Below are 113083 nucleotides of genomic sequence, written 5' to 3'. Positions count from 1 at the left end.
GGGAGTCGTAGATCCGGCCGAGGCCCTTGGGGGCGAAGGTCTTCTCGAAGAAGCCGCCGATGCCGCCGGCGCCCTGCCAGACGGTGGTCACGACGACACGGGACCTGCCCTCGCCGGCCGGGGTGACCCGCCAGGTGGTGACCATGGAGGAGTTGCGGTCCTTCTCGACGAGCTCGCCGTCGGTGGGCTCGGTGACCTCCAGGAGGCAGTCGCGGATCCGCTTGCTGGTGGCCTGGAGCTTCCAGTGGACGAGGGTGCCCTCGCCGTCGCCGCCCTCGCGCACCTCGTACTCGCTGAACTGCTCGGGCAGCACCCGCGAGCGTGTGCCGCTGTAGTCGGCGACGGCGTCGAACACCTTCTCCGCGTCCGCCGCGACGATCCGCTCCGTAGTGGCCTCGACCTGCGCCATCGACTTCCTCCAGGACTTCAAGTTCTCGGGCTTGGGGCAAGCCAACCACCCCCGCCCACGGCCGCCCAAATCGGGGTTGCGCCGGAATTCGAACAAGTGTTTCACTCGAAGGGCAGTGCTACCGAGGAGGCCTCATGCGCTGGGAGAACCTCACCGAGTCCGCGGAACACGGACGGGCCGACGCCGCCCTCTTCGGCGCCGACGCGGTGGTCAGCCGTACGTTCGACACGCCCGAGTTCGCCGGGATCACGTTCCACGAGATCCGGGCCCGCTCGATCATCAACCGGGTGCCGGGCGCCTCCCGCATGCCCTTCGAGTGGACGGTGAACCCCTACCGCGGCTGCTCCCACGCGTGCGTGTACTGCTTCGCCCGCAAGACCCACAGCTATCTCGACCTGGACACCGGTCTCGGCTTCGACTCCCAGATCGTGGTCAAGGTGAACGCCCCCGAGCTGCTGCGCCGCCAGCTCGGCTCGCACCGCTGGACCGGCGACCACATAGCGATGGGCACCAACGTCGACTGCTACCAGCGCGCGGAGGGCCGCTACCGGCTGATGCCGGGCATCCTGGCCGCCCTGCGCGACCACGCGAACCCCTTCTCGATCCTGACCAAGGGCACGCTGATCCTGCGCGACCTCGACCTGCTGCAGCAGGCCGCCGCGGTGACGGACATCGGCATCTCGGTCTCGGTCGGCTTCACCGACCCCGAGCTGTGGCGCACGGTGGAGCCGGGCACACCCGCTCCGGAGCGGCGCCTGGACGTCGTACGCACCCTGGGCGAGCACGGCATCGGGTGCGGGGTGCTGATGGCCCCGGTGATCCCGTTCCTGAGTGACAGCCCGGCGCAGTTGCGGGCGACCGTGCGCGCGATCGCCGCCGCCGGGGCCACCTCGGTCACCCCGCTGGTGCTGCATCTGCGGCCGGGCGCCCGCGAGTGGTTCATGGCCTGGCTGCACCGGGAGCACCCGTATCTGGTACGCCGTTACGAGCGGCTCTACGCGGACGGCTCCTACGCTCCGAAGTGGTACCAGCGCCGGATCACCCGTCAGGTCCACGAGCTGGCACAGGAGTACGGCATCGGTCCCGCCGGCGCGGGGATGCCCCGGCGGATCCGGGAGCCGGAGCCCGAGGTCGCGCCGGTGTCCGAGCCGGTACAACTCACGTTGATCTGAGAGCGTTCGAGCGCATCGGACTGACCAATCGGGTCAAGTTCTGCCAGAACACGTTCTTCCGGGCGTGGTTTCCGGGACGATGCCGCGTGGACCGTGAGCCTCGCGGTCCGCCACCCTCCGTCCTGGGAGGACCCCATGAGAAAGCGCGCAGCCGTGCTGTGCGGTGCCGCGGTCGTCATGGCCGGGACCTTCACCGCCGTCCCCGCCGACGCCAGCTCCCCGCAGCACCCACACACCCCTTCGACCGCCCCAGCCGCCCACGCCGCGAAGCTCACCTGGAAGAAGTGCGGCACCGCCGACCACCCGACGCTCCAGTGCGCGTCCCTCAAGGTGCCGCTCGACCACGCCAACCCGCGCGGGCGGCAGATCACCCTCGCACTGTCCCGGGTCCCGCACACCGCGAAGAAGTACCAGGGCCCGCTGCTGGTCAACCCCGGCGGCCCCGGCGGCAGCGGGCTGACCTTCGCCGGGTTCGTCGCCTCCGGCCTGCCCAAGGCCGTCGCGGCCCAGTACGACGTCATCGGCTTCGACCCGCGCGGGGTGGGCGCGAGCAAACCCGCCCTCGACTGCAAGCCGGGCCATTTCAAGCCGGTGCGCCCGGACTCCGTGCCGAGCACACCCGCGATCGAGAGGGCCAACCTCCAGCGCGCCCAGTCCTTCGCCGCCGCCTGCGGCCGGAAGTACGCCGATGTGCTGCCGTACATCGACACCGTCAGCGCCGTGCGCGACATGGACGCGATCCGCCGGGCCCTCGGCGCGAAGCGGATCAACTACTTCGGCTACTCGTACGGCACCTACCTGGGCGCGGTCTACGCGAAGCTCTTCCCCCACCAGGTGCGCCGCCTGGTCCTCGACTCGATCGTCGACCCGACCGGCGTCTGGTACGACGACAACCTCACCCAGGATTACGCCTTCAACGACCGGCACCGGGCCCTGATGGCCTGGATCGCCAAGTACGACTCGACGTACCGGCTCGGCACCGACCCGGAGAGGATCGAGGCCAAGTGGTACGCGATGCGGGCGGCCCTCGCCAGGAAGCCCGCGGAGGGCAAGGTGGGCGCCTCGGAGCTGGAGGACACCTTCATCCCGGGCGGCTACTACAACGGCTACTGGCCCTATCTGGCCGAGGCGTTCGCCGCGTACGTGAACAAGAAGGACGCCGACCCGCTGGTCGAGGCCTACGAGAACTTCGGTGCCGTCGACGCGTCCGGGGACAACGGCTACAGCGTCTACACCTCCGTGCAGTGCCGCGACGCCTCCTGGCCGCGCGACTGGCGCCAGTGGCGGAAGGACAACTGGGACGTGTACGAGCAGGCGCCGTTCATGACCTGGAACAACGCCTGGTACAACGCGCCCTGCGCGTTCTGGCCCACGACGTCGCTCGCGCCGGTGAACATCGCCAACGGCCAACTGCCGCCGGCGCTGCTCTTCCAGGCGACGAACGACGCGGCCACCCCGTACCAGGGCGGTGTCACGGTGCACCGGCTGCTGGCGGACTCCGCTCTCGTCGTCGAGCAGGGCGGCGGGAACCACGGCATCACGCTGAGCGGGAACACCTGCCTGGACAAGCACCTGGCCGCGTACCTGACCGACGGCACGGTGCCGCGCGGCGGCGGCGAGGCCGACGCGGTGTGCAAGGCGCTGCCCGACCCCGAGCCGCCGGCCTCCAAGGCGGCGTCGACGTCCTCGCGGGGCGCGGCCCTGCACGGGCTGCTCGGCGTCCGGGGCTGAGCGCCTGACGCTCCGTCGGGGACGGGCGTTGTCATTGCCGTGGTCCACCATGGACGCATGAGTGAGCTGACCAGGATTCCCGCCCCCGCCGGGGTCGCCCCCGCGGCCCAGTACTCCCACGTGGTGCTGGGCCGCGGCCGTTTCGTCGCGGTCTCGGGCCAGGTCGCCCTGGACGAAGACGGCAAGCTCGTCGGGGAGGGCGACGCCGCCGCCCAGGCCCGCCAGGTCTTCGAGAACCTCCGCCGCTGCCTGGCGGCCGCCGGAGCGGGCTTCGACGAGGTCGTGAAACTGACCTGTTTCGTGACGGACATGGCCCACATGCCGGCGATCCGCGAGGCGCGTGCCGCGCACATACCCGACGACCGGCTGCCGGCGTCCTCGGCCGTGCAGGTGGAGGCGCTGGTGCGGCCGGAGTTCCTGCTGGAGATCGAGGCGTTCGCGGTGCTGGACCGGTAAATGGCGAGCCGGTGCGGCCGGAGGCTGCCTAGGGTGCCGCCATGGACGACGACCGCCTTCTCATCCGCCCGATGACCCTCGCCGACTGCGACCGTGTGGCCGAGATCCGGGTCCGCGGCTGGCAGAGCGCCTACCGGGGCCTGATCCCGCAGTCGTACCTCGACGCGATGAGCGTGACCCGGGACGCCGAGCGGCACCGTGCCCGCTTCGTCCAGGGGGACGGCACCGTGGTGAACCTCGTGGCCGAATGGGACGGCGAGGTCATGGGCTGGGCCTGCCACGGGCCGTACCGGGACGACGAAGTCCGCACCGCGGACGCCGAGTTGTACGCCGTCTACGTGGACCCGCGGCACTACGGCAGGGGCATCGGACACGCCCTGTTGCTGGAGGCCCTGTGGAACCGCACGGCCCTGGGCCACGACCGCATGTACCTGTGGGTCCTCCGGGACAACAGCCGTGCCCGCCGCTTCTACGAGAGGGCGGGCTTCGCGGCCGACGGCACCGAGGAGCCCTTCGAGGCGGACGGCGTTCCGGTGCCGGAGATGCGGTACGTACGGGCACTCGGCACCTGACGGCTCACCGCTGCTTCGGGATCCGCGCCAGCGCGTGCACCGCCGCCTCCGCCAGCGCCGGATGCGCGAGGGCCTCGTTCAGCACGGGTCTGGCGCGGGTGTCGGCCAGCGTGCCGAGCCCCTCCACACAGGCGAGTGCCACGCGCCGGTAGGGGTCGTGCGGGCGCAGCCGGCGTTCCAGCGTGGTGATGAGGGCGGGCACCGACTCGGGGGCGCGCAGTTCGGCCAGCAGCCTGACCGGGTGCAGGGCGTAGGCGACCCGCAGTTCGTTGGTGGCGAGGGCGGCGGCCGCCCGGGCGGTGCGCGGGTCGTCGAGCCGAGCGAGGGCGTACGCGGCGGCGGCACAGCGGGGCGGATCGCGGTGGTTGAGCAGCAGGACGAGCGACTCGAAGGCCCGGCGGTCGCCGGCCAGCCCGAGGCGGAACGCGGCCAGTTCGCGGGCCCACAGCGGTTGTCCGGGCTCGGTGAGCACCGCGGCCAGTTCGTCCGGGTCCTCGGTCGCCACCAGACGGCCGAAGGCGGCCGACGCTCCCGACTCCTGCCGTAAGCGCTCCGTGAGTGATCGCAACTCTTCGTCCATGAACCCGAGGTTAGGCGGCCCGCCCGGGGTGCGGGACGTACATCACAAATCCGAGGGCTGGCGCGCTCGTTACCCACCGGTTAAGCTCAGACGAGCGAGTTACCCACTCGCGGAACTCCTTGCGGTGGCCTGGTGACGCAGCCGCCGTGAGAGCAGTCGGTTCGGTACCTCGGGTACCACCAGTACGACCCGGCTTGGGACAGGGCCGGTCGGTTCCACCGTTCTCCCGGGCATGTGCGATGCCCGCGACGACGGTCCGGGCGTGTGCGCTCGCAGCCCGGCAACACCCGCATCCAGCAGATCTTCTCCCGCACCCGGTGCGCCTGTCGGCGTACCGGGTCGCGCTCCCAGTCGTCACCCTCATTCCTGGAGTTCCGCGATGGCCACTCCCCTGTCCGACCCCTCTCCGTCCCCGCTCCGGACGATCGCCGTCGTCGGCCTCGGCACCATGGGCACCGGCATCGCCGAGGTCCTCGCCCGGGCCGGCCGCGAGGTCGTCGGCATCGACATCAGCGAGGCGCAGGCCGCCCAGGCCGTCGCCGTCCTGGAGTCCGCGACCGCCCGCGCCGTGGAGCGCGGCCGGCTCACCGAGCAGGAGCGCGCGGACCTCCTCGCCCGCGTCCGCACCTCCACCGACCTGCGCGCGGCGGCCGACGCCGACCTCGTCATCGAGGTGGCTCCGGAGTCGTACGAGATCAAGCACCAGATCTTCCGCGAGCTCGACGGGATCGTGCGCCCGCAGACGATCCTCGCGACCGGCACCAACGCCCTGTCCGTGACCCGCCTGGCCGCCGACTCGGCGCGCCCGGAGCGGGTGCTGGGCCTGCACTTCTTCAACCCGGCGCCCGCGATGAAGCTGGTCGAGGTCGTCTCCTCGGTGCTCACCGCCCCGGCGGCCGTCACCGCGGTCACCGACCTCGCCCTCGACCTCGGCAAGGAGCCCGTCGCGGTCGGCGACCGGCCCGGCTTCGTCGCCGACGGGCTGCTGTTCGGCTACCTCAACCAGGCGGCCGCGATGTACGAGGCGAAGTACGCCTCCCGCGAGGACATCGACGCGGCGATGCGGCTCGGCTGCGGCCTGCCCATGGGTCCCCTCGCCCTGCTCGACCTGATCGGCGTCGACACCGCGCGCACCGTCCTGGAGGCCATGTACGCCGAGTCCCACGACCGGCTGCACGCCCCCGCCCCGATCCTCAAGCAGCTCAGCGAGGCGGGTCTGACGGGCCGTAAGTCGGGGCGCGGTTTCTACACCTACGACGCCCCGGGCAGCGCGACGGTCGTGCGGGACGCGCTGACGCCCCTGGAGAGCTCCGGTCAGGTCACGGGCCGCGAGGTCCGCTCCGTCGGTGTCGCGGGCTCCGGGACCATGGCGTCCGGTATCGCGGAGGTCTTCGCGAAGGCCGGGTACGAGGTCGTGCTCGCCGCGCGCAGCGAGGAGAAGGCGCAGACGGCGAAGGCCCGTATCGGCAAGTCGCTTTCCCGCTCTGTCGACAAGGGCCGTATGACCGCGGAGGCGGCCGCGCAGACCCTGGACCGGATCACCGCGGCGGGCTCGTACGAGGCGTTCGCGGACGTCGACCTCGCCGTCGAGGCCGTCGCCGAGGACCTGGAGATCAAGCAGCAGCTCTTCCAGACGCTGGACAAGGTCTGCAAGCCGGGCGCGGTCCTGGCCACCACGACCTCCTCGCTGCCCGTGGTCGCCTGTGCCCGTGCCACCTCGCGCCCGCAGGACGTGATCGGCATGCACTTCTTCAACCCGGCGCCGGCGATGAAGCTGGTCGAGGTCGTCCGCACGGTCCTGACGGCCGAGGACGTCCACGCCACGGTCCGCGAGGTGTGCGGGCGGATCAGGAAGCACGCGGTCGACTGCGGCGACCGGGCGGGCTTCATCGTGAACGCCCTGCTCTTCCCGTACCTCAACAACGCGATCAAGATGGTGCAGGAGCACTACGCGTCCCTCGACGACATCGACGCGGCGATGAAGCTGGGCGGCGGCTACCCGATGGGCCCCTTCGAGCTGCTGGACGTCGTCGGCCTGGACGTCTCGCTCGCGATCGAGAAGGTCCTGCACCGCGAGTTCCGCGACCCGGGTCTGGCTCCGGCCCCGCTCCTGGAGCACCTGGTGGCCGCGGGCTGCCTCGGCCGCAAGACCGGCCGTGGCTTCCGCGAATATGCCCGCCGCTGACCACGTCGGCGACTGGTTCACCGGCGGCGAGGACTGGGGCGGGCTGCTCGATCCGGGCAGCCCTGCCCCGCCCGCGGGACGCGGCGGCTCCCCGCCGGTCCCGGGCGGGACAAACCCCGGACACGCGCACCAACCTGCGCACATGCAGTACGTTCGGGTCATGCCCCAGCCCGCCAAGTCGTCCCGTACACCAGCCGCGCCCGACGCGCCGGAGAGTGCCGCAGGCAGTCGCGCGGCCGCCCAGCGGCTCAAGATGCGCCGAGAACTGGCCGCCGCCGCGATGGAGTTGTTCTCCACCAAGGGGTACGAGGCGACGACCGTCGACGAGATCGCGGCCGCGGCCGGTGTCGCCCGCCGCACCTTCTTCCGCCACTTCCGCTCCAAGGAAGAGGCGATCTTCCCCGACCACGACGACACCCTGATCCGGGCGGAGGCCGTGCTGAACGCGGCCCCCGCGCACGAGCACCCGCTCGACACGGTGTGCCGCGGCATCAAGGAAGTCATGAAGATGTACGCGGGCCGGCCGGAGATCTCGGTCGCCCGCTACAAGCTGACCCGCGAGGTGCCGACGCTGCGGGAGGCGGAGATCGCCTCGGTGGCCCGCTACGAGCGGCTGTTCACGCGGTACCTGCTCGGGCACTTCGACGAGCACGCGCACGACGACGACGCGAACGACGATCCGCTGCTGGCGGAGGTCGCCGCGTCGGCCGTGGTCACCGCGCACAACCACGTGCTGCGGCGGTGGCTGCGGGCCGGCGGCCAGGGGGACGTCGAGGCGCAGTTGGACCACGCCTTCGCGATCGTGCGGAAGACCTTCGGGACCGGGATCGGGGCGGGCCGCACCACGGTCCCCCAGCCGCCGACCGAGGCGACGGTCTCCACCCAGGGCGAGGTCCTGGTGGCGGTCGCCCGCACCGACGCGCCCCTGGACGAGGTCATGCGCACCATCGAGCAGGCGCTCAAAGAGCACTCCTGACGCGGACGCCGAGAGCGGCCGGTACCGGGACCCCCCGGTACCGGCCGCTTTCGCGTGAAGGCACACCTGACCAGGAGCGCGGCCGGAATCGGGCACAACCGGGACGAAGACCCTACCCGCCGGTAGCTTTGATCGATCATCGCTCATCTGTTACGTAAAGATTTCATCTGAGAGCAATTTATGGCACTCAGTGCCTTGCACGGTGGCACGCGGTGTCTTACGTTGAGGGAGTCCGGGCGGCCGGCGTGCAGAGACCTTTCGCACGTCGGCTGTCCCAGCAACTCATCGAGTCGCCCGCCCGGACGCCTGCGTCACAGGCAACCTCCCGCGCCACAAAGCGCTGCCAACAGCACCACCGCCGAACCGACGGCACCGACGTAACCCTCAGCGTCTCCCCTCAAGACGCCATTCGCCGGAGGCAACACCGTGACCGTGAAGGACATCCTGGACGCGATCCAGTCGCCGGACTCGACGCCGGCCGACTTCGCCGCCATGCAGCTCCCCGAGTCGTACCGCGCGATCACCGTGCACAAGGACGAGACGGAGATGTTCGCGGGCCTGGAGACCCGCGACAAGGACCCGCGCAAGTCGATCCACCTCGACGACGTCCCGCTGCCCGAACTGGGCCCGGGCGAGGCGCTCGTCGCCGTCATGGCATCGAGTGTCAACTACAACTCGGTGTGGACCTCCATCTTCGAGCCGCTGTCGACCTTCGGCTTCCTGGAGCGCTACGGCCGCACCAACGAGCTCGCCAAGCGGCACGACCTGCCGTACCACATCATCGGCTCCGACCTCGCGGGCGTGGTCCTGCGCACCGGCCCGGGCGTGAACGCCTGGAAGCCCGGTGACGAGGTCGTCGCGCACTGTCTGTCCGTCGAGATGGAGTCCTCCGACGGCCACAACGACACCATGCTCGACCCCGAGCAGCGGATCTGGGGCTTCGAGACCAACTTCGGCGGCCTCGCGGAGATCGCGCTGGTCAAGTCGAACCAGCTCATGCCCAAGCCCGACCACCTGTCGTGGGAGGAGGCGGCCGCTCCGGGTCTGGTCAACTCCACCGCCTACCGCCAGCTCGTCTCCCGCAACGGTGCCGGCATGAAGCAGGGCGACAACGTCCTGATCTGGGGCGCGAGCGGCGGACTCGGCTCGTACGCCACGCAGTTCGCGCTGGCCGGCGGCGCCAACCCGATCTGTGTCGTCTCCAGCGACCAGAAGGCGGACATCTGCCGCTCGATGGGCGCCGAGGCGATCATCGACCGCAACGCCGAGGGCTACCGGTTCTGGAAGGACGAGCAGACCCAGGACCCCAAGGAGTGGAAGCGCTTCGGCAAGCGCATCCGCGAGCTCACCGGCGGCGAGGACATCGACATCGTCTTCGAGCACCCCGGCCGCGAGACCTTCGGCGCCTCCGTCTTCGTCACCCGCAAGGGCGGCACCATCACCACCTGCGCCTCGACCTCGGGCTACATGCACGAGTACGACAACCGCTACCTGTGGATGTCGCTGAAGCGGATCATCGGCTCGCACTTCGCCAACTACCGCGAGGCCTGGGAGGCCAACCGGCTCATCGCGAAGGGCAAGATCCACCCGACCCTGTCCAAGGTGTACGCCCTGGAGGAGACCGGCCAGGCCGCCTACGACGTGCACCGCAACCTGCACCAGGGCAAGGTCGGCGTGCTGTGCATGGCCCCCGAGGAGGGGCTGGGCGTGCGCGACGAGGAGAAGCGCGCGCAGCACATCGACGCCATCAACCGCTTCCGGAACATCTGAGGACGCGGAGGCCAGCGATGACAGAGCGTCAGAAGGACCGGCCGTGGCTCATGCGCACCTACGCCGGTCACTCCACGGCCGAGGCGTCCAACGAGCTGTACCGGCGCAACCTCGCCAAGGGCCAGACCGGCCTGTCGGTGGCGTTCGACCTGCCGACGCAGACCGGCTACGACTCCGACCACGTCCTCGCCCGCGGCGAGGTGGGCCGGGTCGGCGTGCCGATCGCGCACCTCGGTGACATGCGCCGGCTGTTCCAGGACATCCCCCTGGAGCAGATGAACACCTCGATGACGATCAACGCCACCGCCATGTGGCTGCTGGCGCTCTACCAGGTCGTCGCCGAGGAGCAGGGTGCGGACATCACCAGGCTCCAGGGCACGACCCAGAACGACATCGTCAAGGAGTACCTGTCCCGGGGGACGCACGTCTTCCCGCCGGGACCGAGCCTCCGGCTGACGACCGACATGATCGCGTACACGGTCTCCCACCTCCCGAAGTGGAACCCGATCAACATCTGCAGCTACCACCTGCAGGAGGCGGGCGCCACGCCGGTCCAGGAGATCGCGTACGCGATGTCGACGGCCATCGCGGTCCTGGACGCCGTCCGGGATTCCGGCCAGGTGCCGCAGGAGCGCATGGGCGACGTCGTCGGCCGGATCTCCTTCTTCGTGAACGCGGGCGTCCGGTTCGTCGAGGAGATGTGCAAGATGCGCGCCTTCGGCCGCATCTGGGACCAGGTCACGCGGGAGCGCTACGGCATCGAGGACCCCAGGCACCGCCGCTTCCGGTACGGCGTCCAGGTCAACTCCCTCGGGCTGACCGAGGCGCAGCCGGAGAACAACGTCCAGCGGATCGTCCTGGAGATGCTGGCCGTGACCCTCTCGAAGGACGCACGCGCGCGTGCCGTCCAGCTCCCGGCCTGGAACGAGGCCCTCGGTCTCCCCCGGCCCTGGGACCAGCAGTGGTCGCTGCGGATGCAGCAGGTGCTGGCCTACGAGAGCGACCTGCTGGAGTACGAGGACATCTTCGAGGGCTCGCACGTCGTCGAGGCGAAGGTCGCCCGCCTGGTCGAGGAGTCCTTCGCGGAGATCGAGCGGATCCAGGAGATGGGCGGCGCGATGGCCGCCGTCGAGTCGGGCTACCTGAAGTCGCAGCTCGTCTCCTCGCACGCCGAGCGCCGGGCCCGGATCGAGTCCGGGCAGGAGAAGATCATCGGCGTCAACGTCTTCGAGACGACCGAGCCGAACCCGCTCACCGCCGACCTGGACACCGCGATCCAGACGGTGGACCCGGCCGTCGAGGCCCGGGTGATCGCGGGACTCCAGCACTGGCGCGACACCCGTTACCAGCCGCCCTTCAACCACCCGCGCCCCTGCAAGGCGCTGGAGCGGCTGAAGGAGGCCGCCAAGGGCACCGACAACCTCATGGAGGCCACCCTGGAGTGCGCCCGCGCGGGTGTGACGACCGGCGAGTGGGCGGGGGCCCTGCGGGAGGTGTTCGGCGAGTTCCGGGCGCCCACGGGTGTCTCCTCGGCTCCGGTGGCGGTGCCCGCGGAGGAGGGCTCGGCCATGGCCGACGTCCGCCGCCGGGTCGAGGTGACCGCCAAGGACCTCGGGGTGGGCAAGCTGCGCTTCCTGGTCGGCAAGCCGGGCCTGGACGGGCACTCCAACGGGGCCGAGCAGATCGCCGTCCGCGCGCGCGACGCGGGCTTCGAGGTGGTCTACCAGGGCATCCGGCTCACCCCGGAGCAGATCGTGGACGCGGCCCTCGCCGAGGACGTGCACGCGGTCGGGCTGTCCATCCTGTCCGGCTCGCACGCCCAGCTCGTGCCGGACGTCCTGGACCGGCTCCGTGTGGCCGGTGCCACAGACATCCCGGTGATCGCCGGTGGCATCATCCCGAATGGTGACGCCGAGCAGCTACGGGCAGCCGGAGTGGCCGCGGTCTTCACCCCGAAGGACTTCGACATCACCGGCATCATCGGCCGGATCGTCGACGAGATCCGCAACGCGAACAAGCTCGACCCCCTGGAGGTCCCCGCATGACCGTCAACCGTCTGCGTCCCCGCCGCTCGTGTCTCGCGGTGCCGGGAAGCAACCCCCGCTTCCTGGAGAAGGCGCAGGGCCTCCCGGCGGACCAGGTCTTCCTCGACCTGGAGGACGCGTGCGCCCCGCTCGCCAAGCCCGAGGCGCGGCACACCATCGTCAAGTTCCTCAACGAGGGCGACTGGACGGGCAAGACGAGGGTCGTGCGCGTCAACGACTGGACGACCGAGTGGACGTACCGCGACGTCGTCACGGTCGTCGAGGGGGCCGGCCAGAACCTCGACTGCATCATGCTGCCGAAGGTGCAGACCGCCGAGCAGATCGTCGCGCTCGACCTCCTGCTGACCCAGATCGAGAAGACGATGGGCTTCGAGGTCGGCAAGATCGGCATCGAGGCGCAGATCGAGAACGCGCAGGGCCTCAACAACGTCAACGAGATCGCGACCGCGTCCCAGCGCGTCGAGACCATCATCTTCGGCCCGGCCGACTTCATGGCGTCGATCAACATGAAGTCGCTGGTCGTGGGCGAGCAGCCGCCCGGCTACCCGGCGGACGCCTACCACTACATCCTGATGAAGATCCTGATGGCCGCCCGCGCCAACAACCTCCAGGCGATCGACGGACCCTACCTCCAGATCCGCAACATCGACGGCTACCGCGAGGTCGCCCAGCGCGCCGCGGCGCTCGGCTTCGACGGCAAGTGGGTGCTGCACCCGGGCCAGGTGGAGGCGTCCAACGAGATCTTCTCGCCCTCGCAGGAGGACTACGACCACGCCGAGCTGATCCTGGACGCGTACGACTACTACACGTCCGAGGCGGGCGGCAAGAAGGGCTCCGCGATGCTCGGCGACGAGATGATCGACGAGGCCAGCCGCAAGATGGCCCTGGTCATCTCCGGCAAGGGACGCGCGGCCGGCATGCAGCGCACCTCCAAGTTCGAGACCCCGGAGGCCTGAGCATGCAGTTCGGACGCACCTACGAGGAGTTCGAGGTCGGGGCGGTCTACAAGCACTGGCCCGGCAAGACGGTCACCGAGTACGACGACCACCTCTTCTGCCTCCTCACCATGAACCACCACCCGCTCCACATGGACGTCAACTACGCCGAGAAGACGACGGACTTCGGCAAGAACGTCGTGGTCGGGAACTACATCTACTCCCTGCTGCTCGGCATGTCGGTGCCGGACGTCTCCGGCAAGGCGATCGCCAACCTGGAGATCGAGTCGCTGAAGCACGTGGCGCCGACCTTCCACGGCGACACCGTCTACGGCCAGACGACCGTGCTCGACAAGTGGCCCTCCAAGTCGAAGAACGACCGCGGGATCGTGTACGTCGAGACCAAGGGCTACAAGCAGGACGGCACGCTGGTCTGCGTGTTCCGCCGCAAGGTCATGGTGCCCACCGAGACCTACATCAAGGAGCGCGGCGGCGAGCAGCCCGGCCGCCCGGAACTTCAGGAGGGCTGACCACGATGGCACGCCTCGCCCGGACCCACGGCCTCACGGACGTCCAGCAGGAGATCCTGTCCACCGTCCGCGACTTCGTGGACAAGGAGATCATCCCGGTCGCGACCGAGCTGGAGCACCGCGACGAGTACCCGCAAGCGATCGTCGACGGGCTCAAGGAGTTGGGCCTGTTCGGCCTGATGATCCCCGAGGAGTACGGCGGTCTGGGCGAGTCCCTCCTGACCTACGCGCTGTGCGTCGAGGAGATCGCCCGCGGCTGGATGTCGGTCTCCGGCATCATCAACACCCACTTCATCGTGGCGTACATGCTCAAGCAGCACGGCACGCAGGAGCAGAAGGACCACTTCCTGCCACGCATGGCGGCCGGCGACGTCCGGGGCGCCTTCTCGATGTCGGAGCCGGGTCTCGGCTCGGACGTGTCCGCCATCACGTCGAAGGCGGTCAGGGACGGTGACGAGTACGTCCTCAACGGCCAGAAGATGTGGCTGACGAACGGCGGAACGTCAACTCTGGTCGCCGTTCTCGTCCGAAGTGACGAAGGACACTCCCCCGAGGAGGCGGCCGCCAAACCCCACAAGTCGATGACGACCTTCCTGATCGAGAAGGAGGCCGGCTTCGGGGAGGTCCGTCCCGGCCTCACCATCCCCGGGAAGATCGACAAGATGGGGTACAAGGGCGTCGACACCACCGAGTTGATCATGGATGGCCTGCGACTTCCGGCCAACCGTGTGCTCGGCGGGGTCACCGGCCGAGGTTTTTACCAAATGATGGACGGGGTGGAAGTCGGGCGCGTCAATGTGGCGGCGCGTGGCTGCGGAGTCGCTCAGCGTGCCTTCGAACTCGGCGTCCAGTACGCCCAGCAGCGTCACACTTTCGGCAAGCCGATCGCTCAGCACCAGGCGATTCAGTTCAAGCTGGCCGAGATGGCTACCAAGGTCGAGGCGGCGCATGCGATGATGGTCAACGCGGCTCGCAAAAAGGACTCCGGGGAGCGAAACGACCTTGAGGCAGGGATGGCGAAGTACCTCGCCTCCGAATACTGCAAGGAGGTCGTGGAAGACGCCTTCCGGATCCACGGCGGCTACGGCTTCTCCAAGGAGTACGAGATCGAGCGCCTCTACCGTGAGGCTCCGATGCTGCTGATCGGTGAAGGTACCGCCGAGATCCAGAAAATGATCATCGGTCGCAGGCTGCTCGAAGAGTATCGGTTCCAGGGCTAGATGTCCGGTTACGGGGTGTTTTCTTGGAGAAGAAGATCACACCCCGTCAACGCGGTTCAGACGCCGACTCGGCTTCCTGGCTTGCCCAGTTGTGGCCCACGACCGGTACGATCCCGGAAAGCCGCCGTCCCCCGTCTAGTGCGCGGCATCATCCGCTACGAAGGTCATCCATGCCCCACAGCCAAACCTCTGCACCTCGCGACAGCCTGGCAGGCGTACGCCTCGCGCGCGGAGCATCGCCGTGGCTCCTCCCGACCGTCGCCACCGCAGCACTGAGCCTGGTACGCGCGCGCAAGTCGGGCGCCGCCAAGGCCGTCGCCGTGCCCGCCACCGCGCTGGCGGCGGGCATGCTGTGGTTCTTCCGCGACCCCGAGCGCGAGATCGCCCCCGGCCGGGTCATCTCGCCCGCCGACGGTGTGGTGCAGAGCATCATGCCGTGGAAGGACGGTCGCACCCGCGTCGCGATCTTCATGAGCCCGCTCAACGTCCACGTCAACCGCGCGCCGCTCTCCGGCACGGTGACCTCGGTCGAGCACATCCCCGGCGGGTTCGTTCCGGCGTTCAACAAGGAGAGCGAGAACAACGAGCGCGTCGTCTGGCACTTCGACACCGAACTCGGTGACATCGAGATGATCCAGATCGCCGGCGCGGTGGCCCGTCGGATCGTGCCCTACATCCCGCAGGGCACGAAGGTCGAGCAGGGTGACCGCATCGGTCTGATCCGGTTCGGCTCGCGCGTCGACATCTACCTGCCGGAGGGCGTGGAGGTCGCGGTCGAGGTCGGCCAGAAGACGGTGGCTGGGGTGACTCGCATTGACCGTGATTGATCCTGAGACCCAGGCGGGTTGGGTGCCCGAGGCCGACGAGGTCGACGACGAGGAGGAGATGCCTCTTTCTCTCCGCCTGTCGATAGCGGACACCCTCACCCTCGGCAACGCCACGTGCGGCTTCATGGCGGTGTACTTCACCACCACCGGCATCCTGATCCCGCACCTGACCGACAGCCAGGAGTCCGGCATGGCGCGCAACAGCGCGGCCACGGCGGTCATCCTCATGCTGTGCGCGGCGGTCTTCGACCTCTTCGACGGCCTGGTGGCGCGCAAGCTGCGCTCCTCGCCGATGGGCGCCGAGCTGGACAACCTCTCGGACCTGATCAGCTTCGGCCTCGCGCCGGCGTACTTCGTGCTCGTCTACGGCATGGTCGCCGACGACGCCTCGCAGCGGGTGGCCGCGGTGGGTGCCGTGGTGGTGCTGCTCGCGGTGGTCCTCCGGCTGGCCAGATTCTCCTGCGTGACGGTGGCGAACGGCATGTTCCAGGGCATGCCGTCCCCGTTCGGCGCGCTCACGGTGGTCGCGATCGTGCTGCTGGAGCTGCCCTTCGTGGCGACGCTCCTGGCGATCCTGGGCACCGCGTGGCTGATGGTGAGCCGGGTGGAGTACCCGAAGCCGCGGGGGCGGCTCGCGGTGGCGATGCTCTCCTGGATCGTGCTGGCGATGGGTCTGCTCGCGGCCTGGGCGTTCGGCGCCCCCAGCGGCCAGCTCCTGCTCCAGACCGGCTGTGCCCTGCAGCTCGTCATGGGCGCCGTGATCCCGCTGTTCGCCACGGCCCGCCGGGTGAACAACTTCCGCGGCAACCGGCGCGAGGCGCGGGCGGCGCAGTTGCCGTAGCGCTCCGCCGCTGTACCGCAGAGGGGCCCGAACCGATGACGGTTCGGGCCCCTCTGGTGTGTCCGCCGGATGCTCAGGCTCCCGGCGCGTACTCCTGCGCCGCCTGTGACGCCCCCGCCTCGCGTACGACCTTCATGCCGCCCGTGACGCTCTTGTCGGGCTGGAGGATGACGCTCTCGCGGGAGGACGGGGCCTTCGGGTCGCTGAAGTCCTGGGTGACGCCGAAGCCGATGTCGTAGGAGTCGAGCGACAGCAGGGCCTTGTCCACGCCCTCCCTGGTGAGGTCCTTGTTCGAGCAGGCCTTCTTGAGGGCCTCGCCGAAGGCCGACGCGGCGGTCCAGCCGGCGACGATGCCGTTGTCCAGGGCGTCCTTCGGGTACGCGGCCCGGTAGTCGGCGACCAGTTTCTTCGCCTGCGGGGTGTCCGCGCCGATGGGCAGCGAGGGTGAGGCGACGTAGTAGTTCTTCATCAGGGCCGGGCCCGCCTGGGTGGCGAGGAGCTGCGGCGCGAAGGCCGAGTTGTTGCCGATGACCGGTACGGAGAAGCCGCTCGCCGCCGCCACACCGACCAGCGAGGCCGCCTGCCGCGGGCCCGCGCTGATCACGATGGCCTTGACACCGGCCTTCTTCAGGGCGGTGACCTGGGCGGTCATGTCGTTGTCGGTGGGCTTGATCTTCTGCTCGACGACGGTCAGGCCGGCCTTTTCGGCGATGTGCTTCGAGCCGACCAGCGCGCTCTCGCCGTAGTCGCCCTCGAAGTACACATGGCCGATCCTGTCGCCCTTCTTCACCCCCTTCTCCTTGATCAGGAAGTCGACCGCGTTCATCGTCTCGATGTCGTAGGTGGACCCGATGACCCGGATGTAGGGACTGCCGAGCAGCGCGGCCGACCAGGCCTGCGGGAGCACCAGCGCCTTGTCCTGGCCGTCGATGCGCTTCTTGACCGCGGCGACGAACGGCGAGCCGATGAACTGGGTGAAGCCCAGCACCTTCGGTTCGAGCTCGGTGTAGCCGGAGACGGCCTTCTGCGGGTCGTAGCCGTGGTCGCGGACCGCGAGTTCCACCGTGCGGCCGCAGACGCCGCCGGCGGCGTTGAGCTGCTTCACGTAGAGCTGCTGGGCCTGGGTGACGCTCTTGCCGAGGGTCGCGTAGACACCGGTCATGTCGGTGAGCGCACCGAGCGTGATCGTCTTTTCGGAGACGCCGTCCCCGGTCTTCACGCCCCCCGCGGCGGCCTTGTCCCCGTCGTCGGAGTCCTTGGCCTTGGAGCTGCATCCGGCGAGCACCAGCAGCGCGGCGAGCGCGCCCGCGGCGGCCCTGGCGCCGTATGTCCTGATCATCGTTCCTCCCCTGGTTGGGTTGTGACTCGACGCCGTACGGCCGTCCCGACGAGGCCGCCGGGCAGGAACAGCACCACCAGCACGACGGCGGCGCCGTAGAGGTACCGGGATGCCTCGCCCGGTGCGATCCCGCCCGTGCCGGGGGCGGAGACCAGCGGCAGCGCGTCGCTGTAGCGGGTCAGGAGCTGCGGCAGCAGGGACACGAACACGGCCCCGGCCACCGCCCCGGAGACCGAGCCGAGCCCTCCGATGACGATCATCGCGAGGTACTCGAGCGAGAGCGTGATGCCGAAGTAGTCGGGCACCGTCCGCTGGAAGACAAGGGCGAGCAGGACGCCCGCGAGGCCCGCGTACATCGACGACAGCACGAAGACCGCGGCCCGGTGCCGGGCGACCGGCACGCCCAGCACGCCGGCGGCGATGCGGTGGTCGCGGATCGCGTTCATGGCCCGGCCCGGACGGCCGCGCAGGACGCCCCGCGCGAAGAGCGCGCCCGCCGCCAGCAGGACGAGACCGGCGTACCAGAGCTTCTCGGCCGATCCGAACGGCACGGCGGCGACGAGGAGCTCCCGGTCGTCGAAGGTGAGGCCGAACAGGCTCAGCGGCGGCACGTCGCGGCCGTTGGCGCCGCCGGTCAGGTCGTGGGCGTTGAACATGACGTGCTGGCCGATGAAGACGAGCGCGAGCGTGGCGATGCCCAGGTAGGCGCCGCTGAGCCGCCCGGAGATGGGGCTGAACAGGCCGCCCGCGGCGCCCGCGACGAGCACCGCGAGCACGGCGGCGAGCCAGGTCGGCAGCCCCAGCCCGGTCAGTCCCTCGCCGCCGTCCGCCGCGAACACGCAGTAGGCGTAGGCGCCGACGGCGAGGAAGAAGGCGTGCCCCATGGAGAGCTGGCCGGTCGCTCCGGTGAGGAGGTTGATGCCGATCGCGCCGATGGCGGCCGCCATCGCGAACAGGCCGGCCTGGAGCCAGAAGCGGTCCAGGTAGAAGGGCAGGGCCAGCAGGACGACGGCTCCGGCGCCCCACAGCCACGCGCGCGTGCCGACCATCCGCAACGGCTTCACCAGTACCTCAGACACGGGCGAGCTCCTTCGTGCCGAACAGACCGGCGGGCCTCACGAGCAGGATCGCGACCATCACGAGGTAGGGGGCGAGGTCGCCCAGGCCCCGGCCCAGGAAGGTGAGATCGCTCTGGTAGCCGGTCGCGAGGGACTCCGTGACGCCGACCAGCAGGCCGCCCACCAGGGCACCCGTCGTCGAGTCCAGCCCGCCGAGGATGGCGGCCGGGAACGCCTTGAGCGCGGCCAGCGAGGTGGCCCGCTCCAGGCCCGGCGTCGGGAACACGGTGAGGAACAGGGCGGCCACGGCGGCGAGTCCGCCCGCCACCGCCCAGGCGCCCAGCGACACCCGGCCCAGCCGCACCCCCATCAGCGCGGCAGTCTCCGAGCTCTCCGCCGCCGCCCGCATCGCCACGCCCCACGACGTGTACCGGAACGCCAGCAGGAACGCGGTGATGAGCAGCGCGGCGGCCACGAACGCGGCGATCCGGGTGTGGGCGAGGGAGATCGGCCCGAGCTTCAGCACGGCGTCCCCCCACGGGTCGCCGAGCGCGAGGACGTCCGTGCCGATACGGCGGGTCAGTTCGGTGGTCAGCAGGATGTCCACGCCGATGGTGACGATGGCGAGGACGCTGTGGTCGCTGCCCCGGTAGCGCCGCATCACCAGGAACTCCACGGCGGCCCCGACCAGCGCGGCACCCGCGATCCCGACGAGCAGCGCGGGCCAGAACCCGAGGTCGTCGTGGAGGACGGCGGTGACGTACCCGCCCGCCAGCAGCAGGGACGCGTGGGCGAAGTTGACGACCTCGGTGGCCCGGAAGATCACCACGAAGCCGAGCGCGATGAGCGCGTACACCGACCCGAGCGAGAGGCCGTTCAGCAGGATCTCGGCGAAGGTGCTCATGACGCGGCTCCCAGGTACGCCTCTACGACGGCCGGATCGTTCTGTACGTCGGCGGGGGCGCCGTCGGCGATCCGGCGCCCGAAGTCCAGTACGGTCACCGCGTCCGCGAGCCGCATCACCACCCCCATGTCGTGTTCCACCAGCACGATCGAGATGCCGAGGGAGTCACGGACCCCCGCGATCACGGCGGCCGTACGGCGCCGTTCGTCGGCGGTCATGCCCGCGACCGGCTCGTCGAGGAGCAGCAGCCGGGGTTCCATGCAGAGCGCGCGGGCGAGTTCGGCGAGCTTCTGCTGCCCGTACGGCAGGGAGCCCGCGGGCCGGTCCAGGCAGTCCGCGATGCCGACGAACTCGGCGATCTCCCGGACGCGTGCGCGGTGGCGCCGGTCCTCGCGGGCCGCCGACGGCAGCCGGAGTCCCGCGGCGAGGAAGCCGGTGCGGGTGAGCCGGTACCGGCCGAGCAGCAGACAGTCCTCGACTGAGGCGCGGGGCGGCAGCGCGAGGTTCTGGAAGATGCGGGCGACGCCGAGGGCGGCGATGCGGTGCGCGGGCATGCCGGTCAGCTCGTGCGGGCCGAAGCGGACGCTGCCGGCGGTGGCCCGGTAGACACCGGACAGGACGTTGAAGCAGGTGGACTTCCCGGCGCCGTTGGGCCCGATGAGGGCGTGGACGGTGCCGGGACGCACGGTGAAGCCGACGTCGTCGAGCGCGGTGAGTCCGGCGAAGCGGACGGTCAGCCCGCGCACCTCCAGGGGGTCCAATGGGGTCAGCCTCTCCATCTCGTGAGCGTCCGTTCCGTCGGCGGGCCCGCGTCGGCCGCCGCGTCCTCGTCGACCACACCCAGGTAGCGGCGGCGGACCTCGTCGGAGGCGGCCAGTTCGGCGGCCGGGCCCGACAGGGTGACCTCGCCGACCTCGAGGACGTACGCGCGCGTGGCGAGCCGCAGGGCCAGGGCCGCGTTCTGCTCGACGAGGAGGACGGACGTGCCCTGGGTGTTGATCTCGCGGACGGTGTCCGCGATCCGCTGGGCCATGAGCGGGGCCAGGCCCAGGGAGGGTTCGTCGAGCAGCAGCACGCGCGGGGCGGCCATCAGGGCGCGGGCCACGGCGAGCATCTGCTGTTCGCCGCCGGAGAGGAGTCCGGCGCGCTGCGCGGCCCGCTCGGCGAGCACGGGGAACAGTTCGTGGACGCGTTCGAGCGCCGCGGACCGGCCCGCCCTGCTGCCGCCGAGGGCGCCCGCGCGCAGGTTGTCGGCGACCGTCATGCGCGCGAACACCCGCCTGCCCTCCGGCACTTGGGAGACCCCGGCGGCGACCACCCGGTCCGGCGCGAGGCCGTCGAGACGGTGACCGTCCAGGGTGACCGTGCCCTCGGTGACCGCGCCGCCGTGGAAGGCGAGGGTCCGGCTGATCGCGCGCAGCAATGTGGACTTGCCCGCGCCGTTGCCGCCGAGGACCGTCACCACGGTGCCCTCGGGCACCTCCAGTGACACCCGGCGCAGGGCGCGCACGGGGCCGTATCCGACCGACAGGTCGCGGACCACCAGTCCGGCTCCGGTCATGGACTCCCCCCCTTGTCCGACTCGGTGTGGCTCGGTGTGGCGCTCACCCCAGCACCCGGCGCGGGCGTGCGTCCACGGCCCGCGGCGGAATCGCTGCGGGTGCCCAGCGGGCCGGTGCCACCGTTGTGCGCGCGCACAACACCGCGTGTCAGGGGCCTGTGCGCGACCCGGTCCCGATGGCATCCTCCGGTCATGGGTGGGCGAAGACTGCGGACCGGCCACGACTGGAAACTGCTCGCGGAGTCCTGCACGGCTCTGCTGGAGGGGGTACCGGAGCTGGTCGACGAGCACCTGCGGCAACTCGCCGAGCACTCCACCGTGTACGCGGGGGTGCTCCCCGCCGACCTCCAGTGGCGGGAGGCGGAGGAGGCGATCCGGATCGGCATCGAGACCCTGGCGGCGCCGCGTGAGTCGCCCCGCCGCGACCTGGAGCACGCCGAGGACCTGGGCCGGCGCCGGGCGCAGCAGGGGCTGCCGCTGGATCTGCTGGTGCACGCCTACCGCAATGCCGGCTATCTGGTGTGGGACGCGCTGGTGGAGGGCGCCGCCGGGCGGGAACCGGAGCGGCTCGCGGCGTTGATGCGGTCGGCGACGGTGGTGTGGTCGGCGGTGGACGCGCAGACCCAGACGGCGTCGGAGGCGTACCGGGCGACCGAGGCGGAGCTGCGGCGACGGACCGACGAGCAGTTGCAGGCGTTGCTCGACGCGCTGCTGGAGGGGCAGGCGACGCCGGGGCTGGCGGCGCGGGCGGCCGCGGGGCTCGATCTGCCGGAGCACGGCCCCTACGCGGTGGTGGTGCTGCGGGCGGTACGGCGGGACGCGCACGGGCAACCGCTGCGGGGAGCCGGATTCCGGTTCATCTGGCGGATGCGCGCGGACTGCGAGATCGGGGTCGTCGCCCTCTCGCCCGGTCAGGGGCTGGACGGGGTGGCCCGGGCGCTCGACGGCCGCTGCTCGGGCCCGGGCGGGATCTCGCCGGTGGTGCCGGGCCTCGCCGAGCTGGGGCGGGCCCGGCGTCTGGCCGAGCTGGCGCTGCGCACCTGTCCACCGGACGCCACCTCGGTCGTACGCCTCGACCAGCGGATGCCGACCGCGCTGGTGGTGAGCCAGCCGGAGCTGGCCGACCGGCTGGTCAAGGACGTGTTCGGCGCGCTCCTGGAGCTGGAGCCCGCCGACCGGGCCGTGCTCCTGGAGACGCTCGACGTGTGGCTGGTGTGCGAGGGCTCGGCGGGGCGCGCGGCCGGACGCCTGTACTGCCATCGCAACACGGTCTTCAACCGCCTGCGCCGGCTGGAGCAGCTCACGTCCCGGTCACTGGCCCGGCCCCGGGACCTGATCGAGATGACGCTGGCGCTGGACGCGTACCGGTTGTCGGGGGTGCGGGGGTGAGGGGCGGGGCCGGCGCCCCTCGGACCCTGGTCAGACGAGGAAGTCCCGGCCGATCCGTTCCGCCACGTCCTCCAGGATGGGGCCCGCCTCGGCGATGCACTTCTGGATGTCGGGCTCGGCGTCGGTGAGGGGGTAGGCGCGGCGGATGCCCGCGCGGCCGAGGGCCTCCGGGGGCAGGGCGAGGCGGCCGCAGACGGCGACGACCTCCTTGTCCTTGGCGCGGGCGGCCGCGGCGACGCCCGCCGGGGCCTTGCCGTGCAGGGTCTGCTCGTCCAGGGAGCCCTCGCCGGTGATCACGAGGTCGGCCCACTCCAGTGCGGGCGCGAAGCCGAGGACGTCGAGCATGACGTCGATGCCGGGCCGGAACCGGGCGCCGAGGAGGAGGGCGCCGTAGCCGATGCCGCCGGCGGCGCCCGCACCCGGTGCGGCGGCGTGCTCGGCGGCCTTCGCGCCCACGGCCTCCTCCAGCACCTTGGCGTAGTGGGCGAGGGCGCTGTCCAGGGCCTCCACGTCGTCCGGGGAGGCGCCCTTCTGCGGGCCGTAGACCGCGGGGGCGCCCGTGGGCCCGGTGAGCGGGTTGTCGACGTCGCTGGCCAGGATGAATTCGACGGACGCGAACCGCGGGTCCAGGCCCGACAGGTCGGCCGAGGCCAGGTCGGCGAGTCCGCCGCCACCGGGAGCCACCGGCTCGCCGTCGGCGTCCAGGAAACGGGCGCCGAGCGCGGAGAGCATCCCGGCGCCGCCGTCGGTGGTGGCGCTGCCGCCGACGCCGAACACGATGGTGCGGGCGCCCGCGTCCAGCGCGGCGCGCAGCAGCTCGCCGGAGCCGTAGGTGGACGCCGTGAGCGGCGCGAAGACACCCGCGGGCAGCCGCTGCAGGCCGCTGGCCTCGGCCATCTCGACGACGGCGGTGTCCCCGCGGACCGCGAAGGCGGCGGTGGTCTCCTGGCCGAGGGGGCCGGCGACCGCCACCTCCCGGCGCTCGAAGCCGGCCGCGACCGCGGCGGCGACGGTGCCGTCCCCGCCGTCGGCGACGGGCAGCGACTCGACCTCCAGGTCCGGCACGACCCGGCGCAGCCCGGCCGTCACCCGCTCGGCGACCTCCACGGCCGTGAGTGAGCCCTTGAACTTGTCCGCGGCGATGAGCACGCGCTGTGTCACGTCTTCCCCTTGCTCTCCGGGCCTCGCGCACGTCAAGGCCAGTCGCGCCGCTGCGACCTTAACCGGAGACGCCCCCCGGCGTCATGCCCGGCCCAGACCCTGAGAAGGCCCTGCGAACCCTCTGTGCGGTGCTCCGCAATGGGGTAGACCGGAGCTATGACCCTTGTGGGCACTGAGCCAGAGCTCGCCGACCGCATCCACGGGGGCTGGCTCGGCCGGATCGCGGGCAACATGCTCGGCAAGCCGGTCGAGCAGGGCGACCTGTGGACGCGGGACCGGATCGACCGCTATCTGCGGCAGGCCGCCGCGCTGCCCCTGACCGACTACCTTCCCGAGCCCGTCGGCGAGAGCGACGGTGTCGAGCTGCGGCCCGAGTGGCGCGAGTGCGTGCGCGGCCGCATCCACGGAAGCTGCCGCGACGACGACGTCGACTACGCCATCCTCGGCCTCGACCTGCTGGAGACCCACGGCTTCGGCTTCAGCACCGAGCAGGTGGGCGACCTGTGGCTGCTGCGGCTGCCGTACCTCCAGACGTTCACCGCGGAGCGGGCCGCCTACCGCAACCTCGCCAACGGGCTGAAGCCGCCGCTGACGGCGACGTACGACAACCCCTGCCAGGAGTGGATCGGGGCGCTGATCCGTGCCGACATCTACGGCTGGACCTCCCCCGGTGTGCCGCGCCGGGCCGCCTCGCTGGCCCGCCGGGACGCGGTGCTCTCGCACACCGGGAACGGCGTGTACGGGGCGATGTGGGCGGCGGCGCTGATCTCGGCGGCGTTCACCGCAGGGACCGTGCGCCAGGCGGTGGACCAGGCGCTCGCGGTGGTCCCGGCGAGCAGTCGCCTCGCCCGCACGGTCCGCCGGGTGGCGTCCCTGCACGACACCCGGATGACCTGGGAGGACACCCTGACCACGGTCGCGGAGGAGACCGCCGGGCTCGGCTGGATCCACACGGTTCCGAACGTGGCCGTTCTGACCGCGGGGCTGCTGTACGGCGACGGCGACTTCACCCGCACCATCACGCTCACCGTGCGGGGCGGCCTGGACACCGACTCCAACGGGGCGACCGCGGGCTCGGTGGCCGGGGTGCTCACCGGGGCGGACGCGATCCCGGACCAGTGGAAGGAGCCGCTGGAGGACAGGGTGCGCAGCGCGGTGTTCGGCTTCGACGGGGTCCACATCACCGAACTGGCCGAGCGTACGGTCAGGTTGGCGGAGCCGGAGACCTGAGCCCCGGCCGCGCTCTAGGGTCGGGGAATGGATCAGCCGACGCCCGCGGCCCCGACGCGGCATCCCTTGGCCACGTGCTGTCTCGTCCTGCTGCTGATCCCGCTCTGCGTGGTCGTCCGGTTCTGGTACGACGTGTGGCACAGCGACCGTGTGAACGAGGAGCGCCGGCAGGACGCGCTCGCCTCGGTGCTGCGGCGGGCGCGTGCGGACGGGGTCTCGGCGGCGCGGGCACTCGGGACGCGGCCCGGCACGGACACCGCCGCCCTGACCGAGCTGATCTGGAAGCACACCGAGGCGCCGGTGATCACCTACAACCGGGAACGGCGGACGTTCACGGCGACGGCCTTCCGGTCCGCCGTCTACGACACGGAGTCCGCCCTGCTCGCCACGGGTACCGACCGGGTGAGGCGCTGCTTCGGCTTCACCTGGACCCGGGCGGCGGACGAGACCTGGACGGCGAAGGTGGGCACGCGCGACGACACGGTGTGCCGGCGGGGCGAGCGGATCGGCTTCCTGGCCGGCCTGGCCCGCGACCGCGTCGCGAACCTGGCCGCGAAGGACCTGACCGATCCGGGCGTGCGCCGGGCGTTCGCCCTCCCGAGGCAGGCGTACGACGTCCGGGACGTGGCGCGCGAGGGGCGCACGGTCACCGTCGACGTGCTCGTGCGTGACACCTCGCGAGCCGCCCAGTGCTACCGGTACGTCCGTCCCCTCGATCCCGGTGCCGACCAGCCACGGGCGACCGCCGTGCCCGTACCGGCCTGCTGAGCGGCGTCCGGGCGGCCCCGGGGGCTGGTTACCCTTCGAGAATAACCACCACCCAGGACTTCGCCACCTACATCGCGGGTCTCCCCCGCATCATCGCCGGAGCCGCCGCGCTCTTCCGGGACGCGGACGGCCGGGTGCTCCTGGTCGAGCCCAACTACCGTGAGGGCTGGGCGCTCCCGGGCGGCACCATCGAGTCCGACGACGGCGAGACCCCGCGTCAGGGCGCCCGCCGCGAGACCGCCGAGGAGATCGGCCTGGACCGTGAGCTCGGCCGGCTGCTCGCGGTGGACTGGGTGCACGGGACGGCCCGCCCGCCGCTGGTCGCCTACCTCTACGACGGCGGTGTGCTCTCCGAGGACGACTTCAAGGCGATCCGCCTCCAGGAGGAGGAACTGCTGTCCTGGCGCCTCGTCCCCCGCGAGGAGCTCCTCGACCGTCTGCCCGGTGCCCTCGGCCGCCGTGTCCTGGCCGCGCTGGACGCGCTGACGGACGGCTCGGGCACGGTGGAGCTGGAGAACGGTCACCGGGTGGGCTGAGGCGGGTTCAGCGGCCGGTGGGCGGTCGGATATCTGTTCGCCCGATCCGGATCACCCGCCCTACCCTCGGTGCCATGACCAAGCCCCTCGTCGCCCTCCTCAGCGGCGCCGGCATCTCCACCGACTCCGGCATTCCCGACTACCGCGGCCCGAACGGGCTGTGGAAGAAGGATCCCGAGGCGGAGAAGCTCGTGACGTACGACTACTACATGGGCGATCCGGAGATCCGCCGCCGCTCGTGGCAGATGCGGCGGGCGAACGACGCGCTGGGGGCCGAGCCCAACGCGGCGCACCGGGCGGTGGCCGAGCTGGAGAGGTCCGGGGTCCCGGTGCGGGTGATCACGCAGAACGTGGACGGGCTGCACCAGCTCGCCGGGATGCCGGCCCGCAAGGTCCTCGAACTGCACGGCACCGCACGGCAGGTGGTCTGCACGAAGTGCCACGCCCGCGGCCCGATGGAGGACGCGCTCGCCCGGGTCGAGGCCGGCGAGGCGGACCCGCCGTGCCTGGAGTGCGGCGGCATCCTCAAGTCGGCGACCGTGATGTTCGGCGAGCGGCTGGACCCCGTCGTGCTCGGTGAGGCCGTCGCGATCAGCAAGGCGTGCCAGGTCTTCGTCGCGGTCGGCAGCACGCTCCAGGTCCAGCCGGCGGCGGGCCTCGCGGGTGTCGCCGCCGACCACGGCGCCCGTCTCGTCGTCGTCAACGCCGAGCCGACCCCGTACGACGACCGCGCCGACGAGGTGATCCGGGAGCCGATCGGCACGGCACTGCCCGAACTCCTGCACAGGATCGGGTCGTTCGGGGGGCTGTGAGCGAGGCCGCGGGCGGGCTTCCCGGTCGGAGCTCGCGGCCGTGCCGGGGGCCTAGCCGATGGCGCGCAGGACGGAGTCACCGACCGGGCCCAGCCAGCCCGCCAGGGAGGACAGGGCTCCGGCGAGGGTTCCGCCGGCGGTGACGGCCGCACCCGCGGCGGTCACCAGCCTGGTGATCCGCACCAGACGCTCGGCCATGGTGGTGCGATCCGGGGACGGGGAGGCGAGTTCGGCGTCGAGGGACGCGACCTCGGTGTGCACCTGGCTCGCGACTTCGGGCGGGAGGGCCAGCCGGTCGAGCTCCGCACGCAGCAGACCGAGCACGGCTCGCGGATCCGTGGCCGTCGTGAACTGTCCGTGCTGGCCGCCGTGAATGGTCTGGTCACCGGCGACGTTGTTGATGTTGCCCTGTTGGCTGCCGATGTTGAAGCTCACTGGACGTCCCCTCGTCTGGGTCACTGGCGGCGCACGGCCGCGTCGAAGGAGCGTTGCCGGGACGCGGCGATGACGTGCATCACCAGCCCGGTCATCATCAGGACCGTGCCGACGCCGGCGGCCGCCCAGCCGAGAAGGAACACCGGAAAGCCACCGATCTCCGTGCCGAACATGTCTCCCGGGTCGGGCCATTCATTGGGGTCCTCGGATACCGGATCCCCGATATGACCCATGAATCGCAGAATCCCATAGGCGAACACGGCGAAGCCGCACAGGAAGAGCACGAAACCGAGCAGAATGACGCGTCGGGCTCGGGTACGAGCTGCCGCGACCTGCCGGAGAAAGCTCTCCTGTCTCTGATCGACGTACTGGTGGCCGCCCACATTGTTGATGTGGGCGCCGTACTGCTGACCCACGTCGAATCGCGGGGCCCCGCCCACCGTCGGCATCATGACGGTGCCCAGTGCGGCCTCACGCTCCCGTGCGGCGCTGCCGGGCCATTCGTAGCGGATGCTCACGCTTCCCAGCGTGAGCACATCGCCGTCGTGCAGCGTCTGCGGGGCGGCCAGGGGACGGTCGTTCACCGAGGTGCCGTTGGCGGAGCCCAGGTCCTCCAGGACCACGTTCGCGCCGGAACGGCTCAGGAGTGCGTGTCTGCCGCTGACGTACGGATCGTCTATCCGGATGTCGCAGCCGGGATCCCGGCCGAGGACCGATCGCGCGGCGGACAGGCGCAGCGGGGATCCGTACAGGTGCGATGGATGAATGAAGGTGAGCTGGGGACCGGAGCGATCTGGATGACTCGCCATGATCCCACCCCCGTGAGAGTGGACGGAGGAATCATTTTATCCGTGGCGGTTTATTCGAGACCCGCGCAGAATCTGCCATTCGTCACCACAATACACCGCACATCCGAGGAATGCCCTGGCAGTTCCCGGCTCCGAGCCGGCCGGGTGCGGAGTGACCGTTCAGAAAAGCGCCGCGCCCCGCTCGAAGTCCAGCAGGCGCTGCTTGCGCTCCAGTCCGCCGCCGTATCCCGTGAGGCTGCCGTCGGCGCCGACCACGCGGTGGCACGGGACGATGATGCCGATCGGGTTCCGGCCGTTGGCGAGACCGACCGCGCGGGAGGCCTTGGGATTGCCGAGGGCGTCGGCGAGTTCGCCGTAGGTGCGGGTCTCGCCGTGCGGGATGCGGCGCAGCTCCTCCCAGACCGTGCGCTGGAACGGCGTTCCGTGCAGGCGCAGTTCCAGGGTGAACTCCTGCAACTCGCCCTGGAAGTACGCCTGCAACTGCTCCTCGGCCTCTCCGGACCATCCGTCGTCCGGGGTGCCGAAGGTGTCCTCCGCCGGGCGGTGGCGCTGGTCGGTCATGTAGAGGCCGCACAGGACGCCGTCGTCGGCGACGAGGGTCAGCGGGCCGTAGGGGCTGTCGATCACGGTGTGCTGCTTCACGGAACGTCCTCACACGGGAAGGAAGTTGATCGGGTGGCTGTCGGTCGCCCACAGGTACTGGACGGCGTAGGCCCGCCAGGGCCGCCAGGCCGCCGCGCGGGCCGTCAGCGCGGCCGGGGTCGAGGGCAGGCCCAGCTCCTGGGCGGCGCGGCGGATGCCGAGGTCGGTCGGGAGGAAGGCGTCCGGGTCGCCGAGGCCGCGCATGGCGATGACGTCGACCGTCCAGGGTCCGAAGCCGGGGAGGCCGAGAAGGCGGGCGCGGGTCTCGGTCCAGTCCTGCTCGACGCCCAACTGGAGCGAGCCGTCGGCGAGTTGGCTGACGAGGGTGGTGAAGGTCGTACGGCGGGTGCGCGGCATCGCGAGCGCGGCAGGGTCGAGCGCGGCCAGGGCGGCGGGGGTCGGGAACAGATGCGTCAGGCCGCCCTCGGGGTCGTCGACGGGCTCGCCGTGGGCCGTGACCAGGCGGGCCGCGTGGGTGCGGGCGGCCGCCGTGGAGACCTGCTGGCCCAACACGGCCCGTACGGCGAACTCCGCCTCGTCGACCGTGCGCGGTACCCGTCGGCCGGGCGCCTTGTCCACCAGGGGCGCGAGCAGCGGGTCCGTGCGCAACTGGTCGTCGATCGCGACCGGATCGGCGTCCAGGTCGAGCATCCGGCGGCAGCGGCTGATGGCGACGGTCAGGTCGCGCAGGTCGCTCAGCGTCAGCCGGCAGGCGATGTGGTCGGGCCGTGGCGTCAGGGCCACGACACCGTGCCCGTACGGCAGCCGCAGCGTGCGCCGGTACGCGCCGTCCCGCCACTCCTCCACGCCCGGGACGGCGGTGGCCGCGAGGTGGCCGAACAGGTTGTCGGGGTTGAGGGGGGCGCGGAACGGCAGGCGCAGGGACAGGAAGCCGGGGGTGTCCGGCGCGGCCCTCCTGGTGGCCCGCGTGCGCAGCTCGCTCGGCGCGAGCGCGAAGACCTCGCGCACGGTGTCGTTGAAGGTGCGGATCGCGGAGAAGCCGGCCGCGAAGGCGATGTCCGCCATCGGGAGCGCGGTCGTCTCGATGAGGATCCTCGCGGTCTGGGCGCGCTGGGCGCGGGCGAGGGCGAGCGGGCCGGCGCCGAGCTCGGCGAGGAGCTGGCGTTCGATCTGCCGGGTGCTGTAGCCGAGGCGGGCGGCGAGGCCGGGCACGCCCTCCCGGTCGACCACGCCGTCGGCGATCAGCCGCATCGCGCGGGCCACCAGGTCGGCGCGCTGGTTCCACTCCGGCGAGCCCGGGCTGGTGTCGGGCCGGCACCGCTTGCAGGCGCGGAAGCCCGCCTGCTGGCAGGCCGCCGCGCTCGGGTAGAAGGTCATGTTCTCGGGCTTGGGCGGGACGACCGGGCAGCTCGGCCGGCAGTAGATGCGGGTCGTCAGTACGGCCGTGAAGAACCATCCGTCGAACCGCGCGTCCTTGGACTGCACGGCGCGCACACAGCGCTCGGTCTCGGTGTACATCCCCGTCTGCATGCGTCCAGCATCGGGCACCCGGCCGACCCGGGCTGGCGGGAATCCGACATCAGCCTCGCGTGCCCTGGGACGTGGTCCGGCCCGGCCGCCACGCGGACTCGCGCAGGAGCCGCAGTCCGTTGAGGCCGACGAGGACCGTGGAGCCCTCGTGCCCGGCGACCCCGAGCGGCAGCGGGAGCCGGCCGAGGAGGTCCCACAGGACGAGTCCGGTGATGAAGGTGCCCGCGATCAGCAGGTTCTGCAGGACGAGTCGGCGGGCGGTCCGGGACAGCCGTACGACCGCCGGTACGGTCGCGAGCTCGTCGCGCACGACGACCGCGTCCGCGGACTCCAGTGCGAGGTCGGAGCCCGCCCGGCCCATCGCGATGCCGGCGTGGGCGGCGGCGAGCGCGGGTGCGTCGTTGACGCCGTCCCCGACGAACAGCACCTTGCGGCCGGCGTCCTGGAGCTCTCGTACGGCGTCCACCTTGCCCTCGGGCAGCAGGTCCGCGCGGACGTCCGCCAGGCCGGTGGCCTCGGCGACCCTCGCGGCGGCGCGCGCGTTGTCGCCGGTGAGCAGGACGGGAGCGGTGCCGGTCAGGGCGGTGAGCGCGGCGGTGGCGGCGGGGGCGTGCGGACGGAGGCGGTCGGTGAGGGCGAGGGTGCCGAGGGGGACGCCGTCGCCGGTCACGAGGACGACGGTGGCGCCGGCCCCGGGGCCCTCCGCTCCGGCGTCCGGCAGGGCCGGGTCCGAGGGGTCGTCCGCCCGTCCGACCTCGATCAGCCGCCCTTCGACCAGCGCCGTCACGCCGCTCCCGGGCACGGCGGTGAAGTCCCGGGCCTCCGCGATGCGCAGCCCCCGCTCCCTGGCGGCCCGCACCACGGCCCGCCCGAGCGGATGCTCGCTGGGGAGTTCGGCCGCGGCGGCCAGGGCGAGGAGGTCGTCCGGGGTGAGCCCCGAGTCCGGCAGCGGCCGCACCTGTGAGACCTCCGGTGCCCCCTCGGTCAGCGTCCCGGTCTTGTCGAGGGCCACGGCGTCCACCTCGCCGAGCCGTTCCATCGCGACGGCCGACTTCACCAGGACGCCGTGCCGCCCGGCGTTGGCGATGGCGGACAGCAGGGGCGGCATGGTCGCGAGGACGACCGCGCACGGCGAGGCGACGATCATGAAGGTCATCGCGCGCAGCAACGCGTCCGTGAGGTCGGCGCCGAACAGCAGCGGCACACCGAACACGGCGAGGGTGGCGGCCACGACGCCCACCGCGTACCGCTGCTCGATCCTCTCGATGAGGAGCTGCGTCGGCGCCTTGGTCCGGGAGGCCTCCTCGACCAGGGTCACGATGCGGGCGATCACGGAGTCGGCGGGGTCCCGCTCGACGCGGACGCGCAGCGCGCCGGTGCCGTTGAGGGTGCCGGCGAAGACCTCGTCGCCGGGGCCCTTGGCGACCGGGAGGGGTTCGCCGGTGATGGTGGCCTGGTCGGCCTCGCTCGTGCCGTCCAGGACCCGGCCGTCGGCGCCGATGCGCTCGCCCGGACGGATCAACAGGACGTCTCCCACGGCGAGTTCGCTCGTCGGGACGGTCTCCTCGCCGCTCTCCGTGACCCGGGTCGCCGTCGCGGGCGCGAGGTCGAGCAGGCCGCGCACCGAGTCGGCGGTGCGGGCGGTGGCCAGGGCCTCCAGGGCGCCGGACGTGGCGAAGATGACGATCAGCAGGGCGCCGTCCAGGACCTGGCCGATCGCGGCCGCGCCGAGCGCGGCGACGATCATCAGCAGGTCGACGTCGAGGGTCCGCTCGCGCAGCGCCCTGAGCCCTTCGAGGGCCGGTTCCCAGCCGCCGGCGGCGTAGGCGAGCGCGTACAGCGGGCCGTGGGCCCACCACGGCAGGCCGCCGAGGTCCAGCGCGAGGGCGAGCAGGAACGCGGCGGTCGACACCAGCGCCCAGCGGGCCTCGGGCAGGGCGAGCACGCGGGTGCGGCGGGACGCCGCCTGCACGGACGGGGGGACACGAACGGGGGCGAGAGTCGTGGACACCCGAGCACCATACAGGAACACATGAAGACTCATTCATCTGTTCATGTGCGGTGGGTAAGATACCGCCCATGGGTCATGGAGCCGTCACCACCGCGCAGGAAGCCGCCGAGCGGGTACGTCTGGACGCGGCGAACGTGGCCAAGGTGGCCACCACCCTCCAGGCCCTGTCCACCCCCTCCCGTCTGCTGATCCTCGCGCGACTGCGGGAAGGTCCGCTGCCGGCCACGGAGTTGGCGGCCGAGGTGGGCATGGAGCAGTCGGCGTGCTCGCACCAGTTGCGGCTGCTGCGCAATCTGGGCCTGGTCGTGGGCGAGCGCCGCGGCCGGTCGGTGGTGTACGCACTGCACGACCACCACGTCGCCGAACTGCTAGACCAGGCCGTGTACCACGTCGAGCACCTGCGACTGGGGCTCAGTGACACCACCGAGTGAGCCGTCCCGGCGCGTGCGGGGCCCGCTGTACGCGGCCGCTTCACCGACGTACGGCTACGGGGTGACGGGGGTGCTGCCGGCGTGCGGGTCGGTGCCGGCCGTGGGGCTCCTTCGCGGGCGCGGGTAAGACAGTGCACCCGGAGGCACGCGGGCGGCCGCGACCGGGCCGTCGGGTGTCCGACGGCCCGGCCCGGAAGCTGCGGCGCGACGCTCAGGCCGTGCCTGTCGGCCGCCGCGAGGCCGCCGTCGCCCCGTCCACGTCCGTCAACGGCCGCAGCCGGTACGTGTACGCGTAGTCCCGGTCGGCGAACAGCTTGTACTCGTCGTGGGTGTGCGCGCCCCAACTGTTGTCGCCGCCGACGCCCATCTGCCGGTGGTTCACCCTGAGGACGACCGCGTCGCGCGGGGTGAGCTGGTAGTCGTGCCGCACCCCGTTGGACAGGTCCTCCGGAGTGAAGTGCGAGGCGTTGACCTCCAGGAGGGGCTCGCCGGAGACCAACAGCCCCACCCCGTCCGGGCCGGTCAGGGCCGCCCAGCGGACGTCGGTCTTGTTGCCGTTCTCCTGCGGGCGGATGTAGGAGGTCCACTGCTCGGCGACGGTCCCGGACCAAAGGCCCACGTCCGTACCGTCGTTGCGGTCCCAGTGGTTCTCCTCGGGCCCGCGGCCGTAGTAGTGCAGCCGGTCCAGGCGGCGCGGCAGGAACAGGATCGTGCCGACCTCCGGGATGTACGGCAGTGAACTCGCGCCCGGGTGAAGGGTGTTGTCGACCTTGATCTCACCGTTGCCGAAGACCGTGTAAGTCGTGGTGTACGTCGATTCGGTCGTCGTCGGCAGGGTGCCGCCGACCTTGATCTCGACGGCCCGGTCCCGCAGCGCCCGCACGCTGACGTCGGTCACCTTGCGGAGCATGCCGGCGTCGCGCCAGGTCTGGTTGCGGGTGTGCTGTCCGTTGCCGTGGTCGTTGTCGGTGGGTGCCCGCCAGAAGTTCGGGACGGGGCCGGAGGTGAGCAGCCGGGTGCCGTGCGCCCGGTACGACGTGATGGTCCCGCTGCCCTTGTCGACGGTGACGGAGAAGTCCCGCCCCTCGACGCTTACTTGGCCTGAGCTGTCCCGGTAGGTCAGGGCGGGGACCTTCGCGAGCGGTACCGGCGTCACCGCGGGGCTGTGCGCGTCGACGGGGAGCTGCTGCTTGGCCACCTCGAAACCGGCCCTCGCCCAGGGCGTGGACTCCTTGGTGGTGAAGGAGAGTTGGAGGGAGTACTCCGTGCCGGGCGCGGGGGTGCTCGGGAGCCGGTACGGCACGGTGATGTCCTTGCTCGACAGCGGTGCCAGACTCAACTGGTCCCGGGTCAGCCTCCCGCGCTGCACCACCTTGCCGTCGGCGGAGAGGGTCCAACTGCCGTCGAACTCCCGGAGGTCGGTGAAGAGGTGCTCGTTGGTCAGCCTCACCGACCCGTCCGCCGCCCAGGACGCGTTGACCGCCTGGTAGATCTGCTTGACCTCGGCGGCCTTGCCGGTGTGGCCGCGGTCGGCCGTGACGATGCCGTCCGCGACGAAAGCACCGTCGTTGGGGTTGTCGCCCCAGTCGCCGCCGAAGGCGAAGAAGGTCTTCTGGGCGGGCCGCTTCTCGGTCAGTCCCACGGTCGCCGCGTCGAACCAGAAGCGCACGCCCTCGTCAGCGGGTCCCCGGCTGTCGGAGGCCAGTTCGGCGCCGCTCAGCGCGCGGCCGTACACGCGGGCCTTCCTGATCGTGCCGCTGAACTCCCTGGTGGGGTTGTCGACATCGACGGCCAGCGAGAGCGGGGCGGTGTTGCTGCTGGGCCGCTGTGTCGTCGTCCGGGTCGCCCTGACCTGGCCGTCGACGTGCAGGGTCAGCGTGCCCGCGGCCGCGTCGAAGACACCGGCGACATGGTGTTCCCGGCCCGTCCAGTCGTCCGGGACCGCCCAGTTGACCGCGATCCACTGCCCGCCACCGTAGAGGAAGAACTCCAGTGTCCTCCCGGACTGCTTGAGGGCGTACTGGGTGTCGCCCTTCGCGATGACCGGCTGGTGCCCACCCGTCACCTTCGGGGTGAACCAGGCCTCGAGGGTCAGTGAGCCGGTGAGGTCGAGGCGGGCGTCACGGGCGAAGACCGTGCCACCGGAGACGCCCCGGTCCCGGTCGAACCTGGCGCTCGCGGGCAGGACTTCGCCCCGCAGCGCCCCGGGTCCGCTCTCGGTGAGCAACTGGCGCACCGGGACGGGCTCGCTGAGCGACTGGTCGACGAAGTCCCAGATCCAGCCGCCCTGGAGGACGGGGTAGCGGCGGACGATGTCCCAGTACTTCTTGAAGTTGCCGTTGGAGTTCCCCATCGCGTGGCAGTACTCGATCATCACGTACGGCCGGGTGTCGGCGGTGTCCTTGGCGCGCTGCTCCACGCGGGCGGGGCTCTCGTACATCGCCGAGCGGATGTCGCTGATGGTGGGCCGGTCGTCGCCCTCGTACTGGACGACGCGGGTGGTGTCGTACGACTTGATCCAGTCCCGCATGTTCACGAAGGTGCTGCCGCCGCCCGCCTCGTTCCCGAGGGACCAGATGACCACCGAGGCGTGGTTCTTGTCGCGGTGGACCATGTTCTGGGCGCGCGCCACGCAGGCCGCGCTCCAGTCGGGGTGGTTGCCGGGATACTGGTCGCGGATGCCGTGGGTCTCCAGGTTGGTCTCGTCGACGAGGTACAGGCCGTACTCGTCGGCGAGTTCGAGCCAGAGCGGGTTGTTGGGGTAGTGGGAGGTGCGGACGGAGTTGATGTTCATCCGCTTGATGATCGTGATGTCCTTCACGAGGTCCGCGCGGGTGAGCGCGGTGCCGCGGTCGGGGTGCATCTCGTGGCGGTTGGTGCCCCGGAGCGAGACCGGCTTGCCGTTGATGCGCATCAGCCCGTCCTTCAGGGCGAACTCGCGCAGGCCGACGCGGTGCGAGAGGGTCTCGATGACCTTGCCAGCGGGGTCCCGCAGCCGCAGGACGGCGGTGTAGAGGTTCGGGTGCTCGGCCGACCACAGCTTCGGCGCGGGCACGGCCTTCGCCGCCTGTACGGTCGTCTCGGCGCCGGCGTCGAGGGCGACGGTCTGCTGGAGCGGCCGGGTCCAGACCGCGTGGCCGCCCGCGTCGTAGAGCTGCGTCTCCACCGTGTAGCGGCCCTGGTTGTCGCCGCCGTAGTCGCGCACGCTCGCCGTGACCGAGAGCGCGGCGGAGGTGTGGTCGTCGCCGAGCGGGGTGTCCAGCTTGAAGTCGCGCAGGTGGACGGCTGGGGTGGAGTAGAGGTAGACCGAGCGGAAGATACCGCTCAGCCGGATCATGTCCTGGTCCTCCAACCAGTCGCCGTCGGAGTAGCGGTACACCTCGACCGCGATCTGGTTGGTGCCCGGCCTGAGGTGCGGGGTGATGTCGTACTCGGCGGGGGTGTAGGAGTCCTCGTGGTAGCCGACGAGTTCGCCGTTGATCCATACGTAGTGGGCGGACTTGACGCCCTCGAAGTGCAGGAAGGTCCGCCGCCCCGACCAGTCCTTCGGGACGGTGAAGGTACGTCTGTACTGGCCGACGGGGTTGTAGCGGGTGGGGGCGGCGGGCGGCTGTGCCTCCTCGCCGAGGCCGTTGGGGCCCCACCAGGGGTAGGTGATGTTGATGTAGATCGGGAAGTCGTAGCCATGCACCTGCCACACCGAGGGAACGGGAATGGTGTCCCAGTCCGAGTCGTCCACATCGGTGCGGTGGAAGTCGGTGTCGCGGTCGTCGGGGCGGTCGGCGTAGGCGAACTTCCACGTGCCGTCGAGGCTCAGGCGGTACGGCGAGCGGGTGCGGTCGGCGGCGAGCGCCTGACCGACGCCGGCGTAGGGCATGAGGGTGGTGTGCGGGGGCTCGGTGCCCACCCGGAAGAGGTCGATGGCGCCGTTCCACTCCGGGGCGCCCTGCGCAGCGTGGCCGCGGCCGGCCAGGGGTCCGGAGGAGAGGGCGAGGGCACCGAGGACGGCGGCCCCCGACTCCAGCAGACGCCTGCGGCTGATGGGGGCGGGCAGGTACGGATGGGGCATCGGGGGAACCTTCCTCGGGACGACAGTGCGGTGTACGTACTGAGGGAGCGTCAATTCCTGTGCGCTATTGGTGACTTTGAGGCACAGGATGCGACTCAACCTAGATCCCGAAGCCGAGCGAGGCAATGACACTGTCGGACTTTGTGTGGTCCTGGGGTCATGACGACATACGGCACCCCCGCGTGGGCTCACGCGGGGGTGCCGTGGGGTTCCTTGAGGGTGCCCTCGGGGGGTTCCCTTGCGGTTCCTGGGGTGGGGGCGAGGTGCCGTCGGGTCAGCCGGTGGCGGACGAGGTGGGGAGCCCGCCGCCGAGGAGCCCGGTGACCGTTCCGACCACGGACCCCAGGAGTCCGGTGACCGCGCCCACCACTCCGCCGAGGTCCAGCGAGGTCAGCGACTTGAGCAGGTCCTCGATCGTGGACTGGAGCGAGTCCAGAAGGTCCGAGACCGGGTCGGCCGCCGCGACGGACCGGTCGGTGCCGTGGCGCTGCGCCAGTTGCTGCCGTGCCTCGGTGTTGGCCGCTGCCACGGCCTTCGCACGGGCGGCCGCCTCGTTCGCGTCGAGGTGCCTGCCGTTCAGGGAGACGAGGTCGGTGACGGCGTCCAGGAGGGGCCGCAGGGGCTGGAGGAGGCCGCCGTGCTCGGGCCGGTTCAGGACGTCGAGTCGGTTCAGGACGTCGAGGCGGTCCTGTGCGTCGAGGCCGTCCAGCGCGCTCAGGCCGTGCAGCGTGTTGAGGTCCGTCAGGGCGTCCGTGTCGTCGGTGGTGGTGATGTACGGCGTGGCCGTCCGGGCCGGACCGGGGTCCGACGCGCCGCGGCCTGCGTCGACGGCGGCGGCCGCGGTGCCGACCGGGCCGAGGATCAGCGCGGCGCAGACCAGGGACGGCAGGAGAAGGCCGCGGGAGACGAGGGGGCGCATGCGGGGGTCCTTTCGAAGTGCTTGGTAGGGCCCACCGTGGGAACCTGCCGGAAGCCCCGCAACCGCTCACCGGGCCCGCCCCCGGCCGCGCACCCCTCGATGACGTCTCTGACCAGGCGGTTTCCTCGCGCGTTCCCTCGTTTGCCGCGTTCCGGAGGCGTTCGGCCGTCAGGGTGCGGGCCACTGGCGTGAGGCGGTCGGCGGTCAGGGGGCGCCGGTCAAGCGGTCGGGCGTCAGGCGGTCGGGCGTCAGGCGGTCGGGCGTTCAGGTCAGGGGACCGGCGATCAGGCGGTCAGCGTCAAACGGTCAGGGCCGCGAACGCCTGGTACGCCTTCTCGTCGAACAGCACGAACCGGACCTCCTCGACCGCGGTCTCCGTCTCCCGTACGGTCTCCACCGCGATCCGCGCGGCGTCGTCCATCGGCCAGCCGTAGATGCCGGCGGAGACGGCCGGGAACGCGACGGTCCGGGCGCCCAGTTCGTCGGCCACGCGCAGGGACTCGCGGTAGCAGGAGGCCAGCAGCTCCGAGCGGTCCTCCTCGTGGCTGTACCGGGGGCCGACGGTGTGGATCACCCAGCGCGCGTCCAGTTCGCCCGCGGTGGTGGCCACGGCCTTTCCGGTCGGCAGGCCCTTGCCGTAGTGCGAGGCGCGCAGCTTGCGGCAGTCCGCCAGGATCGCGGGACCGCCCCGGCGGTGGATGGCGCCGTCGACGCCTCCCCCGCCGAGGAGGGAGGAGTTCGCGGCGTTGACGATCGCGTCGGCGCTCTGCCGGGTGATGTCGCCCTGGACGAGGCTGATGGTGGTCATGGCCACCACTCTTCCAGCCCGGCCGGCGGGGCGCTCAGGTCTGCTGTCGCAGCCTGCGCCACACGGCCTTCGCGGCGTTGTGCCCCGACATGCCGTGCACACCCGGCCCGGGCGGGGTCGCCGACGAGCAGATGAACACGGCCGGGTGCGGGGTGCTGTACGGGGACAGCGAGAGTCGAGGGCGCAGCACGGTCTGGAGTCCGGTGACCGCGCCGGAGCCGATGTCGCCGCCGACGTAGTTGGCGTTGCGGGCGGCCAGTTCGGGTGGGCCGGCGGTGGCGCGGGCGAGGACCCGGTCGCGGAACCCCGGGGCGAAGCGCTCCAGTTGGCGCTCCATGGCGTCGGTGAGGTCGCCGGTCCAGCCGCTGGGGACATGGCCGTAGGCCCAGAAGACGTGCTTTCCGGCCGGGGCCCGGCCCGGGTCGACGACACTCGGCTGCACGGTGATCATGAACGGTCGGTCGGGTGCGCGGTCCTCCCGGGAGGCGGCGCGCAGGGCGGTGCCGATCTCCGCGCTGTCGGCGCCGATCTGCACGGTGCCCGCGCTCCGCGCCTCCTTGGCGGTCCACGGCACGGGGCCGTCGAGGGCGTAGTCGACCTTGAAGACGCCGGGGCCGTAGCGGTAGCCCTCGTAGTAGTTGCCGAAACCGGCGATACGGGCCAGAGCGGTCGGCGAGGTGTCGAAGACGTAGGCACGGGCGGGCGGCAGGTCGTCGAGCCGCTTGACCTCGTAGTCGGTGTGGACGGTGCCGCCGAGGTCCTTCAGGTACGCGGTGAGCGCGTCGGAGATGGACTGGGAGCCGCCGCGGGCGACGGGCCAGCCGCGCGCGTGGGCCGCGAGGGCGAAGACCAGACCGATGGCTCCGGTCGCGAACCCGCTGAGCGGGGCCATCACATGCGCGACGAGTCCGGCGAACAGGGTCTTCGCGCGCTCCTCGTGGAAACGGCGCATCAGCCAGGTCGAGGGGGGAAGTCCGGCGAGACCGAAGCGGGCCAGGGTGACCGGGTCACGGGGCAGCGCGGTAGCGGGCAGGGACATGAAGTCGCGGGCCAGGGTGTCCCACCGGGGCAGGAACGGCTCCACGAGCCGTCGGTACGTCCCCGCGTCGCGCGGCCCGAACGAGGCGGCCGTCTCGGCGACCGACCTGGACAGCACGGCGGCGGTGCCGTCGGTGAAGGGGTGCGCCATGGGCAGTTCGGCGTGCAGCCACTCCAGGCCGTAGCGCTCCAGGGGCAGGGCGCGGAACGCCGGGGAGTTGATGCCGAGGGGGTGGGCGGCCGAGCACGGGTCGTGCAGGAAGCCGGGGAGGGTGAGCTCCTCGGTGCGGGCACCCCCGCCCACGGTGCCGCGCGCCTCGAAGACGGCGACGGAGAAGCCGCGGCGGGCCAGTTCCACGGCAGCCGTCAGTCCGTTCGGTCCCGCACCCACTACGACCGCATCGAGCATCGACGGCACCTTCGGACTCCTTCGTCAGCCGATGGCCAGAGGATCAGGATATGCCGGGGGACCGACAGTCCCGGGGCGTGGGGGTAAGTCGGGCGAACGGGGTTCGGGGAGAGGGCGCGGTGGGGGGTGGGTCGGCATGGAGGGCGGAGTCTGAGCGTGTGCGCGTACGCCCATGGACCGCCCTCCGGTCCCGCCGTCGTGTCAGGCCTCCGCCGGGTCAGGCCTCCGCCGCGTTCACCGCCTCGCCCGCCAGCAGTCCCCGTATCCTCCGGGCCGTCGCCGCGTCACGGGCCGCGGTGAAGGGCAGCGTGTTGCCGCCCCTGATGCGGAACGGTTCGCCGGTGAGCGTCAGATGGGTGCCGCCCGCCTCCTCGACCAGCAGCAGGCCCGCCGCGTGGTCCCAGGCCGCCTCCCAGGAGAACGCCACGGCGTCCGACTCGCCCCGGGCGACGGCGAGGTACTCCAGACCGGCCGAGCCGCACGGGCGCGGTGCGACGCCGTCCGTCCACAGCCCGAGCAGGCCGCGCTTCTGCTCCTCCGTCGTGTAGTCGGGGTGGGAGGTGGCCACTTGGAGGTCGCGCCCGGGGTCCGGCGCACCGGCGTGCAGCCGCTCGCCGTCGAGGAACGCCCCCCGGCCGCGTATCGCCGTGGCCAGTTGGTCCCGGGCCGGTGCGTAGGTCCAGGAGGCGAGCAGGACACCGCTCCTCGCGAGCGCGACCAGCATGCAGAAGCCGGGGTCGCCGTGCACGAACTGGCGGGTGCCGTCGACGGGGTCGACTATCCAGACCGGGGTGTCGCCCTGCAACGCCTCGTACGACGCCGGGTTGGCGTGGACCGCCTCCTCGCCGACCACGACAGAGCCGGGCAGGAGGGCGCCGAGCTCTTCGGTGAGGTACTGCTCGGCCAGCCGGTCGGCGTCCGTGACCAGGTCGTGCGGGCCGGCCTTCTGGTCGACCTCGTGCGCGGCGAGCCGCCGGAAGCGCGGCATGACCTCGGCCGCGGCGGCCTTGCGCACCGCCTCTTCCACGTCGCCCGCGTGCCGGCCGAGAAACTCGTCGTTGGTTTCCGTGTCTTCGATCATGACTCCATGAGAGCACGCGGGACTGACAATCCCCACCGGCCCGGTGAAGCGCGGCTGGAATCGCGGTGAACACCGGGATGCGGGGGCGGCGGTGCCCGACCCTGAGCGGATTGCCTGACCCCGGATCGGCACGCCCGGTGACGTTCGTGGTGCCGCTCGCTCCCGTCACCGCCCCACCGCGTACCCCTGCATCCCCCGGGGATTGGCGCCCGCCGACAGCACCCCCGTCTCCGGATCGCGCGCCACCGCGCACAACCGTCCCTCCGACCAGGGCTCCCCGACCGTCACGTCGTGCCCGCGGCGCCGCAGCTCCTCGACCACCGCGGGATCCGTCCGTGCCTCCACCGTGAGGCTGCCCGGCCGCATCCCCCGCGGGTAGAACGACCCCGGGAAGCTGTCGTTGTGCCAGTTCGGGGCGTCGATCGCGCCCTGGAGGTCGAGGCCGCCGCGGACCGGTGAGCGTAGGGCGAGGGCGAGGAAGAAGTGGAGCTGCCACTGGTCCTGCTGGTCCCCGCCGGGCGTGCCGAAGGCCAGGACGGGCACTCCGCCGCGCAGGGCGATCGAGGGCGTGAGGGTGGTGCGGGGGCGCCGGCCGGGGGTGAGGGAGTTGGGCAGGCCCTCCTCCAGCCAGGTCATCTGGAGCCGGGTGCCGAGCGGGAAGCCCAGTTCGGGCACGACCGGGTTGGACTGGAGCCACCCGCCGCTGGGGGTCGCGGCGACCATGTTGCCCCAGCGGTCGACGACGTCGAGGTGGCAGGTGTCGCCCCGGGTGGTGCCGTCGGGACCGACCTCGGGCTCGCCCGGCACCGGGGAGGTGGGGTTCTTCGCGACCGTCGGCTCCCCGGCCCCCATCGGGCTGAACCCGGGTTCGTCGGTGACGACCACGCGCGCGTGTGCGCTGAGCCGCGGCTCCCGCCCGCCGGGGCTGCCCGGCCGCAGTTCGTACGAGGCCTTGTCGCCGACGAGTTCACGCCGTTCCGCGTTGTAGCGCGCCGACAGCAGCTCGTCGAGCGGCACCTCGGCCGCGTCCCCGTACCAGGCCTCCCGGTCGGCCATGGCCAGCTTGCAGCCCTCGACCAGCAGATGGACGTACTCGGCGGACCCGTATCGCGGCAACTCGGACGGCAGCAGCGCGAGTTGCTGGAGGAGGACCGGGCCCTGGCTCCAGGGGCCGGCCTTGCACAGGGTCCAGCCGTTCCAGTCGTACGTGGCCGGCGCCTCGTAGCCGGCGGACCAGCCGGCGAGGTCGGCGGCCGTGAGCGTGCCGGTGTTCCGCGTGCCGGTGGTGTCCATGGTGGGGCGCCCCGCCTGCCGTACGAGGGCCTCGGCGATGAATCCGGTACGCCACACCTCGCGTGCCGCCTCGATCTGCGCGACCCGGTCGCCCGCGCCCGCCACCTCGCCGATCAGCCGCTTCCAGGTGGCGGCGAGGGCGGGGTTGCGGAACAGCGCTCCGGGCCGGGGGGCCCGTCCGTCCGGCAGGTAGACCTCCGCCGACGAGGTCCACTCCGTCTCGAACAGCTCCCGTACGCTCTCGACGGTCGCGCCGACGTTCTCCACGGGCGCGTGTCCGTCCTCGGCGTACCCGATGGCGTACTTGAGGACGTCGGCGAGGGACTTGGTGCCGTGGTCGCGGAACAGGAGCATCCAGGCGTCGAAGGCGCCGGGGACCGCGGCGGCGAGGGGGCCGGTGCCGGGGACGAGATCCAGGCCGAGGCTCCGGTAGTGGGCGACGGTAGCCCCGGCCGGTGCGACGCCCTGTCCGCACAGCACCCGCACCTCTCCCCCGGTGGGCGCGAGCAGGATCGGCACCTCGCCGGCGGGTCCGTTGAGGTGCGGCTCGACGACGTGCAGCACGAAGGCGCCGGCCACCGCCGCGTCGTACGCGTTGCCGCCGTCCTCCAGTACCGCCATCGCCGACTGCGAGGCCAGCCAGTGGGTGGAGGACACCATGCCGAAGGTGCCCTGGAGGGTCGGCCGGGTGGTGAACGACATCTCTCACCTCACGCGTGGGACGCGCGCCTCGGCCGGTCCGAGACGGTCGCGCCCCCGGATCCTTTCATCCCCCATCGACCTGCCCAAGAAGCCGTGCACGCCCACCCGGCCGGCCGGTCACCCGGGCTGCGCCGAGAACCCTCTGTCCACCGTGAGCAGACGCCCGCGACGGAACATCAGGAGCCGCGTGCCGTCACCAGCCCCGACTCGTAGGCGAACACGACCAGTTGGGCCCGGTCCCGGGCGCCCAGCTTCGTCATCGCGCGGCTGATGTGGGTCTTGGCCGTGAGGGGGCTGATCACCATGTGCTCGGCGATCTCCTCGTTGGTCAGGCCGCGGGCCGCCAGGGCCGTGACCTCCCGTTCCCGGCGGGTGAGGCACTCCAGGCCGGGGGCGGTGGACCGGTCCGGGGGGCGGGAGACGAACTCGCCGATCAGGGTGCGGGTGACCGCGGGCGACAGCAGCGCCTCGCCCCGGGCCACCACCTCGATGGCCTGGAGGAGGTCGGCCGGTTCGGTGTCCTTCAGCAGGAAGCCGCTCGCGCCCGCCCGCAGCGCCTCGAAGACGTACTCGTCGACGCCGTAGTTGGTGAGGATCACCACGCGGACCCCGGCCAGCTCCGGGTCCGCGGCGATCCGCCGGGTCGCCTCGATGCCCGTCATCACCGGCATCTGCACGTCGATCAGCGCGATGTCGGGCACCTGCGCCCGCACCAGCTCCACCCCCCGCTCCCCGTCCGCCGCCTCCCCGACCACCTCGATACCGTCCTCGGCGTCGAGCAGGGCCCGGAACCCGGCCCGCATCAACGCCTGGTCGTCGACGAGCGCCACCCTGATCACGCCCCCACCTCCCCGCTCACACCGGCTCCCCCCGCCCCCAACGGCAGTTCCGCCCGCACCGAGAACCCGCCTTCCTCGCGCGGCCCGGTGTGCAGTGTCCCGCCCAGTGCCGTGACGCGTTCGCGCATGCCGGTGAGGCCGTGCCCCGGCCGGGGCGGGCGGTCCGGACAGGCGGCCCCGTCGTCCTCCACCCGTACCGTCAAGTCATCCCTGTTGTATGCGAGTTCGACCCGGACCTTCGCGGGTCCCGCGTGGCGGGCCGCGTTCGTCAGGGACTCCTGGACGATCCGGTACACGGCCCGGTCGAGAGGGGCGGGCAGCGCGCACTCCTCGCCCGTCACACTCAGTTCGACGGCGAGGCCCGCCGCGCGCGCCCGCTCCACGAGCAGTGCCGGGGTGCCGGTCGGCTCGTCGGTGCGCAGGACCTCCAGCGTGGCGCGCAGCTCGCGCATGGCCTCGCCGCCCGCCTCCTGGATGGCGAGCAGGGCGGGCGGCACCTCCTCGCCCCGCTTGCGCGCCAGGTGGACGGCCACGCCCGCCTGGAGTTTGACGATGGAGATGCTGTGGGTGAGGGAGTCGTGCAACTCCCGTGCTATCCGGAGGCGTTCCTCACCGGCCCGGCGCAGCGCGGCCTCCTCCCGGGTGCGCTCGGCCTCCAGGGCACGCTGTTCGGTCTGGCGCAGATAGGCCTGCCAGTTACGGCCGGCGAGGCCCGTCACCACCGCGCACACGAACCAGCCCGCGAGCAGCGCGGTCTTCTCGACGGCCTCGTGGACCGTCGGGCCCGTCGCCGCGTAGGCCCCCAGGAAGATCCCGCTCGCGCCGGCCGCCCAGCCCCGGTGCCCCAGTTGGGACGCCAGGTGCACGGCGGCGAACACGGTCAGCGCGCCGAGCGGGCCGGGGTGGGCGTGCAGGACGTACACCGACCCGCTCACCGTGGTCACGGCCAGCACCACCAGCGGGGCCGCGCGGTAGCACGCGAGAGCGGCCGCGCCCACCACGAGCAGCCCCTGGTCGAGGGCGGTCGTGTCCGCGTCCTGGGCCGCCACGACCACGGCGAGGGCGCCGACCACGACCGCGAGGGCCAGATCGGCGAGCCGCTGGGAGATGGCCGCATCGACCCGGTGCCCACTCATGCCCACACGCTAGACCGCCGCACCGACACCGGCGTCAGCCCTGTGGACAACTCCCGCGCTACTCCCCCGGTAGTAGTCCCCGCCCCGGTCCGCGCTCACGGACGCAGCCCCGACTCCCTTCGGCCGTACGACGACCGCGGCGGGGGCCGGGGCGCACGCTGCTGTGCATGTCGACACCCTTCCGCTACACCGAGCCCCTGCCGCCCAAGGCCGCCACCGGCCGTGTCGCCGAGGTCTACGAGCAGTTGTCCCGAGACTTCGGCATCGACGAACCCGTGACCTTCGTGGTCCTCTCCTCCGCACCGGAGCTGCTCGCCCCCGCGTGGGCGCTGATGCGCGAGTCGCTGATCGCCGGCCCCGGCAGCCGCACCGGCAAGGAGCTGGCGGCCCTCGGGGTCTCGCTGGCCAACCGGTGCCCGTTCTGCGTGGACGCGCACACCATGCTGCTGCACGCCACCGGCGACCACGCGCTCGCCGAACGCGTCGCCCGGGGCGAGCGGCCGCAGAACGAGGAGCACGCGCGCGTGCTGGACTGGGGCAGGCACACGCGCGTGCCGGGCGGTCTCGGCGCGGTGCCGTACCCGTTCCCGCCCGAGCACGCCCCGGGTTACCTCGGCACCGCGTTCGCGTTCCACTTCATCAACCGGATCGTGTCCGCGCTGCTCACCGAGAACCTGCTGCCGGGCAACGCCCAGCGCTTCCGGGCCGTCCGCAGCCTCGCGGGCCGTGCCCTCTCCCGGACCGTACGCCGCCCCGCGCGACCCGGCGCGTCCCTCGCGCTGCTCGACCTGCCCGACCCCGGCGAGGCCCCGGCGTGGGCGGCCGGCACGCCCGTCGGCCTCGCGTACGCGGCGCTGCTCCGGGCGGCCATGACCGGCGCCGGTCTGCTCGACACCGACGACCAGGACCTCGTGGAGGAGACGCTGCTGGACTGGGACGGCTCGCACCCACCGCTCGACCTCGGCGGCTTCCCGGACCGGCGGGAGCGTCCCGGTGCGCGTCTGGTGCTGCTGGCCGCCCTCGCGCCGTACCGGATCACCGACGAGGACGTGGCGGCCTGGCGGCGGCCGGAGCACACCGACCGCTGTCTGGTGCACCTCGTGGCCTACGGCGCGTTCCTGGCCGTGGACCGCGTCGAGTCGGCCCTCCACCGGCCCATCGCCCGGACATAAACGGACACATGACGCATCGACGGCGGGTCACAGTGACGGCACAGGTACGGAGCGAGTTCACACTTCCACCCCACAGGCAGACATGTGAAACTGGCGTCCCGTCCGCAGTGCGGACCCGTCCGCACCGTCCGTCCCCCACGAAAAGTGCGCCGTGCGAACTCTCTCCCTGCCGCTCGCGCTCACCGCGCGCATCTCCCCGGTCGTCGTGCTCGCCGCTGCGGGCTGGGCACTGACGTCGGGCCCGGCCACGACGCCGGCCGCCGAGAAGGAGTCGGCGCCGCAGTCCGCCGCGGAGTCCCCGTCGGGCGCGTCCACGGCGGCCGCCTCGAAGCAGTACGTCGCCGCGCCCGCGCCCTGCGGCAGCATCGGCGCCGCGACGATCAAGTCGCTGGTGCCGGGCGCCAAGACGGCCGGCAAGGAGATCCCCTCCACGGACGCGACCGTTCGCCGCACGTGCTCCTGGAACGCGCTCAAGGGATTCGACTACCGCTGGCTCGACGTGTCCTTCGAGATCACGGAGTCGGACGCGGCGGCCGCCAAGTCGTACAAGGACAACGTCTCCGAGAAGAGCGGCGGCGGCAGCGTGCCGGGCGTCGGTGACGCCGGGTACTCGGTGGTGAACCTCACGACCGAGAACAAGCAGCAGACCCGTGAGGGCGTGGTCATGATCCAGGCGTCCAACGCGCTGGTGACCGTGACCTACAACGGCAGCGACTTCGAGTCCAAGAAGGCGCCCAGCACGGACGAGATCAACAAGGGTGCCATCAAGGCCGCCAAGGAGGCGGTGGCGGCGCTGGAGAGCGGCCGGAAGGCCTGAGCCGGCGGAACGGGCCCGGGCCCGACCGCCCTCCACGCGCGCGAGGCGCACCGTCAGGCCGCGATGCCCTCCTGCTCCCTGCCCTTGGGCAGCATCAGCGCGATGTACAGCAGCAGCGACGCGCCGAGTCCCACCGCCCAGCCGTAGTCGGCCAGCGGCTTGAGGAACGGGATCAGTCCGTCGGTCGGGAACGGCCCGGTCTTCTTGCCGTCCGCGCCGATCCCCGAGTACGAACCGCCGACCGCGAGCAGTCCGCCGACCACGAACGCGAGGATGGCCCGCCAGTTCCAGCCGTTGGTGTACCAGTAGCGGCCGCCGGGCGTGTAGAGGTCCGCGAGGTGCAGGACCGTGCGCCGGACGATCCAGTAGTCGGCGATGAGGATGCCCGCGACCGTACCGAGCAGGCCACCGACGACTCCGAGCCAGGTGAAGATGTAGAACTCCGGCGTGGAGATCAGCTTCCACGGGAAGATCAGGATGCCGACGACACCCGTGATGAGCGCGCCCGTGCGGAAGTTGACGAACTTCGGAGCCAGGTTGGACAGGTCGTACGCCGGTGAGACCACGTTGGCCGCGATGTTCACGGAGACCGTGGCGACCAGCACGACGACCAGCGCGAAGAGCAGCCCGAAGGCGTTGTCGGTCTTGGCGGCCAGCGTGACCGGGTCCCAGATGGCCTCGCCGTAGACGGCCTCGGAGCCGGAGGTGACCAGCACGGCGAGGACCGCGAACAGTGTCATGGTCGTGGGGAGCCCCAGGGACTGGCCCCAGGTCTGCGCCTTCTGACTGGCGCCGAACCGGGTGAAGTCCGGGATGTTCAGGGACAGCGTGGCCCAGAAGCCGATCATGCCCATGAGGGACGGGAAGAACACCGGCCAGAAGTCGGCGCCCCAGCCGAGCTTGGACGGCTGGTCGAGCAGCGCGCCGAAGCCGTCGGCCTTGACCGCGATCCAGACCAGCAGGACGAGAGCGCCGGCGATCACGAAGGGCGCGGCCCAGTTCTCGAAGTGCCGCAGGAAGTCCATGCCGCGGTAGATGATCGCGATCTGGAGCGCCCAGAACAGCAGGAAGCACAGCCACAGGGGCCAGGGGTTGCCGGCGATCTCGGCCGCGTTCTCCCAGTGGCCGCCGGTCAGCTTGGAGCCCAGCGCGAAGATGCCGCTGCCACCGATCCAGGTCTGGATGCCGAACCAGCCGCAGGCCACGGCCGCCCGGATCAGCGCCGGGATGTTGGCACCGCGCAGCCCGAAGGAGGCGCGGGCGAGGACCGGGAAGGGGATGCCGTACTTGGGCCCGGCGTGCCCGGTGGCCAGCATCGGCAGCAGCACGATGACGTTGGCCAGGGCGATGGTGAAGACGGCCTGCTTCCAGTCCATGCCGAGCGCGACCAGGCCGGAGGCCAGGGTCCAGCTCGGGATGCAGTGCGCCATGGAGATCCACAGGGCCGCGAAGTTGTACGTCGTCCACTTGCGCTCGGAGACCGGTACGGGACGCAGGTCCTCGTTGGCGAAGGGGCTGTCGGCGGGGAACGCCTCGGGAGCGAGCTCGACTCGGCCGCCGGAGGACTGCGGTATCGGCGACCCCGTGGGGACTGTTTCGGTCATGGGCAGGCCAATCGATCAGGACGGAACGGGATAGGCCGTGCGGGGGCCTCGGACGGGACCGGGACGGGCGGGGAGGCCTGTCCCGGTCCCGCCACCCCTCCCCCGGACGCCGGGGAGGGGGGACAAGGAGTGGGGGGTCGGTCGAGCGGCGGTGCGATCGGGTTCAGGAGTTGAGGGCGGGGATGACCTGGGAGCCGTAGACGTCGATGGTCTTTTCCTGGGCGTCGTGCATGTCGTAGACGGCGAACTGGTCGACGCCCAGCTCGCGCAGCGCGTTCAGCTTCTCGATGTGCTTCTCGACCGGTCCGATGACGCAGAACCGGTCGACGATCTCGTCGGGCACGAAGGCGGTGTCGGGGTTGTCGGCGCGGCCGTGGTGCGCGTAGTCGTACCCCTCGCGCGCCTTGATGTAGTCGGTGAGCTCCTGAGGGACCAGGCCACCGCCCGAGCCGTACTTCGACACCAGGTCGGCCACGTGGTTGCCGACCATCCCGCCGAACCAGCGGCACTGCTCGCGCGCGTGGGCGAGCGCCTCGGGCGAGTCGTCCTCGGTGACGTAGGCGGGGGCGGCGACGCAGATCGTGACCTCGTCCGCCGAGCGCCCGGCGGCGACGGCCGCGTCCTTGACCGCCTTCACCATGTACTCGGTGAGATAGAGGTCGGCGAGCTGGAGGATGAACCCGTCGGCCTCCTCACCGGTCATCTTCAGCGCCTTGGGGCCGTACGCCGCCATCCATACGGGGAGTTCGGCGTCCTCCTTGATCCACGGGAACCTGATCACCGTGCCGCCGAGGTCGGCCTCCTGGCCGGAGCCGAGGGCCCTGATGACCTTCATGGCCTCGCTGATGCGGGCCAGTGTGTTGGGCGTGCGGCCCGCGACGCGCATCGCGGAGTCGCCGCGGCCGATGCCGCAGACCGTGCGGTTGCCGAACATGTCGTTGAGGGTGGCGAAGGTGGAGGCGGTGACCTCCCAGGTGCGGGTGCCCGGGTTGGTGACCATCGGGCCGACCTTCAACGTCGAGGTGTTGGCCAGGATCTGACTGTAGATCACGAACGGCTCCTGCCAGAGCACGGCGGAGTCGAAGGTCCACCCGTGGGTGAAGCCGTTGCGTTCGGCCCGCTTCATCAGGCTGATGACCTTCGAGGCGGGCGGATCCGTCTGCAGGACGAGTCCGAAGTCCATGGGCGCCACTCCTAGTTGAGGTACTGACAGGTGGAGCGGGGGGTGTACGTGCCGTGCCCGGCGTGCCCGGTGTACTCCCGCTCGGTGATGACGGGTTCGCCGCGCGAGAGGACCGTCTCGACCCGGCCGGTGAGGCGCTTGCCCTCGTAGGCCGAGTAGTCGACGTTCATGTGGTGGGTCTCGGCGGAGACGGTCTGCTCGGCGTGCGGGTCGTAGATGACGACGTCGGCGTCGGCGCCGGGGGCGATGGTGCCCTTCTTCGGGTACATGCCGAACATACGGGCCGGGGTGGCGCAGGCGATCTCGATCCAGCGGCGGCGCGAGATGTGCCCGTCGACGACGGCCTGGTGGAGCAGGTCCATGCGGTTCTCGACGCCGGGCAGACCGTTGGGGATCTTCGAGAAGTCGCCGCGGCCGAGCTCCTTCTGGCCCACGAAGCAGAAGGGGCAGTGGTCGGTGGAGACGACCTGGAGATCGTTGGTCCTGAGGCCCTGCCAGAGCTTGGCCTGGTGTTCCCGCGGGCGCAGGGGCGTCGAGCACACGTACTTGGCGCCCTCGAAGTCGGGCTCCGCGAGGTTGTCCGTCGACAGGAACAGGTACTGCGGGCAGGTCTCGCCGAAGACGTTGAGCCCCTCGTCCCGCGCGCGTGCCAGCTCGGCCACCGCCTCCATGGCCGAGACGTGCACGACGTACAGGGGGGCGCCGGCGACCTGCGCGAGTCTGATCGCACGGTGGGTGGCCTCGGCCTCCAGGAGCGCCTTGCGCACCTCCCCGTGGTAGCGGGGGTCGGTCTCGCCGCGCGCCAGCGCCTGCTCGACCAGCACGTCGATCGCGATGCCGTTCTCCGCGTGCATCATGATCAGGCCGCCGTTCTCGGCGGAGCGCTGCATGGCGCGCAGGATCTGGCCGTCGTCGGAGTAGAAGACGCCGGGATAGGCCATGAACTGCTTGAAGGAGGTGACCCCCTCCTCCACGAGCAGGTCCATCTCCTTGAGCGTCTCCTGGTTCACATCGGAGACGATCATGTGGAAGCCGTAGTCGATGGCGCAGTTGCCCTCGGCCTTGGCGTGCCAGGCGTCCAGCCCCTCGCGCAGGGAGTGGCCGACGCTCTGCACGGCGAAGTCGACGATGGTGGTGGTACCGCCCCAGGCGGCGGCCCGGGTGCCGGTCTCGAAGGTGTCGGAGGCGAAGGTGCCGCCGAACGGCAGTTCCATGTGGGTGTGGACGTCGACGCCACCGGGGATGACGTACCTCCCGGTGGCGTCGATCGTGCGGTCCGCGGTCCAGCTCTGGGTACCGGGCACGGCGAGGGCGGCGATGCGGCCGTCCTCGATCAGCACGTCTGCGTGGATCTCGTCGGACGCGGTGATGACGAGACCACCGCTGATGACGGTACGGCTGCGGCTGCTCATACTCCCTCTCCTGCGAACGGTGATCGGAAAAGCTCCGGTCGTCTGTGGCTGGTCGCGCGGTTCCTCGCGCCCCTGAGGGGCGCGGGTGTGCGCGTCGTGATCACGGAGCGGTCAGCGGCGGGTAGGCGTCCGGACGGCGGTCGCGGTAGAACTGCCAGCGGTCGCGGACCTCCCGCAGCTTGGCCATGTCCAGTTCGCGGACGACCAGTTCGGTCTCCTTGTCGCTCGCCACCTCGCCGACGAACTGGGCCTCCGGGTCGACGAAGTACGTCGTCCCGTAGAAGTCGTTGTCGCCCAGCTCCTCCACGCCCACCCGGTTGATCGCGCCCACGAAGTACTCGTTGGCGACGGCCGCCGCGGGCTGCTCCAACTGCCACAGGTACGCGGACAGTCCGCGCGAGGTGGCCGAGGGGTTGAAGACGATCTCGGCGCCCGCGAGGCCCAAGGCCCGCCAGCCCTCCGGGAAGTGGCGGTCGTAGCAGATGTAGACAGCGATCCTCCCGACCTTGGTGTCGAAGACCGGCCACCCCAGGTTGCCGGGGCGGAAGTAGAACTTCTCCCAGAAACCGGGGACTTGAGGGATGTGGTGCTTGCGGTACTTGCCGAGGTACGAGCCGTCCGCGTCGATCACCGCGGCGGTGTTGTAGAGGACGCCGGGCTGCTCCTCCTCGTACATCGGCAGGATCAGGACGATGCCCAGCTCCTTGGCCAGCGCCTGGAACCGCTGGACGATCGGCCCGTCCGGGATCTGCTCGGCGTACTCGTAGAACGCCTTGTCCTGGACCTGGCAGAAGTACGGCCCGTAGAACAGCTCCTGGAAGCACAGGACCTGGGCACCCTGCGCGGCCGCGTCCCGGGCCGCCTGCTCGTGCACCTGGATCATCGACTCCTTGTCGCCCGTCCACGCGGTCTGGAAGAGGGCGGCACGGATCACTCTGCTCATCGGGACCTCCGGTCGCTCGGTGTGCGAGAAGGCTAGGAAGTCCGGGAGCGGGCTTTGAGTTGCAGCGTGTCACGTCTGCGGGGCCCGGGCGTGCCACGGTGTCACCCTGTCGTGCGCCCATGTTTCACCGCCGTTTTCCCAGGTCGTAGCGTGTTTCAGTGTTGTTGCGCGTCATGCGCGAGAAGTGCGATGTGCACCGAGGCGGCCTGCTCGAAGTCGTCGAGGTCGACGCCGAGCCGGCTCTGTATGGCTTCCAGCCGCCGGTAGAGCGCGGGGCGGGAGACGTGGTGGAGCTGGGCGGTGCGGGACTTGTTGCGGCCGGTGGCGAGATAGGTGCGCAGCACCGCCAGCAGGTCCTCCCCCGCCCCGCACAGCAGCCCGTCCAGCTCGCGCTCGGCGAAGGACTGCACGTGCGGGTCGTCCCGCAACAGCCTGATCAGGCCGCGCAGATGGACGTCCCTGAGGCGCACCACGGGCGGCAGGTCGAGGACGGGCGCCGAGTCCGCGATCGCGTCGGCGACGTGCTGGGCCTCCCGCAGCCCCGCCGGGACGTCGTCCCAGGAGGTCCTCGGGTCCGCGGCGGCCACGACCGTCCGCGTCAGCCGGGCCGCGAAGTTGGCCGTGAGCACGGCGGCGTCCTGGTCCCGGGCCAGGCTCAACAGGACGGCGGTGGCCCCGTCGGCGAGTTCGGCGACGATGCCGGGCAGCCCCAACAGTCGTAGCACCCGGTCGAGTTCGGCGGGATCTCCGTCGCACACGACGAGCGGCACGAAGGTGCGCCGGTTGACGGGCAGTCCGGCCGCCCGCGCCCGGGGCAGCAGGTGCCGGGCCGGGACGACCCCGCTGGCCAGGTCGGTGAGCAGGCTCTGCGCGGACTGCTCCTCCCAGGTGTGGACGGAGGTGCCGCCGAGCATGCGGTGCAGCACGAGGGACTCGGCGGCCCGGTCGGCGAGGAGCCGGCCGGTCGCGGTGTCGCCCCGGTAGCCGCACAGCATGATCTGGCCCCAGCGCTCCCCGCGCCCGCCCAGTTCGGCGCGGATCCAGCCGTCGCCCGCGCTGCCTCCGGCCTGGCGGGCGATGCGCTCCCAGTCGCGCAGCACGTCCTCGACGGCGGACCGCTCCCCCGCGGTGGCGAGGACGCGGTGCGCGAGGTTGGTGACGACCACGGGGCAGCCGCTGTGGTGGGCGATCTCGTCCAGCAGGTGTTGCAGCGGGGCGCCCGCGGTGATGAGTGCGGTGAGGGCGGTACGGACCGCCTCGGACATGCTGACCGCGGCGAACTTCCGTCGCACCAGCCGGGCTTGGACCTCCTCCGTCAGCTCCGCGAACGGGAAGGGGCGGTGCAGGACGACCATGGGCAGCCCGCACCGCTCAGCCGCCCGGCGCATCACGTCCGGCGGAGCCGGGAAGGCGCGGCCGAGTCCGAGGACCACGGCCGCGGCCTCCGCACGGTGCAGGGACTGGATGTACTCGGCCTGCTTGCCGTCGTCGCCGGCGAGCAGCACGCCGGTGGTGAGGACCATCTCGCCGCCGCTGAGCATCACTCCGACGTCGGCGGCCTCGGCCACGTGCACCCAGCGCACGGCCCGGTCGAGCTGGCCGGCACCGGCCACCACCTCGGGCTCCCCGGCGAGGACCCGTTCCAGCATGAGGACCTGACGGACCGACAGGGTCGGCTCCGAGGACTCCAGGGGCTCCAAGGTGGTGCTCATGTCGGTGTTCCCTCGCTGTGGGGCTACTGGATGGTGCTCCTCAGAGCGTGTTCGAGGATCGCGGCGCCCTCCTCGGCCTCCGCGACGGTCAGGGACAGGGGCGGGGCGATCCTGAGCGCGCTGGTGTTGTGGCCGCCGCCCTTGCCGAGCAGCAGCCCCTCGGCGCGGGCGGCTTCCAGCACGGCGGCCGCGGCCTGCGGGTCTGCTTCGTCGGTGCCGGGCCTGACCAGCTCGACGCCGAGCATCAGTCCGCGCCCGCGCACCTCCCGTACGCCCGGAACCTGTGCGGCGACCGCCCGCAGCCGCTCGATCAGCAGTCCGCCGACCCGCCGGGCGTTGCCCTGGAGGTCGTGTTCCAGGAGGTACGACAGGTTCGCGAGCCCGGCCGCCATGGTGATCTGGGTGCCGCCGAACGTCGAGATGCTGTTGGAGTCGAGGCAGTTCATGATCTCGGCGCGGGCGACGACCCCGCCGATGGACATGCCGTTGCCGATACCTTTGGCAAAGGTAAGGATGTCCGGCGGGCCGTTCCGGTCGTGCGCCTGCCAGCCCCAGAAGTGGTCGCCGGTGCGGCCCCAGCCGGTCTGCACCTCGTCGGCGATCCAGAGGATGCCGTGCTCGTCGAGCACCTCGCGGAAGGCGGCGTAGAGGCCGTCGGGCGGGGAGGTGAAGCCGCCGACGCCCTGGATCGGCTCGGCGATCAGGGCGGCGGGCGGACGGGTGTGGCCGAGGAGGTCCTTCAGGTCGTCGACGCAGGCCGCGATGAAGTCGTCGTCGCTCAGAGCGGCGTACGGCCCGCGGGTGCGGACGCCTCCGTGGACGTACAGCGTCTGGAGCGGGGACAGCGAGGTCGGCGACCAGCCGCGGTTGCCGGTGATGCCGACCGCGCTGAAGGACCGGCCGTGGTAGCTGTTGCGCATCGCCAGGATCGTGTTGCTGCGGCGGTACGTGGTGGCGAGCAGCAGGGCGGTGTCGTTGGCCTCGGTGCCGGAGGTGGTGAAGAAGACCCGGGCGTCCGGGACGCCGGACAACTGGGCGATGCGCTCGGCGAGTTCGACCATCGGCCGGTTCAGGTACAGGGTCGAGGAGTGGATGATCCGCCCGGCCTGTTCGCTCACCGCCTTGGTGATCTCGGGCAGGGCGTGCGCGGTCATCGTGGTCAGGATGCCGCCGAAGAAGTCGAGGTACCTGTTGCCCTCGGAGTCCCACACGTACCGGCCCTCGCCGTGCGTGATCTCCAGGGGGTCCTCGTAGTAGAGGGCGAGCCAGTCGGGCAGGACGGCCCGGTGACGTCCCAGCAGGTCCTCGGTCACGGCTGCACCAGCCCTTCGTAGGCGTCGGGGCGGCGGTCGCGGTAGAAGGCCCACTGCTGCCGCACCTCCTCGATGAGGTCGAAGTCCAGGTCGCGGACGACGAGTTCCTCCTCCTTGTCGCTGGCCGTGTCCCCCACGAACTGGCCGCGCGGGTCGACGAAGTACGACGTCCCGTAGAAGTCGTTGTCGCCGTACTCCTCGACGCCGACCCGGTTGATGGCGGCGACGAAGTACTCGTTGGCGACGGCGGCCGCGGGCTGTTCCAGGCGCCACAGGTAGGAGGACAGGCCCCGGTGGGTGGCGGACGGGTTGTAGACGAGCTGGGCGCCGTTGAGGCCCAACTGCCGCCAGCCCTCGGGGAAGTGGCGGTCGTAGCAGATGTAGACGCCGACCTTGCCGACGGCGGTGTCGAACACCGGCCAGCCGAGGTTGCCCGGCTTGAAGTAGTACTTCTCCCAGAAGCCCTTGACCTGCGGGATGTGGTGCTTGCGGTACTTGCCGAGGATGGTGCCGTCGGCGTCGATCACGACCGCGGTGTTGTAGTAGAACCCGGACTGCTCGACCTCGAACACCGGCACGACGACCACCATGCCGGTCTCGCGGGCGAGTTCCTGCATACGGCTCGTGGTCGGGCCGTCGGGCACCGGCTCGGCCCAGCGGTAGTGCTCGGGTTCCTGGACCTGGCAGAAGTAGGGGGCGTTGAACACTTCCTGGAACCCGATGATCTTCGCGCCCTGTCGGGCCGCCTCCCGGGCGTGCTCCTCGTGTTTCGCCACCATGGACTCGGTGTCGCCGGTCCAGGTGGCCTGGACCAGAGCGGCACGTACGACGTTGGCCATGAGCTGCTCCTTCGGCGGGGACGTCAGAGCCTCTACGCCCGTAGACACGGCCGTAGAGGGACGAACGTAAGCCTCCTGGAGAGGCTTGCCAAGACCATCGTCGTCAACCCGCGAAGTCGATCTCGTTTCACACTCCAGTGGAGGAGTGACGTGCCCGGTCAGCGGGGTTGTGCGGGACCTGTCAGGCGGAGAATCCCGCGACCCGCAGGGCGTGCACCAGGTCCCAGTGCCGCTCCTCCGAGACGCCTCGCGCGGCCGTGAGGAGCAGCGGTACGAGGGTCGCGGGGCCCGGCGCGGCGCTGCGGACGGCCTCCTCGGGGGTGCGGACGCGCACGTAGGCGTCGAGGAGGGCGGTGACCTCACGGCGGCGGCCCTCGGCGACCAGGGCCAGCACGGCCGCGCCGATCTCACCGGCGGGGCGCGCGACACCCTGTCTGAGCACCTGCTCCCCGTCCGGGCTCCGTCCGGCCTCGACCAGGGCGTCCGCGGCGGCCACCAGGCGGTCGGCGGGCAGCGAGGCGGCCTCCCACAGCAGGGTCGCCCAGTCGGCCCCCAGCCCGGCGCGCTGGAGCTCGGCGGCCAGCAGCGGGAAACGGTCGGCGGGCCAATGGGCGACCTCGACGAGCACGGCGTGCGCCTCGCCGGTACGCCCCTCCGAGCGCAGCCGCACCAGCCTCGCGACCGTCTCGGCGGTCTCCCGCCGCGCCACCGCGTCCGGCGGCTCCTCACGCTGCTCCGGACCGGTCTGCGGGCGCGCCTCCGGCACCTGCGCGGCCCCCGCGAAACGGGCCCCGCGCGGGGTGCGCCCCTTCGCGACGGGCGCGGCGGGCGGATCGGTCACGGCGGCCGGGGGTACGACGACGACGGCGCCGCCCTCCTCGGCCATCCCGGCGAAGCGGGCACCGCCGCGCCGACGCTTGCGCTTCGCCTCCGGCGGCGGGGCGGTGGGGGCGGGCTGTTGCGGGGTGTGTCCGGGTCCGGGTCCGTCAGCCGGGCCGGGACGGGGTGCCGCGGGCCCGGCGCTGTCCGCCCAGGTGGCCGCGGGGGCGTCCCGCTGGTGCGGCATGTTCAGGTGCTCACCGCTCCGACCGCCGGGCTCGCCGGCGTACGACGCGGCATCGCGCCCACCGACTCCATGACTGCCAGGGTCGCCGCCATACGGCGCGGCCCCGCCCCCACCGCCCGCCGCCCCACCGACTCCATGCCCGCCGGCGTCGCCCCCGTGCCGCGTAGCCTCACGCTCCCCGCCCGCCCCACGGGCTCCGTGACCGCTGTGCCTGGCAGTGTCACCCCCGTGGCCGCCACCCGTGACAGCGGCACCGCCGTAGGCGCCGGGCTCCCCGAACGTGGGGCCGTCGCCCCGCTGGATCGCGGGGGCCTCGTCGCTGATCGCTCGGCGGTCCAGTTCGGACATGCGGGACCGGAGTTCGGCGCAGCGTCGTACGGCGCGTTCGTGGTCGTCGCGGGCCCAGGCGAGGTCCAGGCGGAGGGCGTCGGCCTCCGCCTGGGTGGTGACCGTGGCGAGCCGGCGGCCCAGTTCGGCCTGGCGCTCCGCCGCGTAGCGCTGTTCGCGGAGCATGACGTCGAAGCGGTCGCCCAGGGCGTCCCGGCCGCCCGGGCGGGCGTCGTGGGCGGCCTGGGCGGCGGCGTGCAGGGGGCGGGCCCGCTCCGCCTCGGCGTGGGCCGGTCCGGGGCCGTACTCCGTGGCGAGGTCCTGGAGGAGCGCCTCGACCACGTCCCAGGGCGGCACCTCGCGGCCGTCGAGGCAGGCCCGCATACCGTCGGGGTCCCGCTGCCAGAACACCGCGCACCAGCCGGAGCCCTGGTCCAGGCGCGCCAGCAAGCCGCCCAGGTAGGTCACGAACTCCCGCATCCGACCCGGGAGTTGATCCACTGCCATCGCTCAACTCCCGTCAGACCGGAGCACTCCGGTCCGTAAGGCAACACCAGCAGTGTTACGAACAGGCTACGGACAGTTTTCAAAGGCGCAGCAGGAGGCTCCTGGCGCACCCCCGGCCGCCGAGCGAACTCGGGTCACACGCCTGTCAGTTCGCACAGTCCGGCCAGCTCGTCCATGGACAGCCCGAGGGCCCGGGCGAGCGCGGCCACCGTGAAGAACGCCGGGGTCGGGGCCCGCCCGGTCTCGATCTTCCGGAGGGTCTCCGCGGAGATCCCGGCACTCGCCGCGACCTCCGTCATGCTGCGGCCGCCACGGGCCTCGCGCAGCAGTCGGCCGAGCCGCTCGCCGCGTTCGCGTTCTTCTGGAGTGAGAGGGGTGCGCACCATGACCCCATTCTAATACCGGTATAGTAATTGGCATGGTGGAGCTGAAGACAGATACCTCGATGGATGCCATGTACGAGGCCGGACAGGTGGTCGGGCGCGCCCTGACCGCCGTACGACAAGCCGCTGACGTGGGAGTTTCCCTGCTGGAGCTGGACGAGGTGGCGCGTGGGGTGCTGCGGGAGGCAGGCGCGTCCTCGCCCTTCCTCGGCTACCGCCCCACCTTCGCCACCACCCCCTTCCCCGCCGTCATCTGCGCGTCCGTGAACGACGCGATCGTGCACGGCATCCCGACCGCCTACCGGCTGCGCGACGGCGACCTCGTCTCCATCGACTGCGGTGCCCAACTCGGCGGCTGGGCCGGCGACTCGGCGATCAGCTTCACGGTGGGCGCGCCGCGCGCCGACGACGTACGGCTGATCGAAACGGCCGAGCGGGCCCTGGCGGCCGGGATCTCGGCGGCGGTCGTGGGCAACCGCATCGGGGACATCGCGCACGCGATCGGCACGGTGTGCCGGTCCGGTGGCTACGGCATCATGGACGACTTCGGCGGCCACGGCATCGGCCGCCGTATGCACGAGGACCCGCCGGTGCCGAACGAGGGGCGCCCGGGGCGCGGGCTCGCGCTGCGGCACGGCATGGTGCTCGCGATCGAGCCGATGCTCATCGCCGGCGGCACGGACGAGTACCACACGGCACCGGACGGCTGGACGCTGAGGACGAACGACGGTTCGCGCGCGGCACACGTCGAGCACACCGTGGCGATCACCGACTCGGGCCCCCGGGTGCTGACAGCGCGCTGAGTCGGCGCGCAACCCTGATCATGGCGGGCTCAGGGAGGGGCGTACGGGGAGAGGCCGGTCGATGCGCGCGACGGGACGGGGAAGCCGCCGGCCCGCCGCCGCACCGCCGCGCATCATGAGGTCGGCGCCCGTCGACCGGCACCCCCGCCTGCCCCTTCCGCAAGGCCCTCGGCCGGCTCAGGACGTTCGAGAACCACTGAAAATGCCCCACTCACCCATCCGTGCGAAGGTGTAACCGGCTGACACCCGGGTTACCCGGCCCCGGCACGTCGATCAGCGAGGGTGTCCCCGGCCCTCCCCCAGACCTCGAACGGGCTCAGCCCGGGGGGACCCCATGGGGATGCCGGATGGGAACGACATGACCAGCGGATTCAGCGGACCGGAAGGCTATGACGCCTTCGGAGAGTTCCTCGCCCGTTTCTTCGGCGGGCCGCGTCCCGGCCCCCGGCAGATCAACATCGGTCAGTTGCTGAGCCAGCCGGCCAGGGAGCTGGTGCGGGGCGCCGCGCAGTACGCCGCCGAGCACGGCAGCCGGGATCTGGACACCCAGCACCTGCTGCGGGCCGCGCTCTCGGCGGAACCGACCCGGACGCTGCTGAGCCGGGCCGGCGCCGACCCCGACTCGCTGGCCTCGGAGATCGACGAACGCTCCGGGCCCGTCCAGCACCAGCCGGAGGAGGCCCCTCCGCCCACCTCGCTGTCCCTGACCCCGGCCGCCAAGCGCGCCCTGCTGGACGCGCACGAGCTGGCCCGCGCCCGGGGCGCCGGCTACATCGGCCCGGAACACGTGCTCAGCGCCCTGGCCGCCAACCCGGACTCGGCCGCCGGGCACATCCTCAACTCGGCCCGGTTCGCCCCCACCGGTCTGCCTCCCGAGACGGCCCCGGACGCCGGGCAGCCCGGCGCCGAGGCACCGCGCGGCACGGGCACGCCGACCCTCGACAAGTACGGCCGCGATCTCACCGACCTGGCCCGCCAGGGCCGTGTCGACCCGGTGATCGGCCGGGACGAGGAGATCGAGCAGACCATCGAGGTGCTGTCCCGCCGCGGCAAGAACAACCCGGTGCTCATCGGGGACGCGGGCGTCGGCAAGACCGCCGTCGTGGAGGGCCTGGCCCAGCGGATCGCCGACGGGGACGCACCCGACGTGCTGATCGGGCGCCGGGTCGTCGCCCTCGACCTGACCGGCGTGGTGGCGGGCACCCGCTACCGGGGCGACTTCGAGGAGCGCCTGACGAACATCGTGGGCGAGATCCGCGACAACTCCGACCGGCTGATCGTCTTCATCGACGAGCTGCACACCGTCGTCGGCGCGGGCGGGGGCGGCGAGGGCGGCTCGCTGGACGCCGGCAACATCCTCAAGCCCGCCCTGGCCCGCGGCGAGCTGCACATCGTGGGCGCGACCACGCTGGAGGAGTTCCGCCGGATCGAGAAGGACGCGGCCCTGGCCCGCCGCTTCCAGCCGATCCTGGTCCCGGAGCCCACCCCGGCCGACACGATCGAGATCCTGCGCGGCCTGCGGGACCGCTACGAGGCCCACCACCAGGTCCGCTACACCGACGAGGCGCTGGTGGCCGCCGTGGAGCTGTCCGACCGCTATCTCACCGACCGCCGCCTGCCGGACAAGGCGATCGACCTCATCGACCAGGCGGGGGCGCGGGTGCGCCTGCGCGCGCGCACCAAGGGCACCGACGTACGGGCCCTGGAGCGCGAGGTCGAGCAACTGACCCGGGACAAGGACCAGGCGGTCGCCGACGAGCAGTACGAACAGGCCACCCAACTACGGGACCGGATAGCCGAGTTGAAGCAGCGCATCGCCGACTCCGCCGGAGGCGACGCGGCCGACGAGGGCCAGCACCTGGAGGTCACCACGGAGGCCGTCGCCCAGGTGGTGTCCCGGCTCACCGGCATCCCGGTCAGCAGCCTCACCCAGGAGGAGAAGGACCGGCTGCTCGGCCTGGAGAGCCACCTGCACGAGCGGGTGGTCGGCCAGGACGAGGCCGTACGGGTCGTCTCGGACGCCGTCCTGCGCTCCCGCGCCGGTCTCGCGAGCCCGGACCGGCCGATCGGCAGCTTCCTCTTCCTCGGCCCGACCGGCGTCGGCAAGACCGAACTGGCCCGCGCGCTCGCCGAGTCGCTGTTCGGCAGCGAGGAGCGCATGGTCCGCCTGGACATGAGCGAGTACCAGGAGCGCCACACGGTCAGCCGCCTGGTCGGCGCCCCGCCCGGATACGTCGGCCACGAGGAGGCGGGCCAGCTCACCGAGGTGGTCCGCAGGCACCCCTACTCGCTGCTGCTCCTGGACGAGGTGGAGAAGGCCCACCCGGACGTCTTCAACATCCTCCTCCAGGTCCTCGACGACGGACGGCTCACCGACTCCCAGGGCCGCACGGTCGACTTCACCAACACCGTGATCGTGATGACCAGCAACCTGGGGTCCGAGGCGATCACCCGCCGGGGCGCGGGCATCGGCTTCGGGTCGGGCGGCACGGACGAGGAGGCCCGCCGGGAGCAGATCCTGCGCCCCCTGCGCGACCACTTCCGCCCGGAGTTCCTGAACCGCATCGACGAGATCGTCGTCTTCCGCCGGCTCACCGGCGACCAACTGCGGGAGATCACCAAGCTGTTGCTGGAGAGCACCCGCCGTCTGCTGCACGCCCAGGGCGTCACGGTCACCTTCACCGACAGCGCGGTGGACTGGCTGGCGGAACACGGCTACCAGCCGGAGTACGGCGCCCGCCCACTGCGCCGCACGATCCAGCGGGAGGTGGACAACCACCTGTCCCGCCTCCTGCTGGACGGCACGATCACCGAGGGCGACACGGTGACGGTGGACACAGCGGCAGGCGGTCTGACGTTCACGCGGACTCCCCAGGGGCGCGGGGCTGTGTAGATCCGCGGCTCCACCGCGGGGCGCGACGAGCCCCCACGCGCCTGAGGACGACTACGGCGCGGGGTACACCACTTGCGCGGATCCTCCACCCCGCCGAACGGTCTCAGCGGCGGCAAGCCACTTCCCACCCGGCAGCCGCTGCACGCCCGTGGCCGCCCCGATCTCCGGGTTCAGCTTGAACGAGTGCCCGATCGCCTCCAGTTGCGACCGCTCCCCGCTGCTGTACAGCTCCGGCTCCAGTTCGGTCTGTGCGGCGTTGCGCTGGCTCGCCCGGGGCGCGGCGATCGCGTCCACCAGTGGCAGCCCGCGGTCGACGAACTCGGTCAGCACCTGGAGCACGGTCGTGATGATGGTCGCCCCGCCGGGCGAACCGAGCGCCACCACGGGCTTGTTGTGCCGGTCGAGCACGATGGTCGGCGAGATCGAGGACCGCGGCCGCTTGCCGGGGCCCGGCAGGTTCGGGTCGTGCACGGCCGGGTTCGCCGGGCTGAAGGAGAAGTCCGTCAGCTCGTTGTTGAGGATGAACCCCCGCCCGGGAACGGTGATCGCGCTGCCGCCCGTCTGCTCGATGGTCAGGGTGTAGGCGACGACGTTGCCCCACTTGTCCGCCACCGTCAGATGCGTGGTGTTCTCGCCCTCGTACGTCGTCGGAGCCGCGGTGCCCCGGTCCGTGCAGGCTCCCGGATGCCGCGGATCGCCCGGCGCCACCGGGCTCTTGAGCACCGTGTCGTCCCTGATCAGACAGGCCCGCGAGTCGGCGAACCGCTGGGACAGCAGCCCCTTGGTCGGTACGTCCTCGAAGGCGGGGTCGCCGACCCAGCGCCCGCGGTCCGCGAACGCGATCCGGCTGGCCTCGATGTAGTGGTGCAGGTACTGGACCTCGCTCGCCTTCGAGAGGTCGGTGTGCTCCAGGATGTTGAGGGCCTCGGCGACCGTCGTGCCGCCGGAGGAGGAGGGCGCGATGGAGTAGACGCCGAGTCCGCGGTACGAGGTCCTGGTCGGTTTCTGGAGCTTGGCGCGGTAGGCGGCGAGGTCCTTCTCGGACAGGTCGCCCGGGCGGGCGTTCCAGCCCGAGGCCGGGTCGACCGGCGGGTGGTTCACGGTGTCGACGATGTCGTCGCCGAGGTCGCCGTGGTAGATCGCGTCCACGCCCTCGCGTCCCAACTCCCGGTAGGTGCGGGCGAGATCGGGGTTCTTGAAGGTGGACCCGACGACCGGCAACTGTCCGCCGGGCAGGAACAGCTCCGCGGTGTCCGGGAAGTAGCGGAACCGCGTCTCGTTGGACGCGGTCTGCGAGCGGAAGGTGTCGTCGACCGTGAACCCGTCCCGGGCGATCCGCTCGGCCGGCTTCAGGACGCTGCCGAGCGATCTGCTGCCCCACTCGTCCAGCGCCGTGGCCCACGTGGCCGGCGTGCCCGGGGTGCCGACGCTCAGCCCGCTGCTGACGGCGTCGGCGAAGGCGAGCGGCTGGCCGTTCTCCACGAACAGGTCGGAGTCCGCGGTGAGCGGTGCCGTCTCACGGCCGTCGATCGTGTGGACCGTACGGGACTTGGCGTCGTAGTAGACGAAGTAGCCGCCCCCGCCGACGCCGGCGGAGTACGGCTCGGTGACACCGAGCGCGGCTGCGGTGGCGACGGCCGCGTCGACCGCGTTGCCGCCCTTCCTCAGGACCTCGATGCCGGCGGCGGAGGCGTCCGCGTCGACGCTGGAGACGGCGCCGCCGTAGCCGACGGCGACGGGTGCTTTCTCGGGTGCCGAGGTGGTCTGCGGCGGCGCTGCCGCCCCCACCGACACCACGGCGGCCGAGACCGCCAGGACCGACAGTTTCCGTGCGACAGGGCGACGCATCCGTACCTCCAGTCCAGGACCGTCCGCGCAGCGTAACCACATCGCCGGAGCCCCGACACCCCTCTTCGGGTCAGGTGTCATACGAATGCCACACTTCGAACACCGGTACGTACCAACCGTGCAGGGCCGCTAGCATGCGCGCACATGACTGACGACGTGCGCAACATCGTCCTGGGCGTGGTGGCGGCCGGCATCAGCGCCGCGCTCGGCTGGATCGCCCGGACGTACCTGTGGAAGCGGAAACTCCGCCGCAAGCAGGGCTTCTTCGGGCTGCCCGACAACTCCGAGTCCCTGCTGGTCGTGAACCGCGGCGCGAGCGGCCCGGACCTCGCGGTGATGCGTTACGACGTGTTCGCCCTGCTCGAACTCGCCGCCCTCATCAAGGACTGCAACGCGCACGCCCAGGTCCTCCCGCACGACGCGGCACGGCAGGGCTTCGGCGAGCGCACCGAGTTCTGCGTGGGAGGCCCGGCCTCCAACCGCCGTATGGCGGCGCACCTCTCCTCCCTGCTGCCCGGCGTCCGGGTCAACGTGGACGCCGAGCCGAGCCCGGACCGCGGCGCCTTCCAGGTGGGCACCGAGCGCTACCGCGTGGAGGTCGGCACGGCCGAGTACGCCCTGCTCGCCCGGCTCACGGTCGAGCAGAGCAACGGCGCCCGGCCCGTCTTCCTCTTCTGCGGGCAGACCGCGATCAGCAACCAGGCCGCGACCCGCTATCTGGCCCGCAACCACGAGCGGTTGACCCGCAAGTACGGGGACAGCACCTTCGTACTGCTGCTGAAGGTCATCAACTCCGGTGCGTACGGCCCGGATGTCGTGGAGCTGGTCGCGGACGTGACGCGGGAGGCCAAGACGCCCTTGCCGACGACCGCGGCTCCACGGAACTCCCACCGCGCCTCCTGATTTGATTCACACCACAACAATCGTTACTCCCACGTAACTTACCGACGGGTTACCTCCGGTAAGACGCCGAGGTTACCGTCTGGTCACTTTGCATTGACACGAGTAGGAGTGACCCGTGGGACACCCTCGCAAGGCCCTGCGTACGACCACCGTGGGCGCCGTCTCCGCGACCCTGATCGCCGGTAGCGCCCTCGGACTCGCCCCCACCGCACAGGCGGCCGACGCCGTCCGCTTCGTCGACATCGCCGGTGACGGCGGCACCGCCCTCAAGGCGAACGTCATCACGCCCGCCGGCGCCGACGGCGCACAGCGCTACCCGCTGCTCGTCCTGCCCACGAGCTGGGGCCTGCCCCAGGTCGAGTACCTCGCCCAGGCCCAGAAGCTCGCGAACTCCGGTTACGTCGTGGTCAGTTACAACGTCCGCGGGTTCTGGCAGTCGGGCGGGGAGATAGAAGTGGCGGGCCCTCCCGACACGGCCGACGCCTCGAAGGTCATCGACTGGGCGCTCGCCAACACCCCCGCCGACTCCGCGCACATCGGCATGGCGGGCGTCTCCTACGGCGCCGGCATCAGCCTGCTCACCGCCGCCAAGGACAAGCGCGTCAAGGCGGTCGCGGCCCTCAGCGGCTGGGCCGACCTGATCGACTCGATCTACTCCGGCCGCACCCAGCACGTCCAGGCCTCGGCCCTGCTGGACGGCGCGAGCCTGGTCACCGGCCGCCAGAGCGCCGAACTCCGGCAGATCTTCGACAACTTCTACGCGTCGAACCTGTCGAAGGAACAGGACATGATCGACTGGGGGAAGAAACGTTCGGTCGCCACATACGTGGATCAACTCAACCAGAACGGCGCGGCGGTCATGATGGCCAACGCCTGGGGCGACTCGATCTTCCCGCCCAACCAGTACGCGGACTTCTACGAGAAGCTGACCGGCCCGAAGAGACTCGAGTTCCGCCCCGGCGACCACGCCACGGCCGAACTGACCGGGCTGTTCGGCCTCCCCAACGACGTCTGGTCCGACACCGGGCGCTGGTTCGACCACTACCTCAAGGGCGCGGACAACGGCATCGACCGTGAGCAGCCGGTCCGGCTCAAGTCCCGTTCCACGGGCGGCTACGAGGGTTACCCGGACTGGGAGTCGGTCGGCGCGACGCGCAAGAGGATCGCCCTCTCCGGCACCACCACGATCCGCACCAACGTCGACTCGGGCGCGGACGGCGGGATCGTCTTCCTGTCCAGCATCCTCGACCAACTGGCCCAGGTCCCCCCGGTCGCCTCGATCCCCCTGCTCCCCCGCCGCTGGGCCGCGGTGTGGCAGTCGGAGAAGTACGCGAGTGCCCAACAGGTGCGCGGCACCGCAAAGTTGCACACCACCCTCACCCCCACCAAGGAGAGCGGCACCCTCGTCGCCTACCTGTACGACGTGGGGCCGCTCGGCCTCGGCAAGCTGGTCTCCCACGCGCCGTACACCTTCCACGGGCGGACGCCCGGGCAGCCGTTCGATGTCGACCTGGAGCTGTTCTCCACGGCCTACGACGTGCCGGCAGGGCACCGGCTGGCCCTGGTGGTGGACACGGTCGACCCGCTCTACATCGAGCACAACCCGTCCGGCGCTCGGCTGACCTTCTCCTCACCGGCGAACGACCCGTCGTACGTGTCGATTCCGCTGCGCGAGCAGTGATCTCCGGCCGACGCCGGGCGGGTATGGCTCTGTGACTGCTGCCCCCTACGGCTGACGGGCCGTGGGGGGACCCCCACCCGGCAGCAGGGTCCCTGGAGGCTCGGTCGCCGTCACCGTGGGGGTGAGCGGACCATCGTAGTCGAGGCTCGAGGACATGGCCGTCGCTCCTCTCAGTGCTTGAGGATCTTGGAGAGGAAGTCCCTGGCGCGCTCGCTGTCCGGGTTGGTGAAGAAGTCGTCCGGGGCGCGGTCCTCGACGATGCGGCCGTCGGCCATGAACACCACGCGGTTGGCGGCCGAGCGGGCGAAGCCCATCTCGTGGGTGACGACGACCATGGTCATGCCCTCCTGGGCCAGTTGCCGCATGACCTCCAGGACTTCGTTGATCATCTCCGGGTCGAGGGCGGAGGTCGGCTCGTCGAAGAGCAGGGCCTTGGGCTCCATGGCGAGGGCGCGGGCGATGGCCACGCGCTGCTGCTGGCCGCCGGAGAGCTGGGCCGGGTACTTGTCGGCCTGGTCGGCGAGGCCCACCCGGTCGAGGAGTTGGCGCGAGCGCCGGTCGGCCTCGTCCTTCTTTCGTCCGCGGACCTTGACCTGGGCCAGCGAGACGTTCTGCAGGACCGTCTTGTGGGCGAACAGGTTGAAGGACTGGAAGACCATGCCGACCTCGGCACGGAGCTTCGCGAGGGCCTTGCCCTCCTCGGGCAGCGGCTGCCCGTCGAGCGTGATGGAACCGGACTTGATGGTCTCCAGGCGGTTGATCGTCCTGCAGAGCGTGGACTTGCCCGACCCCGAAGGGCCGATGACCACGACCACCTCCCCCTTGCCGACGGTGAGGTTGATGTCCTGCAGGACATGCAGCTCCCCGTAGTACTTGTTGACGTCACGCAGTTCGATCAACGGATCGACGACGGCCATGCCCAGCCCTACTCACTCTCAGAACTGTGTCGTGGTTGCCGCAACTTATCGAGGCAAGATTACGCATAAGGAACGACACGCACTTTCCGGTCATTAGCCGTATTTACGCCGCGCTTACGGCCATGGATTCACTCCTCGGCGACCTCCGCGTAGAGCTGGGACAGCTCGGGCACCCCGCTGGCGGCCCACTCGTGCCCCGAGGCCACAACGTCGAACTCGCGGCCGGACTCCAGTCTGATCACGGGCTGGCCGTCCGCACGCAGGTCCCAGGCCGCGCCGGGGACGGTCCGGACGATGACCGTGCCCAGGTACAGCCCCGCGTCGTTGCCCAGCCAGAGCAGGATCTCCTCGTCGTCCCGCCAGGCCGGCACCACCTGGTCGAGCGCCTCCAACGAGGCTGCCGTGTCGTCCAGTCGGACACCCGAACGAGCGGCGTGGGAGCGCAGGAGCTCGCACTCGGAGAGGAGTTCAGCGATTCCCTCCGGGTCGCGGGTCCCCGGTTTCTCGCTCCAGCCGCCCAGAAAAGGGATCTTCATACGCCCAGCGTGTCACTCACCCGGCCGCGGGCACCACAGGCGCGCGGCTGTCGTTTCCGCCCGGCTCCGCGCAGGCCGCGTCGGCGTGCCACCGAAGTCCGCTTGGCCGCGCGATGCGGTTTTCGTCCCTCATCGGCGAGAGGTGAGAACGGGCCGGCCGGGGTGCTAGACGTCCAGGTCGACCACGACCGGGGCGTGATCGGACGCGCCCTTGCCCTTGCGCTCCTCGCGGTCGACGTAGGCGTCGGTGACGGCCTTCGCGAAGGTTTCGTTGCCGTACACCAGGTCGATGCGCATGCCGCGGTTCTTGGGGAAGCAGAGCTGGCGGTAGTCCCAGTACGTGAACGGGTGGTCGTACTTGAGGGGCCGCGGGACCACGTCCGACAGGCCCGCTGCGCGCAGGGAGGCGAGGGCGGCGCGCTCGGCCGGGGTGACATGGGTGAGGCCCTCGAAGGCGGCCACGTCGTAGACGTCGTCGTCGGTCGGCGCCACGTTGTAGTCGCCCAGGACCGCGAAGGGGCGGCTGCCGGCCGCGTCACCGGCGACGGCGGCCGTCAGGGCCTCGAACCACTGGAGCTTGTAGGCGTAGTGCGGGTGGTCGACCTCACGGCCGTTGGGGACGTAGACCGACCAGACGCGGACCGGGCCGCAGGTCGCGGCGATCGCGCGGGGCTCCGGGGCGCCGTCGTAGCCCGGGTCGCCGGGCAGGCCCTTGACGACGTCCTCGATGCCCACCCGGGAGATCACCGCCACGCCGTTCCACCGCCCGGTCGCGTGGACCGCTGCCTCGTAGCCCGCCTCGCGGAGCTGGTCGAACGGGAACTGCTCCTCGGCCAGCTTGGCCTCCTGGAGGCACAGCACATCGGTGCCGGTGCTCTCCAGCCAGGCCAGCAGCCTCGGGAGACGGGCGGTGATCGAGTTGACGTTCCAGGTGGCGATGCGCATGCCTCACAACCTACCGGGCGCCACTGACACTCAGAGAGCCGTGCTCTCCCCCGGCTTCAGCCGCAGGTGCTCCGCGCCGCCGAGGGCACCGATCTGGTGGTCGTAGATCGGGCGGGCGAGGTCGGTGAGGAGGGCGTCGTGGATGTCGTAGGCGCGCTGCGGCCTGACCTCGCGGACGTAGTCGATGACCTCGGAGATCTTGCTCCAGGGGGCCATGACGGGGAGCATCAGCGTCTCGACCGCGTGGTCGGGGACGGTGAGGGCGTCGCCGGGGTGGAAGACCCTGCCGCCGTCGATCAGGTAGCCGACGTTGGTGATGCGCGGGATGTCCGGGTGGATCACCGCGTGCAGTTCGCCGTGCACCTGGACGTCGAAACCGGCGGCGGTGAAGGTGTCGCCGTGACCGACGGTGTGCACGCGGCCCGGGAAGGCCGCCCCGATCTTCTCGGCGACCGCCTTCAGCGTCCAGACCTCGGCGGCCGGGTTGGCGTCCAGGGAAGTCCGCAGCCGTTCCTCGCTGTAGTGGTCGGCGTGTTCGTGGGTGACGAGGATCGCGTCGGCGCCGAGGACGGCGTCCTCCTCGCTGAAGGCCCCGGGGTCGAGGACGAGCGTCTGTCCGTCCTTCTCGAGCCGGACACAGGCGTGCGACTTCTTCGTGAGCTTCATGGGGTCCATCCTGCCCCCCCGTCCCGCGCGAACGGGCAGCACAGGCTGGTGCTCTCGCCACCCGCCTCGGACGATCACTCGGTGGGCGTGGTCTCCTCGCGGATGACCTGCTGGGCCACCTTGAAGGCGCTGTTGGCCGCCGGGACCCCGCAGTACACGGCGGCCTGGAGCAGCACTTCCTTGATCTCGACGGGGGTGAGGCCGTTGCGCAGGGCGGCCCGGGTGTGGGAGGCGAGCTCGTCCAGGTGCCCGCCCGCGACCAGCGCGGTGAGGGTGGCGACACTGCGGGAACGGCGGTCGAGGCCCGGCCGGTCCCAGATCTCGCCCCAGGCGTAGCGGGTGAGGAGCTCCTGGAAGTCGCCCGAGAAGTCGTCGGCCTGCGCCAGCGTCCGGTCGACGTGTGCGTCGCCGAGCACCTCGCGGCGCACCTTGATCCCGGCGTCGTACGGATCGACACGGCCCGCCGGCTGCGGGTCCGGGGCGGCCGGGGCGATCTCGGCGATCGGCACGGGGTGCGGCGGCGCGGACGTCAGGACCGGCGCGACCGGGGCCGCGGGGATCGCCGTCTGGCCGGTGGTGGAGTCGAAGGCGGGCTGCCAGGCGGTGGAGAAGTGTCTGACCAGGAGGTCGGTGACGGCGGCGGGCTGCTCGACCGGCACCAGGTGGGAGGCGCCGGGCACGACGGCGAGCCGGGCGTCCGGGATGCCCGCGACCAGGGTGCGGGCCTCGGCGGGACCGGTGACCTGGTCGTCGGAGCCGACCAGGACCAGGGTCGGCACCCCGACGCTCGCGAGGTCGGCCCGCACGTCGAACGCGGCGAGCGCCTCGCAGGCCGCGATGTAGCAGCCGGGGTCGGTGGTGCGCACCATCTGCACGGCCCACTCGGTGATCGCGGGCTGGGCGGCGGCGAACCCCGAGGTGAACCAGCGCTCCGGCGAGGTACGGGCGATGGGGTCGAGCCCGTTCGTCCGTACGATCACCCCGCGCTGCCGGAACTCGTCGGCCGTGCCGAAGCGGGGCGACGCAGCGATCAGGGCGAGCGAGGCGAGCCGCTCCGGGTGCCGCAGAGCCAGCTCCATGCCGATCGCGCCGCCGAGCGCGCAGCCCGCGTAGCCGAAGCGCTGCACCCCGAACCGGTCCAGGGTGGCGAGCAGCCGGTCGGTGAGGTCGCCGACGGAACCGGCCGGGTAGGCGGGCGCGCCGCCGTGCCCGGGCAGGTCGAAGCGGAAGACGCGCCACTGCTTGACCAGCTCGGGGACCTGGCGGTCCCACATGTGCCACGTGGTCCCGAGGGACGGCCCCAGGATGAGGACGGGGGCGTCCTCCGGGCCGTCGAAGCGGTACTGGAGGGCGGGGGTCTGCGTCTCACTCACGCCCCCACGCTAACCGCCTTTCCTGGCGGCCCGGACCCGAAGGTCCCGCTCCTCACCTCGGGCTCCCGAACATCACCGGCGAACTCTCACACGGCCTTCACGGTGAGCCCGGGTGGGGTCGGCCCGGGTGGGCTCAGAGGTCGGTCGGGGTGCCGAGGCCCGTGAGGGCGCCGACCGGGTCCAGGTCGGGGGTGCCGCGGGGCCACCAGTCGTCGTGGCCCGGTTCGGACTCGTAGGCGTACCACAGGCCGTCGCGGCCGAGGCGGAGCTGGATGTGGCCGCGGGGGTGGGTGAGGTGGTTGTGCCACGGGCGGAAGGCGGGGAGGTCGGCGGCGAGGAGGAGCGGGCGGGCACGGTCGAAGCGGCCGGCCGGGGGGTCCCAGGGTTCTTCGAGGACGGCGAGCCCTTCGAGCCCGCCCTGTCTCCAGGCGGCGACCGCGCGGGCCAGGTCGGCCGGGGTGCGGTCGGTGGCCGCGGCGAGGGACGCGTACAGGGCGCGGGTGCCGGCGGTGAGGCCGGAACCGGGGCGGGCGGCGGCGAGGCGGACCGCGTCCTGCCAGAGGGTGAGGTCGCCGACCGGGTCGCGGCCGGTGCCGAGCAGGGCGTGGGCGCGGGCGGCGGCGTCGGTGGCGAGCTGGTCCAAGGCGAAGGGGTCGGGGCCGCCCGGGGACGCGGGGTAGGCCGGGGGCTGCTCGGGGTGCGGGGGGACGGGCAGCGGGGCCGGCAGCGGCGGGAGCCGGCGGGGCGCGAGGGCCTCGGCCGCGCGTACGCCGGGCAGCGGTGCCGGCTCCTGTTCCTGGGCGGCACGGGCCGCGCGGGCGGCGCTCAGTCGGGACAGCGCGTCGAGCAGTTCGCGCTCGCCCCGGCCGCGCAGCAGGAGCAGGACGAAGGGGTCGGCGTCCAGCAGGCGTGCCGTCTGGTAGCAGAGGGCGGCGGCGTGCTTGCAGGGGTGACCGCGGTCGGGGCAACTGCACTGCGGTTCCAGATCGCCGGGGCCCGGCAGCAACGGCACTCCGCAATCCGCCAGCGCCTCGGGCATCTCCCGGTCCAGCAGCGCGGCGATGTGTCCCGTCCGGTCGGCGGCACGGTCCAGGAAGCGGTCCCAGTCGGCGTCCCCGAGCGTCCGCAATCGCACCTGCACGCGGTACGGCCGGGCGCGGCTGCCCTGCACATAGGCGAGCACGAGCCCGGGCGTCACGGTGATCCCGTCCACGTGGCCCTGCTCGGCGTAACCCCGGCCCCGCGCCAGCCGCTTGGCGTCCAGTGCGCCCTCCTCCAGCGCGGCGACCCAGGCGTTGCCCCACCAGGTCTCGGCGAACCGGGCGTCCTCGGAAACGCGGGGAGGGAACGCCGGGAAGGTGCGACGCAGGTCGTTGTCCCGGTTGGGGGCGGCCATGGAGCGGGGGTGGCGGGGGGAGGACGGGGTCGGGGCGGCGGGGGCCGGGTACGCGTCGGAGGCGGTTGCCGCTCGGGATTCGGCGGGCGGGAGGCCTTGGCCGGGGGCGGGGGCGGGCGTGTCCGGGAGGGAACTGCCGTGCCGCGCAGGGCGGTTGCCCTCGCTCTCGCTCTCCTGGTCCTCCCCCGCCTGGTCCACGTGGTCGGGCATCCGGAAGGCGTCGGCCAGCAACTCCCGTACGTCACGGGCCCGGACGCCTGCGGCCGTGCTCGGCGTACGGCTCCGGTCCCGGGACGCGGTCGGGGTGGCCCGGCGGGGCCGGCGTGCGCGGGCGGCTTCCGCTTCCGCGGCCTCGGCGTCCGCCCGCCTCCTGCGTGCCGCGCGCAGCGCTTCACGAGCGGCATCGGCGGGACGCACACCGGGCTGCCCCGCGGGTCCGGCATCGCGGGCGTCCGCGGGGGACGGGGCTTGTGTGGAACCGGAGTTGGGGGTGGTGGTGGGGTGGGTGCCTGCGTCGGAGGGACGCGGGGCGTCGGTCGTACCGGACGGATGCGGGGCTCCGGTGGTACCGGACGGACGCGGGGTGTCGATCATGCCGGACGGACGCGAGACGTCGGTCGTACCGGACGGATGCGGGACGTCGGTCGTACCGGACGGACGCGCGGTGCCGATCATGCCGGACGGACGCGAGGCGTCGGTCGTACCGGTGTCCGAGGTGGGCCGCGTCGCGGTGGTCTCCGGTCCGGGTGTGCCGGACTGAGCGGACCTGGCGGAGCCGGACACGGCCCCGTCGGCACCGCCGGCGTCCGCCTCGGACCGGCCCGCGGCATCGTTCGTCGGCACAGCCCGCCGCGCCGCGACAGCTTCCCGCAGGGCCGCGCGGGCCGCGTCACCCGAACCGCGTGCCCCGGAGGTCCCCACCCCCTCAGCCCCGCGACTCACCCCGGCCGCGGAACCCCCGGCACCGGACGCGACGGAATCGTCGGCCTCCCCCGCCGAACCTCCGCTCCCCTCGCCCGTGAAGTCCTTCTCGCCCGCCGCCAGGGCGGTCCCCTCGCCCTCCCCGGGCAGCGGGCCCCCGCCCCGCTCCTCGTCGGCATCGCTCGCGCCGCCCCTGGCCGCCCGCTCCCGGGCCGCCCGCAGGGCTCGGCGGGCCTCGTCGGCCGGGCCCGGGGTCATGACTGCCTCCGGAGGGAGACCAGGTCGGTCAGTTCGCGGTCGGTGAGTTCGGTGAGGGCGGACTCGCCGGAGCCGAGGATCGCGTCGGCGAGGGCGCGCTTCGCTTCGAGCATCTCGGCGATGCGGTCCTCCACGGTGCCCTCGGTGATGAGGCGGTGGACCTGGACGGGCTGGGTCTGGCCGATGCGGTAGGCGCGGTCGGTGGCCTGTTCCTCGACGGCCGGGTTCCACCAGCGGTCGAAGTGGACGACGTGCCCCGCGCGGGTGAGGTTGAGGCCGGTGCCCGCCGCCTTCAACGACAGCACGAGCACCGGGATCGCACCGCTCTGGAAACGGTCCACCATGCGCTCGCGCTCCGGCACCGGCGTCCCGCCGTGCAGCAGGTCCACCGGGACCGCGCGGGCGGCGAGGTGGGCGGTGATCAGGCGGGCCATCCCCACGTACTGGGTGAAGACGAGAGCCGAGCCGTCCTCCGCCAGCAGGGTGTCCAACAGCTCGTCCAGCAGGGCCAGTTTGCCGGAGCGGGCGACCAGGCGCTCGCCGGCCGTCGGCGGCACCTCCTCCTTCAGGTACAGCGCGGGGTGGTCGCAGATCTGCTTGAGCGCGCCCAGCAGCTTCAGCACCAGGCCCCGGCGCGCGATGCCCTGCGCCGTCTCGATCGCGTGCAGCGACTCGCGCACCACCGCCTCGTACAGCGAGGCCTGTTCGCGGGTGAGCGGGACCGGGTGGTCCGTCTCGGTCTTGGGCGGCAGCTCGGGGACGATGCCCGGGTCGGACTTCTTGCGGCGCAGGAGGAAGGGCCGCACCAGCTTCGCCAGCCTGGTCACCGCCTCCTCGTCCTCGCCGTTCTCCACCGCGCGGGCGTGGCGGGCGCGGAAGGACTTGAGGGGGCCGAGGAGTCCGGGGGTGGTCCAGTCGAGCAGGGCCCACAGCTCCGAGAGGTTGTTCTCGACCGGGGTGCCGGTCAGGGCCACGCGCGCGGGCGACGGGATGGTGCGCAGGGCCTTCGCGGTCGCCGAGTAGGGGTTCTTCACGTGCTGGGCCTCGTCCGCGACGACCATGCCCCAGCGCTGGTCGGCCAGCCTCGCCGCCGCTGCCCGCATGGTGCCGTAGGTGGTGAGGACGAAGCCGCCGTCGAGCTCGTCCAGGCTGCGGTCCGTGCCGTGGAAGCGGCGCACGGGGACACCGGGCGCGAACCGGGTGATCTCCCGCTGCCAGTTGCCCAGGAGGGAGGCGGGGCAGACGACGAGGGTCGGCTCGCGGCGGGCCCGGCGCAGGTGCAGGGCGATGACGGTGATGGTCTTGCCGAGGCCCATGTCGTCGGCGAGGCAGCCGCCGAGGCCGAGGGAGGTCATGAGGTCCAGCCAGGCCAGTCCGCGCAGTTGGTAGTCGCGGAGCGTGGCGTGCAGGCCCGCGGGCGGTTCGGCGGGGCGCACCCCGGCCGTCAGGCGGTCGCGCAGGGCGGCGAGCGCTCCGACCGGCACCGCGTCCACCGTCTCGCCGTCGACCTCCGCGCTGCCGGTGAGGGCCACGGAGAGCGCGTCGACCGGGTCGAGCAGGCCCAGTTCGCGTTTGCGGGCCTTGCGCACGAGGGCGGGGTCGACCAGCACCCACTGGTCCCTGAGGCGTACGACGGGGCGGTGGGCCTCGGCCAGCTCGTCCATCTCGGCCTCGCTGAGCGGGTCGCCGCCGAGCGCCAACTGCCAGCGGAACTGGAGGAGTTCCTCGCTCTCGAAGAAGCCGGTGCCGTCGGTCGCCGAGCCCGGGGCGGGGCGTACGACCGCCGCCGCGGTGAGGTCCTGCGCCAGGTCCCGGGGCCAGTGGACCGCCACTCCGGCCGCCGCGAGCCGGGTCGCGGCCACGCCGAGCAGGTCGCCCAACTCCTCGTCGGACAGGGCCAGTACGTCCGGCACGTCCTGCTCGGAGAGCCGGTCCAGGGGCGCCCAGACCCGTGCGGCGCGCCGCACGGCGAGGGCCGCGTCCACGCGCGCGCGTGGCCCGAAGACGGCGTCGGCGTCCCCCGCCCACAGGGCCGCCGCGTCGGTCACCAGGGTCGGGTCGGCGAGGCTGTGCACCTGGACGATCGCGGCGCCCGCGCTGCGCACACCGTCGGCCTCGGCGTTGAACAGGTTGTACGCCGACAGGTCCAGGCGGAGCGAGATCCGCACGCCCGCGTCCATGCCGGCGGCCACCTCGGCGGCCCAGTCCTGGGCGTGCGGCAGCCGCTGGGGGGCGCGGTCCGCGAAGGGCCTGCCGGAGGCGTGGGGGGCGGCGGGGGTGCGGGGCAGGGTGTCGGCGACCGCGTCCAGGAAGGAGCGCATCAGGGCTTCCGGCTCCGGCAGCCGCAGCGGGCCGGCGCCGGGCAGCGGGACCGCGTGGCCCTCGGGGGGCAGGGCGGCCGCGACCGCGCGGAGGTGGGCGATGTCGTCGGGGTCGAGAGGGCCGGCCCGCCAGGCGTCGTGGCCGGTGGCGGTGAGTCCGGGCAGCAGGCGGCCGCGGGCGGTGAGCCGCAGCGCGTGCAGGGCGGCGGCGCCCCAGCAGGCGGTGGCGGGGTGCGCGGCGGGATCGCGCCGGGCCCGGACGAGCAGCGGAAGGGCCTCGCCGACCGGGAGCGTGAGGGCGGGGGCGGTCCGGCGCCGGACTCCGGCTCCGTGCGGTCGTACGACGGTGAGCTCGGTGCGCTCGGGGGACGTGGTGTCGGGGTCCTCGGCCGGCAGGGGCGCGCCCTCGGGGTCCCAGAACGCGATCCGGCCGTCACGGGGCAGGGGGGCGGGCAGGAAGACGGCGGCGAGCCGGAGCGGGACGTCCGCCGTCCGCCGCTCGGCGCCGCGCTCGGCCAGCATGGCCCTGTCGCTCATACGTCCTGTCACCTCCCGCCCGCGTGTCGGATCACTCGTCTTCGACTCTACGGGCGGGGTCTGACAATCGGCTCCGGCGACCGGCCGGGTCAGGGAACCGTGCGCGAGACGACGTACACCTTCGGGGCGTTCGGCACGGTCAGGTTGACCATGACGTCCTGGGTGGGCGCCGGATCCTTCTGCGCGTGGGTCAGGCCCCACCAGGAGCGCGGGCCGTCGAACTTCCAGCCGCTGACCTTCTGGTCGCGCTCGCTGATGGAGATGTCGTTCTTCTTGAGGTCGGCGCGGCTGACGCCCATGCCGGTGAGGAAGGCGGCGAGGCCCGCGTCGGTCGTCCGGAACTGGACGTAGAGGCGGCTGGTCTTCCAGTTGTTGGTCTCGTAGGAGGCGACCAGGTCCGCGGGGTGCGGGACCGGCACCTGGTAGAGGCGGCGCTGGACCTTGGACGGCCAGCCGGGGGTGAGGCCCGTCGCCGAGTACTTCGCCTCCTTGTCCTTGCCGCTGTCCCGGCTCTGGTTGGCGGAGATCACCAGGTAGCCGGCCGGGACGCCGATGAGCAGACCGATGATCAGCAGGGTGATGGCCCTGCGGCGGATCATGTGCCGGCGGTCCTCGGTGGGCCCGTCCGGTCCGTCCGGGGGCGCCGAGGCCTGGCGGGGCAGGGACGCCGTCATGCGGTGTCCCGGGACGTACGGCGGGCCTCCACGTACCGTTCGTAGCGCTCGTGCCGCTCCACCCGGCGCCGGTTGGCGCGCCGGAAGCGGCGGGCGACCAGGCGGGCGAGGTCGGCGGCGCCGACCATGCCGGCCTCGGGGCCGAGCTGGGCGCGGGCGATGCGGGCCTCGGGGCGGTAGCCGCGGCCGGTGAGCTGGCGCTTGAAAGCGTCCCGCGCGGGGCCGATCAGCAGGTCGTCGGCCGCGCTGACGCCGCCGCCGATGACGAAGCAGGACGGGTCGAGGGCGGCGGCGAGGTTGGCGATGCCGACGCCGAGCCACTGGCCGATGTCCTGGAGCAGCTCGATGCACATCGCGTCGCCGTCGCGGGCCAGCTCGGTGATCATCGGGCCGGTGATGTCGCCGATGTTGCCCTTGACGTGCTCGATGATCCCGTAGGCGACGGGCGAGTCGGCCGCGGCCAGCTCGCGGGCCTCGCGGACCAGGGCGTTGCCCGAGCTGTACTGCTCCCAGCAGCCGCGGTTGCCGCACGGGCAGCGGTGGCCGCCGGGGACGACCTGCATGTGGCCGAACTCGCCGGCGACGCCGTACTTGCCGCGCTTGACCTGGCCGTCCTCCAGGATCGCGCCGCCGATGCCGGTGCCGAGCGTGATCATGACGAGGTGGTCCTCGCCGCGGCCGGCGCCGAAGCGCCACTCGGCCCAGGCGGCGGTGTTCGCGTCGTTGTCCACGAGGACGGGGACCGCGAGGCGCCCGGCGATGCGGTCGCGCAGCGGTTCGTTGCGCCAGGACAGGTGGGGGGCGAACAGCACCCGGTTGCGGTCGGCGTCGACCCAGCCGGCCGCGCCGATGCCGACGGCGTGCACGTCGTGGCGGTCGGACAGGTCCAGGACCAGTTCGACGATGGTGTCCTCGACGACCTTGGGGCTCTTCGACTTGTCCGGGGTCTCGGTGCGGACCTTCTCCAGGATGTTGCCGTCGGCGTCGACGACACCCGCCATGACCTTGGTGCCACCGATGTCGATGCCCACCGTCGGCACCCGCGGTGCGGTCAGGTGTGAGCGGCGTTCCCGCGTGCCGACGGTCCGCAGGGCGGGGGCGCGGCGGGAGCCTATGGGGGCGCTGAAGTTGCCGTAGGTGCTCATCGGCCCCGATTCTGCCGCACGCTCACGCGGGGTGCCGAACGGGGGAGCAAAGGGGGTGCGCGAGTCATGCCGGGTGCGGCGCCTGCGTGGCTGGTCGCGCCCACACGGCGGAGCCGCAGATCGATACGGCCCCGTGCCCCTAAGGACGCACCAGGAGCTGGAATTCGAACGAGTAGCGCGTGGGGCGGTATGTGTGCGTGCCGTACTCGACTGCTCTGCCTGTGTCGTCGAAGGTGACCCGCTGCATGGTGAGCAGGGGGGCGCCCTCCGGCTCCGCCAGGCGGTCGGCCTCCGCCGCGGTGGCCGCTCGCGCGCCGATGGACTGGCGGGCGCTGTGCAGGGTGATGCCGGCCGCGCGCATCATGCGGTACAGGCCGGTGGCCTCGAGCTGGTCGGTGTCCAGGTCGAGGAGCGCGGGGGGAAGGTAGTTGCAGAGGTACGCCATCGGCTCGCCGTGGGCGAGGCGCAGCCGTTCCACCTGGTGCACCTCGCTGCCCTCGGCGACGCCGAGCGCGGCGGCGATCTCGGCGGTGGCGGCGACGACGGTGTTGACGAGGACCTTCGTCGCGGGGCGCTGGCCGGCCGCCTCCAGGTCGTCGTAGAGGCTGCTGAGCTCCAGGGGGCGCTTGACCTGGCTGTGCACGACCTGGGTGCCGACACCGCGGCGGCGCACGAGCAGGCCTTTGTCGACGAGCGACTGGATGGCCTGGCGGACGGTGGGCCGGGAGAGGCCGAGCCGGGCGGCGAGCTCGATCTCGTTGCCGAGGAGGCTGCCGGGGGTGAGCGTCCCGTGTTCGATCGCGGCCTCCAACTGCTGGGAGAGCTGGAAGTACAACGGCACCGGGCTGCTGCGGTCCACACTGAGCTCGAGCGTCACGGTCGGGTCCACTCCTGGTTTCGGCACGGGCCCGAGCGTAGCTCCGTGCGCTGTTGACGGGAAGTCGTGTAGTCAGATTGTCAGGACATACGGATTGACAGGGCGGGGTGTGCGACCACACTTTGTTCACATGCGCATCGGGGTCATAGGGACGGGCCGCATCGGCACCATTCATGCGAACACGCTCAGCCGCCATCGGGAGGTCGGTTCCTTAATCCTCACGGACGCGGACGGCGCGCGGGCCCAGGAGCTCGCGCACCGCCTCGGGGAGACCGCGGCCCCGGGCGTCGACGAGATCTTCAAATGGGGAGTCGACGCCGTCGTCATCACCACGGCGACCTCCGCCCACGCCGAGCTGATCGGCCGGGCGGCGCGCTCGGGACTGCCGGTGTTCTGCGAGAAGCCCATCGCGCTCGACCTGCCGGGCACACTGCAGGCGATCGCCGAGGTGGAGACCGCCGGGACGATTCTCCAGATGGGTTTCCAGCGCCGCTTCGACGCGGGCTACACCGGCGCGCGGGAGGCCGTGCGCTCGGGGCGCCTCGGACGGCTGCACACCGTGCGGGCGCTCACCTCCGACCAGGCGCCGCCGCCGGCGGAGTGGCTGCCGGTGTCCGGGGGTCTGTACCGGGACACCCTGATCCACGACTTCGACATCCTGCGCTGGGTGACCGGGCGGGAGATCGTCGACGTGTACGCGGCCGGGTCGGACGCCGGTCCGCCGATGTTCCGGGCCGCGGGGGACGTGGACACCGCGGCGGTCGTGCTCACCCTCGACGACGGGACCCTCGCCACGGCCACGGCCACGCGGCTGAACGGCGCCGGGTACGACGTGCGCATGGAGCTCGCCGGGGAGCTGGACCAGATCGTGGTGGGCCTGGACGACCGCACGCCGATCGCGTCCACCGAACCCACCGGGCCGCCCGCGGCGGACAAGCCGTGGACGGGGTTCCTGGAGCGGTTCGGACCGGCCTACGAGGCCGAACTGGCCGCGTTCGTCGAAGTGGTCCGGGGCGAGCGGGCGAACCCCTGCGACGGTCGCGAGGCGTTGCAGGCGCTAAGGGTGGCCGAGGCGTGCGAGGTGTCCCGGCGCGAGCGCAGGGCCGTACGGCTGGCGGAAGTGCCGGGCGCCGCGAGCGCGACCGCGTTCTGACCCGGCACGCTGTCAGGTCCCCCACGCGCCGGCGGACCTCACCCGGCCGCCCCCGACCACCGCACCGGCAGACTGCGCACTCCCCTGATCAGCATCCCCGGCAGCCACTCCCCCGCAGGTCCGTCGAGGGCGAGGTCGGGGGCGCGGTCCAGCAGGGTACGGATCGCGGTGCCGGCCTCCAGGCGTGCCAGTGGGGCGCCCAGGCAGAAGTGGATGCCGTGGCCGAACGCGAGGTGGCCGCGGGGGTCGCGGCGGATGTCGAAGCGGTCCGGGGCCGGGTAACGCGAGGCGTCGCGGTCGGCCGCGCTCAGGCAGATCATCACCGGGTCGCCCTTCGCCACGGTCCGTCCCGCTATCTCCAGGGGCTCGGCGGCGTACCGGAAGGTCGCGTTCTCCACCGGGCCCTCGTAGCGCAGGGTCTCCTCGACCGCGCCGTCGACGAGGCTCATGTCGGCGCGCAGGGCGGCGAGTTGGTCCGGGTGGGTGAGCAGCGCGTGCACGCCGTTGGTGATGAGGTTGACCGTGGTCTCGTGGCCCGCGATCAGCAGCAGGAAGGCCATGCCGCGCAGTTCCGACGGGGAGAGCCGGTCGCCGTCGGAGGCGGTGGTGCGGATGAGGTCGCCGAGCAGGTCGTCGCTCGGTCCGGAGCACCGCTTGTCCTCGATGAGCTCCGTCAGATACTCGCCGAGGCGCTGGACGGCGTCGTACGAGCTCTCCTCGCTGGTGGGTGCCACGACCTCGGTGGACAGCTTCCGGAACTCGGTGCGGTCCATCTCGGGCACGCCGAGGAGTTCGCAGATCACCGTGATCGGCAGCGGGTAGGCGAGGGACTGCACCAGGTCGGCGCGGCCGTGCGGCAGCATCGCGTCGAGGAGCTCGTCGGTGATCTCCTGGACGCGGGGCCGCAGCCGCTCGACCCGGCGCATGGTGAAGGCCCGGGAGACCAGGCCGCGCAGCCGGGTGTGCTCGGGCGGGTCGCTGCCCAGCAGATGGCGGCCGATGAGCTCCTCGTCGTGGAACACCGCGCCGATCCTGCGGCCGTCCTTGGACAGTCGCGGGTCGGCGAGTGCCGCGCGCGCCTCCTCGTGCCCGACGACCAGCCAGGTCGCGTAGTCGGGGTGGGAACCGGGCGGCCGCACCCGGTGCACGGGGCCGAGGGCGCGCAACTCGGCGTACACGGGGTGCGGATCGGCGCGGAACGCGTCGCCGTACTCCCCGAGGTCGATCACTGCTTCGGTCATGAGCTCCCCCTTCACCCCGTCAACGCCCGGCGCCCGCGACTAGTGCCCGTCCGGCCCGGGTTCCCCGGACCGCTCCAGCAGTCCCGCGTCGTACGCCAACAAGGCGATCTGCACCCGGTTGTTGAGGTCGAGCTTGGCCAGGACGCGGGAGACGTGGGTCTTGACGGTGGCGACGCTCATGTAAAGGGCGGCGGCGATCTCGGCGTTGGACAGGCCCTGGCCGACGGCGACGGCGACCTCGCGTTCACGGTCGTTGAGGGCGGCGACGCGCTCACGCGCGCGTGCCCGTCGGGTGTCGGCGGCGGTGCCGGCCGCGTGGTCCATGAGCTGGCGGGTGACGGTGGGCGACAGGACCGGGTCGCCGGCCGCGACGCGGCGGACGGCGGCGAGGATCTCGGCCGGCGGGGTGTCCTTGAGGACGAATCCGGCGGCGCCCGCGCGGAGGGCGCGCAGGACCTGCTCGTCGGCGTGGAAGGTGGTCAGGACGACGACCTGCGGGGCGTCGGGGCGGCCGCGCAGCAGCTCCGTGGCCGTGAGGCCGTCCACGTCCGGCATCCTGATGTCCATGAGGACGACGTCCGGGCGGGTGCGGTCGACGGCGGCCGCGACCTCGGTGCCGTCCGCCGCCTCGCCGACGATACGGATGTCCTCGGCCCCGCCCAGCATCAGGGACAGACCGGCCCGCACCAGGGGGTCGTCGTCGACGAGGAGCACTCTGATCACAGTCAGGGGCCCTACGTAATCACGCGGGGACGGCACGCAATCACCCTCCCGCGCGCGCGAGTTGGACCGCCGCCGACGACGGGAGCCGTCATCCCCACGGCAGCCACGCCCGTACCGCGAACGCCCCGTCCTCCTCCACCCCGTGCTCCAGACGGCCCCCGGCGAGCGTGGCGCGCTCGGTGAGGCCGATCAGGCCCTGGCCGGAGCCGGGGACGGGCGGCACCTCGCCCTCGGGCGGCCGGTTGCGGACGGTCACGGCGAGGCCCTCGCCCGGACGGCCCGCGACGGTGACGGTGACCTCCGTGCCGGGGGCGTGCTTGCGGGCGTTGGTGAGGCTCTCCTGGGCGATGCGGTAGGCGGTGCGGCCCACGGAGGCGGGCACCGCGGCGGGGTCGGTGACCCGGCTGTCGAGGACGACCTTCATGCCGGCCTCACGGGACTCGGCGACCAGGGTGTCGAGCGCGCCGAGGGTCGGCTGAGGACGGCCTGTGTCGTCGTGGTCGGCGGCCCGCAGGACGCCGATGATCTCCCGCAGGTCCTGGAGGGCCTCGTGGGCGCTCTCCCGGATGACGCCGGCCGCCCGGGCGACCTCCTCCCGGGGCGCGTCCGGCCGGAACTCCAGGGCGCCCGCGTGCACGCTGAGCAGGGTCAGCCGGTGTGCGAGGACGTCGTGCATCTCGCGTGCGATGGCCTCGCGGGCGAGTCGCTGGGCCTGCTCGGCCCGCAGCCGTGCCTCGGTCTCGGCGCGCCGGGCGCGGTCGCGCAGGCTGAACATGAGCTGCCGTTTGGCCCGCACGAGCAGGCCCCAGCCGACGACGGCGGCGACCAGGACCGCGGTGAGGACCACCGAGACGACGTAGGGCAGGTCCGCGTCGGGGCGCAGCCGGAAGGTGAGGGGGACGACGGCGATGTTGAGGCCGGCCACCCAGGCGACGTACCGGAAGGGGCGGTGCACGGCGAGGGTGAAGACGGCGATCATGCAGGCGCCGCCGGCGCTGTCCGAGAGCACGCCGAGCGGGATCGTGGCCAGCGCGAGGCCGACCGGCCACCGCCGGCGCAGCCACACGGCCGCGCAGGCGAGCGCGCCCAGCAACTGGTCGAGGACGGCCGCGGAGTGCGACACGTGCGGGTTGTCGCCGACCGCGTCGGCCGCGAGCAGGCCGATCAGGACGGCCACGAGGAAGCAGGAGAAGTCGACGAGCCAGTCGCGCGCGGTGCGCCGGGGACGCCGTCCGCGCCGGGCGCCGGCCGGTTCGAACTCGTGGATCACGGCGGACGGCAGCAGCCAGCGCCGACCGGGGAAGGCCGGGGGCTCGGGAACCGTCTCGTCAGTGCTCACGGTCGACAAATCTACGCAGCGCCGTCGGACAGCACCTCCCCACGACCGGGATGCGCTACCAAAGTCGCGGCAGCGCAGACTTTCGGCGCGGCCGCCGACGCGGATCCGATGCTTCGGTGGCACGGGGCTCGCCCCGCGGCCGATGTGCGTGGGGGGTCCGCGGGGCGAGGGTGCACCCATGAGGCAACTGCTGGAACTGCTCGGTTTCCTCGCCCTGGTGCAGGGCGGGATGGGTCTGCTGCACGAGTTCACCGACTGGCACATCGGGCTCGTCCAGCGGATCGGCTTCCTCGACGGCTACGAGATCTACGCGAGCGTCGCCCTCGTGGTGCTGGCGTTCGCGCTGTTCGCCGCCGCGGAGAGCCGTCGGCCGGGCTGACGACCCGGCTGGCGACCCGGCTGGCGACCCGGCTGTCAGCAGCCGTAGTCGACCAGGTTGAACGTGGCGTAGTGGTCCGCCGTGTAGTAGTCCTCCTGGCTCTGTTGCCCGGTGACGATCCGGCGCGCGCCGCGCGTGGAGGAGCCCGGCGTGATCACCGTGTACTCGTGGTAGTAGCCGGTCGACCGGCTCGGCAGGACGCCTTCCCGGTTCTGGAAGACGCTCCCGTCCTGGGAGTAGGGGTAGGGGCCGCCCTGTTCGATCAGGTCCAGGGTGTCGTGCGCCTGGGACGGCAGCCTGGTGTAGCAGATGCTGCCGACCGCGGCGGCCGCCGGAGTGGCGGTCGTGACGGTACCGCCGACGAGGAGGGCGGACAGGACGGCGGCCGTCGCGCCGATGCGAGTGATCCGTGGGGGGAATCTCATGCCCTCATGATGACGCGCGTAGAGCATGGCATGTCAATGACAACTCTGGAGATTTTGCCGTCAAGTCCGATGAGTTTTCAGGGAGTTAACCTGCCGCGCGGTGTCTTCACGGACAGCGTTCCGGCGTTGAGGTCCGTGTCCGCAGGCCGCCAGCGGTCCGGGGGACGGGCCGGTGGGATGGGTGCCATGACAACGACTCACGGAACCCTGAACGGCAAGGTCGCGCTCGTCACCGGCGGCGGCCGCGGCATCGGTGCGGCCACGGCGGTCCGACTGGCGCGGGAGGGCGCGGACGTGGCCGTGACGTACGTGGCCGGCAAGGAGGCGGCCTCCGACGTCGTACGGCGGGTCGAGGCGCTGGGGCGGCGGGGCGTCGCCCTGCGCGCGGACTCCGCGGACCCCGAGGAGGCGGCCGGGGCGGTCCTGCGGACGGCGGAGGCGCTCGGCGGGCTGGACGTCCTGGTGAACAACGCGGGCGTGGGGGTGCTCGGCCCGCTGGGCGAGCTGTCCCTCGCGCAGGTCGACCGGGTGCTGGCCGTCAACGTGCGCGGGGTGTTCCTGGCCTCTCAGGCGGCGGCCGCGCGGATGCGGGACGGCGGACGGATCATCACGATCGGGAGCTGCATGACCCAGCGGGTGCCCGGACCCGGCGGGACCCTGTACACGACGAGCAAGTCGGCGCTGATCGGGCTGACCAGAGCCCTGGCGCGCGAGCTGGGGCCGCGGGGGATCACGGCGAACATCGTGCATCCCGGGCCGATCGACACGGACATGAATCCGGCGGACGGGCCGTTCGCCGCGGGACAGGCCGCGATGACTGCGGCGGGGCGGTTCGGCACGGCGGAGGAAGTGGCGTCGACGGTGGCGTACCTGGCCGGGGCGGAGTACGTCACGGGCGCGGAGTTCTCGGTGGACGGGGGGCATGCGGCCTGAGGTGGCGACCGCCTTCGGGGCGCAGCCCGGAGCTCCACGCCCCGTGCGGCTTCGGAACGCAGCCCGGGCTCCACGCCCCGTGCGCCGGGCGGGCTGCTGTCAGCCCGCCCGGCGCACGGGGTACGGAGTACGGGGAGCGCCCGTCTCAGCCGCCCAGCTCCTGGTGCCTCGCCGACAGGGCCGCCGCGCCGGCCTCCGTCAGCGAACCGAACAGCCGCAGGCGGGAGATCCCCCCGTCCGGGAAGATGTCCACGCGCGCGTGCGTGCCCACCGCCGGGGCCGGCAGCACGAAGCGGTGGTTGGTGTCGGGCTGGAGGCGGGTGCGCGGGAGGATCTCCCGCCAGTCGCCTTCCTCGCCGTCGCGCACCGACACCGACGCCCAGCCCGCGCTGTTGCCCTTCAGATACGCCGTGTCGATCTCGATCGCGCGGATCTGGGACTGGGCCACGAGCCGGTAGCGGATCCAGTCGTTGCCCTGGTCACGACGGCGGCGGGTCTCCCAGCCGTCGTCCATCTTGCGGGAGCGGCCCGGCTGGATGGTGTTCGACGCCGGCGAGTAGAAGAGGTTCGAGGCGTCCTCCGCCCGGCCGCCGTTCTCCAGGGCGACCACGTCGAAGGCGCCGAGGACCGCCAGCCACGCCGGGTCCGGCACGACCTCGCCGTACACGCGCAGGCGGGCGATGCCGCCGTCGGGGTGCTGGTTGACCCGCAGGTGCGTGAAGCGCTGCTCCACGGACACCTCGAAGCCGTTCGCCGCGTGGCCGCCGACGGGCGTCCGCGGGACGAGCGTCGTCCACTTCACGTCGTCGCCCAGCAGTTCCTCCGGGGACGGGCTGCCCGCGACCGAGGTGCCCTCGACCGACACCGCCTGCGGGTAGTTGCCGCGGAAGTGGGCCGTGTCGACCACGATCCCCCGGATCACGCCGGGCGCGCCCAGCCGCACCAGCGCCCAGTCGTGGTCCTCCGCCGTCGGCCAGGGGTGCTGGGCCGAGGCGCCCCGGCGGCGCCGGGTCTCCCAGCCGTCCATGATCTTGCCCTTGTGCCCGAAGTGCTCGGGGTCGAACTCGGCCCGCTCGGGCAACAGGAGGTTCTCGCGCTGGGCGAAGAACTCGTCGTTGGCGGCGATGACCGAGGCGCCGAGTGTCCGCGCGGCGAGGTCGGCGTACTGGGTGAAGGGGAAGTCGGCGGTGCGGTAGTCGGCGTACGGGTCACCGCCGCCGTACGGGTTCGCGTCGCCGGTGAAGCTGGGAATCGCCGTCACGTACATGTGCCTTTCTGTTGTTGCCGGTGCGGGTGGATCAGGGCGTACGGGTGAGCAGCCGGCCCTTCGGGGCGGTGAACTCGCCGTCCGCCACGATGCGTTCGCCGCGCAGCCAGGTGGACCGCACCACGCCGTACAGGGTCTTGCCCGCGTACGCCGTGACGCGGTTGCGGTGTTGGAGGGCCGCCGGGTCCACGGTGAAGGTGGCGTCCGGTGCGAGGACCGCGAAGTCGGCGTCGCGGCCGGCCTCGATGGCGCCCTTGCGGTCCAGGCCCACGAGTCGGGACGTCCTGGCCGACATCCAGCGGACCACGTCGTCCAGCGAGTGGCCGCGTCTGCGGGCCTCCGTCCAGACCGCCGCCAGGCTCAGTTGCAGCCCCGAGATGCCGCCCCAGGCGGTGGCGAAGTCGTGCGTCTTGAGGTCGGCCGTGGACGGGGAGTGGTCGGTGACCACGCAGTCGATGGTGCCGTCGGCCAGCGCCTGCCACAGCAGGTCCTGGTTGGCGGCCTCCCGGATGGGCGGGCAGCACTTGAACTCGCTCGCCCCGTCCGGGACTTCCTCGGCCGTGAGGGTGAGGTAGTGCGGGCAGGTCTCCACGGTGACCCGGACACCGTCCGCCTTGGCCCGGGCGATCAGCGGCAGCGCGTCGCTCGACGACAGGTGCAGCACGTGCACGCGGGCGTCCAAGCGCTTGGCCTGGTCGATGAGTTGGGCGATCGCGGTGTCCTCGGCGTCGCGCGGGCGCGAGGCCAGGAAGTCCGCGTACCGGGGGCCGGCCTGCTGCGGGGCGGCCTCCAGGTGGTGCGGGTCCTCGGCGTGCACGATCAGCAGCCCGCCGAAGGAGGCGATCTCGGCCAGGGAGCGGGCGAGTCCGTCCTGGTCGAGATGCGGGAACTCCTCCACGCCGGACGGCGACAGGAACGCCTTGAACCCGAAGACCCCCGCTTCGTGCAACGGGCGCAGGTCCTTGACGTTGTCGGGCAGGGCGCCGCCCCAGAAGCCGACGTCGATGTGGGCCTTGTCGGCGGCGACCGCCTGTTTCGTACGGAGGTGCTCGACCGTCGTCGTGGGCGGGAGGGAGTTGAGTGGCATGTCGACGAGGGTGGTGATGCCGCCGGCCGCCGCCGCGCGGGTGGCGGTCCAGAAGCCCTCCCACTCGGTGCGGCCGGGGTCGTTGACGTGCACGTGGGTGTCGACCAGGCCGGGCAGCAGGGCGTCGTCCCCGAGGTCCTCCAGGCGGGCGCCCGGGGGCACGGGGGCGTCGTACGGCGACACGGCCGTGATCGTGCCGTCGGCGACCGCGACCGACGCGGGCCGTGTCCCCTCGGGCGTGATGACACGCGTCGAGCGCAGCACCAGTTCTGTGTCGGACACCCGGACCCCTCTCTGCCGCCGTTGACTTCCGCGTGACGGAATTCAACTTTCTGTTGAAGAAGTCTTCACTCCCGGTCGGACGCCGTCAAGGGCACACTCCCCCACAGGACTGCCCGCGTCGACACTCTGGACGTTTCCACAAGGCGGAATTAGAATTCCGGCAAGCAGAACGTAGCTATGCACCAGCGGGGAGTCAACCGACTGCCGGGTAGGCTTCTGCCCTCCTGCCCAGACCCGTCAGGCAGCCCCGAAAGGAACGCGCCGTGCCGACGTCCAGCGCCAGCACCACCGACTCCGCCAAGTCCGCCGGCGGCGGGGTCCAGTCCCTCGAGCGCGCCTTCGATCTGCTGGAGCGGATGGCGGACGCGGGCGGAGAGGTCGGACTGAGCGAACTGTCCGCTAGCAGCGGACTGCCGCTGCCCACCATCCACCGCCTGATGCGGACCCTCGTCTCCTGCGGGTACGTCCGCCAGCAGCCCAACCGGCGCTACGCCCTCGGCCCGCGCCTGATCCGTCTCGGCGAGTCGGCCTCCCGGTTGCTCGGCACCTGGGCCCGCCCGTATCTCGCCCGCCTGGTCGAGGAGACCGGCGAGACCGCCAACATGGCCCTGCTCGACGGGGACGAGATCGTCTACGTCGCCCAGGTGCCGTCGAAGCACTCCATGCGGATGTTCACCGAGGTCGGCCGGCGCGTCCTGCCGCACTCCACCGGTGTGGGCAAGGCCCTGCTCGCCAACACCCCCGACGACGAGGTGCGCGCCCTGCTCGCCCGGACCGGCATGCCGGCCGCGACCGAGAAGACGATCACCACGCCGGACGGTTTCCTCGCGGCCCTGAAGGACGTGCGCGGCCAGGGCTACGCGGTCGACGACAACGAACAGGAGATCGGCGTCCGCTGCCTGGCGGTGTCGGTGCCCGACTCCCCCACCGCGGCGGCGATCTCGATCTCCGGTCCGGCGGGGCGGGTCACCGAGGCGGCCACCGAGAAGATCGTGCCGGTGCTGCAGCAGGTGGCGGCGGAACTCTCGGAGGCACTGGCCACGCAGAGCCCGGCGTGACGGCCCTACAGCGCCGGCCGGGGCGGTAACACCGACCGGCACGGCACCGAGGACGTCGTCTTCGAGTCGGACGGCCGCGAGCTGATCCGTACGACGATCAGGGGTGTCCGCTTCGAGACAGCGGTGTCCGGCCGAGGGTGCTGCGCTGTGCGCTCCGGCTCGGGGACCCCGTGGGCCCGCGCCGCGGCCTGGACGCGGAGACCCTGACCACCAAACTGCTCCTCGACGGGCACGAGTTCCGCAACACCGAGGGGCAGGACGACTTCGAGACAGCGTTGCAGGACATCCGGCGCCAACTGCCGCGGGCGGCCCGGACGAAGGCCTGCATCGCGTGCGCGTGGTCCGACTACAGCCCCTACGGCAACGGACTGATGGCCGGGCTGGCCTGTTTCCGGGACATCAAGGACCGCTATCTGCGGGTCGAGGGCAAGCGGGGACCGGGGAACAACTTCGACGTCTGGGACGACCTCACGGAATTCGTCCAGGAGACCTGGATCTGTCCGGAGTTCGAGCACCGCACGCACGGGGGGTACCGGGGTTCGTTCCCCTAGCGCCGCGGCTCCCCGAACAGCTCCACCGCGTCCCGCACCTCCGTCAGGCCCCTGGACAGCGCGCTCACCGACCCGATCGCCCCCGCGATCAGCAGTAACGACCTTCGCAGCCGGGGCACTTCGGGTGTGCCGTCGATCGTCATGGCGGCCAGCGCCGCGAGTTCGTCCTCGGCGATGCACCGGTCGGGGAACTCGGCCGGATGCGCGGCGAGTTCGCGGCGCAGCCGGGACACCGCGGTCCGCAGTTCCGCCACTCTCGGATCGTTGTCGCTGCCGGTCACTGGCCTCTGTCCCAAGCTCCGCAACACAGCTCTCCCCCTCGCGCTCCTTCGTGCGCCCCGGCGCCAAGGCCCCGAGGGACGCGGGTCAGTAAACGCCACACGGGACGCCGCGCGCCACCGTACGGACCGAAATTCAGCCCGTGGAAACCCGGCGCACGCCGGCGCGTCAGGTATGCAGGACGCATGACGGAGAACGAACAGCAGGTCGCCGGAGTAGTTCTGGCCGCGGGCGGCGGGCGCCGGCTCGGCGGGCGGCCCAAGGCCCTGCTCGCACACCGGGGCCGCCCGCTCGTCGAACACGCGGTCGGCGTCCTGCGCGCGGCCGGCTGCACCCGGGTGCACGTGGTGCTGGGGGCGGCCGCGGCGGTCGTACGGGAGCGGGCCGAGCTCGGTGACTGTGTGCTGGTGGAGAACCCGGAGTGGGCGGACGGGATGGGGTCGTCGCTGCGGGCCGGGCTCGACTCGCTCGACGGGACGGGGGCGCGGGCCGCGCTGGTCTCGCTCGTCGACCAGCCCGGTATCGGGGCGGAGGCCGTGCGCCGGGTGCTCGCCGCGTACGAGGACGAGACCTCGCTCGTCTCGGCCGCCTACGACGGCGTCCGCGGCCATCCCGTCCTCTTCGGTGCCGCGCACTGGGCCGGGATCGCGGCGACTGCGACCGGCGACCGGGGGGCACGCGCCTATCTGGAGGAGCACCGGCGCGTCCTCGCCCTCGTGGAGTGCGCGGACGTGTCCGAGTCGTACGACATCGACACGCCGGAGGATCTGGCGCACCTTGAGTGAACGGGGTGGCACGCAGCGCCACCCTTGCTCGACGCGGAGAATCTCGACATCAACAAACCATTGAACTTCCACAATGAGGAAACTAGTATCCACTGTTCAGAAGCGCCCTCCCGCTGCCAGGGGCGCCGCTCGCGTACCCGGTTCGACTGGCACCCGGTGCCACCGCTGAAGGAAGTGACCGCTCATGTCCGCACCAGCGCCGTCCCCGCTGGCCATCGTCGACGCCGAGCCCCTGCCGCGGCAGGACGAGGTCCTGACCGAGGCGGCCCTCGCCTTCGTGGCCGAGCTGCACCGCCGGTTCACGCCCCGGCGTGACGAGCTCCTCGCCCGCCGCGCCGAGCGCCGCGCCGAGATCGCCCGCACCTCCACGCTCGACTTCCTCCCGGAGACCGCCGCGATCCGCGCGGACGACTCCTGGAAGGTGGCCCCCTCCCCCGCGGCCCTGGACGACCGCCGGGTCGAGATCACCGGTCCCACCGACCGCAAGATGACCGTCAACGCCCTGAACTCCGGCGCCCGGGTGTGGCTCGCGGACTTCGAGGACGCCTCGGCGCCGACCTGGGAGAACGTCGTCCTCGGGCAGGTCAACCTGGCCGACGCGTACACCCGGAACATCGACTTCACGGACGAGAGGTCGGGCAAGTCGTACGCGCTCAAGGCCGCCGAGGAGCTCGCCACCGTCGTCATGCGCCCGCGCGGCTGGCACCTGAACGAACGGCACCTGGTCGACGCGGACGGCACGCAGGTCCCCGGCGCACTCGTCGACTTCGGCCTGTACTTCTTCCACAACGCCCAGCGGCTGCTCGACCTCGGCAAGGGCCCGTACTTCTACCTCCCGAAGACCGAGTCGCACCTCGAGGCGCGCCTGTGGAACGACGTCTTCGTCTTCGCCCAGGAGTACTGCGGCATCCCGCAGGGCACCGTCCGCGCGACCGTCCTGATCGAGACCATCACCGCGGCGTACGAGATGGAGGAGATCCTCTACGAACTCCGCGACCACGCCTCCGGGTTGAACGCGGGCCGCTGGGACTACCTGTTCTCCATCGTCAAGAACTTCCGTGACGGCGGCGCGAAGTTCGTCCTGCCGGACCGCAACGCGGTCACGATGACGGCCCCGTTCATGCGCGCCTACACCGAACTCCTCGTCCGCACCTGCCACAAGCGCGGCGCGCACGCGATCGGCGGCATGGCGGCCTTCATCCCCTCGCGCCGGGACGCCGAGGTCAACAAGGTCGCCTTCGAGAAGGTCCGCGCCGACAAGGACCGCGAGGCGAACGACGGTTTCGACGGCTCCTGGGTCGCCCACCCCGACCTGGTCCCGATCGCCATGGAGTCCTTCGACAAGGTCCTCGGCGACAGGCCGAACCAGAAGGACCGGCTGCGCGAGGACGTGCACGTCGAGGCCGCCGACCTGATCGCCGTCGACTCGCTGGAGGCCAGGCCCACGTACAACGGTCTGGTCAACGCCGTCCAGGTCGGCATCCGGTACATCGAGGCGTGGCTGCGCGGGCTCGGCGCGGTGGCCATCTTCAACCTCATGGAGGACGCGGCCACCGCCGAGATCTCCCGCTCGCAGATCTGGCAGTGGATCAACGCGGGCGTCGAGTTCGAGAACGGCGAGAAGGCCACTCCGGAGCTGGCCCGCAAGGTCGCCGCCGAGGAGCTCGACAGCATCCGCCGGGAGCTCGGCGAGGAGGCCTTCGCGGCCGGCCACTGGCAGCAGGCCCACGACCTGCTGCTCCAGGTCTCCCTCGACGAGGACTACGCCGACTTCCTGACGCTGCCGGCGTACGAGCAGCTCAAGGGCTGACGTCCTCCGGAGCGGCCTTGTCCGAGTGGCCCAGGGGCTTCCCCGGGGCCACTCGGTCGCGTACGGCCCGCTTCACCGCCGTGGGCTCCGGGAAGCCCTGCTCGCGCCGGTCCCAGACGACCTCGCCGTCGACGCGGACGACGAACACACCGCCCGTGCCCGGCTTGAGGGACAGCTCACCCAGCTCCGCCTCGAAGGTGGTGAGCAGCTCCTGCGCCAGCCAGGCCGCGCGGGGCAGCCAGCGGCACTGGGTGCAGTACTCGATCTGTACGACGGGACTCATCCGAGGTGCACCGACCAATCCTGTTCCGCGGCCGGTCTGCCGTGCAGGTCGGGGACCCGCTTGAGCCAGTTCGGCCGTCCTTGTTCCGTCCGCGCCGCCCGCTGGGCCTCCTCGGCGGCGAGCTCCTCCCGGCTGGGGAAGTCGGTGGGGAGCCAGTCGGCGGAGGCCCGCACGCGCGCGTGCAGGTAGTCGACGTACGCCTCGCGCATCTCGGCGGGCGTGGCGAAGTCCGTCAGCCAGGCGTCCGGCACCTCGGCGACGATCTCCCGCAGCAGCTCGCGCGTCACTTTCGGCGCCAGTTCGGCGTCGGCGGCCCGTACGTCGGGGCCGTAGGCGCCGAGGGCGTGGTGGCGGAAGTCGTAGCGCCTGGCGGGCTCCGAGCCGTCCCAGCGGTGGTGGAAGACGAGGGCCGCGCCGTGGTCGATCAGCCACAGCCGCGGGGGTGCGACGCCGAGCGTCGGCCAGACCATCAGGTTGGAGCTGTGCACGGTGCGGTCGACGTTCACGGTCAGCGCGTCGAGCCAGACCACGCGGCCCGCCTCCAGCGGATCGACGCGGCAGTGCCGGGCGACCTCGGGGGTGAAGTCCCTGGCGCCCGGGAGGTAGTCCATGCCGAGGTTCACCCCGGCGCTCGCCGTGTGCAGATCCCGCACCTCCTGGTGCGGCTCGCTGTCGGCGATCGCCGGGTCGAAGCGCACCAGGACCAGTTCGGGGAAGCGCAGTCCCAGCGCCCGCGCCAGCTCACCGACGATCACCTCGGCGACCAGCGCCTTTCGCCCCTGGGCGGAGCCGGTGAACTTCACGACGTACGTCCCCAGGTCGTCGGCCTCGACGACAGCGGGGACGGAGCCGCCGGACCGCAGCGGGGTCACGTATCGAACAGCAGTCACTTCGCGCAGCACACCGGTCAGGGTAGTTCAGCCCCGGCCACCGCCAGCGGGTTGGGCAGCGGCAGGTAGCGGGCGTCCGCCCCGTCCGCCCCCGTCCACCTCAGCAGCAGGTTCGTCTTGCCGGGCAGCGTGGGCGCGGTGAGCAGGGCGGCGGCCTCGGGGAGCTCGTGGCGGGACAGTTCGCGGCGGGCGGCGGGCCAGGGGTCGAAGCCGGGCCGGCGTGCGGCGAGGGCCGCGGCGACCTCGCACAGGTGGTTCACGACCAGGCAGTACACCAGCCGTTCCCACCCGGCCGCGCGCGGCACGTCCGACAGCAGCTTCACGCCCTCCGCGTCCCGGAACAGCGCCTGCACGGGCATGCCGTCGGCGTCCACGGCGACCAGGGTGTTCTGCAGGTGCGCCTCCAGTACGACGCCGTGGTCGGCGAAGGCCGCGAGGGCGGGCGGGACGACCGCGCCCAGGTACGCCTCCCACCAGGCGGCCGGGTCCTCGACGGTGTCGAGCGGACTGCCCTCGAAGCCCTCCACGAGGGCCGCGGCGAGCAGCGGGGTCGCCCCGGGCATCACATGCCCGCGCAGGCCGTCACGGACCAGTACGGCGAGTTCCTCGAAGGCGAAGTCGGCGGTGCGGTGGCCGCGGTCGCTCAGCCAGGCGGCACGGCCGGGCATCGCGGAGAAGGCGCTCGTGACGGCCTCGTCCGTACGGCGGAGTTTGAGCAGGTCGTGGCGCCAGAGCCGCCGGATGTCGTTGGTGATGCGGACGTCCAGGCTGAACTTGAGGAAGAGGTCCCGGGAGGGGGCGTACACCGTGCGGATCGCGGCCGTGGGCCAGGTGTCGAAGGCGGTCGTGCCGAGCCGGACCAGGCGGCCGTCCGCGAAGGCCTCCTGGCAGCTCACGAGGGCAAGCTGCCAGGGGTGCGCGGGCAGCAGCCGGTAGCCGGGCGGGGCCTCGCCGAGCGCGTCCAGGGCGGTGGTGTCGCCCTCCTCGACGACGGCGTCCTCACGCACCCCGAGCAGGACCAGCGGGAAGCGGGCATGGGCCTCGGGGGCGTACGGCAGCCAGGCGGCGGCCGGGCCGCCGCCACGGGCCTTGGGCGCCGGGTGGTGGGGGTGACCGGTGACCAGGGACTGCTCGGAGCGCAGATACGGGTCGCCGGGGGCCGTCACCCGGTCGCGGGCCGTGAGCAGGGCGGCCACCGCGTCCCGGCTGTCGATCATCTCGGCGGGCAGTTCATGGTTGGACACGCCGGTGTGCCGGGTCAGTTCCTCGGCGACGAGCTTCACGAGCTCGGTGTGCCCGATGCGTCGCCACCCCTCCGCCGTGCGCACCTCGGGCTCGGCGGGCCGCCGCTCGCCCCGCACCCTGAGCAGGCGCCCGCCGGGCAGCCGGTACACGTGGCGCTCGCCGGGTCCCGCAAGGGGCACGGCCACCTCGCGCAGCAGGCAGTTCAGCAGGGGCGCCGCCGCGTACGCGTCGGCGCGGGGTGCGACGTCGGTGCCGGCCGGCGGGGGCAGGAGATCCACGCGGTTCACTCGTTCTCTACGGTTCATCTGGGGCGATGACGATCAGTATGTCTGCCGTGACCGACCCGCTGTGACACCAGTCGTACCCGAGGGAGTCCACCCGTGCACCGTCCCCGCGCCGCCGAGGCCCGGTTCGCCGAAGAGCTGGCCGTCCTGCGCCCCGACCTGGTGGCGCGGTACGCCGCCGAGCTGCCCGGCGCCCGCGCGGCCGTTTTGTCCCGGCTGTGGCGCGGGCTCACGCACGAGCCGCTGCCCTGGGTCGCGGCGCGGGAGACCGGCCGGGAGGGCCTGACCCTGCGCCTCGCGGACGGCCGCCGGCTGCACGGCCCGCACCCGGACCCGTTCGCCACCGCCGCCCGGGTCACCGTCGTACGGCTCGACGAGGTCGCCCACGACGATCCGGCGCGCCTGATGACCGCTCTCGGCGTCCCGCACGGCGCGGACTTCGCGGCCGAACTCGCGGACAGCGTGGCGTCGTTGGCGCTGTCCAGGGCAGGGCAGCCGACCCGCGCGCAGGGGTGGCCGACGCACGACTGGGAGTGGGAGCAGCGGATCGTGGACGGGCACCCCTACCACCCCAACTGCCGTTCCCGGCCCGGCTTCTCGGTGGCCGAGCAACTGGCCTACGCGCCCGAGCACCGGCCGCTGGTGCCCCTGGGGTCGGTCCCCGTGCCGGTCGAGGAGTGCCTGGTGACGGGCGACTGGCCGACGGAGATGCGGGACGGGGGACGGCTGTTGCTGCCCGTGCATCCGTGGCAGGCGGAACACGTACTGAAGCGGGCCGTCCCCGAAGGAGTCGGCGCCCACCCGCTGATGTCGCTGCGCACCCTCGCGGTGGCCGGCGGACCGCATGTGAAGACCGCGCTCAGCGCCCGGCTGACCTCGTCGGTGCGGGACATCTCCGTCTACTCGATCAGCGTGTCGGCGACCCTCTCGGAGTTCGCGGAGACCCTGGCGGAACGGATGGACGGGCTCCTGCACTTCACCCGCACCCTGGGGGCGGCGACGGCCGACTCCCCCGACCTGGCGGCCGTGTTGCGCGAGTCCCCCCAGGTGTACGGCGACCGGGTCCTGCCCGTGGCGGCCCTCGCCACCACCGGGCTGCCCGGATCCCCGGTGTGGCTGGCCGAGTTCGCCCGGCTCGCCCTCACGGCCGGGCTGCGGCTCCTGGAGCTCGGCGTCGCCCTGGAGGCACACGGGCAGAACCTCCTCGTGGTCCTGTCCGAGTCGGGAGCGCCCCTCCGGCTGGTCTACCGGGACCTCGCCGACATCCGGATCAGCCCGGCCAGGCTGGCCCGGCACGGCATCCCGGCCCCGGCACTGTCCGGGCGGGTCGTCACCGACGACGAGACGACCCTGCGGCGCAAGCTGTTCGGCTCCCTGGTGGCCGGGGCCCTCGCGGCCACGGCGGGTTCGGCGCCGGCGTTGCGCGGGGCGCTGGAGTCGGCCGTACGGGAGCTGCCGCGCACCCCCGATCTGGTCGCGCTGCTCGAACAGCCGCTGCCCGCGAAGGCGTTGACGCTGATGCGGCTGTCGCCGGGGACTCCGGGCGACCAGTGGACCTCGCTGCCCAACCCCCTTGTCTGAGCGGCCGTTTCGGACGGAGGGGCGGCCGTTTCGAAGCTCGACGGAGCGACCGGCTCGGGGCTGGCTGAGCGGCCGAAGAGGAGCCCGGTGAGCGGCCGTTTTGGAGCCCGGCGCACCTGATCAATAGGATCCGGCGATGATCACAAGAAAACGGCCGGCGGCGGGAGTGTGCGCTCTGCTCGCCGCCCTGACGGCCGGGATCGTCTTCCCGGTCGCGGCGGTCGCCGGTGAACCCACGAGCGGCACCGCCCCGCAGGTCGACCTCGTCCTCGACGTGAGCGGCTCGATGCGGACGGCGGACATCGACGGCGGCACCCGGATGGCGGCGGCGAAGCGGGCCTTCAACGAGGTGCTGGACGCGACGCCCGAGGAGGTCCAGCTCGGCATCCGGACCCTCGGCGCCAACTACCCCGGCGACAACCAGAAGACGGGCTGCAAGGACACCGCGCAGCTCTACCCGGTCAGCACGCTGGACCGCACCGAGGCCAAGACACAGGTGGCGACCCTCTCGCCCACCGGCTGGACTCCGATCGGGCCCGCCCTGCTGAAGTCCGCCGGTGACTTCACCGACAGCGCCTCCTCCAAGCGGATCGTGCTGATCAGCGACGGCGAGGACACCTGCGCCCCGCTGGACCCGTGCGAGGTGGCCCGCGAGATTGCCGCCAAGGGCATCGGGCTGACCATCGACACCCTCGGTCTGGTCCCGAACACCAAGATGCGGCAGCAGTTGAGCTGCATCGCGGAGGCGACCGGCGGGACCTACACCTCGGTCGAGCACGCCGACGAACTCACCGACAAGGTCAACCAGTTGGTGGACCGCGCGGCCGACCCGGTGGTGACCCCGGTGGCCACCGAGGGCGCCGGCACCTGTGCCGCGGCGCCCACGCTGAAGTCCGGGCTGTACACCGACCGCGAGGAGTTCGCCCGGCAGCGCTGGTACCGGGTGGACGTCGACCCCGGCCAGGAGCTGCGGGCCTCGGTGAGCGTGGGGGCCGACCGGGCCGTGAACCCCTCGTACGGGGTGCTGCTGCGGGCGGTCACCGTGCACGGCCGGGAGATCGTGCGCGGCGAGGCGGCGGGCAACGGCCGTACGGACGTGATCTCCACAGGGCTCAGGTACCCGAAGGCGGAGAGCGACGACGAGGACGCCCCGGCCGAGACCGTGTGCCTCCAGGTCACCAACTCCTTCTCGGCGGCCGCCGGGGTGAAGACCACCCCGGGTCTGCCGCTCGAGCTGACGGTCGACGTCGTGGACGGGCCGTCGCAGGCGAGCGACGTGGCCTCCTTCGGCCTCGGACGCGGCTGGTGGCTGCTCGGTGTGCTGATCCTCGCCGGTTTCGTCGCCGGTCTGCTGTGGGGCTGGCTGTCACGCTGGCGGGTCGCGGTCTGGAGGACCAACTGATGCGGATCACACGCGCGTTGAGCGCTTCCCTGCTGCTGCTCGCCCTGGCCGCCGCGCCGGCCGTGGCCGACTCCTCGCCGACGCCGACGGATTCGGCCTCGGCGGACGGTGACGCGCCCACTCAGGCGGGCACGTCGTTCCGTACGGCGACCGAGATCGAGCAGGGCGAGACCGCCACGGCGAGCGGCTCCACGGGCGACTACCTGTACTGGTCGTTCCCCGCGGACGCCGGCCTGCGCCCCACCGTCGAGGCCACGGTGAAGCTGCCCGACACCCACGCCGCGCAGACCTGGCAGATCGACGTGTACGACGGACTGCGCCGCCGTCAGTCCTGCCAGTACGGCGCCCAGACCCGCACCGCCGCGCAGGACGCCCCCTCGGTGGAGCTGGCCTGCACCCTGCGCACGGTCCGAGCCTGGTCGGAGACCTGGGCCAACGACCCGCTGCCGGGCACCTACTACGTCCGGCTGACGGCCGTCGGTCTCACCACGGCCGACCTGGGTCTGCCGGTCGGCACCGAGGTACGGGTCGACTCCAAGGACATCGGGGGGTCGGCCGCGGTGGACGGTTCGCTCGCCGAGCCGCTGGTGCCGGGCATCGCCGTGAAGTCCGAGGCACAGGAGGACGGTTCGCAGGACTCGTCCGCCGTGCTGTCCGCCATCGAGCCCGAGGACGGCTGGTCCTCGGGCTGGTGGTCCGACCGGTGGGTGTGGACCGCGATCGGCGGTGTGCTCGCCGCGCTGGCGGGGGTCGGCGGATACGCGCTGACCCGTGGTGCGGGGCGGCCCTCCCGGGTGCCACCGGGCGCCTGACCGCTCATCGAGAAGGCCCGCTCCGGCGGGCCTTCTTCGTTCACCCCGCCCGCAGTGCCTTGGCGATCGTGCCGTCCCCGGTCACCTCGACCCGCCCGTCCCGCACCGCGTCCGACAGGCTCGACTCTCCCCGGCTGACCGCCTCGCAGGTCCGCGCGTCCAGGACGAGACGGGCGTCGGGCTCACGGGGGGCCGGTCCGTCGCCGTACGCCGGACCGTCCGGTGCGCCACCGACGTACAGGTGGAACTCCCCTTCCTCCAAACGCACTTCGACGAGTCCCTCGCCGTCCAGTGCGCGCAGCAGCGGCAGCGCGAACCAGTGGGCGCGCACGGCGTCGGTGGGCCGCCGGTCGCCGAGCTCGGGTCCGCCCCAGGTGCCGAGGGCCTGGAGCACCGGCAGCAATTCACGTCCGCGCGGGGTGAGTTCGTAGACGTAGGCCGCGCCGGGCGGGGGCAGCCTGCGGCGGGTGGCCAGGCCGTCGCGCTCCATGTCCTTCAGCCGTGAGGCGAGTACGTCCGTGCTCACGCCGGGCAGGTCGGCGTGCAGGTCCGTGTAGCGGCGCGGCCCTGACAGCAGTTCCCGGACGATCAGCAGGGTCCAGCGGTCGCCGACGAGGTCGAGGGCGCGGGCCGCGGAACAGTACTGGTCGTAGCTTCGGCGAGGTGACATGCGACGCAGTCTAGACAAGTCGTTGGACTTTCCAAGCTCCTACTTGGTAAAACCAAGCAACACAGGAAACCGGAGAGGCGGCAGCGCATGGAGTTCCGGCAGTCGAGCAAGCTCAGCGAGGTCTGCTACGAGATCCGCGGTCCGGTGATCGAGCACGCCGACGCACTGGAGGAAGCGGGCCACAGCGTGCTGCGCCTCAACACCGGCAACCCCGCGCTGTTCGGCTTCGAGGCGCCGGAGGAGATCCTCCAGGACATGATCCGGATGCTCCCCAAGGCGCACGGCTACACCGACTCACGGGGCGTCCTCTCCGCCCGCCGGGCCGTGGCCGGGCGCTACCAGACCCTGGGTCTCGAGGTCGACGTCGACGACGTCTTCCTCGGCAACGGCATCTCCGAGCTGATCTCCATGGCCGTACAGGCGTTGGTCGAGGACGGCGACGAAATCCTCATCCCCGCCCCCGACTTCCCCCTCTGGACGGCGGTCACCACGCTCGCCGGCGGCAAGGCGGTCCACTACCTCTGCGACGAACAGGCCGACTGGTACCCGGACCTGGACGACATGGCGTCGAAGATCACCGACCGCACCAAGGCCGTCGTCATCATCAACCCGAACAACCCCACCGGCGCGGTCTACCCGAAGGAGGTCATCGAGGGCATCCTCGACCTCGCCCGCCGGCACGGACTGATGGTCTTCGCCGACGAGATCTACGACCAGATCCTCTACGACGACGCGGTGCACCACTCGGTCGCCGCGCTCGCCCCCGACCTGGTCGTGCTCACCTTCTGCGGGCTGTCCAAGACGTACCGGGTGGCCGGCTTCCGCTCGGGCTGGCTGGTCGTCACCGGGCCCCGGCAGCACGCCAGGAACTACCTGGAGGGCCTGACCATGCTGGCCTCCATGCGGCTGTGCGCCAACGCCCCGGCGCAGTACGCCATCCAGGCCGCGCTCGGCGGCCGCCAGTCCATCCACGAACTGACCGCGCCCGGCGGCCGGTTGTACGAGCAGCGCACGGTGGCCTGGGAGAAGCTCAACGAGATCCCCGGCGTCTCCTGCGTGAAGCCGAAGGGCTCGCTGTACGCCTTCCCGCGCCTCGACCCCAAGGTCCACAAGATCCACGACGACGAGAAGTTCGTCCTGGACCTGTTGCTGCGGGAGAAGATCCAGGTCGTCCAGGGCACCGGCTTCAACTGGCCGACACCCGACCACTTCCGCATCCTGACGCTGCCGCACGCGCAGGACCTGGAGGCGGCGATCGGCCGGATCGGCCGGTTCCTGAGCGGATACCGGCAGTAGCGGGTGGTGTTGACGGGATTCACGTTCGAGGAGAGCGGGGATGCCATAGAGTGCGGCCACTGATCCGCAGGGCCAAGGGATGGGGGGATCCCGGGTGTTCTCGTCTCGTCGCCGTGCCGCGCAGGCGCCCTCGGGCTTACGGGTCCGGCTCGTCCTGCTCGTCCTGAGCGTCGGCTTCATCGGCAGTCCCTGGGCACAGGGGCCGGTGTGGGACCTCTACGAGCGGAAGTTCTACATCGAGGGGTCCGACAGCAAGACCCTGCGCCGACTCCTCGAAGCCGCGTTCGTCCCCGCCTGGGACACCTCGGACGCCCGGTACGGCACCACGGCCGGACTGGTCGTGAACGACCTCGCCGTCCTGTTCCTGATCGCTGTCCTCGCCCTCCTCGTGTGGCGGATGTCGGCCCGCGGCAGGCCGGGCCTGCTGCGCTGTCTGATCGCGGGCGCGATCGTCTCGGTGGCGTCCAACCTCGTGTGGTGGGGCCTGCACACGGCCTTCGTCCCCGAGGTCCGGCTGGCGCCGGCCGACCTGATGCTGGACTACCTGCTGCCCAGCGGCCTGCTGTTCGGCCTGGTGGCGGGCGCACTGCTCGTGCTCCTGACCGGCGGGCCGCGCCGGGCCTGGTCCGGGAGCTCCGTCGGCGCCCTCACGGCGCCGCTCCGCCGCTGGAGAGAAGGAGGGCTCGGCATGACGACCGCGCCGGTCCACATGCCGGTCGGGAGCGCGCCGGGTGACGTCACCCGGTATCTGTGCGCCGCGGCCTACACGGACGAGGGCTTCGCCGAGCGGGTGGTGGAGGACCTCCTGGCCGACGAGGCCGGCGCCGTGGCGCCCTCGCCCGACGTCGACCTGGTCATGGTCGTGCGGCACTGTCTGACCGCCCAGGACATGCGCCGGCGCCGCGATCTGCGGCTGACCTCGGCCTTCGCCGTCCTGGCGGTGTTCGCGCCCCTGTGGCTGGTGTTCGTCACGGTGTTCCTGTCGGCGAGCCAGTGGGCCGGCGGACGGCCGAGCCGGGCCACCCGGGGCCGCCACCAGCCCGAGAACAGGGTGCTGGTGGGCGCCGCGATCACCACGGGCGTCACGGTGCTGGTCGCCTTCGCCTTCGGCGTCCTCGTCTCGGCACTGCCCGCCCCCGGCTTCGTGAGCTGGCTGCTGGGCGCCTATCTGGCCGGAGTCCCGGCCGCGCTGCTGTCCCTCGCCACGGCGGCGTTCGCCTACGTCACCGTCGTACGCCACGACCTCGACGTCGACCGGCTGCTGCGCACCACCATGACGCGCGAGGCCTTCGCCCGGCAGCCGCGGCCGACCGTGCCGCGGCGCAAGTGGATGGCGGAGCGGCTGGCCGCCATCCGGGCGGCGCAGGACGGGAACGTCACGGTGTACAGCGGGTACACGCCCTTCGTCGGTTACGCCAAGGCCGCCGCGCAGTGGTCGATCGCCGTGCCGCTGCTGCCCGCCGGGGACCCCATGGGCAGGGTCGCGCGCCCCGTGGGGCCGGAGGCCTTCACCGTCACCGAGCTGGTCGACCAGGTACGCGCGCGACTGCGGGCGACCGCCACGCGCGGCACGCAGGACGGGACGGCGGCGGACCTCGCCGAGTCCCTCGCCTCCCTCGTCGTCGAGGACCGCGTCTTCGTGAGCGGCACCAGCATCGGCGACGACGAGCGGTTCATCGGGGTCCGGAGCCTCACCCCGTCCGCACGGCTGTCGGCCGAGGAGGTCGAGCGGATCACGGAGCGTCCCACCGGGGCGGTCCGCCACTACCTCGCGGTCCATGTGCCGCTGTGGGGCGGGGACGTCGTGCCGAGCGTGTTCCTGCACTTCTCGACCACGGGACGGACGCTCCATCTGCACTGCAGCAACCACGTGCTCGGTCCGGTGCGCGCCGACTACCACGTCGTGGACCGGCTGCGCGGGCCCCTTACCCCCGCGGCGCGGCGCGGACTGCTGCTGGACGCCGTCCCCCGCACCGGGAAGGCCTTCTACGCGGCGCCGACGCGGGCCCTGCGGCAGGCCCGCTTCGACGAGCGGCACAGCAGACGGATGGTGGACGAGCTCAAGGCCCTGGAGCAGGACCCGGTCTACGACTTCGGCGCCCGCGTGAGCGTCCGGGAGCTGGCGCTGAGCCCGGACTACCACAACTACTTCCAGGTCGTGGACGCCACCCGGATCACCTCCCTGGTGGAGCGGCACACCCTCGCCGCGATCCGCGAGTTCCTCGACGCGCGCGGCTACGACATCACCGACTTCCGCGCCCAGCAGCAGACCATCCTCAACCAGGGGCTCATCCAGCAGGGCGGGACGAGCATCATCGGCAACCAGGCGATCGGTTCCGGCTCGACCGCCACGCAGAACGTCTCCGGGCAGCCCGGGGCGGCGGCCACGGGTGCCGTCGGTGGCTCCGGCAAGTAGCGCGGACAGTCGGTTTCGGTGAGCAGGAGATCCTCATGACGGGCAACGACGACGGACGCCAGGACCCTCCGGTCAACAACGGCGTCATGATCAGCGGCGGCACCCACCACGTCGGCAACCAGGCCGTGGGGCACCGCGCGCAGGCCTTCTCCGGCTCGGTCTCCTTCCAGCCGCAGGACGCCGAGCGCACGGCCGAACTCCTCGCGCTCGTCGAGCGGTTGCTGGCGGAGCACCGGGCGGCCCTGGCCGACCCCGACGCCACCACCAGGGAGCTGCGCCGCCTCCGCGAGGAACTCGAGGAACCCGAACCCCAGCCGACGGTCCTGCGCCGCGCCCTCGACCGCCTCAACGAGTTCGTGCAGCCGGTGACCCCGCTGGTGGTGGCGGTGGGCCAACTCGCCCAGTCGGTGCAGGGGTTGCCGGGGGTCTGAGGGAGGGATCCGTCCGGCCCACCCGGCACGGGGGGTCGGTCCCTCGGGGCGGGCGGCCCTTCCCGCCGCGTCCGGCCCGGGCCGTCCGGCCCAATCCGTCCTGCGCGGCACCGGGTCCCTGTGGGACGGTGCTGGGAGGCGAGCGGGAAAGGTCGGGCGCGTGGGTGATCTCTTTCTGGTGCGGCACGGTGAGACCGAGTGGTCGCGGTCCGGGCGGCACACCGGCGTGACGGACGTACCGCTGACCGAGCGCGGCCGGGAGGAGGCGCGCCGCCTGGTGCCGCTGATCCGCTCCCACCGCATCGGCGCCGCCTTCGTCAGCCCCCTCCAGCGGGCCCGGGAGACCGCGGAGCTCATCGGGCTGCACGACCTGCGGGTCGACGTGGATCTGCGCGAGTGGGACTACGGCGGCTACGAGGGCGTCACCACCGTCGAGATCCAGCGGGAGCGTCCGGACTGGTTCCTGTTCACGGACGGGGTGGCGCCCGGCCCGCCCGAGCACCCCGGGGAGAGTCCGGAGCAGGTCGGCGAGCGGGCCGACCGCGTGCTGGCCAAGGTGGACGCGGCGCACGCGAACACCGAGGGGTGCGTGGTCCTGGTGGCGCACGGTCATTTCCTGCGGGTGCTCACCGCCCGGCGGCTCGGGCTGCCCGCCTCGGCCGGGGCGCTGTTCCAGTTGGCCACGGGGACGCTGTGCCGACTGGGCACCGAGCACGGGCGGCCGGTGATCGCCGGGTGGAATGTCAGACCCCCGTCGTAGCCTTCAAAAGCGGAGGGGGCCGGTGATCCGTACGGCCGTCGTACGGCCCCTCGCCCGGAAGGAGCACGCCGTGTCGCGACCGCCCACCGCCGCGCAGCGGCGTGTCATCGACGCCGCCGACCCGGTCACCGGGCGGCTGCGGGGCACCGAGGCGCAACTGGACGCGCTGGTGAGGCGCGGGCTGGCCTTCCGCCATCCGAGACCGCCCCATGACCACTTCCTGACACCGGCCGGACACCGCGTACGGGAGACGGTCGAGGAGGCGCCCGCGCAGGCCGAGGCCCCGGCCGCCGACGTGTTCTCCGCGCACATCGGCGGCACCGAGGAGCCCGCGGACACCGGACCGGCCCGGACGCGCGAGGTGCACAGCGCCTGGCAGGGGCTGCTGGAGCTGCGCCGGATGACCAACCCCGACGGGGCCACCGACCGGCCCTGCGGCTGGGAGCGCGCGCATCTGGTGCAGGCGGCCGCGCTGGCGCTGGAGGCGGCCGGGCACACACCGGAAGCGGGGGGCTCGTCCGGCTACCGGGTGCGCGCGACCCCGCAGCCCGAGGCGGTGGCCGTGCACGCACCGGACGGCGAGACCCTGCGGGCCTGCGCGATCACCCTGGAGCGGGCCGGCTGGCAGGCCGGTGAGTACACGCAGCCGCGGACCAGGGCCCGGTACCTGCTGGCCTCGCCGCGCCGGGTGTAGGGGGCGCATGTCAGGATCGGGTGCAGCAACTGCCGTGGTGCGAGAGGGGATTGACGTGAGCGAGCCGTTTTCCGTGCCGGTGACCGTCCGCGGGTACGAGACGGACGTACAGGGCCACCTCAACCAGAGCGTGTACCTCAACTACGCGGAGCACGCCCGCTGGTCGCTGCTCAGGGCCGCCGGGATCACCCAGTCCGAGCTCATCGGCAGCGGGGTGGGACCGGTGGCGCTGGAGACCACCATCCGCTATCTGCGGGAGCTCCTGGCCGGTGACGAGGTGGAGGTGACCTGCGCGTTCGAGTGGGGCGAGGGCAAGACGTTCCGGATCCGGCAGACGATCCGCAAGAAGGACGGCACCGTGGCCGCCGAGATCACCGCGGTCGGCGGTCTGATGGATCTCAAGGAGCGGCGCCTGGTCGCGCACGCGGGCGAGGTCCTGAAGGGCCTGGCCACGGATCCGAGCCTGCTGTAGGTCAGGCCGCCGGTTCCGGTTCCCACCCGGCGTCGCAGTGCGCCCGAGGAGGTGCCTCGACCTGCCGTCAGGCGGCCGCGGGCGCGTCGTGGCCGGTCACGCAGTTCCCCGCGCCCCTGGGGTGGGTGCAGTCATTGTCGGCCTCAGCCGGGCCCCGCAGGGGCGCGGGGAACTGCGCGCCAGCCCCCACAGCCCACCCCCGGCCGCGACCCCTCACCCTGCGCCGAACACCCCCGTGTGGTCCCGCACCCACTCCCGGTACGTCCGCGCCGGACGGCCCAGCACCTCCGCCACGTCCCCGGTGACCACCGCGTTCCCTCCCTCGGCCACGAACCGGACGCTCCGCAGCATCCCCGCCGCCGACTCCTCGCTCCAGCCGGAGGCCACCAGCAGCTCGCGCGTCTGGGGCGGGGTCAGGTCCCGCAGTTCCACCCGACGGCCCAGCACCTCCCCCAGCACGGCCGCCTGGTCCCGGGGGCTGAGCGTCTCGGGGCCGGTCAGGGCGTACGTCCGCCCCGTGTGCCCCGCCCCGACCAGCGCCGCGACGGCGATCTCGGCGACGTCCCGCGGGTCGACGACCCCCTGCCGGCCCGAGCCCAGCATGTTCGGCACCGGCTCACCCGAGCGGAGCGCCCCCGCCCAGCTCGACGTGTTGGACGCGAAGGCCGACGGCCGCAGGATCACCCACTCCAGGCCGCTCCCCCGGACCGCATCCTCGCCGTGGCCGTGCGCGACGCCGCCCAGACCCGTCCTCGGGTCCCCCGCGCTGATCGCGGAGAGCTTCACCACGCGCCGCACCCCCGCCGCCCGGGCCGCCTCCACCATCCTTCGGTCGCTGTCGGCGTCCTCCGGTCCGAAGACACCCACGAGGAAGGCGGCGTCGGCACCCGCCATGGCCGATGCCACGGAGCCGGGGGCGCGGTGGTGCCCGCGGACCGCCTCCACTCCCGGCGGCAGCTCGGCCCGCCCCGGGTCCCGCGTGAGCGCGCGCACCTTCTCGCCGCGCTCCACCAACCGTCGTACGACATCGCTTCCGATGGTGCCCGTGGCACCCGTGACCAGGATCATGGGCTCCACGGTGGGCGCGGCACCGCCCCGGCCGATAGGAAATTCCGGCACGTTTCGCGCGACCGGACAGCCCGGCGCCACGCTTACCGTGGAGGCGTGACCGACTCCGTTTCCGAGCGAGCCCCGCGCGCCTCCGACCCACTGGGTCCGTGGATCGCCGGGATCGGGGCCCCGGCCGTGGCGGCGGATCCCCGGGAGCCGTTCGTCCGGCTGCCGGACCCCACGACCAAGGTGATCGTCCGCAGGGAGGCGCGCGGCCGGCCCACCCTGCTGGTGGCGGGGCCCCGGGTGCGCGCCACCTACCACGAGAGCAAGAGGGAGGTGTCCTGCGTGGAGGTACGGCTCGCCCCCGGCACGACCCGGCCGCTGCTGGGCGTCCCCGCGGTCGATCTGGTCGGACGGATCGTGCCGCTGGGCGCGCTGCCGGGCCCGGCCGCGCGGCGGCTGGCGTACGAGCTCGGGCGGCTGGAGCCCGAGGACCTCGCCGCCCGGCTCGCGGACGTCCTCCCGGACCGGCTGCCCACCGCAGCCGCCGGGGCGCGCGCCGAACTTCTGCGGGCCGCGGTCGCCGCACTGTCCGTCCGCCCGGGCCGCACACCCCGTCCGGTCGGCGAGGTGGCCCGTGAACTCGCCGTCAGCGAGCGCCAGTTGCGGAACCTGTTCAGTGAGGGCGTCGGGCTCTCGCCCAAGCACTACGCCCGCATCGACCGCGTCCGTGCGGTGCTCGCCCGTGCCACCGAGCTGGCCTCGGCCGAACTGGCCGCCGTCACCGGGTACTACGACCAGTCGCACATGACGTCCGACTTCCGCACCCTGATGGGCGTCCCGCCGCGCTCCTACTTCTCCGGACGGCTTCCCGCCCCTCGCGCCTGCCAGGTGATCGACAGACCGTGAACCGGCTTCACAGTGACCTGCCATCGCGCCCTCACGGCATTCCCAAGTTGCCGCGCGACCCTCAACACCCGTTCACAGCGCCCCACTTGGAGCCAACGTGGCCTTCCTGTCCAGATCTTCCGCCCGCCGCACCCTGCTGGCCGCCCTCGGAGCCGGAGTGCTGAGCTCCGGGTGGTCGTCCGCCGAGGCCGCGGACCCGGCCGGGCTCGACGACCCGGTCAAGAAGGACCTCGCGATGCGCCTGGTGTCCAGCGCGGAGAACTCCTCGCTGGACTGGGAGGCGCAGTACGCCTACATCGAGGACATCGGGGACGGCCGCGGCTACACCGCCGGCATCATCGGTTTCTGCTCCGGTACGAGCGACATGCTGGCGCTGGTCGAGCTCTACACGGACCGGGTCCCGGGCAATCCCCTGGCCCCCTATCTGCCCGCCCTGCGCGCGGTGGACGGCACCGGCTCGCACGACGGGCTGGACCCGGGCTTCCCCGCGGCCTGGCGGCAGGCGGCGAAGACCTCGCGGTTCCGCGCGGCACAGCGGGACGAGCGGGACCGCGGCTACTTCGGTCCCGCGGTCGCGCGCGCCAAGAAGGACGGCCTCGGCACGCTCGGCCAGTTCGTGTACTACGACGCGATGGTCATGCACGGCCCCGGCACCGACGCCCTGAGCTTCGGCGGCATCCGGGACCGGGCCCGCGAAGGGGCCGGCACCCCCGCCGACGGCGGCGACCAGACGAGGTATCTGCACGCCTTCCTGGACGCCCGGGTGTGGGCGATGCGGCAGGAGGCGGCGCACAGTGACGTGAGCCGGGTCGAGACCGCCCAGCGGATCTTCCTGGAGCAGGGCAATCTCGACCTGGACCCACCGCTCAGGTGGCGGGTGTACGGGGACAGTTACGAGATCGGCTGAGCGGGGACCGCCTCCATGGGGTGGGTGACGTCCTGGGCGTCCCGGCCCCGGCCGAGGTGGTTGAAGACCAGGTTCAGCGCCACCGCGGCGACGCACCCGGTCGAGATCCCCGAGTCCAGGACGATCTTCGCGGTCTCGGGGAAGGCGTGGTAGAACTCCGGCGCGGTGATCGGGATGATGCCGACGGCCAGGGACACGGCGACGATCAGGACGTTGTTGTCCTTGTCCAGGCCCGCCTTGACCAGGGTCTGGATGCCGCTGGCGGCGACCGAGCCGAACAGCACCACTCCGGCGCCGCCGAGCACCGGGCGGGGGACGACGGCGATCAGCGAGGCGGCCATGGGGCACAGGCCCATCAGCACCAGGAAGGCGCCGCCGGTGGCGACGACGTAGCGGCTGCGGATCCTCGTCATCGCGACCAGCCCGATGTTCTGGGCGAAGGCGCTGCACATGAAGCCGTTGAAGAGGGGGCTGATCGCGGAGCCGAGGGTGTCGGCGCGCAGGCCCGCCGCGATGGTCCGTTCGTCGGCCGGGCGCTCGACGATCTCGCCCAGCGCCAGCATGTCGGCGGTCGACTCGGTCATCGAGACCACCATGACGACGCACATCGACACGATCGCCGCGATCTGGAACTGCGGGGCGCCGAAGTGGAACGGCGTCGGGAAGCCGACGACCGCGGCGTCCGTGACCGGCCCGAAGTCCGTGGCCCCGAACGGGATCGCGACCACGGTGCCGGCTATGAGACCGAGCAGCACCGCGACCTGTTTCACGAAGCCCCGGGTGAAGCGGCGCAGGAGCAGCACGATCAGGAGCGTCGCCGCGGCCAGGCCCAGGTTGGTCGTCGAACCGTAGTCGTCCGCCGCCGGGTTGGGACCCTGGGCCCAACCGAAGGCGACCGGCAGGAGCGAGACGCCGATCAGGGTGATGACGGTGCCCGTGACGACCGGCGGGAAGAAGCGGATCGCCTTGCTGAAGAAGGGGGCGGCGACAAAGCCGAGGAGTCCGGCGACGATCACGGCGCCGAAGATGATCGGCAGGGCGTCGGACTTGTCGTCGGTGGAGGCGACCACCGCGGTCATGGGGGCGACACCGGCGAAGGTGACGCCGTTGACGAAGGGCAGCCGGGCGCCGATCCGCCAGATGCCGAGGGTCTGGAGGAAGGTGGCGAGGCCCGCGGTGAACAGGCAGGCACCGGTGAGGAAGGTGAGGTCGGCGGGGGAAAGGCCGATGGCCGCGCCGACGATCAGGGGCGGGGCGACGACTCCGGCGTACATGGCGGCCACGTGCTGGAGGCCGGTGGTCGCCATCTTCAGGGCGGGGAGCTTTTCGTCGACGGGGTGGACTGACACTGCGGCTCGCCTCCGGGCGGTTACACGTCGGCGTTGACGTGGGTTTCATGGAGGTGGTGCGAGTGGTCGTGCGGGACCGGGAACGGAGACCGTTCCGGGGCGCGTACGTGGTGCACGCGCCCCGGGCACGGCCGCCGAGGACACCACAGGGCGTCCACGGCTGCCGACCGGGAGCCGTCCCTCCCGGCCGGAGATCGATGCCGTACGGGACTCAGTGACCGGCGACGCGGGCCAGGCGCTGCGCCTGCTCCCGCGTCGAGCGGGCGATCCGGTCCTCGTCGACGTGCAGCAGGCGGCCGTCCTCGACGATCTGGCGGCCGTTCACGAACGAGGCCGTGACCGGTGCCGCCGCGCCGAGGACCAGTGCGGCGACCGGGTCGGCGATCGAGGCGTGGGCGAGGGTGTCGAGCTTCCAGAGCACCAGGTCGGCGAGCTTGCCCGCCTCCAGGGAGCCGGTCTCGGCCGCGCGGCCCAGCACCTGGGCGCCGCCGTACGTGCCCAGGCGCAGGGCCTGGCGGGCGTTCAGCGCCGCTTCCCGGTGCGCCCCGAGCCGGTTGATGAGCAGGGCGTTGCGCAGTTCGGTGTGGAGTTCGCCGGACTCGTTGGAGGCGGTTCCGTCGACGCCGAGGCCGACCGGGACACCGGCGGCGAGCATGTCGGGGACCCGTGCGATGCCCGCGGCCAGCCGGGCGTTGGACGAGGGGCAGTGCGCCACGCCCGTCCTCGTCCGGGCGAAGGCGGCGATGTCGGAGTCGTTCATGTGGACGCAGTGGGCCATCCACACGTCCTCGCCGAGCCAGCCGGTGGACTCGAAGTAGTCGGTGGGGCCCATGCCGAACAGTTCCTTGCAGAACTGCTCCTCCTCGACGGTCTCCGAGCCGTGGGTGTGCAGCCGTACGCCGAGACGGCGGGCCAACTCGGCGCCCTGGCGCAGGAGTTCGGTGGAGACGGAGAAGGGTGAGCAGGGCGCGACGGCGACCTGGGTCATGGCGTCGAAGGAGGAGTCGTGATGCTCCTTCACGGTCGCCTCGGTCGCGGCGAGGGCGCCTTCGAGGGTCTCCACGGCGAAGTCCGGGGGCAGGCCGCCGTCCTTCTCGCTGCGGTCCATGGAGCCGCGGGCGAGGGTGAAGCGGACGCCGGTCTCGCGGGCGGCTCGGACGATCGCGCCGGACAGGTCGCCGGAGCCGGCGGGGAAGACGTAGTGGTGGTCCATGGCGGTGGTGACGCCGCCGCGGGCCATCATGGCGAGCGAGCCCTGGGCGGCCGCGTAGACCATCTGCTCGTCGATGCGCGCCCAGGTCGGGTAGAGGGCGACGAGCCAGTCGAAGAGGTTGTGGTCGGTGGCCAGGCCCCGGGTGATCCACTGGTAGTAGTGGTGGTGGGTGTTGACCAGGCCGGGGGTCACCAGGTGGCCGGTGGCGTCGATACGGCGGTCGACGTTCTCCAGGCCCTCGGGGGCCCTGCCCGCGCCGAGCGACTCGATGCGGTTGCCGGCGATGACGACGTGTCCGCTCGGGTACTCGGTGTCATGCGCGTCCACGGTCGCGATCGAACAGTTCTCGATGACGATGCGCCGGTCTGCTGCCATGGTTCGTCCTTTGCGCTGGGGTGGAGAGGGCACGGCAGGACCCCGGGAGTTTTGAGTGCCGCGGCCGGTGAGCCCTTCCAGGCCCTTGCCGGCCGCGGGTGCCGCGACGGAGTTGCTAGAGGTTGGTGAGGTCCACCGGGATCCTCGGCTCGACGCCGTCTCGCAGGACGGTCGCCTCGATCAGGCCGTAGGGCCGGTCGGCGGCGAAGTACACCTCGTTGTCGTTCTTCAGGCCGAAGGGCTCCAGGTCGACCAGGAAGTGGTGCTTGTTGGGCAGGGAGAAGCGGACCTCGTCGATCTCGCTGCGGTTCTCGATGATCCGCGAGCCCATCTGGTACAGGGTCTGCTGGAGCGAGAGCGAGTACGTCTCGGCGAAGGCCTGGAGCATGTGCTTCTTCACCTGCTCGTAGGACTTCTCCCAGTGGGGCGCCTTCTGCTCGTCGTCGGTCCAGTTGAAGCGCCAGCGGGCGGAGACCTCGGTGGCCAGGATGCGGTCGTAGGCCTCGGTCAGGGTCGTGTACTTGTCCTTGACGTAGCCCCAGAACTCGGAGTTGGTCGAGTTCATCACCGTGAGGTCCTTGAGGCCCGAGACGACCTCCCACGACGAGCCGTCGTAGGTGATCTGGGTCAGCCGGGTCTCCTGGCCCTTGCGCACGAAGGAGTGCTTGACCTCGTCGGCGCCGATGAACTGCGAGTTGGCGTCGGAGGGCGCGATGCGCTCCCAGGTGTACTCCTCGATGCGGATGCGGGCCGTCCGGATCGGCTCCTGCGAGGTCACGAAGTGGCGGGCCAGGTGGATGCCGAACTGCTCGGCGGACTCGATGCCGTGCTCCTTGGCGAACGCGTACACCGTGTTCTTGGTGGTGTCGGTCGGCAGCACGTTGGCGTTGGAGCCGGAGTAGTGGACCTCGTCCATGTCGCCGCTCAGGGCCACGGAGACGTTGAGGTCCTTGATGTGGTGGGTGGCGCCGTCCCGCGTGATCCTGACGACTCGGTTCTCGGCCTTGCCGTACTGGTTCTGTCCAAGAATCACAGGGCGGGCCTGGTGGGGATTGACTGCCATGTCTGCTAGCTCCCTCGGTAAACGGAGTAGCCGAACGGGTTGAGCAGCAGCGGTACGTGGTAGTGCTCGCCCGGCACGACGGCGAACGTGATCGCCACCTCCGGGAAGAACGCACCGGCACCGCTGTCCCGATTCGCGGGGGCGTCCTGCTGCGCATCGGCTTGCTTCTTCAAGAAGTACGGCTCGACGGCGAAGTCGAGCCGTACGTGGGTGGTTCCCTCCGGCAGCGCCGGCAGGTCCTTGCACCGCCCGTCCGCGTCGGTCGCGGAGCCGCCGAGCGCCTGCCAGTCCGCCTGGCGGCCGGCGCGGGCCGCGAGCTGGACGGGGACGCCCTCGGCGGGGCGGCCGACGCTGGTGTCCAGGATGTGCGTGGACACGGATGCGGTGGTGCTGGTGCTCATGGTCGGGCGTCCTCTTCGACGATGCGGGCGAGCCGGATACGGTTGATCCTGCCCAGCTCGGTGCGGACGATCTCGTGTTCCCGCTCCGGTGTGTTGCCGATCCGCTCCTCGAGCGCGTCGCGCATCTGCTCGGCGCTGCGGCCGGTCGCGCAGATCAGGAAGACGTGGCCGAA

101 protein-coding genes (2 of these 101 cut by a window edge) are annotated in these 113083 nt (G+C 72.0%); 43 read left to right on the top strand and 58 right to left on the bottom strand.

Annotated features, from left to right (window positions below):
- A protein-coding gene (locus tag ACZ66S_RS16870; protein ID WP_469902283.1) for an SRPBCC family protein crosses the window boundary here: on the bottom strand, positions 1-409 show its 5' portion. 35 nt of this gene lie to the left of the window's left edge; 409 of the gene's 444 nt are visible here — the first part of the coding sequence; it begins with the start codon at positions 407-409; its stop codon lies off the left edge, out of view.
- 134 nt (positions 410-543) lie between these two features.
- Here ACZ66S_RS16870 and ACZ66S_RS16865 point away from each other — a divergent pair, with 134 nt between their 5' ends.
- From ACZ66S_RS16865 to ACZ66S_RS16850, 4 genes are all read left to right on the top strand, one after another.
- Positions 544-1581: an Rv2578c family radical SAM protein gene (locus tag ACZ66S_RS16865; protein WP_469902282.1), complete on the top strand. Its 1038-nt coding sequence runs from the start codon at positions 544-546 to the stop codon at positions 1579-1581.
- Positions 1582-1716: 135 nt separating this feature from the next.
- The gene (locus tag ACZ66S_RS16860) at positions 1717-3312 is read left to right on the top strand and encodes an alpha/beta hydrolase (protein ID WP_469902281.1); all 1596 of its coding nucleotides are present in this window, start codon (positions 1717-1719) and stop codon (positions 3310-3312) included.
- Positions 3313-3369: 57 nt separating this feature from the next.
- A complete protein-coding gene (locus ACZ66S_RS16855) occupies positions 3370-3768 on the top strand; it encodes a RidA family protein (protein WP_469902280.1) in 399 nt (132 codons plus the stop codon).
- Between the two features lie 41 nt (positions 3769-3809).
- Positions 3810-4340, top strand: a complete 531-nt coding sequence (locus ACZ66S_RS16850; RefSeq protein WP_469902279.1) for a GNAT family N-acetyltransferase — start codon at positions 3810-3812, stop codon at positions 4338-4340.
- 4 nt (positions 4341-4344) lie between these two features.
- Here ACZ66S_RS16850 and ACZ66S_RS16845 read toward each other — a convergent pair whose 3' ends face one another.
- Positions 4345-4920 carry an adenylosuccinate lyase gene (locus ACZ66S_RS16845; protein ID WP_469902278.1) on the bottom strand — a complete coding sequence of 192 codons (576 nt, stop codon included), beginning with the start codon at positions 4918-4920 and terminating at the stop codon, positions 4345-4347.
- Positions 4921-5299: 379 nt separating this feature from the next.
- Here ACZ66S_RS16845 and ACZ66S_RS16840 point away from each other — a divergent pair, with 379 nt between their 5' ends.
- The 9 genes from ACZ66S_RS16840 to pssA all read left to right on the top strand — a co-directional run bounded on the left by ACZ66S_RS16840 (position 5300) and on the right by pssA (position 16249).
- Positions 5300-7105, top strand: a complete 1806-nt coding sequence (locus ACZ66S_RS16840; protein ID WP_469902277.1) for a 3-hydroxyacyl-CoA dehydrogenase family protein — start codon at positions 5300-5302, stop codon at positions 7103-7105.
- A 142-nt stretch (positions 7106-7247) separates the two neighbouring features.
- On the top strand, positions 7248-8081 hold the full coding sequence (locus ACZ66S_RS16835) for a TetR family transcriptional regulator (RefSeq protein WP_469902276.1): 834 nt from the start codon (positions 7248-7250) through the stop codon (positions 8079-8081).
- 432 nt (positions 8082-8513) lie between these two features.
- A complete protein-coding gene (gene ccrA, locus ACZ66S_RS16830) occupies positions 8514-9851 on the top strand; it encodes a crotonyl-CoA carboxylase/reductase (protein WP_469902410.1) in 1338 nt (445 codons plus the stop codon).
- Positions 9852-9868: 17 nt separating this feature from the next.
- On the top strand, positions 9869-11896 hold the full coding sequence (locus ACZ66S_RS16825; RefSeq protein WP_469902275.1) for a protein meaA: 2028 nt from the start codon (positions 9869-9871) through the stop codon (positions 11894-11896).
- Positions 11893-12852: an HpcH/HpaI aldolase/citrate lyase family protein gene (locus ACZ66S_RS16820; protein ID WP_469902274.1), complete on the top strand. Its 960-nt coding sequence runs from the start codon at positions 11893-11895 to the stop codon at positions 12850-12852. Before ACZ66S_RS16825 ends, ACZ66S_RS16820 begins: the two co-directional genes overlap by 4 nt.
- 2 nt (positions 12853-12854) lie before the next feature.
- Positions 12855-13361: a MaoC family dehydratase gene (locus ACZ66S_RS16815; protein ID WP_358950256.1), complete on the top strand. Its 507-nt coding sequence runs from the start codon at positions 12855-12857 to the stop codon at positions 13359-13361.
- 5 nt (positions 13362-13366) lie between these two features.
- Entirely contained in the window at positions 13367-14581 is a 1215-nt protein-coding gene (locus ACZ66S_RS16810) for an acyl-CoA dehydrogenase family protein (RefSeq protein WP_469902273.1), read from the top strand.
- 170 nt (positions 14582-14751) lie between these two features.
- Complete coding sequence (locus ACZ66S_RS16805) at positions 14752-15408, top strand: phosphatidylserine decarboxylase (RefSeq protein ID WP_037706416.1); 657 nt, start codon at positions 14752-14754, stop codon at positions 15406-15408.
- Positions 15409-15430: 22 nt separating this feature from the next.
- Positions 15431-16249, top strand: a complete 819-nt coding sequence (pssA, locus tag ACZ66S_RS16800; RefSeq protein ID WP_053848014.1) for a CDP-diacylglycerol--serine O-phosphatidyltransferase — start codon at positions 15431-15433, stop codon at positions 16247-16249.
- A 73-nt stretch (positions 16250-16322) separates the two neighbouring features.
- Here the strand turns inward: pssA and ACZ66S_RS16795 are convergent, their stop codons facing one another.
- From ACZ66S_RS16795 to ACZ66S_RS16775, 5 genes are read right to left on the bottom strand one after another with little or no spacing between them, the layout of a single operon-like run.
- Positions 16323-17588: an ABC transporter substrate-binding protein gene (locus tag ACZ66S_RS16795; RefSeq protein ID WP_469902272.1), complete on the bottom strand. Its 1266-nt coding sequence runs from the start codon at positions 17586-17588 to the stop codon at positions 16323-16325.
- Positions 17585-18637 carry a branched-chain amino acid ABC transporter permease gene (locus ACZ66S_RS16790; protein WP_469902409.1) on the bottom strand — a complete coding sequence of 351 codons (1053 nt, stop codon included), beginning with the start codon at positions 18635-18637 and terminating at the stop codon, positions 17585-17587. Before ACZ66S_RS16790 ends, ACZ66S_RS16795 begins: the two co-directional genes overlap by 4 nt.
- 22 nt (positions 18638-18659) lie before the next feature.
- Positions 18660-19550 (bottom strand): branched-chain amino acid ABC transporter permease, encoded by an 891-nt coding sequence (locus ACZ66S_RS16785; protein ID WP_469902271.1) that lies wholly within the window; start codon positions 19548-19550, stop codon positions 18660-18662.
- Positions 19547-20329 (bottom strand): ABC transporter ATP-binding protein, encoded by a 783-nt coding sequence (locus ACZ66S_RS16780; RefSeq protein ID WP_469902270.1) that lies wholly within the window; start codon positions 20327-20329, stop codon positions 19547-19549. Before ACZ66S_RS16780 ends, ACZ66S_RS16785 begins: the two co-directional genes overlap by 4 nt.
- Positions 20317-21111 (bottom strand): ABC transporter ATP-binding protein, encoded by a 795-nt coding sequence (locus ACZ66S_RS16775; protein WP_469902269.1) that lies wholly within the window; start codon positions 21109-21111, stop codon positions 20317-20319. The genes ACZ66S_RS16780 and ACZ66S_RS16775 overlap by 13 nt, the downstream gene beginning before the upstream one ends.
- 192 nt (positions 21112-21303) lie before the next feature.
- Between ACZ66S_RS16775 and ACZ66S_RS16770 the strand changes: the two genes are divergently transcribed.
- Complete coding sequence (locus tag ACZ66S_RS16770; RefSeq protein WP_469902268.1) at positions 21304-22500, top strand: PucR family transcriptional regulator; 1197 nt, start codon at positions 21304-21306, stop codon at positions 22498-22500.
- A 30-nt stretch (positions 22501-22530) separates the two neighbouring features.
- On the opposite strand, the gene ACZ66S_RS16765 is transcribed toward ACZ66S_RS16770, so the two are convergent.
- The gene (locus ACZ66S_RS16765) at positions 22531-23649 is read right to left on the bottom strand and encodes a glycerate kinase (protein WP_469902408.1); all 1119 of its coding nucleotides are present in this window, start codon (positions 23647-23649) and stop codon (positions 22531-22533) included.
- A gap of 168 nt (positions 23650-23817) precedes the next feature.
- Here ACZ66S_RS16765 and ACZ66S_RS16760 point away from each other — a divergent pair, with 168 nt between their 5' ends.
- From ACZ66S_RS16760 to ACZ66S_RS16745, 4 genes are all read left to right on the top strand, one after another.
- Positions 23818-24891, top strand: a complete 1074-nt coding sequence (locus ACZ66S_RS16760) for an ADP-ribosylglycohydrolase family protein (RefSeq protein WP_469902267.1) — start codon at positions 23818-23820, stop codon at positions 24889-24891.
- 27 nt (positions 24892-24918) lie between these two features.
- The gene (locus ACZ66S_RS16755) at positions 24919-25659 is read left to right on the top strand and encodes a hypothetical protein (RefSeq protein ID WP_469902266.1); all 741 of its coding nucleotides are present in this window, start codon (positions 24919-24921) and stop codon (positions 25657-25659) included.
- Between the two features lie 41 nt (positions 25660-25700).
- Positions 25701-26195, top strand: a complete 495-nt coding sequence (locus ACZ66S_RS16750; RefSeq protein ID WP_469902407.1) for an NUDIX domain-containing protein — start codon at positions 25701-25703, stop codon at positions 26193-26195.
- Positions 26196-26269: 74 nt separating this feature from the next.
- Positions 26270-27007, top strand: coding sequence for an SIR2 family NAD-dependent protein deacylase (locus tag ACZ66S_RS16745; protein ID WP_469902265.1), 738 nt, complete (start codon positions 26270-26272; stop codon positions 27005-27007).
- Positions 27008-27058: 51 nt separating this feature from the next.
- Here the strand turns inward: ACZ66S_RS16745 and ACZ66S_RS16740 are convergent, their stop codons facing one another.
- The 5 genes from ACZ66S_RS16740 to ACZ66S_RS16720 form a co-directional block, all read right to left on the bottom strand.
- The gene (locus tag ACZ66S_RS16740) at positions 27059-27442 is read right to left on the bottom strand and encodes a hypothetical protein (protein ID WP_469902264.1); all 384 of its coding nucleotides are present in this window, start codon (positions 27440-27442) and stop codon (positions 27059-27061) included.
- Positions 27443-27462: 20 nt separating this feature from the next.
- Positions 27463-28251, bottom strand: a complete 789-nt coding sequence (locus ACZ66S_RS16735) for an FHA domain-containing protein (RefSeq protein ID WP_469902263.1) — start codon at positions 28249-28251, stop codon at positions 27463-27465.
- A gap of 159 nt (positions 28252-28410) precedes the next feature.
- Positions 28411-28893 carry a methylated-DNA--[protein]-cysteine S-methyltransferase gene (locus ACZ66S_RS16730; protein WP_469902262.1) on the bottom strand — a complete coding sequence of 161 codons (483 nt, stop codon included), beginning with the start codon at positions 28891-28893 and terminating at the stop codon, positions 28411-28413.
- Positions 28894-28902: 9 nt separating this feature from the next.
- Entirely contained in the window at positions 28903-30384 is a 1482-nt protein-coding gene (locus tag ACZ66S_RS16725) for a DNA-3-methyladenine glycosylase 2 family protein (protein WP_469902261.1), read from the bottom strand.
- Between the two features lie 49 nt (positions 30385-30433).
- On the bottom strand, positions 30434-32428 hold the full coding sequence (locus ACZ66S_RS16720; RefSeq protein ID WP_469902260.1) for a heavy metal translocating P-type ATPase: 1995 nt from the start codon (positions 32426-32428) through the stop codon (positions 30434-30436).
- Positions 32429-32463: 35 nt separating this feature from the next.
- Between ACZ66S_RS16720 and ACZ66S_RS16715 the strand changes: the two genes are divergently transcribed.
- Positions 32464-32826 (top strand): ArsR/SmtB family transcription factor, encoded by a 363-nt coding sequence (locus ACZ66S_RS16715; RefSeq protein ID WP_469902259.1) that lies wholly within the window; start codon positions 32464-32466, stop codon positions 32824-32826.
- A 211-nt stretch (positions 32827-33037) separates the two neighbouring features.
- Here ACZ66S_RS16715 and ACZ66S_RS16710 read toward each other — a convergent pair whose 3' ends face one another.
- The 8 genes from ACZ66S_RS16710 to ACZ66S_RS16675 all read right to left on the bottom strand — a co-directional run bounded on the left by ACZ66S_RS16710 (position 33038) and on the right by ACZ66S_RS16675 (position 45120).
- Positions 33038-36895 carry a glycoside hydrolase family 2 TIM barrel-domain containing protein gene (locus ACZ66S_RS16710; protein ID WP_469902258.1) on the bottom strand — a complete coding sequence of 1286 codons (3858 nt, stop codon included), beginning with the start codon at positions 36893-36895 and terminating at the stop codon, positions 33038-33040.
- 274 nt (positions 36896-37169) lie between these two features.
- Positions 37170-37814 carry a hypothetical protein gene (locus ACZ66S_RS16705; protein ID WP_469902257.1) on the bottom strand — a complete coding sequence of 215 codons (645 nt, stop codon included), beginning with the start codon at positions 37812-37814 and terminating at the stop codon, positions 37170-37172.
- A 298-nt stretch (positions 37815-38112) separates the two neighbouring features.
- A complete protein-coding gene (locus ACZ66S_RS16700; protein WP_469902256.1) occupies positions 38113-38622 on the bottom strand; it encodes an O-acetyl-ADP-ribose deacetylase in 510 nt (169 codons plus the stop codon).
- A 34-nt stretch (positions 38623-38656) separates the two neighbouring features.
- Entirely contained in the window at positions 38657-40069 is a 1413-nt protein-coding gene (locus ACZ66S_RS16695) for a phytoene desaturase family protein (protein ID WP_469902255.1), read from the bottom strand.
- 217 nt (positions 40070-40286) lie between these two features.
- Positions 40287-41150, bottom strand: a complete 864-nt coding sequence (locus tag ACZ66S_RS16690; protein ID WP_469902254.1) for an inositol monophosphatase family protein — start codon at positions 41148-41150, stop codon at positions 40287-40289.
- Positions 41151-41315: 165 nt separating this feature from the next.
- Positions 41316-43145 carry a gamma-glutamyltransferase family protein gene (locus tag ACZ66S_RS16685; RefSeq protein ID WP_469902253.1) on the bottom strand — a complete coding sequence of 610 codons (1830 nt, stop codon included), beginning with the start codon at positions 43143-43145 and terminating at the stop codon, positions 41316-41318.
- Between the two features lie 176 nt (positions 43146-43321).
- A complete protein-coding gene (locus tag ACZ66S_RS16680) occupies positions 43322-43984 on the bottom strand; it encodes a response regulator transcription factor (protein WP_352381447.1) in 663 nt (220 codons plus the stop codon).
- On the bottom strand, positions 43981-45120 hold the full coding sequence (locus ACZ66S_RS16675; RefSeq protein WP_469902252.1) for a sensor histidine kinase: 1140 nt from the start codon (positions 45118-45120) through the stop codon (positions 43981-43983). Before ACZ66S_RS16675 ends, ACZ66S_RS16680 begins: the two co-directional genes overlap by 4 nt.
- A 167-nt stretch (positions 45121-45287) precedes the next feature.
- Between ACZ66S_RS16675 and ACZ66S_RS16670 the strand changes: the two genes are divergently transcribed.
- Together ACZ66S_RS16670 and ACZ66S_RS16665 are read left to right on the top strand one after the other, a co-directional pair.
- On the top strand, positions 45288-46292 hold the full coding sequence (locus tag ACZ66S_RS16670; protein WP_469902251.1) for a carboxymuconolactone decarboxylase family protein: 1005 nt from the start codon (positions 45288-45290) through the stop codon (positions 46290-46292).
- 151 nt (positions 46293-46443) lie between these two features.
- Positions 46444-47109, top strand: coding sequence for a hypothetical protein (locus tag ACZ66S_RS16665; protein WP_469902250.1), 666 nt, complete (start codon positions 46444-46446; stop codon positions 47107-47109).
- 53 nt (positions 47110-47162) lie between these two features.
- Here the strand turns inward: ACZ66S_RS16665 and ACZ66S_RS16660 are convergent, their stop codons facing one another.
- The 9 genes from ACZ66S_RS16660 to ACZ66S_RS16620 all read right to left on the bottom strand — a co-directional run bounded on the left by ACZ66S_RS16660 (position 47163) and on the right by ACZ66S_RS16620 (position 58401).
- Positions 47163-48713 (bottom strand): NCS1 family nucleobase:cation symporter-1, encoded by a 1551-nt coding sequence (locus tag ACZ66S_RS16660; protein WP_469902249.1) that lies wholly within the window; start codon positions 48711-48713, stop codon positions 47163-47165.
- A 163-nt stretch (positions 48714-48876) separates the two neighbouring features.
- Positions 48877-49896 carry a TIGR03842 family LLM class F420-dependent oxidoreductase gene (locus tag ACZ66S_RS16655; protein WP_469902248.1) on the bottom strand — a complete coding sequence of 340 codons (1020 nt, stop codon included), beginning with the start codon at positions 49894-49896 and terminating at the stop codon, positions 48877-48879.
- 11 nt (positions 49897-49907) lie between these two features.
- Entirely contained in the window at positions 49908-51308 is a 1401-nt protein-coding gene (gene hydA / locus ACZ66S_RS16650) for a dihydropyrimidinase (protein WP_469902247.1), read from the bottom strand.
- 100 nt (positions 51309-51408) lie between these two features.
- Complete coding sequence (locus ACZ66S_RS16645) at positions 51409-52251, bottom strand: nitrilase-related carbon-nitrogen hydrolase (protein ID WP_469902246.1); 843 nt, start codon at positions 52249-52251, stop codon at positions 51409-51411.
- 155 nt (positions 52252-52406) lie between these two features.
- Complete coding sequence (locus ACZ66S_RS16640; protein ID WP_469902245.1) at positions 52407-53963, bottom strand: PucR family transcriptional regulator; 1557 nt, start codon at positions 53961-53963, stop codon at positions 52407-52409.
- 23 nt (positions 53964-53986) lie between these two features.
- Positions 53987-55276, bottom strand: a complete 1290-nt coding sequence (locus ACZ66S_RS16635; RefSeq protein ID WP_469902244.1) for an aspartate aminotransferase family protein — start codon at positions 55274-55276, stop codon at positions 53987-53989.
- On the bottom strand, positions 55273-56115 hold the full coding sequence (locus tag ACZ66S_RS16630; protein WP_469902243.1) for a nitrilase-related carbon-nitrogen hydrolase: 843 nt from the start codon (positions 56113-56115) through the stop codon (positions 55273-55275). Before ACZ66S_RS16630 ends, ACZ66S_RS16635 begins: the two co-directional genes overlap by 4 nt.
- A gap of 181 nt (positions 56116-56296) precedes the next feature.
- Positions 56297-58015, bottom strand: coding sequence for a hypothetical protein (locus ACZ66S_RS16625; RefSeq protein WP_469902242.1), 1719 nt, complete (start codon positions 58013-58015; stop codon positions 56297-56299).
- A 134-nt stretch (positions 58016-58149) separates the two neighbouring features.
- Complete coding sequence (locus tag ACZ66S_RS16620) at positions 58150-58401, bottom strand: helix-turn-helix domain-containing protein (protein ID WP_469902241.1); 252 nt, start codon at positions 58399-58401, stop codon at positions 58150-58152.
- A gap of 32 nt (positions 58402-58433) precedes the next feature.
- On the opposite strand from ACZ66S_RS16620, the gene map reads away from it, so the two are divergent.
- Together map and ACZ66S_RS16610 are read left to right on the top strand one after the other, a co-directional pair.
- Complete coding sequence (gene map, locus ACZ66S_RS16615) at positions 58434-59201, top strand: type I methionyl aminopeptidase (protein ID WP_469902240.1); 768 nt, start codon at positions 58434-58436, stop codon at positions 59199-59201.
- A gap of 358 nt (positions 59202-59559) precedes the next feature.
- Positions 59560-62094: an ATP-dependent Clp protease ATP-binding subunit gene (locus ACZ66S_RS16610; protein WP_469902239.1), complete on the top strand. Its 2535-nt coding sequence runs from the start codon at positions 59560-59562 to the stop codon at positions 62092-62094.
- 51 nt (positions 62095-62145) lie between these two features.
- Here the strand turns inward: ACZ66S_RS16610 and ggt are convergent, their stop codons facing one another.
- Positions 62146-63942: a gamma-glutamyltransferase gene (gene ggt / locus ACZ66S_RS16605; protein WP_469902238.1), complete on the bottom strand. Its 1797-nt coding sequence runs from the start codon at positions 63940-63942 to the stop codon at positions 62146-62148.
- Between the two features lie 144 nt (positions 63943-64086).
- Here ggt and ACZ66S_RS16600 point away from each other — a divergent pair, with 144 nt between their 5' ends.
- Positions 64087-64845 carry a hypothetical protein gene (locus tag ACZ66S_RS16600; RefSeq protein WP_469902237.1) on the top strand — a complete coding sequence of 253 codons (759 nt, stop codon included), beginning with the start codon at positions 64087-64089 and terminating at the stop codon, positions 64843-64845.
- A gap of 115 nt (positions 64846-64960) precedes the next feature.
- A complete protein-coding gene (locus ACZ66S_RS16595; RefSeq protein WP_469902236.1) occupies positions 64961-66526 on the top strand; it encodes a CocE/NonD family hydrolase in 1566 nt (521 codons plus the stop codon).
- 170 nt (positions 66527-66696) lie between these two features.
- On the opposite strand, the gene ACZ66S_RS16590 is transcribed toward ACZ66S_RS16595, so the two are convergent.
- The 10 genes from ACZ66S_RS16590 to ACZ66S_RS16545 form a co-directional block, all read right to left on the bottom strand.
- Positions 66697-67443 carry an amino acid ABC transporter ATP-binding protein gene (locus ACZ66S_RS16590; protein WP_469902235.1) on the bottom strand — a complete coding sequence of 249 codons (747 nt, stop codon included), beginning with the start codon at positions 67441-67443 and terminating at the stop codon, positions 66697-66699.
- A 128-nt stretch (positions 67444-67571) separates the two neighbouring features.
- Positions 67572-67979, bottom strand: a complete 408-nt coding sequence (locus tag ACZ66S_RS16585) for a DUF6278 family protein (protein WP_469902234.1) — start codon at positions 67977-67979, stop codon at positions 67572-67574.
- Positions 67980-68144: 165 nt separating this feature from the next.
- Positions 68145-68924, bottom strand: a complete 780-nt coding sequence (locus ACZ66S_RS16580) for an exodeoxyribonuclease III (RefSeq protein ID WP_469902233.1) — start codon at positions 68922-68924, stop codon at positions 68145-68147.
- 30 nt (positions 68925-68954) lie between these two features.
- The gene (locus ACZ66S_RS16575; RefSeq protein WP_469902232.1) at positions 68955-69590 is read right to left on the bottom strand and encodes an MBL fold metallo-hydrolase; all 636 of its coding nucleotides are present in this window, start codon (positions 69588-69590) and stop codon (positions 68955-68957) included.
- Positions 69591-69664: 74 nt separating this feature from the next.
- Positions 69665-70963 (bottom strand): bifunctional 3-oxoadipate enol-lactonase/4-carboxymuconolactone decarboxylase PcaDC, encoded by a 1299-nt coding sequence (gene pcaDC / locus ACZ66S_RS16570; protein WP_469902231.1) that lies wholly within the window; start codon positions 70961-70963, stop codon positions 69665-69667.
- Between the two features lie 133 nt (positions 70964-71096).
- On the bottom strand, positions 71097-73538 hold the full coding sequence (locus ACZ66S_RS16565; RefSeq protein ID WP_469902230.1) for an SWIM zinc finger family protein: 2442 nt from the start codon (positions 73536-73538) through the stop codon (positions 71097-71099).
- Positions 73535-76396 carry a DEAD/DEAH box helicase gene (locus ACZ66S_RS16560; RefSeq protein ID WP_469902229.1) on the bottom strand — a complete coding sequence of 954 codons (2862 nt, stop codon included), beginning with the start codon at positions 76394-76396 and terminating at the stop codon, positions 73535-73537. Before ACZ66S_RS16560 ends, ACZ66S_RS16565 begins: the two co-directional genes overlap by 4 nt.
- An 89-nt stretch (positions 76397-76485) precedes the next feature.
- Positions 76486-77070 carry a sugar kinase gene (locus ACZ66S_RS16555; protein ID WP_469902228.1) on the bottom strand — a complete coding sequence of 195 codons (585 nt, stop codon included), beginning with the start codon at positions 77068-77070 and terminating at the stop codon, positions 76486-76488.
- Positions 77067-78215 carry an ROK family glucokinase gene (locus ACZ66S_RS16550; RefSeq protein ID WP_037712265.1) on the bottom strand — a complete coding sequence of 383 codons (1149 nt, stop codon included), beginning with the start codon at positions 78213-78215 and terminating at the stop codon, positions 77067-77069. The genes ACZ66S_RS16555 and ACZ66S_RS16550 overlap by 4 nt, the downstream gene beginning before the upstream one ends.
- A gap of 139 nt (positions 78216-78354) precedes the next feature.
- Positions 78355-79092 carry a GntR family transcriptional regulator gene (locus ACZ66S_RS16545; protein ID WP_469902227.1) on the bottom strand — a complete coding sequence of 246 codons (738 nt, stop codon included), beginning with the start codon at positions 79090-79092 and terminating at the stop codon, positions 78355-78357.
- A 130-nt stretch (positions 79093-79222) separates the two neighbouring features.
- Here ACZ66S_RS16545 and ACZ66S_RS16540 point away from each other — a divergent pair, with 130 nt between their 5' ends.
- Complete coding sequence (locus ACZ66S_RS16540) at positions 79223-80245, top strand: Gfo/Idh/MocA family protein (RefSeq protein ID WP_469902226.1); 1023 nt, start codon at positions 79223-79225, stop codon at positions 80243-80245.
- Between the two features lie 38 nt (positions 80246-80283).
- Here ACZ66S_RS16540 and ACZ66S_RS16535 read toward each other — a convergent pair whose 3' ends face one another.
- From ACZ66S_RS16535 to ACZ66S_RS16525, 3 genes are all read right to left on the bottom strand, one after another.
- A complete protein-coding gene (locus ACZ66S_RS16535) occupies positions 80284-81486 on the bottom strand; it encodes a cytochrome P450 family protein (RefSeq protein ID WP_469902225.1) in 1203 nt (400 codons plus the stop codon).
- 39 nt (positions 81487-81525) lie between these two features.
- On the bottom strand, positions 81526-82215 hold the full coding sequence (locus tag ACZ66S_RS16530) for a response regulator transcription factor (protein WP_469902406.1): 690 nt from the start codon (positions 82213-82215) through the stop codon (positions 81526-81528).
- An 82-nt stretch (positions 82216-82297) separates the two neighbouring features.
- The gene (locus ACZ66S_RS16525; RefSeq protein ID WP_469902224.1) at positions 82298-83557 is read right to left on the bottom strand and encodes a sensor histidine kinase; all 1260 of its coding nucleotides are present in this window, start codon (positions 83555-83557) and stop codon (positions 82298-82300) included.
- Positions 83558-83726: 169 nt separating this feature from the next.
- Here ACZ66S_RS16525 and ACZ66S_RS16520 point away from each other — a divergent pair, with 169 nt between their 5' ends.
- On the top strand, positions 83727-83927 hold the full coding sequence (locus ACZ66S_RS16520) for a hypothetical protein (protein WP_469902223.1): 201 nt from the start codon (positions 83727-83729) through the stop codon (positions 83925-83927).
- 35 nt (positions 83928-83962) lie between these two features.
- Here the strand turns inward: ACZ66S_RS16520 and ACZ66S_RS16515 are convergent, their stop codons facing one another.
- A complete protein-coding gene (locus ACZ66S_RS16515; protein WP_469902222.1) occupies positions 83963-84352 on the bottom strand; it encodes a guanyl-specific ribonuclease in 390 nt (129 codons plus the stop codon).
- A 186-nt stretch (positions 84353-84538) separates the two neighbouring features.
- On the opposite strand from ACZ66S_RS16515, the gene ACZ66S_RS16510 reads away from it, so the two are divergent.
- A complete protein-coding gene (locus ACZ66S_RS16510; RefSeq protein ID WP_469902221.1) occupies positions 84539-85285 on the top strand; it encodes an SDR family oxidoreductase in 747 nt (248 codons plus the stop codon).
- Between the two features lie 145 nt (positions 85286-85430).
- Here ACZ66S_RS16510 and alc read toward each other — a convergent pair whose 3' ends face one another.
- Complete coding sequence (gene alc, locus ACZ66S_RS16505) at positions 85431-86546, bottom strand: allantoicase (RefSeq protein ID WP_469902220.1); 1116 nt, start codon at positions 86544-86546, stop codon at positions 85431-85433.
- A 37-nt stretch (positions 86547-86583) separates the two neighbouring features.
- On the bottom strand, positions 86584-87921 hold the full coding sequence (gene allB, locus ACZ66S_RS16500) for an allantoinase AllB (protein ID WP_469902219.1): 1338 nt from the start codon (positions 87919-87921) through the stop codon (positions 86584-86586).
- A 263-nt stretch (positions 87922-88184) separates the two neighbouring features.
- On the opposite strand from allB, the gene ACZ66S_RS16495 reads away from it, so the two are divergent.
- Both ACZ66S_RS16495 and ACZ66S_RS16490 read left to right on the top strand, forming a co-directional pair.
- Positions 88185-88979 (top strand): IclR family transcriptional regulator, encoded by a 795-nt coding sequence (locus tag ACZ66S_RS16495; protein WP_469902218.1) that lies wholly within the window; start codon positions 88185-88187, stop codon positions 88977-88979.
- A gap of 170 nt (positions 88980-89149) precedes the next feature.
- Positions 89150-89530: a DUF6304 family protein gene (locus ACZ66S_RS16490; protein ID WP_469902217.1), complete on the top strand. Its 381-nt coding sequence runs from the start codon at positions 89150-89152 to the stop codon at positions 89528-89530.
- On the opposite strand, the gene ACZ66S_RS16485 is transcribed toward ACZ66S_RS16490, so the two are convergent.
- Entirely contained in the window at positions 89527-89811 is a 285-nt protein-coding gene (locus tag ACZ66S_RS16485; RefSeq protein ID WP_469902216.1) for a DUF5955 family protein, read from the bottom strand. The two genes, ACZ66S_RS16490 and ACZ66S_RS16485, sit on opposite strands and share 4 nt — an antisense overlap.
- Before the next feature lie 183 nt (positions 89812-89994).
- On the opposite strand from ACZ66S_RS16485, the gene ACZ66S_RS16480 reads away from it, so the two are divergent.
- A complete protein-coding gene (locus tag ACZ66S_RS16480; protein WP_469902215.1) occupies positions 89995-90594 on the top strand; it encodes a nucleotidyltransferase family protein in 600 nt (199 codons plus the stop codon).
- A 184-nt stretch (positions 90595-90778) separates the two neighbouring features.
- Positions 90779-92404 carry a malate synthase A gene (aceB, locus tag ACZ66S_RS16475; protein WP_469902214.1) on the top strand — a complete coding sequence of 542 codons (1626 nt, stop codon included), beginning with the start codon at positions 90779-90781 and terminating at the stop codon, positions 92402-92404.
- Here aceB and ACZ66S_RS16470 read toward each other — a convergent pair.
- Genes ACZ66S_RS16470 through ACZ66S_RS16460 form a run of 3 tightly spaced genes read right to left on the bottom strand, consistent with a single transcriptional unit; the run spans position 92394 to position 95109 of the window.
- The gene (locus tag ACZ66S_RS16470; protein WP_469902213.1) at positions 92394-92687 is read right to left on the bottom strand and encodes an Rdx family protein; all 294 of its coding nucleotides are present in this window, start codon (positions 92685-92687) and stop codon (positions 92394-92396) included. The two genes, aceB and ACZ66S_RS16470, sit on opposite strands and share 11 nt — an antisense overlap.
- Complete coding sequence (locus ACZ66S_RS16465) at positions 92684-93589, bottom strand: HipA family kinase (protein WP_469902212.1); 906 nt, start codon at positions 93587-93589, stop codon at positions 92684-92686. The genes ACZ66S_RS16470 and ACZ66S_RS16465 overlap by 4 nt, the downstream gene beginning before the upstream one ends.
- Before the next feature lie 5 nt (positions 93590-93594).
- On the bottom strand, positions 93595-95109 hold the full coding sequence (locus tag ACZ66S_RS16460; protein ID WP_469902211.1) for an IucA/IucC family protein: 1515 nt from the start codon (positions 95107-95109) through the stop codon (positions 93595-93597).
- A 93-nt stretch (positions 95110-95202) separates the two neighbouring features.
- Between ACZ66S_RS16460 and ACZ66S_RS16455 the strand changes: the two genes are divergently transcribed.
- The 3 genes from ACZ66S_RS16455 (at position 95203) to ACZ66S_RS16445 (ending at position 98901) form a co-directional block, all read left to right on the top strand.
- Entirely contained in the window at positions 95203-96687 is a 1485-nt protein-coding gene (locus tag ACZ66S_RS16455; protein WP_469902210.1) for an IucA/IucC family protein, read from the top strand.
- Positions 96688-96823: 136 nt separating this feature from the next.
- Positions 96824-98089: a VWA domain-containing protein gene (locus tag ACZ66S_RS16450; protein WP_469902209.1), complete on the top strand. Its 1266-nt coding sequence runs from the start codon at positions 96824-96826 to the stop codon at positions 98087-98089.
- Complete coding sequence (locus ACZ66S_RS16445; protein ID WP_469902208.1) at positions 98089-98901, top strand: hypothetical protein; 813 nt, start codon at positions 98089-98091, stop codon at positions 98899-98901. Before ACZ66S_RS16450 ends, ACZ66S_RS16445 begins: the two co-directional genes overlap by 1 nt.
- 40 nt (positions 98902-98941) lie before the next feature.
- On the opposite strand, the gene ACZ66S_RS16440 is transcribed toward ACZ66S_RS16445, so the two are convergent.
- The gene (locus ACZ66S_RS16440) at positions 98942-99571 is read right to left on the bottom strand and encodes a winged helix-turn-helix transcriptional regulator (protein ID WP_469902207.1); all 630 of its coding nucleotides are present in this window, start codon (positions 99569-99571) and stop codon (positions 98942-98944) included.
- Positions 99572-99658: 87 nt separating this feature from the next.
- On the opposite strand from ACZ66S_RS16440, the gene ACZ66S_RS16435 reads away from it, so the two are divergent.
- The 6 genes from ACZ66S_RS16435 to ACZ66S_RS16410 all read left to right on the top strand — a co-directional run bounded on the left by ACZ66S_RS16435 (position 99659) and on the right by ACZ66S_RS16410 (position 105640).
- Complete coding sequence (locus ACZ66S_RS16435) at positions 99659-100867, top strand: pyridoxal phosphate-dependent aminotransferase (protein WP_469902206.1); 1209 nt, start codon at positions 99659-99661, stop codon at positions 100865-100867.
- A 94-nt stretch (positions 100868-100961) separates the two neighbouring features.
- Positions 100962-103283: a hypothetical protein gene (locus ACZ66S_RS16430; RefSeq protein WP_469902205.1), complete on the top strand. Its 2322-nt coding sequence runs from the start codon at positions 100962-100964 to the stop codon at positions 103281-103283.
- Positions 103284-103318: 35 nt separating this feature from the next.
- Positions 103319-103714: a DUF5955 family protein gene (locus tag ACZ66S_RS16425; protein ID WP_469902204.1), complete on the top strand. Its 396-nt coding sequence runs from the start codon at positions 103319-103321 to the stop codon at positions 103712-103714.
- 160 nt (positions 103715-103874) lie between these two features.
- Positions 103875-104474 carry a histidine phosphatase family protein gene (locus tag ACZ66S_RS16420; RefSeq protein WP_469902203.1) on the top strand — a complete coding sequence of 200 codons (600 nt, stop codon included), beginning with the start codon at positions 103875-103877 and terminating at the stop codon, positions 104472-104474.
- Positions 104475-104544: 70 nt separating this feature from the next.
- Positions 104545-105168 (top strand): hypothetical protein, encoded by a 624-nt coding sequence (locus tag ACZ66S_RS16415; protein WP_469902202.1) that lies wholly within the window; start codon positions 104545-104547, stop codon positions 105166-105168.
- A gap of 55 nt (positions 105169-105223) precedes the next feature.
- On the top strand, positions 105224-105640 hold the full coding sequence (locus tag ACZ66S_RS16410; RefSeq protein WP_469902201.1) for an acyl-CoA thioesterase: 417 nt from the start codon (positions 105224-105226) through the stop codon (positions 105638-105640).
- A 213-nt stretch (positions 105641-105853) separates the two neighbouring features.
- Here ACZ66S_RS16410 and ACZ66S_RS16405 read toward each other — a convergent pair whose 3' ends face one another.
- Entirely contained in the window at positions 105854-106717 is an 864-nt protein-coding gene (locus tag ACZ66S_RS16405; RefSeq protein ID WP_469902405.1) for an NAD(P)H-binding protein, read from the bottom strand.
- An 87-nt stretch (positions 106718-106804) separates the two neighbouring features.
- Between ACZ66S_RS16405 and ACZ66S_RS16400 the strand changes: the two genes are divergently transcribed.
- Both ACZ66S_RS16400 and ACZ66S_RS16395 read left to right on the top strand, forming a co-directional pair.
- Positions 106805-107602 carry an AraC family transcriptional regulator gene (locus tag ACZ66S_RS16400; RefSeq protein ID WP_469902200.1) on the top strand — a complete coding sequence of 266 codons (798 nt, stop codon included), beginning with the start codon at positions 106805-106807 and terminating at the stop codon, positions 107600-107602.
- 97 nt (positions 107603-107699) lie between these two features.
- Entirely contained in the window at positions 107700-108509 is an 810-nt protein-coding gene (locus ACZ66S_RS16395) for a chitosanase (RefSeq protein WP_469902199.1), read from the top strand.
- Here the strand turns inward: ACZ66S_RS16395 and ACZ66S_RS16390 are convergent.
- The 5 genes from ACZ66S_RS16390 to uraD form a co-directional block, all read right to left on the bottom strand.
- Positions 108494-109858, bottom strand: coding sequence for a nucleobase:cation symporter-2 family protein (locus tag ACZ66S_RS16390; RefSeq protein WP_469902198.1), 1365 nt, complete (start codon positions 109856-109858; stop codon positions 108494-108496). The two genes, ACZ66S_RS16395 and ACZ66S_RS16390, sit on opposite strands and share 16 nt — an antisense overlap.
- A 211-nt stretch (positions 109859-110069) precedes the next feature.
- On the bottom strand, positions 110070-111446 hold the full coding sequence (locus ACZ66S_RS16385; protein ID WP_469902197.1) for an 8-oxoguanine deaminase: 1377 nt from the start codon (positions 111444-111446) through the stop codon (positions 110070-110072).
- A gap of 115 nt (positions 111447-111561) precedes the next feature.
- The gene (pucL, locus tag ACZ66S_RS16380; RefSeq protein WP_469902196.1) at positions 111562-112509 is read right to left on the bottom strand and encodes a factor-independent urate hydroxylase; all 948 of its coding nucleotides are present in this window, start codon (positions 112507-112509) and stop codon (positions 111562-111564) included.
- 5 nt (positions 112510-112514) lie between these two features.
- The gene (uraH, locus tag ACZ66S_RS16375; RefSeq protein WP_365458265.1) at positions 112515-112910 is read right to left on the bottom strand and encodes a hydroxyisourate hydrolase; all 396 of its coding nucleotides are present in this window, start codon (positions 112908-112910) and stop codon (positions 112515-112517) included.
- Positions 112907-113083, bottom strand: partial view of a 2-oxo-4-hydroxy-4-carboxy-5-ureidoimidazoline decarboxylase gene (gene uraD / locus ACZ66S_RS16370; RefSeq protein WP_469902195.1) — the 3' end only. The gene runs 342 nt beyond the window's last position; 177 of the gene's 519 nt are visible here — the last part of the coding sequence; its start codon lies beyond the right edge, outside the window; the stop codon is at positions 112907-112909. The genes uraH and uraD overlap by 4 nt, the downstream gene beginning before the upstream one ends.

This window comes from Streptomyces sp. NPDC107471, from assembly GCF_055582845.1.
Note: the sequence above shows the minus strand (reverse complement) of the source record. Positions and strands in the feature narration are given on the sequence as shown.

What these genes read in the sequence shown, in the direction of transcription:
- ACZ66S_RS16865 (WP_469902282.1), top strand. Translation starts at nt 544, where the DNA reads ATGCGCTGGGAGAACCTCACCGAGTCCGCGGAACACGGACGGGCCGAC.
- ACZ66S_RS16860 (WP_469902281.1), top strand. Translation starts at nt 1,717, where the DNA reads ATGAGAAAGCGCGCAGCCGTGCTGTGCGGTGCCGCGGTCGTCATGGCC.
- ACZ66S_RS16855 (WP_469902280.1), top strand. Translation starts at nt 3,370, where the DNA reads ATGAGTGAGCTGACCAGGATTCCCGCCCCCGCCGGGGTCGCCCCCGCG.
- ACZ66S_RS16850 (WP_469902279.1), top strand. Translation starts at nt 3,810, where the DNA reads ATGGACGACGACCGCCTTCTCATCCGCCCGATGACCCTCGCCGACTGC.
- ACZ66S_RS16845 (WP_469902278.1), bottom strand. Translation starts at nt 4,920, where the DNA reads ATGGACGAAGAGTTGCGATCACTCACGGAGCGCTTACGGCAGGAGTCG.
- ACZ66S_RS16840 (WP_469902277.1), top strand. Translation starts at nt 5,300, where the DNA reads ATGGCCACTCCCCTGTCCGACCCCTCTCCGTCCCCGCTCCGGACGATC.
- ACZ66S_RS16835 (WP_469902276.1), top strand. Translation starts at nt 7,248, where the DNA reads ATGCAGTACGTTCGGGTCATGCCCCAGCCCGCCAAGTCGTCCCGTACA.
- ACZ66S_RS16825 (WP_469902275.1), top strand. Translation starts at nt 9,869, where the DNA reads ATGACAGAGCGTCAGAAGGACCGGCCGTGGCTCATGCGCACCTACGCC.
- ACZ66S_RS16820 (WP_469902274.1), top strand. Translation starts at nt 11,893, where the DNA reads ATGACCGTCAACCGTCTGCGTCCCCGCCGCTCGTGTCTCGCGGTGCCG.
- ACZ66S_RS16815 (WP_358950256.1), top strand. Translation starts at nt 12,855, where the DNA reads ATGCAGTTCGGACGCACCTACGAGGAGTTCGAGGTCGGGGCGGTCTAC.
- ACZ66S_RS16810 (WP_469902273.1), top strand. Translation starts at nt 13,367, where the DNA reads ATGGCACGCCTCGCCCGGACCCACGGCCTCACGGACGTCCAGCAGGAG.
- ACZ66S_RS16805 (WP_037706416.1), top strand. Translation starts at nt 14,752, where the DNA reads ATGCCCCACAGCCAAACCTCTGCACCTCGCGACAGCCTGGCAGGCGTA.
- ACZ66S_RS16795 (WP_469902272.1), bottom strand. Translation starts at nt 17,588, where the DNA reads ATGATCAGGACATACGGCGCCAGGGCCGCCGCGGGCGCGCTCGCCGCG.
- ACZ66S_RS16790 (WP_469902409.1), bottom strand. Translation starts at nt 18,637, where the DNA reads ATGGTCGGCACGCGCGCGTGGCTGTGGGGCGCCGGAGCCGTCGTCCTG.
- ACZ66S_RS16785 (WP_469902271.1), bottom strand. Translation starts at nt 19,550, where the DNA reads ATGAGCACCTTCGCCGAGATCCTGCTGAACGGCCTCTCGCTCGGGTCG.
- ACZ66S_RS16780 (WP_469902270.1), bottom strand. Translation starts at nt 20,329, where the DNA reads ATGGAGAGGCTGACCCCATTGGACCCCCTGGAGGTGCGCGGGCTGACC.
- ACZ66S_RS16775 (WP_469902269.1), bottom strand. Translation starts at nt 21,111, where the DNA reads ATGACCGGAGCCGGACTGGTGGTCCGCGACCTGTCGGTCGGATACGGC.
- ACZ66S_RS16770 (WP_469902268.1), top strand. Translation starts at nt 21,304, where the DNA reads ATGGGTGGGCGAAGACTGCGGACCGGCCACGACTGGAAACTGCTCGCG.
- ACZ66S_RS16760 (WP_469902267.1), top strand. Translation starts at nt 23,818, where the DNA reads ATGACCCTTGTGGGCACTGAGCCAGAGCTCGCCGACCGCATCCACGGG.
- ACZ66S_RS16755 (WP_469902266.1), top strand. Translation starts at nt 24,919, where the DNA reads ATGGATCAGCCGACGCCCGCGGCCCCGACGCGGCATCCCTTGGCCACG.
- ACZ66S_RS16745 (WP_469902265.1), top strand. Translation starts at nt 26,270, where the DNA reads ATGACCAAGCCCCTCGTCGCCCTCCTCAGCGGCGCCGGCATCTCCACC.
- ACZ66S_RS16735 (WP_469902263.1), bottom strand. Translation starts at nt 28,251, where the DNA reads ATGGCGAGTCATCCAGATCGCTCCGGTCCCCAGCTCACCTTCATTCAT.
- ACZ66S_RS16725 (WP_469902261.1), bottom strand. Translation starts at nt 30,384, where the DNA reads ATGCAGACGGGGATGTACACCGAGACCGAGCGCTGTGTGCGCGCCGTG.
- ACZ66S_RS16720 (WP_469902260.1), bottom strand. Translation starts at nt 32,428, where the DNA reads ATGAGTCTTCATGTGTTCCTGTATGGTGCTCGGGTGTCCACGACTCTC.
- ACZ66S_RS16715 (WP_469902259.1), top strand. Translation starts at nt 32,464, where the DNA reads ATGGGTCATGGAGCCGTCACCACCGCGCAGGAAGCCGCCGAGCGGGTA.
- ACZ66S_RS16710 (WP_469902258.1), bottom strand. Translation starts at nt 36,895, where the DNA reads ATGCCCCATCCGTACCTGCCCGCCCCCATCAGCCGCAGGCGTCTGCTG.
- ACZ66S_RS16705 (WP_469902257.1), bottom strand. Translation starts at nt 37,814, where the DNA reads ATGCGCCCCCTCGTCTCCCGCGGCCTTCTCCTGCCGTCCCTGGTCTGC.
- ACZ66S_RS16700 (WP_469902256.1), bottom strand. Translation starts at nt 38,622, where the DNA reads ATGACCACCATCAGCCTCGTCCAGGGCGACATCACCCGGCAGAGCGCC.
- ACZ66S_RS16695 (WP_469902255.1), bottom strand. Translation starts at nt 40,069, where the DNA reads ATGCTCGATGCGGTCGTAGTGGGTGCGGGACCGAACGGACTGACGGCT.
- ACZ66S_RS16690 (WP_469902254.1), bottom strand. Translation starts at nt 41,150, where the DNA reads ATGATCGAAGACACGGAAACCAACGACGAGTTTCTCGGCCGGCACGCG.
- ACZ66S_RS16685 (WP_469902253.1), bottom strand. Translation starts at nt 43,145, where the DNA reads ATGTCGTTCACCACCCGGCCGACCCTCCAGGGCACCTTCGGCATGGTG.
- ACZ66S_RS16675 (WP_469902252.1), bottom strand. Translation starts at nt 45,120, where the DNA reads ATGAGTGGGCACCGGGTCGATGCGGCCATCTCCCAGCGGCTCGCCGAT.
- ACZ66S_RS16670 (WP_469902251.1), top strand. Translation starts at nt 45,288, where the DNA reads ATGTCGACACCCTTCCGCTACACCGAGCCCCTGCCGCCCAAGGCCGCC.
- ACZ66S_RS16660 (WP_469902249.1), bottom strand. Translation starts at nt 48,713, where the DNA reads ATGACCGAAACAGTCCCCACGGGGTCGCCGATACCGCAGTCCTCCGGC.
- ACZ66S_RS16655 (WP_469902248.1), bottom strand. Translation starts at nt 49,896, where the DNA reads ATGGACTTCGGACTCGTCCTGCAGACGGATCCGCCCGCCTCGAAGGTC.
- hydA (WP_469902247.1), bottom strand. Translation starts at nt 51,308, where the DNA reads ATGAGCAGCCGCAGCCGTACCGTCATCAGCGGTGGTCTCGTCATCACC.
- ACZ66S_RS16645 (WP_469902246.1), bottom strand. Translation starts at nt 52,251, where the DNA reads ATGAGCAGAGTGATCCGTGCCGCCCTCTTCCAGACCGCGTGGACGGGC.
- ACZ66S_RS16640 (WP_469902245.1), bottom strand. Translation starts at nt 53,963, where the DNA reads ATGAGCACCACCTTGGAGCCCCTGGAGTCCTCGGAGCCGACCCTGTCG.
- ACZ66S_RS16630 (WP_469902243.1), bottom strand. Translation starts at nt 56,115, where the DNA reads ATGGCCAACGTCGTACGTGCCGCTCTGGTCCAGGCCACCTGGACCGGC.
- ACZ66S_RS16625 (WP_469902242.1), bottom strand. Translation starts at nt 58,015, where the DNA reads ATGGCAGTGGATCAACTCCCGGGTCGGATGCGGGAGTTCGTGACCTAC.
- ACZ66S_RS16620 (WP_469902241.1), bottom strand. Translation starts at nt 58,401, where the DNA reads ATGGTGCGCACCCCTCTCACTCCAGAAGAACGCGAACGCGGCGAGCGG.
- map (WP_469902240.1), top strand. Translation starts at nt 58,434, where the DNA reads ATGGTGGAGCTGAAGACAGATACCTCGATGGATGCCATGTACGAGGCC.
- ACZ66S_RS16610 (WP_469902239.1), top strand. Translation starts at nt 59,560, where the DNA reads ATGACCAGCGGATTCAGCGGACCGGAAGGCTATGACGCCTTCGGAGAG.
- ggt (WP_469902238.1), bottom strand. Translation starts at nt 63,942, where the DNA reads ATGCGTCGCCCTGTCGCACGGAAACTGTCGGTCCTGGCGGTCTCGGCC.
- ACZ66S_RS16600 (WP_469902237.1), top strand. Translation starts at nt 64,087, where the DNA reads ATGACTGACGACGTGCGCAACATCGTCCTGGGCGTGGTGGCGGCCGGC.
- ACZ66S_RS16590 (WP_469902235.1), bottom strand. Translation starts at nt 67,443, where the DNA reads ATGGCCGTCGTCGATCCGTTGATCGAACTGCGTGACGTCAACAAGTAC.
- ACZ66S_RS16585 (WP_469902234.1), bottom strand. Translation starts at nt 67,979, where the DNA reads ATGAAGATCCCTTTTCTGGGCGGCTGGAGCGAGAAACCGGGGACCCGC.
- ACZ66S_RS16580 (WP_469902233.1), bottom strand. Translation starts at nt 68,924, where the DNA reads ATGCGCATCGCCACCTGGAACGTCAACTCGATCACCGCCCGTCTCCCG.
- ACZ66S_RS16575 (WP_469902232.1), bottom strand. Translation starts at nt 69,590, where the DNA reads ATGAAGCTCACGAAGAAGTCGCACGCCTGTGTCCGGCTCGAGAAGGAC.
- ACZ66S_RS16565 (WP_469902230.1), bottom strand. Translation starts at nt 73,538, where the DNA reads ATGACCCCGGGCCCGGCCGACGAGGCCCGCCGAGCCCTGCGGGCGGCC.
- ACZ66S_RS16560 (WP_469902229.1), bottom strand. Translation starts at nt 76,396, where the DNA reads ATGAGCGACAGGGCCATGCTGGCCGAGCGCGGCGCCGAGCGGCGGACG.
- ACZ66S_RS16555 (WP_469902228.1), bottom strand. Translation starts at nt 77,070, where the DNA reads ATGACGGCGTCCCTGCCCCGCCAGGCCTCGGCGCCCCCGGACGGACCG.
- ACZ66S_RS16550 (WP_037712265.1), bottom strand. Translation starts at nt 78,215, where the DNA reads ATGAGCACCTACGGCAACTTCAGCGCCCCCATAGGCTCCCGCCGCGCC.
- ACZ66S_RS16540 (WP_469902226.1), top strand. Translation starts at nt 79,223, where the DNA reads ATGCGCATCGGGGTCATAGGGACGGGCCGCATCGGCACCATTCATGCG.
- ACZ66S_RS16535 (WP_469902225.1), bottom strand. Translation starts at nt 81,486, where the DNA reads ATGACCGAAGCAGTGATCGACCTCGGGGAGTACGGCGACGCGTTCCGC.
- ACZ66S_RS16520 (WP_469902223.1), top strand. Translation starts at nt 83,727, where the DNA reads ATGAGGCAACTGCTGGAACTGCTCGGTTTCCTCGCCCTGGTGCAGGGC.
- ACZ66S_RS16515 (WP_469902222.1), bottom strand. Translation starts at nt 84,352, where the DNA reads ATGAGATTCCCCCCACGGATCACTCGCATCGGCGCGACGGCCGCCGTC.
- ACZ66S_RS16510 (WP_469902221.1), top strand. Translation starts at nt 84,539, where the DNA reads ATGACAACGACTCACGGAACCCTGAACGGCAAGGTCGCGCTCGTCACC.
- ACZ66S_RS16480 (WP_469902215.1), top strand. Translation starts at nt 89,995, where the DNA reads ATGACGGAGAACGAACAGCAGGTCGCCGGAGTAGTTCTGGCCGCGGGC.
- aceB (WP_469902214.1), top strand. Translation starts at nt 90,779, where the DNA reads ATGTCCGCACCAGCGCCGTCCCCGCTGGCCATCGTCGACGCCGAGCCC.
- ACZ66S_RS16470 (WP_469902213.1), bottom strand. Translation starts at nt 92,687, where the DNA reads ATGAGTCCCGTCGTACAGATCGAGTACTGCACCCAGTGCCGCTGGCTG.
- ACZ66S_RS16450 (WP_469902209.1), top strand. Translation starts at nt 96,824, where the DNA reads ATGATCACAAGAAAACGGCCGGCGGCGGGAGTGTGCGCTCTGCTCGCC.
- ACZ66S_RS16445 (WP_469902208.1), top strand. Translation starts at nt 98,089, where the DNA reads ATGCGGATCACACGCGCGTTGAGCGCTTCCCTGCTGCTGCTCGCCCTG.
- ACZ66S_RS16440 (WP_469902207.1), bottom strand. Translation starts at nt 99,571, where the DNA reads ATGTCACCTCGCCGAAGCTACGACCAGTACTGTTCCGCGGCCCGCGCC.
- ACZ66S_RS16435 (WP_469902206.1), top strand. Translation starts at nt 99,659, where the DNA reads ATGGAGTTCCGGCAGTCGAGCAAGCTCAGCGAGGTCTGCTACGAGATC.
- ACZ66S_RS16425 (WP_469902204.1), top strand. Translation starts at nt 103,319, where the DNA reads ATGACGGGCAACGACGACGGACGCCAGGACCCTCCGGTCAACAACGGC.
- ACZ66S_RS16385 (WP_469902197.1), bottom strand. Translation starts at nt 111,446, where the DNA reads ATGGCAGCAGACCGGCGCATCGTCATCGAGAACTGTTCGATCGCGACC.
- pucL (WP_469902196.1), bottom strand. Translation starts at nt 112,509, where the DNA reads ATGGCAGTCAATCCCCACCAGGCCCGCCCTGTGATTCTTGGACAGAAC.
- uraH (WP_365458265.1), bottom strand. Translation starts at nt 112,910, where the DNA reads ATGAGCACCAGCACCACCGCATCCGTGTCCACGCACATCCTGGACACC.